General features: G+C 44.1%; 100 protein-coding genes. 45 read left to right on the forward strand and 55 right to left on the reverse strand.

The features are described from left to right. Nucleotides 1-520 precede the first annotated feature (520 nt). From AC1DCV_RS13350 to AC1DCV_RS13365, 4 genes are all read right to left on the reverse strand, one after another. Entirely contained in the window at nucleotides 521-1795 is a 1275-nt protein-coding gene (locus AC1DCV_RS13350; RefSeq protein ID WP_441577746.1) for a hemolysin family protein, read from the reverse strand. A 42-nt stretch (nucleotides 1796-1837) separates the two neighbouring features. Continuing rightward, nucleotides 1838-2407, reverse strand: a complete 570-nt coding sequence (gene gmk / locus AC1DCV_RS13355; RefSeq protein ID WP_477023613.1) for a guanylate kinase — start codon at nucleotides 2405-2407, stop codon at nucleotides 1838-1840. Nucleotides 2408-2562: 155 nt separating this feature from the next. Continuing rightward, nucleotides 2563-3873 (reverse strand): UDP-N-acetylglucosamine 1-carboxyvinyltransferase, encoded by a 1311-nt coding sequence (gene murA / locus AC1DCV_RS13360; protein ID WP_477023614.1) that lies wholly within the window; start codon nucleotides 3871-3873, stop codon nucleotides 2563-2565. After that, nucleotides 3870-4598: a DUF4290 domain-containing protein gene (locus tag AC1DCV_RS13365; protein ID WP_477023615.1), complete on the reverse strand. Its 729-nt coding sequence runs from the start codon at nucleotides 4596-4598 to the stop codon at nucleotides 3870-3872. Before AC1DCV_RS13365 ends, murA begins: the two co-directional genes overlap by 4 nt. Before the next feature lie 143 nt (nucleotides 4599-4741). On the opposite strand from AC1DCV_RS13365, the gene AC1DCV_RS13370 reads away from it, so the two are divergent. Beyond that, nucleotides 4742-4909 carry an SDR family NAD(P)-dependent oxidoreductase gene (locus AC1DCV_RS13370; RefSeq protein ID WP_477023616.1) on the forward strand — a complete coding sequence of 56 codons (168 nt, stop codon included), beginning with the start codon at nucleotides 4742-4744 and terminating at the stop codon, nucleotides 4907-4909. Nucleotides 4910-5068: 159 nt separating this feature from the next. Further along, nucleotides 5069-5776, forward strand: coding sequence for an alpha/beta fold hydrolase (locus AC1DCV_RS13375; protein WP_441577741.1), 708 nt, complete (start codon nucleotides 5069-5071; stop codon nucleotides 5774-5776). Between the two features lie 6 nt (nucleotides 5777-5782). On the opposite strand, the gene AC1DCV_RS13380 is transcribed toward AC1DCV_RS13375, so the two are convergent. Continuing rightward, nucleotides 5783-6712, reverse strand: coding sequence for a tryptophan 2,3-dioxygenase family protein (locus tag AC1DCV_RS13380; protein ID WP_477023617.1), 930 nt, complete (start codon nucleotides 6710-6712; stop codon nucleotides 5783-5785). A 66-nt stretch (nucleotides 6713-6778) separates the two neighbouring features. Then, the gene (locus AC1DCV_RS13385; protein ID WP_079471223.1) at nucleotides 6779-7246 is read right to left on the reverse strand and encodes an Lrp/AsnC ligand binding domain-containing protein; all 468 of its coding nucleotides are present in this window, start codon (nucleotides 7244-7246) and stop codon (nucleotides 6779-6781) included. Between the two features lie 741 nt (nucleotides 7247-7987). Between AC1DCV_RS13385 and trmB the strand changes: the two genes are divergently transcribed. The 10 genes from trmB to AC1DCV_RS13435 all read left to right on the forward strand — a co-directional run bounded on the left by trmB (nucleotide 7988) and on the right by AC1DCV_RS13435 (nucleotide 14775). Further along, complete coding sequence (trmB, locus tag AC1DCV_RS13390) at nucleotides 7988-8695, forward strand: tRNA (guanosine(46)-N7)-methyltransferase TrmB (RefSeq protein ID WP_477023618.1); 708 nt, start codon at nucleotides 7988-7990, stop codon at nucleotides 8693-8695. After that, entirely contained in the window at nucleotides 8667-8870 is a 204-nt protein-coding gene (locus AC1DCV_RS13395) for a DUF5522 domain-containing protein (protein ID WP_477023619.1), read from the forward strand. The genes trmB and AC1DCV_RS13395 overlap by 29 nt, the downstream gene beginning before the upstream one ends. Continuing rightward, a complete protein-coding gene (locus AC1DCV_RS13400) occupies nucleotides 8797-9222 on the forward strand; it encodes an MGMT family protein (protein WP_477023620.1) in 426 nt (141 codons plus the stop codon). Before AC1DCV_RS13395 ends, AC1DCV_RS13400 begins: the two co-directional genes overlap by 74 nt. A 44-nt stretch (nucleotides 9223-9266) precedes the next feature. Next, nucleotides 9267-9710 (forward strand): IPExxxVDY family protein, encoded by a 444-nt coding sequence (locus tag AC1DCV_RS13405; RefSeq protein WP_477023621.1) that lies wholly within the window; start codon nucleotides 9267-9269, stop codon nucleotides 9708-9710. A gap of 85 nt (nucleotides 9711-9795) precedes the next feature. Then, the gene (locus AC1DCV_RS13410; protein ID WP_133807589.1) at nucleotides 9796-10026 is read left to right on the forward strand and encodes a 4a-hydroxytetrahydrobiopterin dehydratase; all 231 of its coding nucleotides are present in this window, start codon (nucleotides 9796-9798) and stop codon (nucleotides 10024-10026) included. A gap of 20 nt (nucleotides 10027-10046) precedes the next feature. Further along, a complete protein-coding gene (locus AC1DCV_RS13415; RefSeq protein ID WP_477023622.1) occupies nucleotides 10047-12131 on the forward strand; it encodes a histidine kinase in 2085 nt (694 codons plus the stop codon). 25 nt (nucleotides 12132-12156) lie between these two features. Next, a complete protein-coding gene (locus AC1DCV_RS13420) occupies nucleotides 12157-12909 on the forward strand; it encodes a LytR/AlgR family response regulator transcription factor (protein WP_477023623.1) in 753 nt (250 codons plus the stop codon). Between the two features lie 261 nt (nucleotides 12910-13170). Beyond that, on the forward strand, nucleotides 13171-13806 hold the full coding sequence (locus tag AC1DCV_RS13425; protein ID WP_477023624.1) for a TetR/AcrR family transcriptional regulator: 636 nt from the start codon (nucleotides 13171-13173) through the stop codon (nucleotides 13804-13806). Nucleotides 13807-13869: 63 nt separating this feature from the next. Next, the gene (locus AC1DCV_RS13430; RefSeq protein WP_477023625.1) at nucleotides 13870-14478 is read left to right on the forward strand and encodes an outer membrane beta-barrel protein; all 609 of its coding nucleotides are present in this window, start codon (nucleotides 13870-13872) and stop codon (nucleotides 14476-14478) included. A 123-nt stretch (nucleotides 14479-14601) separates the two neighbouring features. Beyond that, entirely contained in the window at nucleotides 14602-14775 is a 174-nt protein-coding gene (locus AC1DCV_RS13435; RefSeq protein WP_477023626.1) for a hypothetical protein, read from the forward strand. Between the two features lie 68 nt (nucleotides 14776-14843). Here the strand turns inward: AC1DCV_RS13435 and rho are convergent, their stop codons facing one another. After that, nucleotides 14844-16562, reverse strand: coding sequence for a transcription termination factor Rho (gene rho / locus AC1DCV_RS13440; protein WP_477023944.1), 1719 nt, complete (start codon nucleotides 16560-16562; stop codon nucleotides 14844-14846). A gap of 444 nt (nucleotides 16563-17006) precedes the next feature. On the opposite strand from rho, the gene asnS reads away from it, so the two are divergent. From asnS to chrA, 4 genes are all read left to right on the forward strand, one after another. Continuing rightward, nucleotides 17007-18446, forward strand: a complete 1440-nt coding sequence (gene asnS / locus AC1DCV_RS13445) for an asparagine--tRNA ligase (protein ID WP_441577729.1) — start codon at nucleotides 17007-17009, stop codon at nucleotides 18444-18446. A 266-nt stretch (nucleotides 18447-18712) separates the two neighbouring features. After that, complete coding sequence (locus tag AC1DCV_RS13450; RefSeq protein ID WP_477023627.1) at nucleotides 18713-19237, forward strand: ExbD/TolR family protein; 525 nt, start codon at nucleotides 18713-18715, stop codon at nucleotides 19235-19237. Nucleotides 19238-19393: 156 nt separating this feature from the next. Further along, on the forward strand, nucleotides 19394-20350 hold the full coding sequence (locus AC1DCV_RS13455) for an isopenicillin N synthase family dioxygenase (RefSeq protein WP_477023628.1): 957 nt from the start codon (nucleotides 19394-19396) through the stop codon (nucleotides 20348-20350). Nucleotides 20351-20677: 327 nt separating this feature from the next. Then, nucleotides 20678-21871 (forward strand): chromate efflux transporter, encoded by a 1194-nt coding sequence (chrA, locus tag AC1DCV_RS13460; protein WP_477023629.1) that lies wholly within the window; start codon nucleotides 20678-20680, stop codon nucleotides 21869-21871. Here the strand turns inward: chrA and AC1DCV_RS13465 are convergent. From AC1DCV_RS13465 to ku, 4 genes are read right to left on the reverse strand one after another with little or no spacing between them, the layout of a single operon-like run. Continuing rightward, nucleotides 21866-23209, reverse strand: a complete 1344-nt coding sequence (locus AC1DCV_RS13465) for a sigma-54-dependent transcriptional regulator (protein WP_477023630.1) — start codon at nucleotides 23207-23209, stop codon at nucleotides 21866-21868. The genes chrA and AC1DCV_RS13465 overlap by 6 nt on opposite strands. 55 nt (nucleotides 23210-23264) lie before the next feature. Further along, nucleotides 23265-24200 (reverse strand): non-homologous end-joining DNA ligase, encoded by a 936-nt coding sequence (gene ligD, locus AC1DCV_RS13470; RefSeq protein WP_477023631.1) that lies wholly within the window; start codon nucleotides 24198-24200, stop codon nucleotides 23265-23267. 2 nt (nucleotides 24201-24202) lie between these two features. Further along, on the reverse strand, nucleotides 24203-25798 hold the full coding sequence (gene ligD, locus AC1DCV_RS13475) for a non-homologous end-joining DNA ligase (protein ID WP_477023632.1): 1596 nt from the start codon (nucleotides 25796-25798) through the stop codon (nucleotides 24203-24205). Next, on the reverse strand, nucleotides 25795-26577 hold the full coding sequence (ku, locus tag AC1DCV_RS13480) for a non-homologous end joining protein Ku (RefSeq protein WP_477023633.1): 783 nt from the start codon (nucleotides 26575-26577) through the stop codon (nucleotides 25795-25797). The genes ligD (AC1DCV_RS13475) and ku overlap by 4 nt, the downstream gene beginning before the upstream one ends. Nucleotides 26578-26686: 109 nt before the next feature. On the opposite strand from ku, the gene AC1DCV_RS13485 reads away from it, so the two are divergent. Further along, nucleotides 26687-27034, forward strand: coding sequence for a hypothetical protein (locus AC1DCV_RS13485; RefSeq protein WP_477023634.1), 348 nt, complete (start codon nucleotides 26687-26689; stop codon nucleotides 27032-27034). A gap of 31 nt (nucleotides 27035-27065) precedes the next feature. Here the strand turns inward: AC1DCV_RS13485 and AC1DCV_RS13490 are convergent, their stop codons facing one another. The 4 genes from AC1DCV_RS13490 to AC1DCV_RS13505 all read right to left on the reverse strand — a co-directional run bounded on the left by AC1DCV_RS13490 (nucleotide 27066) and on the right by AC1DCV_RS13505 (nucleotide 29142). After that, nucleotides 27066-28124: a DNA topoisomerase IB gene (locus tag AC1DCV_RS13490; protein ID WP_477023635.1), complete on the reverse strand. Its 1059-nt coding sequence runs from the start codon at nucleotides 28122-28124 to the stop codon at nucleotides 27066-27068. Further along, entirely contained in the window at nucleotides 28125-28250 is a 126-nt protein-coding gene (locus tag AC1DCV_RS13495; RefSeq protein ID WP_477023636.1) for a hypothetical protein, read from the reverse strand. It lies immediately after the preceding gene. Nucleotides 28251-28333: 83 nt separating this feature from the next. Beyond that, entirely contained in the window at nucleotides 28334-28888 is a 555-nt protein-coding gene (locus AC1DCV_RS13500) for a YciE/YciF ferroxidase family protein (RefSeq protein WP_477023637.1), read from the reverse strand. A gap of 23 nt (nucleotides 28889-28911) precedes the next feature. Next, on the reverse strand, nucleotides 28912-29142 hold the full coding sequence (locus AC1DCV_RS13505; RefSeq protein WP_477023638.1) for a hypothetical protein: 231 nt from the start codon (nucleotides 29140-29142) through the stop codon (nucleotides 28912-28914). A gap of 314 nt (nucleotides 29143-29456) precedes the next feature. On the opposite strand from AC1DCV_RS13505, the gene AC1DCV_RS13510 reads away from it, so the two are divergent. After that, complete coding sequence (locus tag AC1DCV_RS13510) at nucleotides 29457-30899, forward strand: sensor histidine kinase (protein WP_477023639.1); 1443 nt, start codon at nucleotides 29457-29459, stop codon at nucleotides 30897-30899. 61 nt (nucleotides 30900-30960) lie between these two features. Then, on the forward strand, nucleotides 30961-32409 hold the full coding sequence (locus AC1DCV_RS13515) for a two-component system sensor histidine kinase NtrB (RefSeq protein ID WP_477023640.1): 1449 nt from the start codon (nucleotides 30961-30963) through the stop codon (nucleotides 32407-32409). An 85-nt stretch (nucleotides 32410-32494) separates the two neighbouring features. Here the strand turns inward: AC1DCV_RS13515 and AC1DCV_RS13520 are convergent, their stop codons facing one another. The 3 genes from AC1DCV_RS13520 to AC1DCV_RS13530 all read right to left on the reverse strand — a co-directional run bounded on the left by AC1DCV_RS13520 (nucleotide 32495) and on the right by AC1DCV_RS13530 (nucleotide 36642). Then, a complete protein-coding gene (locus AC1DCV_RS13520) occupies nucleotides 32495-33928 on the reverse strand; it encodes a sigma-54-dependent transcriptional regulator (protein WP_477023641.1) in 1434 nt (477 codons plus the stop codon). 70 nt (nucleotides 33929-33998) lie between these two features. Next, nucleotides 33999-34361: a response regulator gene (locus AC1DCV_RS13525; protein ID WP_477023642.1), complete on the reverse strand. Its 363-nt coding sequence runs from the start codon at nucleotides 34359-34361 to the stop codon at nucleotides 33999-34001. Nucleotides 34362-34368: 7 nt separating this feature from the next. Further along, nucleotides 34369-36642 carry a glycosyltransferase gene (locus AC1DCV_RS13530; protein ID WP_477023643.1) on the reverse strand — a complete coding sequence of 758 codons (2274 nt, stop codon included), beginning with the start codon at nucleotides 36640-36642 and terminating at the stop codon, nucleotides 34369-34371. Nucleotides 36643-37067: 425 nt separating this feature from the next. Here AC1DCV_RS13530 and AC1DCV_RS13535 point away from each other — a divergent pair, with 425 nt between their 5' ends. After that, nucleotides 37068-37346, forward strand: coding sequence for a hypothetical protein (locus AC1DCV_RS13535; protein ID WP_441577711.1), 279 nt, complete (start codon nucleotides 37068-37070; stop codon nucleotides 37344-37346). A 116-nt stretch (nucleotides 37347-37462) separates the two neighbouring features. On the opposite strand, the gene AC1DCV_RS13540 is transcribed toward AC1DCV_RS13535, so the two are convergent. From AC1DCV_RS13540 to AC1DCV_RS13600, 13 genes are all read right to left on the reverse strand, one after another. After that, nucleotides 37463-38485, reverse strand: a complete 1023-nt coding sequence (locus AC1DCV_RS13540; protein ID WP_477023644.1) for an NAD(P)H-dependent glycerol-3-phosphate dehydrogenase — start codon at nucleotides 38483-38485, stop codon at nucleotides 37463-37465. Nucleotides 38486-38651: 166 nt separating this feature from the next. Next, nucleotides 38652-40034: an efflux RND transporter periplasmic adaptor subunit gene (locus tag AC1DCV_RS13545; RefSeq protein ID WP_477023645.1), complete on the reverse strand. Its 1383-nt coding sequence runs from the start codon at nucleotides 40032-40034 to the stop codon at nucleotides 38652-38654. A 25-nt stretch (nucleotides 40035-40059) separates the two neighbouring features. Further along, complete coding sequence (locus AC1DCV_RS13550) at nucleotides 40060-41409, reverse strand: TolC family protein (RefSeq protein ID WP_477023646.1); 1350 nt, start codon at nucleotides 41407-41409, stop codon at nucleotides 40060-40062. 145 nt (nucleotides 41410-41554) lie between these two features. Next, a complete protein-coding gene (locus AC1DCV_RS13555) occupies nucleotides 41555-42220 on the reverse strand; it encodes an ABC transporter ATP-binding protein (protein WP_211973543.1) in 666 nt (221 codons plus the stop codon). A gap of 80 nt (nucleotides 42221-42300) precedes the next feature. Further along, the gene (locus AC1DCV_RS13560) at nucleotides 42301-44709 is read right to left on the reverse strand and encodes an ABC transporter permease (protein ID WP_477023647.1); all 2409 of its coding nucleotides are present in this window, start codon (nucleotides 44707-44709) and stop codon (nucleotides 42301-42303) included. A gap of 11 nt (nucleotides 44710-44720) precedes the next feature. Further along, entirely contained in the window at nucleotides 44721-47105 is a 2385-nt protein-coding gene (locus AC1DCV_RS13565) for an ABC transporter permease (protein ID WP_477023648.1), read from the reverse strand. A gap of 19 nt (nucleotides 47106-47124) precedes the next feature. Further along, a complete protein-coding gene (locus tag AC1DCV_RS13570) occupies nucleotides 47125-49455 on the reverse strand; it encodes an ABC transporter permease (protein WP_477023649.1) in 2331 nt (776 codons plus the stop codon). Between the two features lie 152 nt (nucleotides 49456-49607). After that, a complete protein-coding gene (locus AC1DCV_RS13575) occupies nucleotides 49608-51986 on the reverse strand; it encodes an ABC transporter permease (RefSeq protein WP_477023650.1) in 2379 nt (792 codons plus the stop codon). Nucleotides 51987-51988: 2 nt separating this feature from the next. Next, entirely contained in the window at nucleotides 51989-54376 is a 2388-nt protein-coding gene (locus AC1DCV_RS13580) for an ABC transporter permease (RefSeq protein ID WP_477023651.1), read from the reverse strand. A 12-nt stretch (nucleotides 54377-54388) separates the two neighbouring features. Then, on the reverse strand, nucleotides 54389-56746 hold the full coding sequence (locus AC1DCV_RS13585; RefSeq protein ID WP_477023652.1) for an ABC transporter permease: 2358 nt from the start codon (nucleotides 56744-56746) through the stop codon (nucleotides 54389-54391). A 2-nt stretch (nucleotides 56747-56748) separates the two neighbouring features. Next, on the reverse strand, nucleotides 56749-59160 hold the full coding sequence (locus AC1DCV_RS13590; RefSeq protein ID WP_477023653.1) for an ABC transporter permease: 2412 nt from the start codon (nucleotides 59158-59160) through the stop codon (nucleotides 56749-56751). Nucleotides 59161-59191: 31 nt separating this feature from the next. Then, on the reverse strand, nucleotides 59192-59881 hold the full coding sequence (locus AC1DCV_RS13595; protein WP_370908667.1) for an ABC transporter ATP-binding protein: 690 nt from the start codon (nucleotides 59879-59881) through the stop codon (nucleotides 59192-59194). Nucleotides 59882-59930: 49 nt separating this feature from the next. Continuing rightward, complete coding sequence (locus AC1DCV_RS13600) at nucleotides 59931-61178, reverse strand: efflux RND transporter periplasmic adaptor subunit (protein ID WP_477023654.1); 1248 nt, start codon at nucleotides 61176-61178, stop codon at nucleotides 59931-59933. Nucleotides 61179-61403: 225 nt separating this feature from the next. Between AC1DCV_RS13600 and AC1DCV_RS13605 the strand changes: the two genes are divergently transcribed. The 5 genes from AC1DCV_RS13605 to AC1DCV_RS13625 all read left to right on the forward strand — a co-directional run bounded on the left by AC1DCV_RS13605 (nucleotide 61404) and on the right by AC1DCV_RS13625 (nucleotide 67536). Further along, nucleotides 61404-62744: a sigma-54-dependent transcriptional regulator gene (locus AC1DCV_RS13605; RefSeq protein WP_441577699.1), complete on the forward strand. Its 1341-nt coding sequence runs from the start codon at nucleotides 61404-61406 to the stop codon at nucleotides 62742-62744. Nucleotides 62745-62851: 107 nt separating this feature from the next. Next, complete coding sequence (locus AC1DCV_RS13610) at nucleotides 62852-64192, forward strand: sensor histidine kinase (RefSeq protein ID WP_477023655.1); 1341 nt, start codon at nucleotides 62852-62854, stop codon at nucleotides 64190-64192. A 39-nt stretch (nucleotides 64193-64231) separates the two neighbouring features. Further along, nucleotides 64232-64906: a lysoplasmalogenase gene (locus tag AC1DCV_RS13615; protein WP_477023656.1), complete on the forward strand. Its 675-nt coding sequence runs from the start codon at nucleotides 64232-64234 to the stop codon at nucleotides 64904-64906. Nucleotides 64907-65005: 99 nt separating this feature from the next. Beyond that, the gene (gene nadB, locus AC1DCV_RS13620; protein WP_477023657.1) at nucleotides 65006-66604 is read left to right on the forward strand and encodes an L-aspartate oxidase; all 1599 of its coding nucleotides are present in this window, start codon (nucleotides 65006-65008) and stop codon (nucleotides 66602-66604) included. A gap of 53 nt (nucleotides 66605-66657) precedes the next feature. After that, a complete protein-coding gene (locus tag AC1DCV_RS13625; RefSeq protein WP_477023658.1) occupies nucleotides 66658-67536 on the forward strand; it encodes a lysophospholipid acyltransferase family protein in 879 nt (292 codons plus the stop codon). A gap of 57 nt (nucleotides 67537-67593) precedes the next feature. On the opposite strand, the gene AC1DCV_RS13630 is transcribed toward AC1DCV_RS13625, so the two are convergent. From AC1DCV_RS13630 to AC1DCV_RS13650, 5 genes are all read right to left on the reverse strand, one after another. Further along, nucleotides 67594-68082: a BON domain-containing protein gene (locus tag AC1DCV_RS13630; RefSeq protein ID WP_477023659.1), complete on the reverse strand. Its 489-nt coding sequence runs from the start codon at nucleotides 68080-68082 to the stop codon at nucleotides 67594-67596. Nucleotides 68083-68228: 146 nt separating this feature from the next. Further along, nucleotides 68229-69632, reverse strand: coding sequence for an MBL fold metallo-hydrolase (locus AC1DCV_RS13635; protein ID WP_477023660.1), 1404 nt, complete (start codon nucleotides 69630-69632; stop codon nucleotides 68229-68231). Nucleotides 69633-69767: 135 nt separating this feature from the next. After that, on the reverse strand, nucleotides 69768-70127 hold the full coding sequence (locus AC1DCV_RS13640; protein WP_012788619.1) for an ArsR/SmtB family transcription factor: 360 nt from the start codon (nucleotides 70125-70127) through the stop codon (nucleotides 69768-69770). 214 nt (nucleotides 70128-70341) lie between these two features. Then, a complete protein-coding gene (gene tsaB / locus AC1DCV_RS13645; protein WP_477023661.1) occupies nucleotides 70342-71019 on the reverse strand; it encodes a tRNA (adenosine(37)-N6)-threonylcarbamoyltransferase complex dimerization subunit type 1 TsaB in 678 nt (225 codons plus the stop codon). 8 nt (nucleotides 71020-71027) lie between these two features. Beyond that, nucleotides 71028-71693: a 3-hydroxyacyl-CoA dehydrogenase family protein gene (locus AC1DCV_RS13650; protein WP_477023662.1), complete on the reverse strand. Its 666-nt coding sequence runs from the start codon at nucleotides 71691-71693 to the stop codon at nucleotides 71028-71030. A gap of 99 nt (nucleotides 71694-71792) precedes the next feature. Between AC1DCV_RS13650 and AC1DCV_RS13655 the strand changes: the two genes are divergently transcribed. Then, nucleotides 71793-72176 carry a RidA family protein gene (locus tag AC1DCV_RS13655; protein ID WP_477023663.1) on the forward strand — a complete coding sequence of 128 codons (384 nt, stop codon included), beginning with the start codon at nucleotides 71793-71795 and terminating at the stop codon, nucleotides 72174-72176. 71 nt (nucleotides 72177-72247) lie between these two features. Here the strand turns inward: AC1DCV_RS13655 and AC1DCV_RS13660 are convergent, their stop codons facing one another. Next, complete coding sequence (locus AC1DCV_RS13660; RefSeq protein ID WP_477023664.1) at nucleotides 72248-73921, reverse strand: L,D-transpeptidase family protein; 1674 nt, start codon at nucleotides 73919-73921, stop codon at nucleotides 72248-72250. 163 nt (nucleotides 73922-74084) lie between these two features. Here AC1DCV_RS13660 and AC1DCV_RS13665 point away from each other — a divergent pair, with 163 nt between their 5' ends. Further along, nucleotides 74085-74411, forward strand: a complete 327-nt coding sequence (locus AC1DCV_RS13665) for a cupin domain-containing protein (protein WP_477023665.1) — start codon at nucleotides 74085-74087, stop codon at nucleotides 74409-74411. 160 nt (nucleotides 74412-74571) lie between these two features. On the opposite strand, the gene AC1DCV_RS13670 is transcribed toward AC1DCV_RS13665, so the two are convergent. The 3 genes from AC1DCV_RS13670 to AC1DCV_RS13680 form a co-directional block, all read right to left on the reverse strand. Beyond that, complete coding sequence (locus tag AC1DCV_RS13670) at nucleotides 74572-76122, reverse strand: Rne/Rng family ribonuclease (RefSeq protein ID WP_477023666.1); 1551 nt, start codon at nucleotides 76120-76122, stop codon at nucleotides 74572-74574. A 458-nt stretch (nucleotides 76123-76580) separates the two neighbouring features. After that, a complete protein-coding gene (locus AC1DCV_RS13675) occupies nucleotides 76581-77423 on the reverse strand; it encodes a tetratricopeptide repeat protein (protein ID WP_477023667.1) in 843 nt (280 codons plus the stop codon). A gap of 24 nt (nucleotides 77424-77447) precedes the next feature. Continuing rightward, nucleotides 77448-77735, reverse strand: a complete 288-nt coding sequence (locus AC1DCV_RS13680; protein WP_073084475.1) for an HU family DNA-binding protein — start codon at nucleotides 77733-77735, stop codon at nucleotides 77448-77450. A 219-nt stretch (nucleotides 77736-77954) separates the two neighbouring features. Here AC1DCV_RS13680 and mutY point away from each other — a divergent pair, with 219 nt between their 5' ends. The 6 genes from mutY (at nucleotide 77955) to AC1DCV_RS13710 (ending at nucleotide 83850) form a co-directional block, all read left to right on the forward strand. After that, the gene (mutY, locus tag AC1DCV_RS13685) at nucleotides 77955-79028 is read left to right on the forward strand and encodes an A/G-specific adenine glycosylase (protein ID WP_477023668.1); all 1074 of its coding nucleotides are present in this window, start codon (nucleotides 77955-77957) and stop codon (nucleotides 79026-79028) included. Between the two features lie 197 nt (nucleotides 79029-79225). Then, complete coding sequence (locus AC1DCV_RS13690; RefSeq protein ID WP_441577685.1) at nucleotides 79226-79684, forward strand: single-stranded DNA-binding protein; 459 nt, start codon at nucleotides 79226-79228, stop codon at nucleotides 79682-79684. A 132-nt stretch (nucleotides 79685-79816) separates the two neighbouring features. After that, nucleotides 79817-81160, forward strand: a complete 1344-nt coding sequence (gldE, locus tag AC1DCV_RS13695; RefSeq protein WP_477023669.1) for a gliding motility-associated protein GldE — start codon at nucleotides 79817-79819, stop codon at nucleotides 81158-81160. Nucleotides 81161-81182: 22 nt separating this feature from the next. After that, nucleotides 81183-81785, forward strand: a complete 603-nt coding sequence (gene gldD, locus AC1DCV_RS13700; RefSeq protein WP_477023670.1) for a gliding motility lipoprotein GldD — start codon at nucleotides 81183-81185, stop codon at nucleotides 81783-81785. A 72-nt stretch (nucleotides 81786-81857) separates the two neighbouring features. Continuing rightward, entirely contained in the window at nucleotides 81858-82424 is a 567-nt protein-coding gene (locus AC1DCV_RS13705; RefSeq protein ID WP_477023671.1) for a DUF3109 family protein, read from the forward strand. Between the two features lie 46 nt (nucleotides 82425-82470). After that, nucleotides 82471-83850, forward strand: a complete 1380-nt coding sequence (locus tag AC1DCV_RS13710) for a LutB/LldF family L-lactate oxidation iron-sulfur protein (protein ID WP_477023672.1) — start codon at nucleotides 82471-82473, stop codon at nucleotides 83848-83850. Here AC1DCV_RS13710 and AC1DCV_RS13715 read toward each other — a convergent pair. The 3 genes from AC1DCV_RS13715 to purH form a co-directional block, all read right to left on the reverse strand. Continuing rightward, nucleotides 83847-85103, reverse strand: coding sequence for an energy transducer TonB (locus AC1DCV_RS13715; protein ID WP_477023673.1), 1257 nt, complete (start codon nucleotides 85101-85103; stop codon nucleotides 83847-83849). The genes AC1DCV_RS13710 and AC1DCV_RS13715 overlap by 4 nt on opposite strands. Next, the gene (locus tag AC1DCV_RS13720; protein WP_477023674.1) at nucleotides 85096-85674 is read right to left on the reverse strand and encodes an RNA polymerase sigma factor; all 579 of its coding nucleotides are present in this window, start codon (nucleotides 85672-85674) and stop codon (nucleotides 85096-85098) included. The genes AC1DCV_RS13715 and AC1DCV_RS13720 overlap by 8 nt, the downstream gene beginning before the upstream one ends. A gap of 157 nt (nucleotides 85675-85831) precedes the next feature. Beyond that, on the reverse strand, nucleotides 85832-87346 hold the full coding sequence (gene purH / locus AC1DCV_RS13725; RefSeq protein WP_477023675.1) for a bifunctional phosphoribosylaminoimidazolecarboxamide formyltransferase/IMP cyclohydrolase: 1515 nt from the start codon (nucleotides 87344-87346) through the stop codon (nucleotides 85832-85834). Nucleotides 87347-87597: 251 nt separating this feature from the next. Between purH and AC1DCV_RS13730 the strand changes: the two genes are divergently transcribed. Next, on the forward strand, nucleotides 87598-88743 hold the full coding sequence (locus tag AC1DCV_RS13730; protein WP_477023676.1) for a hypothetical protein: 1146 nt from the start codon (nucleotides 87598-87600) through the stop codon (nucleotides 88741-88743). A 92-nt stretch (nucleotides 88744-88835) separates the two neighbouring features. On the opposite strand, the gene AC1DCV_RS13735 is transcribed toward AC1DCV_RS13730, so the two are convergent. Then, nucleotides 88836-90935 (reverse strand): ComEC/Rec2 family competence protein, encoded by a 2100-nt coding sequence (locus tag AC1DCV_RS13735; RefSeq protein ID WP_477023677.1) that lies wholly within the window; start codon nucleotides 90933-90935, stop codon nucleotides 88836-88838. Between the two features lie 470 nt (nucleotides 90936-91405). Further along, entirely contained in the window at nucleotides 91406-94222 is a 2817-nt protein-coding gene (gene carB, locus AC1DCV_RS13740) for a carbamoyl-phosphate synthase large subunit (protein ID WP_477023678.1), read from the reverse strand. A 303-nt stretch (nucleotides 94223-94525) separates the two neighbouring features. Between carB and AC1DCV_RS13745 the strand changes: the two genes are divergently transcribed. The 4 genes from AC1DCV_RS13745 (at nucleotide 94526) to AC1DCV_RS13760 (ending at nucleotide 96793) form a co-directional block, all read left to right on the forward strand. Next, nucleotides 94526-94699, forward strand: coding sequence for a toxin-antitoxin system HicB family antitoxin (locus AC1DCV_RS13745; protein ID WP_477023945.1), 174 nt, complete (start codon nucleotides 94526-94528; stop codon nucleotides 94697-94699). A gap of 220 nt (nucleotides 94700-94919) precedes the next feature. Continuing rightward, complete coding sequence (locus tag AC1DCV_RS13750) at nucleotides 94920-95156, forward strand: hypothetical protein (protein ID WP_441577673.1); 237 nt, start codon at nucleotides 94920-94922, stop codon at nucleotides 95154-95156. 51 nt (nucleotides 95157-95207) lie between these two features. After that, nucleotides 95208-96134 (forward strand): MbnB/TglH/ChrH family RiPP precursor modification enzyme, encoded by a 927-nt coding sequence (locus AC1DCV_RS13755; RefSeq protein ID WP_477023679.1) that lies wholly within the window; start codon nucleotides 95208-95210, stop codon nucleotides 96132-96134. A gap of 5 nt (nucleotides 96135-96139) precedes the next feature. Continuing rightward, on the forward strand, nucleotides 96140-96793 hold the full coding sequence (locus tag AC1DCV_RS13760) for a hypothetical protein (protein ID WP_477023680.1): 654 nt from the start codon (nucleotides 96140-96142) through the stop codon (nucleotides 96791-96793). Between the two features lie 3 nt (nucleotides 96794-96796). Here AC1DCV_RS13760 and AC1DCV_RS13765 read toward each other — a convergent pair whose 3' ends face one another. Both AC1DCV_RS13765 and AC1DCV_RS13770 read right to left on the reverse strand, forming a co-directional pair. After that, nucleotides 96797-97951, reverse strand: a complete 1155-nt coding sequence (locus tag AC1DCV_RS13765; RefSeq protein WP_477023681.1) for an MFS transporter — start codon at nucleotides 97949-97951, stop codon at nucleotides 96797-96799. A gap of 27 nt (nucleotides 97952-97978) precedes the next feature. Then, nucleotides 97979-98725 (reverse strand): DeoR/GlpR family DNA-binding transcription regulator, encoded by a 747-nt coding sequence (locus AC1DCV_RS13770; protein ID WP_477023682.1) that lies wholly within the window; start codon nucleotides 98723-98725, stop codon nucleotides 97979-97981. An 83-nt stretch (nucleotides 98726-98808) separates the two neighbouring features. Between AC1DCV_RS13770 and AC1DCV_RS13775 the strand changes: the two genes are divergently transcribed. Continuing rightward, nucleotides 98809-99345 (forward strand): 5' nucleotidase, NT5C type, encoded by a 537-nt coding sequence (locus AC1DCV_RS13775; protein ID WP_477023683.1) that lies wholly within the window; start codon nucleotides 98809-98811, stop codon nucleotides 99343-99345. Nucleotides 99346-99355: 10 nt separating this feature from the next. Here the strand turns inward: AC1DCV_RS13775 and AC1DCV_RS13780 are convergent, their stop codons facing one another. Next, nucleotides 99356-99886: a helix-turn-helix domain-containing protein gene (locus AC1DCV_RS13780; RefSeq protein ID WP_477023684.1), complete on the reverse strand. Its 531-nt coding sequence runs from the start codon at nucleotides 99884-99886 to the stop codon at nucleotides 99356-99358. Between the two features lie 174 nt (nucleotides 99887-100060). After that, nucleotides 100061-100660 (reverse strand): helix-turn-helix domain-containing protein, encoded by a 600-nt coding sequence (locus tag AC1DCV_RS13785; RefSeq protein WP_441577666.1) that lies wholly within the window; start codon nucleotides 100658-100660, stop codon nucleotides 100061-100063. A 468-nt stretch (nucleotides 100661-101128) separates the two neighbouring features. Between AC1DCV_RS13785 and AC1DCV_RS13790 the strand changes: the two genes are divergently transcribed. The 4 genes from AC1DCV_RS13790 to AC1DCV_RS13805 all read left to right on the forward strand — a co-directional run bounded on the left by AC1DCV_RS13790 (nucleotide 101129) and on the right by AC1DCV_RS13805 (nucleotide 105770). Continuing rightward, nucleotides 101129-101404, forward strand: a complete 276-nt coding sequence (locus AC1DCV_RS13790; RefSeq protein WP_477023685.1) for a hypothetical protein — start codon at nucleotides 101129-101131, stop codon at nucleotides 101402-101404. Between the two features lie 177 nt (nucleotides 101405-101581). Beyond that, on the forward strand, nucleotides 101582-102727 hold the full coding sequence (locus tag AC1DCV_RS13795) for a tetratricopeptide repeat protein (protein ID WP_477023686.1): 1146 nt from the start codon (nucleotides 101582-101584) through the stop codon (nucleotides 102725-102727). 112 nt (nucleotides 102728-102839) lie between these two features. Next, nucleotides 102840-104753: an acetate--CoA ligase gene (acs, locus tag AC1DCV_RS13800; protein WP_477023687.1), complete on the forward strand. Its 1914-nt coding sequence runs from the start codon at nucleotides 102840-102842 to the stop codon at nucleotides 104751-104753. Nucleotides 104754-104828: 75 nt separating this feature from the next. Further along, nucleotides 104829-105770, forward strand: a complete 942-nt coding sequence (locus AC1DCV_RS13805) for an alpha/beta hydrolase (protein ID WP_477023688.1) — start codon at nucleotides 104829-104831, stop codon at nucleotides 105768-105770. 173 nt (nucleotides 105771-105943) lie between these two features. Here AC1DCV_RS13805 and AC1DCV_RS13810 read toward each other — a convergent pair whose 3' ends face one another. The 6 genes from AC1DCV_RS13810 to AC1DCV_RS13835 all read right to left on the reverse strand — a co-directional run bounded on the left by AC1DCV_RS13810 (nucleotide 105944) and on the right by AC1DCV_RS13835 (nucleotide 112666). Beyond that, the gene (locus tag AC1DCV_RS13810; protein WP_477023689.1) at nucleotides 105944-106510 is read right to left on the reverse strand and encodes a L,D-transpeptidase family protein; all 567 of its coding nucleotides are present in this window, start codon (nucleotides 106508-106510) and stop codon (nucleotides 105944-105946) included. Between the two features lie 128 nt (nucleotides 106511-106638). Next, on the reverse strand, nucleotides 106639-109578 hold the full coding sequence (locus tag AC1DCV_RS13815) for a M16 family metallopeptidase (RefSeq protein ID WP_477023690.1): 2940 nt from the start codon (nucleotides 109576-109578) through the stop codon (nucleotides 106639-106641). Between the two features lie 154 nt (nucleotides 109579-109732). Next, complete coding sequence (locus tag AC1DCV_RS13820; protein ID WP_477023691.1) at nucleotides 109733-110068, reverse strand: hypothetical protein; 336 nt, start codon at nucleotides 110066-110068, stop codon at nucleotides 109733-109735. Between the two features lie 33 nt (nucleotides 110069-110101). Continuing rightward, the gene (locus tag AC1DCV_RS13825) at nucleotides 110102-111046 is read right to left on the reverse strand and encodes an outer membrane beta-barrel protein (protein ID WP_477023692.1); all 945 of its coding nucleotides are present in this window, start codon (nucleotides 111044-111046) and stop codon (nucleotides 110102-110104) included. A 19-nt stretch (nucleotides 111047-111065) separates the two neighbouring features. Further along, nucleotides 111066-112139, reverse strand: a complete 1074-nt coding sequence (locus AC1DCV_RS13830) for an anti-sigma factor family protein (RefSeq protein WP_477023693.1) — start codon at nucleotides 112137-112139, stop codon at nucleotides 111066-111068. A gap of 41 nt (nucleotides 112140-112180) precedes the next feature. Then, a complete protein-coding gene (locus AC1DCV_RS13835) occupies nucleotides 112181-112666 on the reverse strand; it encodes an RNA polymerase sigma factor (protein ID WP_133807663.1) in 486 nt (161 codons plus the stop codon). A gap of 381 nt (nucleotides 112667-113047) precedes the next feature. On the opposite strand from AC1DCV_RS13835, the gene kbl reads away from it, so the two are divergent. Together kbl and blaOXA are read left to right on the forward strand one after the other, a co-directional pair. Then, a complete protein-coding gene (kbl, locus tag AC1DCV_RS13840) occupies nucleotides 113048-114235 on the forward strand; it encodes a glycine C-acetyltransferase (protein WP_441577656.1) in 1188 nt (395 codons plus the stop codon). A gap of 153 nt (nucleotides 114236-114388) precedes the next feature. After that, nucleotides 114389-115192, forward strand: coding sequence for a class D beta-lactamase (gene blaOXA / locus AC1DCV_RS13845; RefSeq protein WP_477023694.1), 804 nt, complete (start codon nucleotides 114389-114391; stop codon nucleotides 115190-115192). Nucleotides 115193-115343 lie beyond the last annotated feature (151 nt).

A 115343-nucleotide genomic window follows, 5' to 3' on the forward strand; every position in this document is an offset into this window, starting at 1 on the left:
ATGTGGCTTTAAGTAGTTATTCGTCCTTCGAAGAAGTAGGTACGTAAAAAAGTAAGATCCGGTAAGTAAAAAGAAAAAAATAAGAAAGAGAGGAATGCAGAGGTAGAGAAAAAAAAAGAGCCAGCCCGAGAAGAATCAAGAGCCGGCCTTTCATCCATTGTTTGTTAACCCCAAAAAAGTTGAATTCGAGAATGTCTTTAGCCTCCAGTTAAACTACCTACCTAATTGATGGCAAGCGTTCAGAATAAGTAAGAATCCCTGGTTGCGTTTTATATTGTAATACAAAAATAACAAGAATTATTTTATTATCAATGTTGGAACACTTTTTTTACAACCTTTTAACAAAAATCAAATCATTGTGTTACATCATCTGAAGCAAATGTATACAATCCGTGTTAAATTCCTACTACTTTTTTTAAAAACGTTTTAGCAAAATTGTTATTGTATCGTTAATCCAAACATTATAGAAATAATTATATCATATTAATATCCGATAAGTCAACCAATTTAACGGTCATGTCTATACCAACATCTTCATCTTCACCATTTCGATCCTGGTATCCGTAACATTCAGAATATCAAACTCATAATCGTCAATTATAATGCGTTCCTTGATCTTTGGAATAGTCTCGTGATGGTTGATAATGTATCCTGATAATGTTTCACTTTCATCTTCAGGAAAATCCAGCCCATATCTTTCGTTCAAGTAATCAAGTTCTAATCTGCCGGAGAAAATGTATTCTTTCTCAGCAATCTGCTTTTCTACAAACTCTTCTTCATCATGTTCATCTTTTATTTCTCCGAATATTTCCTCCAATACATCTTCAATAGTCACAATACCAGCAGTACCACCAAATTCATCTACCACCCATGCAATACTTTTGCGCTCCTTATTAAACTTGCTGAGCAGGTCTATCGCGCTCATTGTTTCCGGTACAGCAAGAATAGGATGAATGATGCTGTTGATTTCTTTCGGATCCTTGAACATGTCCAACTGATGAATATATCCGAGGATATTATCGATGGAGCCTTCATAAATAACAATTTTTGAAAGCTTTGTTTCCATGAATTTTTTCCTGGCATCACCAATAGGACGCTGTATTTCCAGCGCTTCTATTTCTTTGCGGGGAATAAGACATCCACGAATTTTTACATGCGCAAGAGAAAGCGCATTTTCGAATAACTCCGTATTCAACTCCTGGTTGTTTTCACCGAAATGTTGTTGTGATTGCCGGATAAAATGCTCTACATCCACACGGGTAAAGGATTCACCATTCTCTACCAACCTTACGTTGAAGAGATACTTCAACATCCACTCGGATATGGATGCAAGTACATTACCAATTACATAGAGTGGTTTTGCAATCAATGATATCGGCAAGGCAAAGAAACCAAGCAATGTTTCAGGCCGGGATCTGAAAATGGCCCTGGGCACAAAAAAGCCCATGAACAGCATAATCAGGGTTGCCAGTATCACTTCCAGGAAGATCACCAGGGGTTGCATGCCTGCAGCCTCTGATTGTTGCTTCATCAGGGAATCCCATGCAGGTTGAAAAACACCTGCTACCATAATGCCATAAATGACAACAGTAATCGTGAATCCAACCAGGCTGGTGGCCAGAAAACGACTGGGATTTTCATTTAAACCGGCTAAAATTTTACCAGTAGCCCGGCCTTGCTTCTTTTTGAGCTCAATGCTAAGTTTATTAACATTGGCAAATGCAGCTTCGATACCTGAAAAGAAGCCAGCCAGCAATACCAGGAAAATCAAAATAATTATTGTGTATCCGTCCATCCTAACAAAAATAACGAATTAGGAAAACCAACAATCAAGCCGCTACTTTATATTTAAAAATTCTGTTACCAGCTTTTTTACTTCTTCATACGCCTGTTCCAGTTCATCATTTATCACAATATGATCAAATTCATGCGAGAAAGACAGCTCGTAGCGGGCTTTTGCCAGGCGCTCTTCCAGGGAAGACTGGGTTTCGGTGCCTCTTTCGCTGAGCCTTACCCGCAGGGCATCTAACGATGGGGGCTGTATGAAAATAGTCAGTGCGCTGTCGTGATATTTTTCTTTGATAGATAAGGCACCTTTTACATCGATGTCTACCATTGGGATCTGCTCGCTATTCCAGATACGTTCCAGTTCACTTTTCAGGGTACCGTAATATTTACCTGCATATACCATTTCGTATTCTGCAAAGGCATTTTCCTCTATTTGCCGATGAAATTCATCGGCAGACAGAAAATAGTAGTCCCTTCCATCTACTTCGTTGGCACGCGGGGTACGGGTGCTGGCGGAAATAGAAAAAGACAATACCGGCATATTAGCCAGTATTTTTTTTACGATGGTAGTTTTGCCGGCGCCGGAAGGTGCGGTAACGATGATGATCTTTTTTTCCATTATAATAATTAGAATCAATGTCGCTGATGACTTCAAATGCAAAACCCAAAAACCGGTAAAATGTTTTACTGGAATTTGGGTTGTGCCAGCTATTAGCTTTTAGCCATTAGCTTTTAGAAATGCAGCGGAGCTTATATTTCTTATCTTTTTCTTTGTTATACTCTTTTTATATCTGCTCCCAGCTTTCTCAACCTTTCGTCGATATACTGATAGCCACGATCTATCTGGTCTATGTTCTGGATAGTACTCTTTCCTTCTGCACTGAGTGCGGCAATCAGGAGAGACACACCCGCACGTATATCCGGAGATGACATGGTAATACCACGCAACGGATGCTGCCGGCCCAAACCAATCACCACTGCACGGTGAGGATCACATAAAACAATCTGTGCACCCATATCTATCAGCTTGTCCACGAAGAACAGGCGGCTTTCAAACATTTTCTGGTGAATCATTACACTACCCTTTGCCTGTGTGGCTACTACCAGCACAATACTCAGGAGGTCCGGTGTAAAGCCCGGCCATGGATGATCTGAAATGGTAAGAATGGAACCGTCCAGGAAGGTTTGTATTTCGTAGGAATCCTGAGAAGGGATATAAATATCATTGCCCTGGATTTCCAACTGGATACCTAACTGGCGGAATTTTTCCGGGATAATACCCAGATTTTCGACACCGGCATTTTTAATGGTAATCTCGCTTTGCGTCATCGCAGCGAGGCCAATAAAAGAGCCGATTTCTATCATATCCGGCAGCATGCTGTGTTCGCAGCCACCAAGTTCTTTTACACCTTCAATGGAAAGGAGATTGGATCCTACCCCGCTGATACGGGCGCCCATGCGGTTGAGCATTTTACAAAGCTGCTGCAGATAAGGTTCGCAGGCCGCATTGTAAATGGTGGTAGTTCCTTCGGCCAATACAGCTGCCATTACAATGTTGGCTGTACCGGTAACACTGGGTTCATCCAGCAGCATATAAGTGCCTTTCAGCCCTCCTGCTGTTTCCAGACGGAAATAGTTATCATCCGCATCATACACAAAGCGGGCACCCAGTTTTTCGAAACCGATAATATGAGTATCCAACCTGCGCCGGCCTATTTTATCGCCGCCTGGTTTTGGAATAAATGCCCGGCCAAACCTGGCTAACAGGGGCCCTGCAATCATTACAGAACCACGGAGCTTACCTGATTTCTTTTTAAACTCAGGACTTTCCAGGTATTTCAGATCTACAGCATCTGCCTGGAACTCGCATGTATCACGACTTATACGATTTATTTTTACACCTGCATCTCCTAACAACTCTATCAGCAGATTCACATCTACTATATCCGGAATATTGCTGATTGTAACCTTTTGTGGGGTCAGCATCACTGCACTGATGATCTGTAAAGCTTCATTTTTGGCACCCTGGGGTATAATTTCCCCCTTTAAGCGGTTGCCGCCTCTTACTTCAAAAGCACTACTCACTTGTTCCTGTTTTTGTTGTATTTGTTATTGTGCTTATTGTTATTATCTCTGCTTTTGCCGCCGCCGCCGCTGTTATTATTGCTGCTTTTGAATTTATTCTGCTGGAAGCTTTTGCGTTTGGTAGAACGGAACTGGTCAGCTGCTCCGGCCACATTACCACCGCCACCACCACCAAAGCTGGCAGGGCTGGCTACATGTGAAGTATGACCCGGATGGTATTCCAGCTGGTTATCGGTAATGGCCAGCAATTCTGCCTTGATAGCATCATCGTGTACACTTTCCTTGTGCCAGTTGGTATAGGCCAGTTTCATATAGTTACCGATACATTGGGTAAATCCTTCTTTTTTATCAGGATTTTCCTCATGCAGGGCTTTGTCTATGATCATTTCCAGGTTTTTACCGAAGTGGCGGTTCCTGGGATATTTTTTTGGATAAGGAAGTTTATCGGGCTTTGCTCTCAGCTTCTCAATGGTGGGGATTGGATAAGGGGATTCCACCTTGAGGTTAAAGCTGGAGATATTGAAAATATGATCCCATAATTTATGCCTGAAGTCTTCCACATTACGTAAATGCGGATTCAGCGTACCCATGAGCTCTATTACCGCCATAGCATTACGCTGACGCTCATCGTCGTCTTCTATGGTTACCAGGTACTCCACCATTTTCTGGATATTCCTGCCATATTCCTTCATTATCAGGTAATTACGCGTGGTATTGTATTCCATTACTAGTATTTAAAAAAACATGATTTGATGATGGGACATCTTAAGTGAAGAAAATTAATCGGCAACATCTATGCAAACATAATAAAAAAATATGAGGAACATTTCATAAGGGCGTATTGTTTATAAGTGCCAAAATGTTTGATATGGGAGGATTGAAAAACAAGGTTGCGCTGGTTGCAGGCGCTGGTTCGGGCATTGGCAAATGTGTGGCAGAACAGTATGCAAAGGGCGGCGCCGGTGTGGTGCTAAGCGATATGGATGAAAAGGCCGGCAGCTACTATCCTTTTGATAGTGCATGCCGGGCCAGATGATCTGGAGCAGAAAGCAGACGGCGGAAAGCAAAAAGCCACCGAAGCGGATGACCAACAAGGGAAATTCATATTCACTTAATATTATCCGCTTCGGTGGCTTTTTGCTTTCCGCCGTCTGCTTTCTGCTTTTAAATCCAAAATGTTTGCTAGTTTTAGTCAATGCAAACAAATAAACTCCCCATACTTTTTTTACACGGCGCATTAGGTGCCACTTCACAATTTCAACCGCTGGCAGCCGAACTATCGGAACATTATGATGTGCACCTGCTTAATTTCAGCGGGCATGGTGACGTTCCTTTTTCAGAACAGGGATTCAGTGTACAGGTATTTGCAGCGGAAGTATTATCATACCTGGAGCGCCATGGACTGGACTTTGTGCATATTTTCGGATATAGCATGGGTGGATATGTAGCCATGTACCTGGCCCGTCATTATCCCGAAAAGACGGGTCGTGTAATTACCCTGGCCACCAAGTATAACTGGAATGAAGCCACAGCCAGTAAGGAAGTAAGACAGCTGAACCCGGTATTGATTGAAGAAAAAGTACCGGCATTTGCGCGGGTACTGGAAGAAAGGCATACTGCCAGTGATTGGAAAACGGTGGTAACCCGCACCGCTTCGCTCATTGAAGAGTTAGGGCATCAGTCTTTGCTGAAGCATGCCGACTATGCACAAATTGTTACCCCCTGCATGCTGATGATGGGCGACCACGATAATATGGTGTCTTTCCAGGAAACAATTGAAGTGTATAAAGCCCTGCCACTGGCGCAGCTGACGATTTTACCGGATACGGCACATCCGCTGGAAAAAGCAGATGTACCGTTGCTGGCATATTACATAAGAAGATTTACAACGCAGAATATCTGATCTTAACTACTCGCCCATGGCCAGTTTGCCCCAATTATCAAGTTCTTCTTCTGTCCACAGTTCCGGGAAAAAGACGATACGCTTGTTTTTTGGAGGCAGGTATTGTTGCCAGTTGGTACCACCTGTGGCGGCAATGTCTTCCGGTCTTTTGTGCAGGTACCTTACGGCAGACTTATAGTGCATCAATGGCCAGCGCACATTGATATTGAGGTCATATTCCTTTAACAGGGGCATTACTTCTGCCTGTGCTTCCGGCGTGAGTTGCTGGTAGCTGGCTTGTATGTTACAATCCTTATAGCGGGTAGCGAGTTGCAGGAAAGTATCCATGTACTTCAGCTCAAACTGGCGCAGGGTCAGTGTTTTCTTACCTGTAGCCAGTTCTGTGGCGCCACTTCTCCAGTAGATATTATCGAGCACACCTTTTAATTCCAGGTGCTCCATATCGGGGCGCATAGGTTCATATACCAGGTTGTTTAACCGGGTAGAGCAAATTTCGATCATGCGGAATTGTCCGCTCTGGAAGCCACTGGCAGGTAACAGCGCCATGCGGAATTGCAGGAACTGTTCCTTATCCATCCCATCTACCATTATTTCAAATGAGTTGATGAGACTGCGGAAGTAATTGTTGATCCTTTTTAGCTGGGTAATAAAAATTTCAGCTGACAGTACAGGTGCAAGGCTGATTTGTTCGATTGCCTGCAGTGATAACTTAAAGTACAATTCCGTGATCTGATGATAAATGATGAATATTCTTTCATCAGGAATCGGCGTGCGCGGATGTTGCAGATTCAGCAACACATCCAACTGAATATAGTCCCAATATGTGAGGTAGTCCGCGTACAGAAGGCCATCCAGGTAGGATGACAGGTTCTGACCCATGGCGGCATACTTTTCTTCCAGCCGTTGAATTTTTTCGGCAATTTCTGTTGTAACCATGGCGAAAATTAATAATTAAGAACGAAAAAGCAACAGGGCTACGCCCTTCCATTCCTAAAAACTATATTATTCCACCACGTTAATTGTTCTGTAAAAGCTTTCTTCGAGGGAAATCAGGGTTTCAGTCCTTTCAATGCCTTTGATTTTCTGCAATTCATCGTGAAGGATACGGCGAAGCTGGGTAATATCTTTACAGATGATTTCCGCGAACATGCTATAGCTTCCGGTCGTGTAATTAAGACGCACCATTTCCGGTATCTTTCTTAATTCCTTGGCAACGGTATCATACATGGAGCTTTTTTCCAGGTAAATACCAATAAAAGCGATTACGTCATAGCCGATCATTTTTAAATCTACATGTAATTTAGTACCTTTAACTACACCCAGTTCTTGCAATTTCTTCATTCTCACGTGGATAGTCCCGCCGGAAACGAACAATTTCTTCCCCAGGTCGGCGTAGGAGATCTCGGCATTAGACATCATTTCGCTGATAATCTGCAAATCGAGTTTGTCAATATTCAAATTGTGGCTCATTTTTACAATTTGTTTTTGAATGTTTTAAAGTTATATGCAAATATTTAAAAAATATCGAAAATTCCAAAATTTCTCTTAAAAAATTTGCAAAAAAGTACCCTTCTCTTTAGATTTGCATCATAATCATTACCAAACAGGTTAACGGAAAGCAATAACAGGTAACGGTTTAAACACTTTGTGGGATGATGAAATTGGCAGACATGCCCTCTTGTCTCGAGGGTGGGGATCACAGGATAAACGTAGTATAATTGGGTTGACCACTAATCTTACTTGTGCTACAGCTAACTGCCCCGTGGAGGTTCGACTCCTCCTCCTACAGCTTAATTGGTTTAAAGAGCTCGTAAGTTATCATGCTTACGGGCTTTTTTATGCCCACCACCGCTACTATGGCCACTTCTAACCTCCCATCCATAGTTATACATCCCCGCATCAAGTCCACCTCTGCTACGCTGCCACTACAAGTGCATAGCCTGTCCTAAGCATAGCATCGACGGATGCTACATAGTCCCCTTCCTCCTGCCACCTGTTCATAAAACATCCTATAAGCTATTATGCTTACAGTCTTTATAATTCAATTTCAATATATTATATATTTTAAACAATAAATCTATATAGATTTCCGGGGCAATTGTTTTTTATAACCTGACCGGGCCAGCTACCGCCCCACCCTTCACCACCTGCCAGCCACATCTCCCTATTTATCCTCTCCCCATTCAAAAAATCCCAGTATTTTTGCCGCAAATGGGACAAAAAAAATTAGAACGATTTGCTGAAATCGAAACCTTCCCCAACGTATTGATATACCCGGAAGGTATGCAGGGAAAATGGAATGAATTCTTCAAAAACAGCCACCCTATTACATTAGAGCTGGCTTGTGGTAAAGGAGATTATACCCTGGGTATGGCCAGGCTATTCCCGGATCAGAACTTTTTAGGCGTAGATCTTAAAGGCAACCGCATCTGGAGAGGTGCCAAAACTGCACTCGAAGAGCCACTGACCAATGCCGGCTTCTTACGCACACAGATAGACAAACTCAACAATTACTTTGCAGCAGGAGAAATAAAAGATATCTGGATTACTTTTCCGGACCCTTTCCTGCGCAATTCCAAGTCAAAGAAAAGGTTAACACACCCGAAGTTCCTGCAATTGTTTCAGCCATTGCTGGCCCCGGGAGCTACCATTAACCTGAAAACAGACTCTCCGCAGCTCTATGCTTTCACGCAGGAAGTAATCAGCGCCGCGGGATGTATCCTCATAGAAGATATTCCTGACGTATATGCATTACCGGAGGTTCCACCACTGCTAAAGATCCAGACCTTTTATGAAGGCATGCACCTGGCAGATGGCAGAACAATCCGCTACCTGAAATTTCAACTGCCTGCCGCTCCGCTGAACTGGCAAAGCATAAAACTGCCTTCAGATGAAGCAACCGTTGGTGGAGAAGATTGATTTTTACTATAACGCCCAGGGCTATATGGTATTTACCGAAAAGTTTCACCTCGACCGTGGCTTCTGTTGTGGTAACGGCTGCAGACATTGTCCTTTTGATTATGAAAAAGTACCTGAACCCAAAAGAACTACCCTCCTTGCCCAGCGCAGGGAAGAAGGAAAAGGAGACCGGTGAAAAGGTTTCCTTTTTCGAAACTGTATTTAAAATAGCACGCACCGTACCACGCGGCCGGGTCACCTCTTATGGTGCCATTGCAGATGCCTCCGGCTTAAAGCTCACCGGCCGTATGGTAGGCTGGGCCATGAATGCCGCCGGCAACGCCAAGCCTCCTGTGCCCGCCCACCGGGTGGTAAACAGCAAAGGTGAATTAAGTGGCAGAAGCCATTTCGCTACCCCCACCCTCATGCAGGAATTACTGGAACAGGAAGGCGTAATTGTAAAAGAAGATAAAATAGAAAATTTTAAAGCCGTATTTTGGGACCCGGGACAACCTTCTTCCAAAAAGGGCAGTAAGAAGAAAGGATAATTATTTTTTCAACATCCAGGCAGGGTGTAGCGTTACTTTTCTATATGACAATACTCAAGTTAAAGCTGGACCAGGACCAATTGGTGGAGGATTTCTTTGAGAACACTCACCTGATTGGCATCGCTGCTTCTTCGCGTGATTACCAGTTGTGCTGGCATATCAATCGTCAGCTGCACACCAATTTCCGGGTGAATAATCACCTGGAAATCACGATTTCCAAGAAGACAAGGTCCTTCCATTTCCCCATATTTGAGTTTCATGAACCTACCAATTCAGTAGCACACTATATTTACAACAATCATTGCCAGGCAGAATTCCTGCTACCAGAACTAAAACAGATTGATTTTTTGTGGATGATTAAGGGAGATTACTACCAACCGAACGATGTAAAAAAATTATTGGAAGAATTACGCCTTGTTCCGCTTGTACAATTAGTATCTTTACTGGATATCAGAGAGATCAAAAATAAGATGAACCTTATTTTTTAGGATAGGCACAGCACATCAGCGCTTAATAATTTGACCAGATTCAGTGACGGACCCCAGTTTTACATTTTAAAACCCCTGTTATTTTATGTGGGAAGAAAAAAATAAACAGCTTTACCGGGCATTTGAATTCAAGGATTTTCGGGATGCATTTGCGTTTATGACAAAAGTCGCACTGGTCGCGGAAAAAATGGATCATCACCCCTATTGGACCAACGTTTATAATAAAGTAGAAATATTTCTGAGCACACATGACGCAGGAAATATTGTTACCGCTAAGGATGAGGCAATGGCAAAAGCTATTGACAAATTGCTCTAACTAAATTTATATAACACTTTGTGAAGCGCATTATTTTAATGCTGCTGTTGTACTGTTACACTGCAGAATCCTTTGCCAATACGGATCGTACCCCAGTAGATACACTGATAGCAGATACTACATTCGCACCTGCGAATATGGATCTGCGCCCCTATATCAACACACTTACAGACGACAACCAACACCTGACCATAGCGCAGGTGACTCAACTTCCGTTTGTCCACCAGGAAAAATTATTCCATAATAATGCTAAGAACAATGGCCGGGTAAACAACTGCTGGCTGCGACTTACCATCAGAAACCAAAGCAACAAAATTCTTTCCTGCCAACTGTTTTCAGGCTGGCACGACTATATGTACTGGTACATGCAGGCCCCCGGAGATACCCCGCACCTGCTCATGCAAACCGGCCTGATGTTAGACAATGGTGGTGTGGAAAGATGGAATCACTACGCCTTCAATGTAAGCGTGCCCTCCGGTCAGATCCGCACTTTCTACCTGCATATCATCAATAAATCATACAACGAAAATGCCCTGATGCCTATGCTCTTCAGCACAGTAGCCTATGCCGCATTCCGGGATAAACAACTGGATACCTATCGTAAAGAGGCAGTCATCATTCAGGTGCTGCTTGGCATGCTGTTGGTCTTCTTCAGTATTTCTATTATTAATTATATACAGCTACCAGACAGATCCTACATCTACTTTGCCGCCTATGTGCTGGGCCTCATTCTTTTTTTTGCATTAAGACTGGAGAGTAAGCCTTATCAGTTGTCGTTCTTTCACCGGTGGCCGATGTTGAAATATTACTGGGATATTCCAGGGCTGCTGTTCTGCTTTTACCTGATGTACCTGTTATTCGGTAATACCTTCCTCAACCTGACAGAGCGCTATCCCTTTATGGAGCGGGTATTTACCTGGGTAGCCGCGGTAGTGGGCGGCCTGATTATTCTGTGTATGTATTGTATTGCTGAAGAACAATATCATTTGCCCACCATTATATACAGCTATGTATATTTCATCACCCTGGTGCCTTTACTGGCAGTATTTGTAGCCCTGGCCAGACGCTCCAGGCATCATCCGCTGGTACGGTTTTTCCTCTATGGGTCGGTATGCCTGTACCTGGCCTGTTTCGGCTCCTTTTTAATGCATGTGCGCCCACTGGGCTTACTCAGTGCACTGGGAGAGCTGGCCGCCCCCACTATGCTGCTGATTGGCGGCGTGTTGTTACAGGCCATGTTTTTCCTCGCAGGATTAAGCTATCGTAACAAACTGGTACATCTTGAAAGAACCCGTACACAGGAGTTGCTCATCAAACAGCTCAATAAAAATAAAGAGCTGCAACGTAAACTGAATGAGCAACTGGAAGAACTGGTAAAAGAACAGACCACCGAAATTCTGCGTAAAAAGCAGGAACTGGAAGAACAACGCAAGAAACAACTGGAAACAGAATACGATAAGAAGCTGACGGAGATTGAGCTGAAAGCGATACGTGCTCAGATTAATCCTCATTTCATTTTCAACTGTCTGAACTCCATTCAGCTGTTTGTGATGCAGCGCGACTATGAATATGCGCAGAAATACCTGTCTGACTTCTCTTACCTGATCCGCAAAACACTTGATTTCTCCCGGCGTAATTTTATTTCGCTGGCAGATGAAATCACTTACCTGAATACTTACCTGGGACTGGAAAAGATGCGTTTTGAAAACAGGATGGAATATGAAATAGTGGTAGACCCGGTAATTGCCACCGCCGAACTGGAAATTCCTGCCATGCTGTTACAGCCTTATGTAGAAAATGCAGTAAAGCATGGGATGACGAATCCTCAACAGCCTACCGGCAAGCTTTCCATTCACTTTAACCAGGTAGCCTCAGACATGCTGGAATGTATTATAGCAGATAATGGCATCGGCATTGCCCGTTCCAAATCCCTGCGTATGCTGCCTAAGCATCATCAGTCGTCCGGAATGGAGATCAGCCAGAACCGCGCTGAGTTGCTGAACAAAATGTATAACACAGAAATTCAAATAGAAATTATAGACAGATCATCAGAAGATGAATCGGATAGCGGCACGATAGTTAAAATACTGATCCCCCAGTTATAATTAGTGTATCCGTTAATGTTATTTTATGATAAAGGCTATTATTATAGACGACGAGCGAAACAGCCGGGACATTATTGCGTTAATGCTGGAAAAATATTGTCCGGAGATCACCATTGCCGATACGGCCACGGACTGTACAGATGGAATTGAAAAAATAAAAACGCACCGGCCGGAGCTGGTATTCCTTGACCTTGAAATGCCTGATGGCACCGGGTTTGATGTACTTGCGGGTACCATGCCCGACATTCCTTTTGAAGCGGTATTTGTTACCGCATTTGAAAAAAAATTCCTGCACGTGATCCGTTTCAGTGATGTGGAATTAATATTAAAACCGATAGATAAAGAGAGTTTATTACAGGCAGTTGCACTGGTGACAGCACGTATTAACTCCGGTAGCAAAAAAGACCGCTATGATGTACTCCTTGAAAATTTCAATCATAGCAAGCCGGTAGCCTGGAAACTACTTATACCGGCAACTAACGGAGAAGCTTACACTATAAATATTCCTGCCATCGAATACCTGGAGGCAATGGGCGAAAATTGCCTGTTCCGTTTAAACACTGGTTTACGCATTACTGCCGTACAGTCATTCCGGTACTATGCGGATCTTTTCGGCTCTCTTCGTTTCTACCAGATCAATAATAGCCAGATGATTCAGATTTCCAATATCAGCCACCTGAATGCTGCTGCCGGTAAAGTAGTGCTGAAAAGCGGTATAGTACTGGATATCACGGAAAGAAGACAGCGTGATTTGTTACTCAAAATGAATCATAAATAAAACAGCGCACTACGTGTACCCTTTCCCGGTAATTATACATTTTCAAATTTTCCGGGGTTCTGCTTTCGATTTATTTAATGTTTCTGCCGCCGTTTTTTATTAAGACGCGTATTTCCTTTCCATTTCCTCTTTTTAATCTTTTGCGCGAAGGGTACGTAACAATTTCTTAACAAAAAAATTTGGTGGAATTACATTTGGTTGTACATTTGACCCGCAAAACAAAATAGTCAGACAGTCAGGTTTTGTTAGCAGGTATACTTTATGGCAGAACAGGACCAGAAACGAACTATGATTCTGGAAGCGGCATTAAAGCGCTTCAAGCGGTTTGGCTTGTCTAAAACTACCATGGAGGAAATCGCCAGGGATCTGGAGATTTCAAAAGGCTCTTTGTATTATTATTTTTCGGATAAAGAATCCATATACGTAGCGGTAGTGGAGTGTATGATAGCCGAATGCTTCCTGGATATGTCTGCATATGTAGAAGAAGCACCGTCTACCACCGCTATCATGGACCGTTACCTGGAGTTAAAAGAGAAGATGCTGCTGGAATATCACTTTCTGTTTGGTGTAAACGAATGGATTAAAGATGTTCCTTCCAGCCTGATGCGGCAAACCATTGAGTTATTGCAGCAGGTGGAAATTGCTTTTCTCTCAGCAACTATCACTAAAGGGATAGAAAGCGGAGAACTCCACAAGGATACGGATACGGAATTAACTGCGCAGCTACTGGTAAATGTATTATTCGGTTTATGGGTAATATGGTGCAAGTGGCAAGCAGCAGGTTTTGATCCTCACGACCGGAAAGCGCTGAAATGCTTTATGGCACGTGAAAAACAAGTATTGACCATTTTCTTTAATGGATTAAGATATCGACCAAACATCAACCAGGATTGCTAGAACGTATGTAGAAGAATCAATAACACAGGAATAGTTTTAATGAATACTTAAATTTAACGACAGATGAAAAAGTTGATTGTATTGGCCGCAGTAGCACTGTTCGGCACACAAGTAGCAAAGGCTCAGTTTTCGAAAGGCGATGTAATTGTAGGTGGTAACCTGAATGTTCTCACCAGCAGCAGCAAAGAAAAAGACAAAGACAACAGCAAAACTTCCAGCACACAATTCGGTATCAGCCCTAAAGTAGGTGTGGCACTGAATCCAAACTGGGTAATCGGTGTATTTGCAAAGAGTGCATTCAGCACCGAAAAAGATGCAAAAGATGTCAAAACTACAGGATACCGTATCACCCCAGGCATTTTTGCACGTAACTACCACATGCTCGGTCAGAGCAAATTTGCATTCTTCGCTGAAGCAAATGCAGGTTACCGTTTTGGTAGCGACAAATATGATGGTACCAAAATAACTACTTACAACGGTTTCTCCGTTAACGTATTACCTGGTATCACTTACTTCGTAAGCAAACACTTTATGCTGGAAGGCGCTTTTGGTGGTCTGAGCTACAACTACAGCCAGGCTAAGACTGAAGCAACCGGTGTTAAAAAGAACACCAGCTCATTCGGTTTTGACTTCCCGAAAGAATTCCAAATCGGAGTTAACTGGATATTCTAAGCAATAGGTACAGTTTTATGTAAGATAGTTATACGGTTAAATAGATTGGATAATCCCGCCACAGTTGTACTGTGGCGGGATTTTTGCTTTTTATACGCCGTAGCTTCATCAAATCAAACTGTCATGCGCAAACTAAAATTACTTTTATCACTTCTTGTTGTCACGCTTATTTACAGCAGTTGTGTAACTACCCAACCGGTAGGCAATCCAAACAATTTGCCACCGGGTCAGCAGAAAAAAATATACGGCACCAAATCTGCCAAACCATTTGCACCCGGCCAACAGAAAAAGCAATAGTTTTCTATAAAGAAAAAGCCCGTTACGGATAACCGTAACGGGCTTTTTCTTTATACATTCACCTGGTCCTAGCTGTTCATAGAAATCAGGAATTCTTCGTTGTTTTTAGTTCCGCGCATATGCTGCAGCATGAAGTGCATAGACTCATCTGTGTTCATATCACCGAGGTGGTTACGCAGGATGTGGATACGTTTGAGAGAATCTTTATCCAGCAACAGATCATCACGGCGGGTAGACGATGCAGAAACATCGATAGCCGGGAAGATACGTTTGTTAGCCAGTTTACGATCAAGCAACAGTTCCATGTTACCAGTACCTTTGAATTCTTCAAAGATAACTTCATCCATTTTAGAACCAGTATCGATCAATGCGGTAGCCAGGATGGTTAATGAACCACCATGTTCAATTTTACGGGCCGCACCAAAGAACTGTTTAGGTTTCTGCATCGCATTAGCTTCCACACCACCGCTCAATACTTTACCGGAAGCTGGTGCCACGGTATTGTGTGCTCTTGCCAAACGGGTAATGGAATCCAGCAGGATCACTACATCGTGACCGCATTCTACCAGGCGTTTTGCTTTTTGCAGTGCGATAGCAGATACTTTCACATGCTTTTCAGCTGGCTCATCGAAAGTAGAAGCGATTACTTCTGCCTTTACGCTACGTTCCATATCTGTTACCTCTTCCGGACGCTCATCTATCAATACAACCATCAGGTAAATTTCAGGATGGTTAGTGGCGATCGCATTTGCTACTTCTTTCAGTAACATGGTTTTACCCACCTTAGGTTGCGCAACGATCAGCCCACGCTGTCCTTTACCGATAGGCGTAAACATATCCATGATACGCGTAGAGTAGTTATTGGAAGTAGTAGTTAACCGCAGTTTCTCAAAAGGAAACAGTGGAGTCAGGTAGTCGAAAGGTACACGGTCGCGTACTTCTTCCGGTGATTTGTTATTGATGGTTTCCACCTTCAATAAAGCAAAGTACTTCTCTCCTTCTTTAGGAGGACGTACAGAGCCTTTCACGGTATCACCGGTTTTAAGACCAAAGAGTTTTATCTGGGAAGGAGATACATAAATATCATCCGGGGAACTGAGGTAGTTATAATCGGAAGAGCGGAGGAAACCGTAGCCATCGGGCATCATTTCCAGTACGCCTTCACTTACTATTACACCATCAAATTCTATATTGAAAACTGGTTCTTTCTTGCTTGGGTAGCGGTTCTTCTGCGCTGCAGGTACAATTGGAATTTCTCCTGGTACTACAAAATCATCATCGTCTTGTTCATCTTCCTCTGCGGCAGGTATTGTTACCACTTCTTCTTCCTCTTCTGCTTCTTCATCTTCTGTAAAAGAAGGAATAATGATATCATCATCATCATCGAAGGTGAGAGAAGGAATGCTGTCCAGGTCTATCTCAAAATCTTTAATCTTAGGTTTTGCAGAATTAGTATTCACCGGGGTTTCATCCGCATCATGATCTTTTGATTTAGTACCGGTAGTTTTTTTGGCAGCTGGTTTTTTAGCAGCTGGTTTTTCTTCAGCATGAGCAGGTTCTTCAGCACCGTGGTTACCGTCTTCTTTCTTTACAGGTTTGCGTTTACGTGCTTTTTTTTCGTCTCCGTTGGCTTGGTTATCTTCTGAGGCTAATACTGCTTGTTTATCAAGAATTTTGTAGATAAGGTCCTGTTTGTTCAGTTTTTTTGCGTTGGGAACGTCCAGTTTCTCTGCAATATCAAGCAGCTCAGGAACGAGCATGTCGTTCAGTTGTAAGATGTCGTACATCATCTGTGTTGTCAAATTTTAGAAGTGTTGTGAGGCGGGTACCACTGCATACCAACATACACCAATTACAAATAATTGTTTTTGAGTCAATAAATTTAATTAGCTTATTAAATTTGATAGGGAATGATTGAGTTTAGGAACTGCTGATGAAGATGTGAAAATGAACTTAATCAGGCAGAATATACCGCAAGATTAAAACAAGTTTTACTATTATCCAAAAATATTTAGGGCTGAATTGCCTCAAAGCGGCCCGTAATACAGTCTTCCCCGGGCTGTAAAAGACTGTCAGCGGGACGCTCAAAACCTTGTTTCTATTGATTCTGACCAACCTATCCAGTCATTTTTAACATTTCATTTGCATACCTGCAACGGAAAAGGCGGGACCCCGGACTATATACTATGAAGTTTTCCGCTTATTTTTGCAGTCCTAAAATATAATATATTATGAGCCAAAGGGTGAAAGTCAAGCAAATCTTGTCAGACGACAAGGCGCATTACGAAGTAACGGTTAAAGGTTGGGTGCGTTCATTCCGCAACAATCAGTTTATAGCGTTGAACGATGGCTCTACCAATAATAATTTACAAATAGTTATCAATACCGAAAATACAGATGCAGCGCTGCTGAAGCGCATCACTACGGGAGCAGCTATCAGCGCTACCGGCGAAATTATTCCATCCCTGGGTAAAGGCCAGAAAGTAGAACTGAAGGCGGTTACCCTGGAAATACTGGGCGACTGTGATCCGGAAAAATATCCGCTGCAGCTGAAAAACAAGCCCAGCCTGGAATACCTGCGTGAAATAGCGCATCTGCGCTTCCGCACCAATACATTCGGCGCTATTTTCCGCGTACGTCATGCCCTTGCATTTGCCGTACACCGCTTCTTTAATGAGCGTGGATTTGTGTATCTGCACACACCTATTATTACTGCATCTGATGCAGAAGGTGCGGGTGAAATGTTCCGTGTAACCACGCTGGACATGAAAAACCCGCCACGGACGGAGAATGGCGAGATAGACTACAAAGAAGATTTCTTTGGAAAATCAACTAACCTGACGGTTTCCGGACAACTGGAAGGAGAACTGGGAGCGATGGCTTTCGGAGATATTTACACCTTCGGCCCCACTTTCCGTGCAGAAAATTCCAACACAGCCCGCCACCTGGCTGAGTTCTGGATGATTGAACCAGAAATGGCCTTCTATGAACTGGAAGACAATATGGATCTGGCGGAAGCATTCATTAAATCTGTGATAGGATATGTATTGGATAACAACCGCGATGACCTCGACTTCCTGGCCAGCCGCCTGGTAGAAGAAGACAAACAGAAACCACAGCTCGAACGTAGTGAAATGGGACTCATAGAAAAGCTGGAGTTTGTGCTGCACAACGAGTTTGTACGTATTACCTATACAGAAGCCATTGACATTCTAAAGAACAGCAAGCACAATAAAAACAAAAAGTTCCAGTACCTGATTGAAGACTGGGGCGCTGATCTGCAGAGCGAACACGAACGCTACCTGGTTGAAAAACACTTTAAGAAACCGGTGATCTTAACCGACTATCCTAAAGAAATCAAGTCTTTCTACATGAAGCTGAATGATGACGGCAAAACCGTAAGGGCAATGGATATCCTGTTCCCGGGCATTGGCGAAATGGTAGGTGGTTCCCAACGTGAGGAAGACTACGACAAACTGGTAAAACGTATGGGTGAAATGCACGTGCCGGCAGATGAATTAAGCTGGTACCTGGATACCCGCCGTTATGGTACTGCACCACACGCCGGCTTCGGTCTGGGTTTTGAACGCCTGATGCTGTTCGTTACCGGTATGACGAATATCCGCGATGTGATTGCATTCCCGAGAACACCAAAGAGTGCTGAGTTTTAAACGAATGTTGTCCTGGTCAGGATTATACTGATTAAGATGAATGCCGGGATGATATTTTTTCTAAGATTAGCGAAGATAAAAGCTGCATAACTGCTTTTTCTTCGCTAATCTTTTTTTAATCCTTTTCTAATCMTTCTGATAAAAATATAATCATCAACATCCGGCTAATCCTGCGTAAGACAAAAATTCCCGTATGGAATCTTTTCACTGCTGCATCTAATACCTGAAAGCGCTTTCAACCACTTTTCGTTTATCCTAAACCGTTAATGATGGCTGAAATAAATACTTCTGAAAAAAGCGGTGGCCGCGGCACCCATAGTAATAAAAAATCTACCCGCGTAGATATGACGCCCATGGTGGATCTGGGCTTTTTGCTCATTACTTTTTTTATGTTGACCACCACCATGGCGCAACCTAAAACCATGGACCTTTTTATGCCGAAAGATGATGGCGATGCTATGTCATTGCCTGCAAAAAAAGCGCTCACCGTTATACTGGGTCCGGATAATCGTATTGCCTGGTATGAAGGTATAGGCAATGACCCTGCTATACCGCCACAGGTACACTATACCAGCTATTCCAATCATGCAGGCATCCGTGATATCATCATGGATAAAAAGAACACAGTATTCCAGGCTTTTCATAAAAATGATTTGATGGTGCTGATCAAAGCAGATAAAAGTTCGAACTATAAAAATGTGGTAGATATCATGGATGAGATGCTGATCAGCCAGGTAGACCGGTATGCTATGGTGGATATCACCCCCACTGAGGAGCAATACTTTAAATAGCTTTTAGCTGTTAGCCGTTAGCTTTTAGCAAATGCCGCGGAGAACATCATCTATATGTTTATCACCGCTGCATTTGCTAAAAGCTAATGGCTAACAGCTAAAAGCTGACTCGCTATTTTTCCCTACCTTTATCGCTCCAAAACAATAATTCAAGATATGGCAACAACCCACTCTATCCCCTCAGTGGATCTTGCAGACTTCACTTCCGGAGATGCAGGACGAAAAGCTGCCTTTGTGCAGCAGTTAGGTAAGGCTTATGAAGAAGTTGGTTTTGTAGCGGTAAAAAATCATGGGATTCCTGACGAACTGATTGCAGACCTCTACAATTATGTACAACAATTTTTTAAGCTTCCTTTTGACACCAAACATTTATACGAGATTCCGGAACTGGCTGGCCAGCGTGGCTATACCTCCTTTGGTAAGGAACACGCCAAAGGCTATGATGCGCCGGATCTGAAAGAGTTTTTCCAGTTCGGACAAACAGTGGAAGATAATGATCCTATCAGTGCTGAATATCCGGAAAATGTGCAGGTGGCGGAAGTGCCTGAATTTACGCCTACTTTTTTCAAAGCATATCGTGGATTTGAACAATCGGGGAAATACCTGTTGCAGGCAATTGCCCTGTTCCTGGGGTTAGATGAAAACTATTTTGACGATAAAATACACAATGGTAATTCCATCCTGAGAGCGATCCATTATCCTCCTATTACACAGGAGCCTAAATCCGCTATCAGGGCTGAACAGCATGAAGACATCAATCTGATTACTTTACTCGTAGGCGCCTCTGCAGACGGTTTACAGATCCTGGACAAGCAGGACAACTGGGTACCGGTTACTTCCCTGCCGGAACAAATTGTGGTAAATGTTGGGGATATGCTGCAACGCTTAACCAATAACCGCCTGAAATCTACCACTCACCGGGTGGTGAATCCTCCCCGCGAAAAGTGGAATACTTCCCGTTATTCCATTCCTTTCTTCCTGCATCCCAAATCAAATGTGAAACTGGATTGTCTGGACAGCTGTGTAACTGCAGCGAATCCGCTGGCCTATGAGCCAGTTACAGCCGGTGAATACCTGGATGAACGCTTACGTGAAATAGGGTTAAAGAAATAGGCTATACATAGCGAAGTCCCGGGAAACTAACGTCTCCGGGACTTTACAAATATCCTGCGTATAAGCAAGTCATTCCTTAATGGTTTTCTCAATATGGTTATTCTTTAGATCCGAACATTCTTCGATGTTGGTGGGTGATTAACCTATCTAGTAACAAAACTGATCACAACGGACAAAAGGCCATATTCGWTATAATGGATACCGATATTACAAGTATTGTGCCTTTATTAATTCAGATGATGCTCAATATTAGCAACAGGGTTGTATTTTGTCCGGATATTTGATTACCTTATAAATTCGTCCAATCGGAATTCACTTAAATTCACTGTGCTTCTACGTCATATTCCTTTCTTAAAAGCAGTGCTATTACATAGCATCACCGCCTACGGAGGGCCGCAAGGTCACCTGGCCATGATGATGAAAACATTTGTACAGCAACGTAAGGACGTAACCGAACAGGAACTGATGGAGTATAATGCTTTCTGCCAGTTACTACCGGGAGCGTCATCTTCCCAAACCCTTACCTTAATAGGCTATAAACGGGGCGGCGCCATACTGGCCATCATTACCCTATTGATATGGATAACCCCGGCCTGCCTGATTATGGGTTCGCTGAGTTTCTTACTACAGTATTTCGGCAAGAATGCACTGAATACAGACATCTTCAAATATGTACAGCCAATGGCGGTAGGCTTTCTGGCCTATGGAGGTATCCGTGCTTTCCGTATCAGCATTAACAATGTGGCCACCTTTGCCATCATGGTGGTATCTATGTTTACTGCCTTTTATCTTAAATCACCCTGGACATTCCCGGCCCTGATTATCCTTGGGGGCATCGTGTCCAATTTCAGTAACAAACGTATTCCCGGTGTGGCAGAAAAGCCCCGGAAGATACAGTGGGGAAACATCTGGTTGTTTGTATCCCTGTTTATCCTGGCAGGTATCTTTTCTGAGCTGGCCCGTTCCCATGAATGGATCACCAGGCGGCCTTTTAACTTATTTGAGAACTTTTACCGATTCGGTAGCCTCGTATTTGGCGGGGGCGATATCCTCATCGCCATGATGCTGGAACAGTACGTAACCCGTGCAAAATCGCAATACCTTTCTGCAGAAGAGTTGCTCACCGGTGCCGGTATTATGCGGGCGCTTCCTGGTCCTACCTTTTCCATTTCCGCCTACGTAGGCGGCATGGCGATGCGTAACCTGGGCATGGGCTACCAGTTTCTGGGCTGCATACTGGCGCCTGTCGCTATTTTCTTACCCAGCTTACTATTGGTATTATTCTTCTTCCCTATCTGGAATAACCTGAAGAAATATGTGGTGATATATCGTGCATTGGAAGGCATCAACGCCGTGGTGGTGGGAATTATGTGGGCAGCTACAATGATCCTCTTTTTTGTGATACCCATCAACTGGTATAACCTGCTGATTATGGCCAGTACGCTGGCATTGTTATGCCTTACAAAGGTACCTTCTCCCTTTATCGTACTGGCGTGCCTGTTGTTAGGCTGGTTGCTATGACGTAATGATATTGTATTCTTTAATTTTATTATAAAGGGTGGTTAGACCGATCTCCATCAGCTCAGCCGCCTTTGTTTTATTTCCTTTAGCATGTGCCAGTACCCGGATAATATGCTTCTTTTCCATATCGGCCAGTCGTAATGATGAATGTTCTTCGGCGCCTCCCTGCTGAAAATCCAGTGGTAATACCGGTGTATCCAATATATCCGTATCCGTTAGAATGGCGGCTCTTTCAATCACGTTACGTAGTTCACGGATATTTCCCTTCCAGCTGTGTTGCTGCAATGCCTGCAGGAAAGCCGGGGTCATGCCGGTAATCCGCTTATTCATTTTGGGTGCTATCTGTTGCAGAAACCAGGCCGCCAGCACGGGAATGTCTTTACGACGTTCATTCAGGGATGGCAGCGATATCTGGAAGGCAGACAGGCGATAGTACAGATCAGCCCGGAAATGCCCTGCAGCAATTTCCTGTTCCAGCAGCCGGTTAGTAGCAGCAATAATGCGAACATCTGTTTTAGTGGGTTTAGACTCCCCTACTTTATAGAACTCCTGTGTTTCCAGTACCCGCAGCATTTTGGCCTGTAGCTCTATGGCCATCTCTCCTATTTCATCCAGGAAGATGGTACCTCCGCGGGCTTCTTCAAAAAAGCCTTTTTTATCTTTTACTGCGCCGGTGAAGGCGCCTGCTATGTGTCCGAATAATTCACTTTCCAGTATTTCTTTGCCAAAGGCGCTGCAATTCACTGCCACAAAAGGTTGCTGCCGGCGCAGGCTCCCCTGGTGAATGGCCTGGGCAAAAACTTCTTTGCCGGCGCCTGTTTCACCTAATAGCAACACCGTCATATCCGAAGGCGCTACTTTTTCGGCCAAAGCAATGGCAGCACGTATTTCGGGGGATTCTCCCAGAATATTATCAAATTGGTACTTTCCACCGATTTTCTTTTCGAGGTCACGGATGCGGACCTGGAGGTGAGCTTTGTCCATGGCCTTGCTCACCAGCGGCAGGATACGGTTATTATCATCCCCTTTTGTAATATAGTCAAATGCGCCGTTTTTAATGGCCTGTACCCCATCAGCGATGTTACCATATGCCGTGAGTACAATCGTCTCAATTTCGGGGTACCTGGTGCGTATATTGCCCACTAGTTCTACTCCATTACCATCCGGTAGCTTTACATCAGAAAGAATAACGTGTATTTCTTCCTTTTCCAGGATCTTCATGGCGGCCCTTATATTGGAGGCTTCATGAAGGGTATATCCTTCGAGGGCCAGCAGGCGGCTTAAAAGCTTCCGGAGCTGGTCCTCATCATCGATAATTAAAATGTGGCCTTTAGACATAGCCCTGCAAAGATAATAGTTCCTATGGCTCGTTGGATAAGGTCGTTTTTTGAAGTTATACCTTTACCCGGTTTTCTATTTCCTTTATGGCTTTACGCAAATCATTCTTTACACTCCTGATATCCTGCCACAGGTCACCTTTTTCGTTTATACGTTCCAGAGAGTTGAATATATCAAAATCACTGATGCTTAATTTCGCTGTCACTTCTTTCCATAATAACGGCATAGATACGGTAGCACCGGGTTTGGGACGAACGGAATAAGGAGCCGCTACCGTTTGACCACGACTATTCTGTAAAAAATCAATGTACACTTTTTTATTCCTGGCAGCCTTTGCCCTGACTACACTGGTGTTTTTAGGCAACTCTTCATTAACATGCCGTGCAATATATTCTGCAAACAGGCGGCTACTATCGTAACTTACTTTAGCCGTTCCCGTTGGGATATAAATATGTAAACCAGTAGAGCCGGAAGTTTTACAGAAGGAAGTGATACTGAAATTATCGAGCATAGCCTTAATATGCAGTGCAGTTTCCACCACATATTTGAAATCAATATTTTCAGGGTCGAGGTCCAGTATGATAAAATCCGGATTATCCAGGGTGTTCACCCTGGACAGCCATGGGTTTATTTCAATACAGCCAAGATTTGCCATATATGCCAGCGTAGCTTCATTATTACACACCAGGTAATCCACATTTTTACCGGTAGAATCGGCCAGCAGCGGCACGCTCTTAATCCAGGAGGGTGTTTGCGTCAGGTCCAGATCTTTCTGATAAAAAGAAGGCCCGTCAATGCCATTGGGGAAGCGATGCAGCGATAAAGGACGGTCTTTCAGGTGCGGTAAAATATATTTCGATACCGACAGGTAATAGTCAATCAACTGCCCCTTGGTAATTTTTTCGTTCGGCCAGTACAGCTTTGACTGATTTGTCAGCGTTACTTTTTTACTGTTTAAAGTCAGTATGCGTTCTTTTTCAGGTGTTGCCATGGTTAAATTTTTTTAGCCGTTTCCGGATGTACATCCTTTGCTGGTTTATCTTCCCGTAAACCCAGGAAAATGGGTTGTCTTAAATGTCCGTCACCGGTCCATTCCTGGAATTTTACCTGGCATACCACCTTTGGCTTCACCCAGGTTACCGGCATATTGGTAGCTACCTTTTCTTCGAATGGAGAGGCTTTGGCGATCAATGGCTGCAACTTGTCGTAGAGGTCTCCGATAGTGGCTTCATTCAGGCCTCCACCACAATGCCCGATGTACTTCAGCTTTTTGCCTTCATACATTCCCAGTACCAGGGCGCCTATTTTTTTCCTGCTGCCACGGGGTGCTGTATAACCACAGATCAATGCTTCCTGTTCATTTACGATCTTAATTTTCAGCCACGACATCCCCCTCCTGCCTTCTTCATAAATGCTATCCGTTCTTTTGGCGATAATGCCTTCCCATTCTTTCTCCTGTGCCTTTTTAAAGAAGCGCAGTCCATTTTTTAACACATGTGCTGAAAAGCGGATTGTTTTATCACCCAAACCGGCTACCAGGTCTTTCAATAAACTTTTTCTTTCCAGCAGCGTAAGTTGCTGCAATTCGTGGCCGTCCAGGTGGAGCAGGTCAAACACTACATATACGAGATTACCCTTGCCCGTGGTCTTGTAATTTTGCAACGACTGGAAGTTGGAGCCCCCCTTTTTATCCAGTACAATGATCTCTCCGTCCAGTACCACATTGTGCGAAATTTTCTCCACGGCAGCCACTACCGGGGGATAGTCCTTCAAGAAGGATTTCTCATTCCGGGAGTAAAGGGCTACTTTATGATTGTTTACACTGGCAATGGCGCGATAGCCGTCCCATTTGGTTTCGAACAGCCATTCAGCACTATCAAAGGCATCGCTTACCAGTGTTGCCAGCATGGGCTTGTACACTTTTTTAATGGCTGTTTTCTTTATTTTTATTCCGGAAGATGCAGGTGCTTCAACGGAAGACCTCACGCGTATTACCGGTTTTTTTTTTGCCACCTGCCTGGCAGCGTCTTTTTCTTTCAATCCCCGGGCTTTTATTTTTTCGGGCGTATAGTCTTCACTGTTATACTCGGCTACGGCGTACTTATCTTTGTGTTTAATCAGCAGCCAGGCGTTTTCTTCTTTCCCTTTCATTTTCACAAGCGCGAATTCGCCTTTCAGCTTCTTTCCTTTCATCACTATTTTCAGGTCGCCGGATTTTAATTCTTTAAGTGCTTCCTTATCGAAGCTGCTGCCATTGGGATTCATGAGCTCAAAGGTGCCTTTATCCCAGATGTATACCGTACCGGCGCCGTAGTTACCCGCCGGGATGGTGCCTTCAAAATCTTTATAGTCATACGGATGATCTTCCACTTCCATCGCCAGTCTTTTATCTGCCGGATTCATGGAAGGCCCTTTGGGCACTGCCCAGCTCTTGAGTACTCCGTTCACTTCCAGTCTGAAATCGTAATGCAAACGGGAGGCATGATGACGTTGTACCACAAAAATATGTTTCCCTTGCACGGCCTTACCGGCTGTGGGTTCTGTGGTTTCAGAGAAGTTCCTTTTTTGTTTGTATTTAGACAGGGTCATGATGCACGTTTTTTAGCCGCTGGTTTTCCGAGACTGGCTTTTAACTGATCAAAGAGGTCATCGCTCTTGGTATGCACTACCCGCATTTTCTTCACAACAGTTTTCTTACCACCGGCTTTGGCTTTGATTATTTTAAGCAGCTCTGCCTTATATTCATCTTTATACTGTGTAATATCAAAGTCGGCGGTATATTGCTTTACCAATTCCATGGCCATATCCAGCTCCTTTTTGGTGAATTTAACATTGGCCGGAAGTGTGAGCTCTTTGGATGACCTTACTTCTTCTTCAAAGCGGAGTTGCTGTAGCAGGAGGTAATTTTCACGTGGACGTATGACGGAAAGGTGCTCCTGCGAACGCAGTACAAAGCGGCTTAAGCCTGCTTTACCGGTTTTTTCGAGGGTTTGCAGCAATAAGGAATAGGCTTTTTCTCCTCCTTTTGCCGGTTCAATAAAGTAAGCAGATTCGAAATAGATGTCATCTATATCTGTTTCTTCCACAAATGATTCGATTTCTATAATCTTGCTTTTCTTTGGGCTGGCGGCTTCGAAGTCTTCATCTTCCAGTACTACATATTCATCTTTGTAGAGATATCCTTTCACGATCTGTTCCCAGGGGACTTCTTTACCTGAGTTTTCGTTTACCCGTTTAAATTTGATATGCGCTCCGTCTTTGCTGTCGAGCATGTCCAGGTCCAGACGGCTGTCCTGGGTAGCGCTAAATAGTTTCACTGGAATATTTACCAGTCCAAATCCTATAGATCCTGACCATATTGCACGCATGATGTAATAGTTTTGGTATTAATAAAAAGTTAACACAAATAGTACCACTCTAATAAAACATCGCGGCATAACTTTTGGTTTTTGACATTTCAACTAAAACCCTTTTTTTATGGAAAAGCCAGGTGAAATGACAACTTTATCAAGAGTGCTGGAAAAACTGCATGAGAGAGGCTTTGATCATGAATTAAATATGAGTGATCATGGCAGATTACAGAATAAGGATGCGCAGAAGATTTATAATCCGGAAGACCTGACCATCATTAAAACGTATCGTTTTGAGGGAGAGTCAGATCCATCAGATTCCTCTATTCTGTATGTACTGGAAGACAAAGAGGGCCAAAAAGGTTACGTACTGGACGCTTACGGCGCTTACAGTTCGCACGAAGAGGCTGGATTTGATGAATTTATTCAGAAGATTAAAGTCGAAGACAGAGAGGAACAGCTCCTATTTTCATAGCTTGTTTTACGCTTATTTTACGGAAGCCTGATCAGGCATTCTTAAGAAATTCCAAGAGTACTTTTTCATCCGCATGTAACCCGCCACTGGCGGGTTTACTGCGTTTAGCACGCAGCTGTTGCAGCCAGGGCTCCAGATCGCCTTTTTCGTAACTGTCGAGGATTTGCGGATGGATGTAATACTTCTTACACACGGCGCGGGTATTCCCCAATTTGCCCGCCACACCGTCTATTATTGCTACAATGTTCCGGCGGCATTCAGTAACGGATTCAAAGGGGGTAAGATCTGCCAAAAGATTTAGTGCATTCACTGTGCCTGCCCAGGTGCGGAAATCCTTGCAGGTAAATTCATCTTCCGCACAGCATTGTTTGATATAGTCATTTACTTCACCGGAATCCAGCCCTTTATGGTCTCCGTTTTCATCGTAGTATTGAAACAGCACCTGTCCCGGAACATCCTGTACTTTTTTAAGCAATTTTGCCAGGGAGGCATCACGTAGTTCAATTTTATGTTCCACACCTTTTTTACCCCGAAACTGGAAGAAGGCTTTGCTGCCGTTTATTTTCACATGTTTATCCCGCAGGGTAGTTAATCCATGTGAGCCGTATAACCTTTCGTAGGAAACATTTCCCACCCGGATGAGTGTTTCTTCCATCACAGATAATGCAATAGCAATGACCTTGTCTTTATCCAGCGCCGGTCGTTTCAAATCTTCGTGTATTCGTTTCCGTATACCGGGTAATTTTTCAGCAAACTGGCGGAGACGATAGTACTTCGTTTCATTGCGGGCCCTACCCCACGTAGTATGATAGCGGTATTGCTTACGGCCTTTTGCATCTATGCCGGTGGCCTGCAGGTGACCGTTGGGCCAGGTGCAGATCCATACATTTTCCCAGGCAGGAGGCAGTACCAATCCTCGGATGCGGGCCAGCACCTCCTCATCCTTCACTACCGTACCCTTACTATCCTGGTAAATAAAATCCGCTCCTTTACGCACGCGGGTGTATCCCGGCATATCTGCCTTTACGTAGCGCAGCTTTACGGATTTGGCTACTGCTATGGGGTCTGTGATCTGATCAATGCTAACCATTTACGATTTCCCCTCCATTGGGATACAGGATTTGTCCGGTGATGGGTCCATTTCTTCTTCCAGTCCGGGTTGCACGGGTTGCTGGCGGGCAGGTCTTACTGCTTTTTTAGTATTTGTTTTTTGCATACGATCAGATTTAAAAAAGGTCCCCGAAAAACCAGGGACCTTTTTGCAGTTTTTCCATTAACAATTATAGAATCTTCATTCACTCATTCTGCTGCCGCTGCCTCATTMACCGTAGATTCAGCTACTTCTGTGAGTAAGCTGTCAGCATTTTTTTCTTCTTTTAAAGTTTGCTCCAGTAATTTCACTACTGCGGTATGCCCCATTACATTGGCCAGTGTTCGTAAACTGCCGTAGGCAGATATTTCGTAGTGCTCAATTTTCTGGGAAGCAATGATGATACCCGCATCTCTAACAGCGGTATCTTCTTCTGTATCTGCTAATACTTCCTGTCCTTCTGCAATCAGACCTTCCATGGCTTCGCACTTCTTTGCCTGTGGCTTTTTTCCCAACAGTTCAAATACCTGTTCCAGCCTTGCTACGTGTTCTTTCGTTTCTACCAGGTGATTACCTATGCAGGTAGTCAACTCGGCGGAAGTAGCAGCTTTCTGCATCTTAGGCAATGCCTTTACAAGATTTTTCTCTGCCCAATAAATGTCTTTCAATTCATCCATGAAAAGTTCATGAAATTTAGAACCGGACATTTTCTCGCTGCCGGCTTTCTTCGCAGTGCCATTGGTGGCCGTTTTTGTAGTAGGCATTGTAACAGTTTTTTTAAGAATGGTTAATGATTACCAGGTGATTGTCTTTTAAAAGCTTGTTCTTTTTCTTCTCCCGCCTGCGGATCTGCAGGTTTCCGGGGATTGTCCCTCTCCGGCAACTCTTCTGGAATGGGTGCTATTTCGGGTTTATCCGGTGGTGGTTGTACCGGTACTGGATCTTCTTTTCCGGGCTGTTGTTTGTCTGGAGCTGCAGGATCAGGGATAGGCTGTTTATTTTTATCCGGATTATTCATAACTCAATTTTTTATTGGTAAAGAACTGTTGTTAGTTATCCAAAGTTCATTCCAATGACGGCGACCGGCATGATCGCTGCGTCATACATCTCCTTAAAACCCAATGCTGACAATCGTTACAAGGCGTTCCTATCTCTGCGGTAATGTTGTTTATACGCTCATCCTGCAGGGTTCGTAAGGCTTGTAGAATTAATTGGCATTCTGTGGAATATGTTGCTCAGCAGCACATTGCGGGAAAAAACCCCGTTTTTTAATCTAAAATTTCACACATAAATAGTAACTTGAAATGCTTTCTCAACATCCCATACAATCAGATGCATTTTTCAGTACACAAGAAAATACGACTTGGATTTTTTATTGCATTCACGGTAATCGTAGCCGCTTCGGTGTTCTCTTACCTGGTGGCCAAGAACCTGCTGGATAATGCGGGCAGACTTAATCATGCAATAGAGGTGTCTAAAAGGCTCGAAGTCATTACCCGTCAACTAAAAGAGGCCGAAGCTGCCATCCGTGGTTATGGTCTTACCAAAGACAGCTCCTTTCTGGACCCCAGTATGCTGGAACGCAGCAACCGGATTGAAAAGGAATACCTGCTGCTAAGAAAAATCACCGCCGATAACCCCGTGCAACAACGACACCTGGATACGCTCCGGCGATTGCTGGCAATCAAGTATCAACAACTGAAAGTAGGTGGAGAAAACGATACGCAGCTGAAGCAATCGTTGTCTGTAAAAGAAGGGGAAAAGTCAATGGACCTCATCGACAATAAAGTACGCGACATGATCCGTATTGAAGAAAGCCTGGTACAGGAAAAATCGGAACTGTTTCATTTCTTTGCTGTAATGTGGGTACCCATGATCTTCATTTCCTCGCTGGTAGCCATTTTAATCGGCATCTACTCTTATATTACCCTTACAAGAGAATTCAAACTACAACTGCATATCGAAAGACGGATGAAATCCTATCAACGAGACCTGCAACAAAACATTTCCCTGTTGAACAAAACCAACCAGGAACTGGAGCAGTTTGCCTACGTGGCTTCACATGACCTGCAGGAGCCTCTACGGAAAATTTCCACTTTCAGCGACCGGCTGCAAATGAAATATAAGGAACAACTCCCCCCGGATGCCACGCAACTGATAGATCGCATGGTATCGGCCGTATCACGGATGCGGGTACTCATCAACGATCTGCTCATTTTTTCCAGGGCAGGCCGTATTACACCCGAAAGTATTACACCTGTAAATATGAATAAACTGTTACAGGAAGTACTCAGTGACCTCGAAGTAACACTGGAAGAAAAAAACGTACAGGTTAAATATGATCAGTTGCCTGTTATTGAAGGCAGCGATACTTCTTTCCATCAACTTTTTCAAAACCTGCTGGCCAACTCCATTAAATTTGCCAGTCCCGACCGGCCACTGAACATCAATATCCATCATCAGATCCTTACAGGGAAAGAATTGGGCATAGCGAAGGAAAGCCGCGGAAACGAGTTTTTTTGCCGCATCAGTCTTGATGATAACGGGATCGGTTTCGAGCAAGCCTATGCTGAGCGCATCTTCCTCATCTTTCAACGACTGCATGGCATCAGCGAATATTCAGGAACAGGCATAGGCCTGGCTATCTGCAAAAAAATAGTAGATAGTCATAATGGCTATATACAAGCTTATGGTGAGCCTGATAAAGGTGCTACCTTTGTGATCATATTACCTCTGAAGCAAAAGGCGAAAACAGAAGATCATGAAAACGATTAAAAGCCTAGCATCTTTATTGCTGTGATTCTCTCTTTTATTGCCAAACTACTAATCTTAAGCGATGAGCGAGCGCCCGATACACATTTTAATGATAGATGATGATGAAGATGATTTCTTTCTCGTAACGGAATTGCTGCACGACATTTCACCCGGACAATACATGCTGGAATGGGCATCTACCTACCAGAAAGGTATCGCTGCACTTGAAACTAATACTCATGATGTATTCCTCGTAGACTACCGCCTGGGACCGAATACCGGTATCGATATTCTGCATCGCATACAACAAATGCCCAATCAGCTGCCGGTAATTATGCTTACTGGTAAAGGCGATTATAATATTGACCAGGAAGCCATGATGGCCGGGGCCTATGATTACCTCGTAAAAGGAGAAATTACCGCCGACCTGCTGGAAAGATCTATCCGGTACGCGGTAGATGAATATAATCACCGTCGTACCATTGAGGATAGTGAGAAAAAGTATTATGGCATCTTTGAAAAAGCGCATGACCTGATTATACTGGCAGATGGAGACCGCAATATTATAGATGCCAACCCTGCTGCACTGCGGACATTACATTACAACAGGGAGCAAATACTACAACTACATCTGCGGGACCTCTTCATCTCTAAAGAACAAAGCGATAATTTCCTGGCTGATATATATAACAATGGCTTGCCTGGCAGCCGGGAATATGAATTTAAAACCGCGGAGAATAAAAAACTGGTAGTGCTTATCAATGCAGTTACACTGGATGAAGCGGCACAGATTTTTCTTTGTGTGATACAGGATATTACAGATAAAAAAAGAGAAGAACAGGAAAAACAACACCAGGAAAAGTTTGTAATCACCGGCCGTATTGCCAGGGTGATAGCTCATGAGGTAAGAAATCCGCTCACCAATATTTTACTGGCTGTCAGCCAGTTTAAAGACGAAGAAGATGTTGTGGCCAATGAAGATGCACTCCTGTATACCGATATCATTGAACGAAATTGCACCCGTATTAATCAGTTGATTACGGAACTGCTACACAGCACCCGTATGATAGAATTACAGATAGATAATTACGGTATCAACGAACTGGTAGAAAAGGCGTTGTTGCTGGCGCAAGACCGACTGCAACTGAATGAAATAAAGGTAGAAAGAAACCTGGTGTCTCCGGATATCATGGTAAGTGCCGATGAAGAAAAAGTAGTGATTGCTTTTCTTAATATCATCATCAATGCTATTGAAGCGATGACGCCAGGAAAAGGCATACTAACAATTACCAGTATACGTAGTCAGGATAAAGCCAAATTATTGATTGGTGATAATGGAATGGGCATTCCGGAAGATAAGCTGGCCAGGTTGTTTGACCCATTCTATACCAGCAAGGCTAAAGGCACCGGTCTTGGGTTAACCAGCACACAAAACATACTTTTAAATCACAAAGGAACAATACATGTAGATAGTGAAACCGGGAAGGGAAGTGTGTTTACTATTGCGCTTCCAATTACACAGAAAGCATAAAAACAATTACGGATTTGCGGGAAGATATAAGTGTTTACCATCTTCTCACAAATCCGTAATTCGTAATTTCTAATTCGTATTTTTCCTAGTAGTTTATATTGAGCAAACGCAACTTGTTGTAAAGTGTTTTGCGATCTATATTCAGTACTTGTGCTGCTTTTGTTTTATTATACTTCACTTCTTTCAGCACATTTATAATCTTATTATACTCCGCCTGCAAGGCCACTGTTTTCAGGTCATTATCGTTGGATAACATCGCCAGTTCACCAGAAACATGGATTTCTTCGGGCGCCTGTGAAAATGATTCTTTCATTTCCAGCGGTAGGGCGATCATGGTAATGTCTTCCATTTCCGGTGTCAGCAAACATGCTCTTCTGATGACATTTTTCAACTCACGGATATTACCAGGCCAGTTATATTGCTTGAAGCAATCCCATACTTCCGGAGAAATTTTTCCACAGGATTTGTCCAGTTCTCTTTCTACCTGGTTTACAAAAGCAGTAGTAAATAAAGGCAGGTCATCGCGGCGTTCTCTCAACGGCGGAATATAGATAGTGAATTCGTTCAGGCGGTGAAACAGATCTTCTCTGAATTTGCCACGTTGTACAGACTCAGACAGCTTTTCATTGGAAGCTACGATGATGCGTACATCGATCGGAATTTCTTTCAGGCTACCTACTCTGCGTATTACTTTTTCCTGCAGCACACGAAGCAATGCTACCTGTATATCGTAAGATAAATTGGAGATTTCATCCAGGAAAAGTGTACCTCCCTGTGCCTGTTCAAAGGCGCCTATTTTGGTATTGATAGCGCCTGTAAAAGAACCCTTTTCATGGCCAAACAGTTCGCTGGCAGCCAGTTCTTTCGAAAGACTACCGCAATCCAATGCCACAAACGGTTGTTGATTTCTTTTGCTGTGATGGTGGATCAAATGGGCGACAGATTCTTTACCGGTACCGGTTTCGCCAAAAATAATCACACTGTAATCGGTAGGTGCCACCAGTTTAATCTGACGGATTAATTCTTTGGCGCCTTCACTTTCACCGTATACGTATTTGTCGTTTTTATCATTCTGACTGCGGGATAATAATGTTTCCCTCACTTCCGGCTCACTACCGGATTCCACTGGTCTTACCGCTTGTCTTTCCTGTTCGGATTCCTTATGAGCAAAGGCTTTATGCACCAGGCTCAGAATTTCATCCGGATACAGTGGTTTAGAGAGGTAATCGTATGCACCATTTTTCACCATTTCCACGGCCACTCTCACATCCGTATAACCAGTGATAATGATCACAATAGTGGCAGGATTGATCAGGCGTATATCCTGCAGCAGTTGTGCGCCATCAGTATCTTTCAGCCTGTAATCACAAAGTACAAGGTCATAGGTTTTCTCCTTCATCATTTTCAGTGCAGCACTACCTGTCATGGTAGTATCCACATCAAATCCATGTTTCCCGAGAAACTTACTCAGGAGCGTACAGATATTAATTTCATCGTCTATGATCAGAATATTTTTCATACTTCTTTAATATGTGGTAATTGGCAACAGAAAAGCTTAGTTAAAATTACTAATTATAACTAAGAGGCCCCTAGCTTTTAATTGTGTCTATTAGTTCATCAACATGTTTTACGCTGAAAGGTTTAGCCAGAAAAAATGCGGCTCCTGCTTTCAGGGCTGTTTGTTTCTCCATCGCATTATCATATGCGCTGATGGTAATGACGGGTAAAGTCGGACATTTCTCCTTTATCACCGGCAATGCTTCCAGTCCAGACCCATCTGGCAGATGGATATCGAGAAAAAGCAGGTCCGGTTGATGTTTGAAGATGGCCTGMATACCTTCTCCCAGCTCATGTACATACTTTACGGTATATCCATGGCGTACGAGTGTAAGTTGCAATAACCTGCAAATATCCGGTTCATCGTCAATTATAAGAATACTGGGATATTTCATTGTGCTATCAGTTGAAGCCGAGTCGGACAGGCTCCAGGCTATTTTGTTTCGTTGTAACATACTTATGTTTATTCCATTGTTCCATCAAAAGTCTGGCAATCAGATAACACACGGTAGATTCAGCGCCCTGGTTCTGGTTTATATTATTTTTCTCCAGGCCATCATAGCAACCGTAAGTTAGCGGATTATACACCAGCTGTTTCAGGTGATTATTACCTAAGTACCAGCTAAATGCCAAACGCATTTTCTCCAGATATGATTTATTCTTTGTGATGTTATAAAACGTGTTCATTGCCAACATGGTATAAGCTACTTCGATAGACTGTTCTCCACCATCTTCTGATTGTTGGTTGGTATGCCTGTGGTACCATGTTTTATTGCTGATGACCTTCATGTGACTATCGGTAAAGGTTTTGCTGCAAAGGAACGTCAGACTGTCTTCTGCTGTTTTACGGTATACTTCTACCCCTGTCACATAATATGCCATCATCATGGCTTCGGGCAGTACTGCATTACCGTATGTAAGGTAAGATTCATACCAATGCCAGTTTTCATCTGCCTCGTCTTTGTAGTTGTTATACAATTTTGCAGCCAGAATATTTAAGATCTCTGCTGCTCTTCCACCTTGTTTGTACTTTAAGAAGTAGTACAGGCCTTTAATGGTAAAGGCAATGGCTCTTGGTGACTGCAATGCCTCCATCCAGTTAAAACACTGTCTGAAGAGCGATAGTGAGTCCTGTACGGCATCAAACGGGAGACTTCTGTGCGAAGAGAGTGCATATCCCAAAGCCCATACAGCACGGCCGTTGGCATCTTCCAGGTTTACTTCTTCATTCATGGCAGAAAAGTCGCCGTTAATATCCACGTAGTTGAGGAATTTGCCGGAAGGTTTCTGGCAATAGCCTATAAAATCAATGTATTTGTGGCATAATGAATTTACAAAGCTGCTGGGCTTCAGTTCATTGCTATACATACACATGGCAATGAGTGCCCGGGCATTATCATCCAGGGTGTAGCCGAATTCAGGATCGGGTATATCATGTTTGGAAAATTGCAGCATTCCAAATTCGTCTGTCATACGATCAATATGATCGAGGTATGGAGGTGGCAGATTAGGCAGTATTTTATCTTCTGCCAGGGCTTCACTGATCACGCTCATGTGGGCAATGGCTACATTTTCCCATATAGAACTGCGTGTTTTCTCAATAGCCGACTGGCTCATTTGCTGTCTTAATGCAGGGTTTCCCAGTAATAACAGGGCGCTTGCCGCCAGTTGTTCCGGGTTATTGAAATCGATCAAACAACCGGCTCCGTCTTCCAGCATCTCACGAGCCTGTACAAACGAGGTAGAGATGATGGCGCAGCCTGCGCTCATCGCATACACGAAAGTGCCGCTAACCGCCTGATGTGGGTCTTTAGACGTAAAGAGGTATATATCTGTCAATGATAAATAATCGAGTAATGTTTTCAACGAGAGATAGGAGTTGACGAATCTCACATTCTGCTGTAGTCCCAGTTCAGTCACCAGTTCTTCCAGTGAATTTCTGTATTTCTCTCCCTCTCTGGAAAATATCACCGGATGTGTTTTTCCCAGTACCAGGTATATCGCATCAGGATATTGCTTTACAATATCTTTCATGGCTCTGATAGCGGTTTCTATGCCTTTATTTTCGCTGAGCAGGCCAAAGGTACTGAGTACCATTTTTCCTTCCAGGTTATAATGTTTTTTTAGCGCTGGTACATCTTCTACGATGTGTGCGTGTGTACCGTGTGGTATATGTACAATTTTATCGGCAGGCACGTGGTATACTCCGCGCAGTAATTCAGCGGATGAGCGGGTCATCACAATTACTTTTGCGGCCAGTGCGCTGATAAGACTTACTACTTTGGTGCATTTAAGGTCCGGGTAGGGTAATACGGTATGGAAGCGAACTACAAAAGGCTTATCCAATAAGGAAAGCATCGCTAACAGGTTATGTCCGTATTCACCACCATACAAGCCAAACTCATGTTCAAAACAAACCAGGTCTATTTTATCGTTCTCATTTATTTTCTGGGCAAAATCAATACAGTTATCAATATCGAATGGATTAACAGAGTATGTAACAGGCGTTTGTTTGATGTTGGCAGGTTTTCCCGATTCTTCCAATGCAGCTATTTCAATGTTCAGGTTGCCGGCAAAATTCTTATTCATAGCATTTACCAGATCCTGCGCGAAGGTAGCAATGCCGCATTCGCGTGGCGGATAAGAAGTAACAAAAAGCAAGGTTCTAATCTTCATGGTAAAAATTTTATGCAACACAGTTAACAAGTAACCAGTTCCCCTCATTCCTGGAGCGGGATGTAGGATGTTCCAAATATCAATCCAATGCCTGCCTTGAAGGGTTGCAGCGGATTTGTCCGGCAAAAAGTGTGGAATAATATCCACACTTTTTGCCCTCTATCCACAAGTACCCAGAACAGATTTATATTTTCTGTATTTACATTCTATTAACGGTCTCTATAAACATAATTATTTATAATTGTATTGTATTTCGCAGGCGGCGGTGCATAATCTGGCACAAATGACAATATTTAATCAAAATCGGCTGTCAATATTGTTCTTTGTCCATATCAGCTTAATTTAGCTGAAGTATGACCACCCAAGCTACCATGTGAAACACAACTAACCATTCCATTTTCTCATTTAAACCCAAAATCGTCGTTATGCGCAACATTGCATGTACATTCAACGTAGATGGAATACCGACCAAAATCAATTTGCGGAAGTTACCGCGGCAAAGGAGGTTTCAGGCTATTATAGACAGGAATATTACAGAGTATATCATCTCTGACGAAACGAATGAAATTGAATATTATGAAGGGCCGGTGTTAAGCGAATATCTTTTTACCAGGATTGCTACCCTGATTAAACAATACTTCCCAAATGTGCGGGCTATTATGAAGATTGGGGAAGATAACTACGAGGACTACGATGATTTTTAGGATATACTTTCCCGCAAAACCATAAACAATGACCAAAATGGAATCGAAGGGAGATGATGGGAGTTTTTTCCCGGAGATTCCATTTTACTTACTTATTGGTTTTGCGGGAAATAACTTTATATAAAGCCCTTTTCCAGCGACAGGAATGCTTCTGAAGGATGCACCTGTTGCCACAAAATAGCATATACTGCCTGAGCTACCGGCATATAGGCTCCAATATTCCTGTTCATTTCGTACATACACTTGCTGGCATAATAGCCTTCTGCAATCATATTCAGCTCCAGCTGCGCGGCTTTAACGCTATATCCTTTTCCGATCATATTTCCGAAAGTACGGTTACGGCTATGTAATGAATAGCAAGTCACCAACAGATCGCCCAGATAAGCACTGGCACTGTAATTATGTACCATTGGCTCCGTTCCTGCCACAGCAGCCTTCTGCTCCTCATACTTTTCCAGGAAGTCCTGCATTTCCCGGAAGCAATTCGTGATAAATACGCTGATGAAGTTATCGCCATATTCCTGTCCATGTGCAATACCTGCACCCAGCGCATAAATATTTTTAAGTACTGCCGCCAGTTGCACCCCTATTACATCAGTATTTACGATCGTTTGAAGATAACTGCATGTAAACTTATCGGCGATAGCTTGCGCAGTAGCAACATGAGTACCCGAAAAGGTGAGGTAAGACAGCTTTTCATTGGCTACTTCCTCCGCATGACAGGGACCGGTTATGGTGAAGTACTGGCTGGCCGGTAAATTGAATTGTGCATCCAGGTATTCTCCTATCAGCACATTGTTACTGGGCACCAGGCCTTTAATAGCAGAAATAATGTGCTTATTCTGCAGGGCATCCGATGGTAGCTGGCTTAGTACATCTTCCAGAAAAGCAGAAGGCACCGCCAGCACCAGCTCATCACAGGCAGCTACTACCGCCTTCACATCACTACTGAGCGATAACAGGCTGGTGTCAAAATATACAGAAGTGAGATAGTGTTTATTATGATGACGTTGCTGCATATGACGAATCGTATCTTCATTTCTGATCCACCAATGTATATGATGCCCGTTGTCTGTCAGGATTTTTGCCAGGGCAGTAGCCCAGCTACCACTGCCAATTATACCGATGCTCTTGCTCACAGTGCAAATTTTTACGCAATGTAATTAAAAAAGCAGTTAGCCATTAGCTTTTAGCTTTTAGCAAAAAATGCAGCAGAGAAAGAGAGGTAGTTATTATGCTACTTTACCCTTGTCTTTGCTGCATTTTTTGCTAAAAACTAAAAGCTAATGGCTAATTGCTTAAAAATTATTTTGTCTGTCCTTCAAACAGGTCTGTTTTAGGCACCACCTTCACTTTCTTACCATTTTCCAAAAGACGGGAGATAGCGGTGTATGGTGCACTGATAACCTGGTCGCCGGCACTAAGACCGGAAGTGATCTGAATCCAGGCATCGTCCTGAACCCCTGTTTTTACGGCTACCATTTTCACAGTACCATCTTTCTGTAATATAAACACCACCTCATTTACGACGGGTTTTGTATTGGCAGAAGAACCAGGAGTAGTATCATCTTGTTCAGGTTTCTTTTTATCTCCGTGCCCCTTGGTCGTATCTGCATCACGGGTAGTTACCGCGTTAATCGGAATGGTGAGCACATCATTTACGTGTCTGGTTTGAATATCCACGCTGGCGCTCATACCCGGACGGAAAGGAAAGGTCCTTTTGCCCACCTTGTCAATCAGGTCCTGATAACTGGATGGCAGAATGCGGATGTGTACAATATAGCTGGTTACCTGTTCTGCAGAAGAAGCGGTGCTGGCAGTAGCCGTGGCAGCGCCTTTACTGGAACTGGCAATTTGTGTTACAATACCTTTAAACTGACGGTTATTATAGGCATCCACTTCAATGATAGCAGTGTCGCCATATTTTACTTTAGGTACATCGTTTTCGCCTACGTCTACCTGTACTTCCATGGTATTCATATCTGCAATGCGGAGCATTTCAGTACCCGTCATTTGTGCGGTACCTACTACACGTTCCCCTTTCTTTACAGACAGTAAGGAAATGATACCACTCATGGGTGCGGAGATGGTGGTACGACCCAGGTTTTTATTGGCTTCATTCAGATCCGCTTTGGCGCTCTGGATGGCAAATCTATTCCCGTTTATTTGTTGTACTGCCGCGTTATAATCTGCCAGGGAGGCGAGATAGGTTGCTTCGGCAGTTTCGAATTCTGATCTGGAGATCACTTTCTGGCCAAGTAATTCTTTGTTACGGTCGTAAGCTGCCTTGTTCTGGGCCAACCGGGCTTTAAAGGAGTTGAGGGCCGCAGATGAATTGGCTAACTGGGCTTGTTGCTGACTTACAGAAGCCGCTGCCTTATCTACCATAGATCCGTAAATATCTGCGTATATCCGTGCCAGTACCTGTCCCTTTTTTACGGAATCGCCTTCCAGTACAAGCAGGTCAGTGATTTCACCGGATACATCGGAGCTTACTTTTACTTCTATTTCAGGATAAATTTTCCCGCTGGCGGTTACTACTTCTATAATGTTTCTGTTAGAAGCTTTGTCTACTGCAACTTTAATCCCTTCTTCCTTACCAATAACCCCGGACGCTTTCAGTACCAGGAGCAAAATAACGAGTGAACAAAGTATGCCTATGAGCCAATAAAGTGTCTTTTTCTTCATAAAGCAATTTAATTTCCCGGCATCACTACAGCGATATTTTCTGATCTCTGTAGAATTCCAGCAATTTCATTTTAAATATGTAATCGTATTGGGCCGATACCTTATCTACCTGCGCCCTGAATAATTTACTTTGGGTGGTGATGTAATCAATGGTATTCATTAATCCGAGATTAAAGCGTTTGGTGGCAAAATCATACGCTTTTTGTGCCGCCATTACCCCGGTGGATGATGCATTATATTTCTGTAATGCTGCTACAGCATTGGCATGTGCGGTATAAATATCCTGTTTCAGCTTCTGATTGTCAATATCACGGGTCAGTTCCTGGCTGTATACATTCATTTTTGCTTTGGCAACGGTGGTACGCTGCTGCCAGCCATTGAAGATAGGGATACTCAAATTTACCCCTATATACTTCCGGAAGGTATTATCGATCTGCTGACGAAATGGTATCAGCTTATTAGTCTGATCATAATAGTTATTCGCATAGTTGGTGTTCAGGTTACCGCCTATACCCAGACTCGGATATAATTGTGCTTTTGCAGCCTGGTAAGCCTTTGTTGCGCTCTGGATCTTTAACTGATCGGATTTAACCAACGGATAGTTTGTTAAAGCAGCGCTGTATACCATTTCCGGGGCCATTTCCTGCAATGGCGCCAGGGGCAGACTACTAATATTTTCTGGTACCTCTGGTTTGAACGGGATTTCAAATCCGAGGTTGAGATAAGCTTTTATCTGGAGAATAGAAATGATGACATTATTCTGCGCAGTAACCAGATTGGTACTGTCCTGTGCCAGCTGGGCTTCCAGGTCGGCCTGGTTACTTTCTGGTACTGAACCGGCAATTACCAGTTTCTTGGTATTGTCCAGGTTAGAGTTAGTCAGCCTTACATTTTCTTCATTTACATTAACCGTCTGAATATTGAGTAGTATCTGCAAAAAGGCGGTAGCTACGTTAAAAGCTAGGTCATTTCTTGCTTTTTCCAACAGGAAGCTGTTGGCATGGGCATCCAGTCTGTTAGCAGCAATCGTTTTTTGCAAATAAAACCAGCTAAAGAGATTACCATCCATATTCAAACTACCATTGGCAGTAAATACAGACTGATTAACGTACTGGTTGTTTCCCAGGGCGGCAAGCCTACCATCAGAATATCCTGCGTCCGTAGATGCTCTGAAGTTAGGAATTCTTTGCAGCTGGCTTTGCTGTAAAGTCAGGTCGGCGAGGCGTTTCTGCACCACCTGTTGTTTAACCGTCAGGTTATTTTGCAAGGCATAATCCACACAGCGTTGCAAGCTCCACGTATCCTGTGCTACAGCGGATGATATGTTAGCAAACAATAAAACCAGGATTACTCCTGCTATTCGGGATATTCTCATAACATACCAAAAATATAATAATTGTGATGATACTTTTCCACCTTTCTTGATAGAAGGCAAAAATTTAACAGGTATGGCAGTATACCTCATAAATTGAGTGTACAACATAATCTTTTTTTTACAAAATTCTAAAAAGTGACCTGTCTTACGGTTGTATTTGACCGTCGCGGATCTGAATAACGCGGTTGCCATAGGTGGCGTTCACGTCTGAATGGGTTACCTGTATAATGGTGATCTTATCCTGCTCGTTCAGGTGTTTGAACAACTGCATGATAACTTTCGCCTGGTCAGAATGCAGGTTACCGGTAGGCTCATCGGCCAGGATAACGCGCGGTTCTGCAACAATAGCGCGGGCTATACCTACCAGCTGTTGTTGTCCACCGGATAGCTGGTTAGGGAACAGGTCTTTTTTTGCCACCATATTAAAACGATCCAACACATCGGCTACCCGGCTTTTTCTTTCCGAAGCAGGTATGTTCTTATACAGTAAAGGGGTTTCAATATTTTCGTATACGGTCAGCTCGTCTATCAGGTGATAAGCCTGAAATACAAACCCAATGGAGCCGCGATGCAGTTGGGTACGTTTTTTTTCGTTCATTTTGTCTACTCGCTCTCCTTCAAACAGATATTGCCCTTCGGAAGGCTCTTCCAGCAGCCCCATAATGTGCAGCAGTGTGGATTTCCCGGAACCGGAAGGGCCCATGATAGATACAAACTCTCCTTCATTAATAGTGAGGTCAATATCTTTCAGGATGTAATTTTTTCCGAATCCAACCGGGTAATGCCTGGAAATTTTCTGCAATTGTATCATGATCGGTTAATTTGTTTTTTGATAATTGTGATGTTGCTGCATATCGGCATAGCAATATAATTAAAAGTAATTGCCTGCGTTTACTCAGATTTTAATGCGTTGACCGGGTTGCCCCATGCCGCCCGGACTATTTTTATACTCATAGTAGCCAGGGCCAGCAGGGCCATTAGCCCACCTCCTATCCCGAATAGCCACCAGCTTAAAGGGGTACGGTAGGCATAGGAAGCCAGCCAGTGCTGCATAGCCCACCAGGATAACGGGATGGCCAGTACGAAAGCAATACCTACCAGCTTCATAAAGTCGGAAGTAAGCAATGTTATCATTTGCCAGGCCGTAGCCCCCAATACTTTGCGGATACCTATTTCCCGGGTACGCTGGTTGGTGGTAAAAATAACCAGGCCCAGTAACCCCAGTGCGCTGATAAAAAATGCCAGCCCTGCACACCAGTTTAATAAGGTGACCGTACGTTGCTCACTTTTATATAGCTCTTCTATCGTTTTGTCCAGGAATTTATAACTGAATTCCTCCCGGGGATATACTTCTTTCCAGGCTTTTTCGATTTTGGCAATGGCATGTTTCCATACCAGACCTCCTTCACCCGGTTCCCGCAGCAGAATATGCATATTACGATGTTGTTTTTCCGCCCAACTGGCAATTGCCATTGGAGGTATGGCACTGCGCATACTACCGGAATTAAAGTTTCTGACTACGCCTACAACAGGATGCTCATTGATAATAACACCTATCACATCCTGTGGACGCCTGAAGCCAAATGCTTCCACTGCTTTTTCATTCAGCAGCCACTCTGAAATGGTATCTGTTGTCCGCAGGTTTCGGCCGGCTAACACCTGCAAATGATACACCTGCGTGTAGTTGCTGTCTCCGTAGCGCATCTCCATGTTCCTGGCAATATCTTTTTTGCCATCATTATAATTGAGCGTAGTGGTTACCGTACCGCCAAAAATAGGCGTATAATTTCCTCTGCTCACCATGGCAACTTCCGGGATGGCTGCGATCTTTTCCTGCAGTGCCTGGCGTTTGTTACCCTGCTCGTCATAAAAGGGGGTATTAGCCACCAGTATGGCATCTTTCCGGAAACCCAGATCCTTGTTAATAGAATAATGAATTTGTTTACTCACTATCAGCGTGGCTATGATAAAAAACTGCGCTACTACAAACTGGGAGATGGTCAGTGTTTTACGCAGCCACACTTTACCGCCGACTGCATTCACCTGTGATTTAAGCACGGCCACCGGCTGAAACTGTGATAATACCAGGGCCGGATAAATACCCGCGAGCAATGACACGACTACGCATAATGCACACAGGAAAAGCAATACCGGTGCAGTATACAATGCTGCGCTGGATAGTTCTTCTGGTAAAAATGATTTGAAGGCCAGCAAAATTCCAGGGGCTATCAGCAAAGACAACAAACCTGCCACCAGCGTCAGGATGAACGTTTCACTAAGAAACTGTGTCATCAACTGCATGGTGGTGCTACCCATTGATTTTCGGATGCCTGTTTCCCGTGCACGGCGTGCTGCCTGCGCAGTAGTAAGATTAATAAAGTTGATACCCGCCAGCATCAGTAACGCCACAGCTACCATCCCAAAGGCATATAACTGCGATCTGCTGGCAATACGGGTAAATCCACCATACTCTCTGTTAAAATGAATATCGTTCAGCGGTTGCAATTGTAATATCGCTGGTTCGTCGCCTTCTTTATGTTGCTGACTAAGTTTGGCCAGTTGGGTTGTCACATTGCCTGCGTCTGATGCATTCTTCAGTTTTACCAGCAACTGAGTAGTAGCGCTGGTATTATTCCAGCTATCTGATATAAAAATATCTTTGATCCCCCCGGTATAAGCGGTAGAGAGGGCAATAAATTCATTAAACCTAAGGTCAGTATTTCCCTTCAGGTCAGCCACTACGCCGGTAACGGCGGCGTGAATGCTGTCATCATAGACGATGTCCTTACCAATAACCTGCACCGGTGTTAAGCCTGGGAAGTACTTCTTTACCCGGCTTTCGGATAATACAACAGTAAAAGGTTCCCGCAGGGATGTTTCCGGAGTGCCGTACAGCCATTGATAATTGACGAGGTCAAAGTAATTTTTATCTGCGTAAATGATGTCGTAGTTCTTATTCTTAAAATCCTTTCCCGCTACGGTAATTCTCCCGGTCACATCATTTACAAAATAGAGTGCAGCGTTAGTCACAGCCGGTATGTTTTCCCGCATGGCTGCTGCCACTGGTACCGCTACACCGGAATTTTTTACGCTGTCACCGCTAAAATGAATGTTAGACACCACGCGGAACATGCGATCACCATCCTTTTGAAATTTATCAAAACTGTTTTCATAATGTACCAGCAAATACACCACCAGCGCAGCAGTAATGCCCACTACCAGTCCCATGATATTAATCAGGGAAAACACTTTATTGCGCCAGATACTTCTTAATGATACCAGTAGATAATTTCTAAACATGATGCGGAAATTTATTCGGATCTAAGGCTTTTGACCGGGTTCATTAATGCGGCTTTCACCGATTGAAGACTTACTGTCAGCAGGGCGATTACAATCGCCATTGTACCGGCCAACAGGAAAATCCATATACTCAGATGGGTATGATACGCGAATGTTTCCAGCCAGTTATGCATGGCATACCAGGCCAATGGAGCCGCCATGCAAAGTGCGATGAGGACGAGCTTAATAAAATCTTTAGACAACAACGCTACCAGGTTAACCGGAGAAGCACCCAGTATTTTACGGATACCTACTTCCCGGGTACGCTGCTCTGCAGTAAAGGCTGCCAGCCCCAATAAGCCCAGACAGGAAACCAGGATCACCACAATAGAAAAGGTCGTCAATATGGAACTGGTCCTGAATTCTGATTTGTATAAACTATTGAAATCTTCATCCATGAAGTGGTATTCAAATGGAGTTCCCGGCACATATTCTTCCCAGATCTTTCCTATGCCTGCAATGGTTTTGGGGTCGTTTTTACCGGAAGTTTTAATCAATATTTCTCCGAAATAATCATACTCTGGAAAAACAATGATCGGCTCAATTTTGCTTTTCATAGAGGCAAAATGAAAATCCTGCATAACACCCTGAATGGTGCCTATGCGGCCATTCATGACCATCCTTTTGCCGATGGCTTCTTCCGGTTTCCAGCCCAGGTTATGCACAGCCGTTTCGTTGAGGAAGAAATGATTTACACGGACACTATCCGGTTTTAAAACATCCTGTATATCGGCATTTGTCAAATCGGATCCGGCGATGAGGCGAATACCCATTGTACGCAAATAGTCTTTTTCTACCGGGATAGCAGTAATATTTATGCTATAGTCTGCTGGTTTACCCTGCAGCCTGTCAATGGTATAGCCGCCGCCAACAGCTACCGGGGAATCATAGGAAGCACTTACAAGTTGGATATCCGGCTGTTGTAACAACCTGCTTTTAATCGTTGCGAGCAACTGTGGATAAACATGGTCGCCGGACAATACCAACACATGTCCTCTGTCTAGTCCCAGTTTTTTATGTTGAATATAATTCAGTTGATTACCTACTACCAGTGTGCAGATAATAAAGAATACTGAAGCTGCAAACTGGAACACCACTAACGTTTTGCGGATATTACCACCTGTGGCGTAGGTCATTCTTCCTTTCAACACCTGTACCGGCCGGAATCGGGATAATAATATAGCAGGATAAGTACCTGCCAGAAAAGTGGTCAATAAAAACACCAGGGTCAATAAAACGTAGATGCGGTATCCGTTAGCCAGGCCCATCGTAAGCCGGACATCTGCCATATTATTAAACGAAGGCAGTAATATCAATGCCAGGAGCACACCTATCACCATAGCACAACTGGTGATCAGGGTAGATTCTGCCATAAACTGCCAGAATACCTGTCCGCGTACTGCTCCCAGTGCCTTGCGCACCCCAATTTCCCGGCCTCTGTCGGCCGAGCGGGCAGTAGCGAGGTTCATAAAGTTGATGCAGGCGATCAGTAACAACAGGATGGCTACTATGGTCAGGATAGTATTATAGCGGGCATCGCCACTGGCTTCTGTGGCGGCGCCGGCAATAGAATACATGTGAATGCCCGTCACTGGTTCCGGCACAAAATCAAGGGTCGCGCCATTCCTGGTCACGTCTTTCAGCATATCCCTAATCAGGCCACCAAGGCGTTKATGTAACCCTTCAGCTCCCCCATTGCCGGCTACCTGTACATAGGTGAAATAGTTTGGAGAATTCCAGTTATCTTTTATCCCTAAAGACGCATAGCTGGCCACAAAATCAAACTTTAGGTGTGTATTGGCAGGAGCATCTTCTGCTACGCCGGTAACCTGGTACTCCGTTTTATCGTTTATTTTCAGGTTTTTGCCGACTACGTCTGTGGTGCCAAAATACTTCTTCGCCATGGAGACAGATAACACGATCATATTGGGACCACTGAGTACTGAAGTGGCATTACCAGCGATTAGGGGAAAAGAGAACATCTGAAAAAATGCCGGATCGGCATAAATAAAGCGTTGTTCATTGGCCACTTTATCACCATACTTTACCGTACTGGCGTATGGATAAACCCTCGACATCTGCTTTACCTCCGGGTAATCCTTTATCACATTTCCCAGCGCATTAAAGTTATACGCTGTATGGATAACCGGCTGGTCTTTTTCACCATAATCTGTACGAATGCGATATAATGTTGCCGCATTCGTGTGGAATTGATCATACGTCCATTCATTTTGCAGATAAAGCGCCAACAATATAAAGCAGGCGATACCAGTTGCCAGCCCGGTGATATTGATCACCGAATACAACTTGCGTTTCGTAAGATTCCTAACGGCCGTTTTCAGATAATTACGCCACATACAAATGCTGTTTAAAATATTAATCTCTTTTCAGGCTTTCTACCGGGTTAGCCAATGCAGCTTTTACCGACTGCATACTCACGGTTAAAAATGCGATCAACACTGCCACCAATCCGGCTATTACAAATACCCACCAATGTATGTTTACATGGAATTCAAAGTTCTGCAACCAGCGATGCATGAAATACCAGGCCGCAGGTGTAGCAATCACAACTGCCACCAGTACCAGGCGCAGAAAATCTTTGGACAACAGTAATACGATACCTCCAATGGAAGCCCCCAATACTTTGCGGATACCTACTTCCTTTTTCCGTTGGGCCATTACCAATACCGCTATAGCAAATAATCCCATCCCTGAAATAATCACAGCAAGGATAGCCCCTGTCATAAATATCTTTGAAAACCGCTGCTCCTGCTGATACAGTCTTTCTGTATTTTCATCCAGGAAAGAAGCCTCATTTTCCGCCAAGGGGTTTAAGTTCTTCCACACCGCTTCTATATTCTTCAACGAGGCGATGGGATTACGCGTTTCTACTTTTACAAAAATATAATAGAGCGCAGAATGCTCATTCATGAGCATTATCAGTGGATCTATTTTTTTACGCAGGGATTCATAGTGATAGTCTTTCACTACGCCGATCACATGTACGGGCATATCATCTCCCATTTTAAACTCCAGCCCTACGGGATCGGCTACTCCCAGTTGTTTGGCCATTCCTTCATTAATAACAACAGCCGTACTGTCGGTGCCGTAGTTGCGGGAAAAATCACGGCCGGCTATCATCTTCAAATCCAGTGTGGTGGCATAGTCGTAGTCCACCACCAGGCATTGCGTGTTAATCTGTCTGTCTTTATAGCTAAACCCCCTGGTCCAGTTGCCGGAGGAGCCATCTTTTCCCAATCCCAGGTTAAGCATACTGCCTGTAACGCTTTTTACTTCCGGGAAGTCAGCCAGTCGGGCGCGCATGGCTGCAATAGCAGATGCTGGCGCATTATCAAGCGGAATGCTGATGACTTGTGTGGCATTGTATCCTAACGGGGCCGACTGTATGAATTTAAGTTGTTGCCAGATGATAGACGTGCAGCTGATCAGGACTACGGCTACCACAAACTGGACGATAATCAGGCTATTGCGTACACCGCTGCTTTTCGACAATCCCAGCTTTCCTTTCAGCACTTCTAAGATATTGAGGCGGGCTACTTTCCATGCGGGATAGCCTCCAGCCAGCAGCGTAATGACAAAAAAGCCAACTACAATACCCGCTACTACGTTTAAATTATGGAATATGCCCAGTGCAATGTTGTGGCCAAATACCTGGTTGTAATAAGGCAGGATCGCTATCATGAGCAATACACTCAGTAAAAATGCGAAGCAGCAGAGCAGGAATGCTTCTGCCCAAAACTGCAGCAACAGCTGTCTGTCCTGCGCTCCCAGTGATTTCCTCAGTCCTATTTCTCCACTGCGGCCAAAAGACCGGGCAATAGAAAGATTAATAAAATTGATACAGGCAATGCTAATGATCAGCGTGGCCAGGATCACCATCAACCATGGATAAAATTTATTCAGGCCACTACTAAAAGCGCCATTGGGACTCAGATGAAAGTCTTTCAGCGACAAGGTTTCCAGCCAGAATACTTCTTTGCTTTTAGCCGTTGCCCCTACATTCTTTTCCATGTCCTCAATTTTACCTTTGTAGTATTTATGCAAAAGCGGAACAATATTTTTTTCGAAAGAAGCAGGCTTTACGCCCGGCTCCAGTTGTACAAATACAGGAAAGTTAGACGCATTCCATTCACCTTTGGTTTTGGCATATTCCGGTTCATTTTCGAAACGGATCAGCAGCGCGAACTTCAATCCTGAATTGTCCGGAATATTGGCAGCTACTGCACTTACAATGAAAGGCTGCCATTTACCGCCCAAATCCAGCTCTATCGTTTTCCCTACTGGTTCCTCATTTTTAAACAAGGTGGTTGCAGCTTTTTCTGTAAGCACAATCTGGTTCAGGTCTTGCAGGGCATTGTCTTTATTCCCTTTCAGCAAAGGAAAGGTGAACATCTTTAAATAATCAGCATTCACCATTTGGGTTTCCAGGTAGTAATGGTTGGCACCATATCTTACCGGCAAATTATCATTGGCTATAAAGGTGGTATACTTTACGCCGGGAACTTCCTTTTTAATAGCCGCTGCCAGCGGCTGTGACATACTGGAACTGGTTTTCACCCGGTTACCTGTATTTTCTTTACCCAGTAGCTGATAGATATCCTTTCCGTTTTCATGAAAGTTATCGAAGGTCCACTCTCTGTAAGCCGTGAGTGATAACAGCAATGCAGCGCATAATGCAGTACTCATTCCTACAATGTTTACCGCAGCAAACACTTTTTGTTTTCGTAAATTCCTCCAGGCAATTTTTAAATAACTTTTTAACATAGTGATGTATATAATTATAGTGAAAAAAAAGAAGCAGGGTGCGTAGACACACACTCTGATTTGCTGTTCACTTGTTATTCAATTTTTAATGCATTTACCGGGTTCCTGATCGCGGCTTTGATGGTTTGTAGTCCAATGGCCATTAGCGCTGCTGCAACAGCTACAAAGGCCGACAATACAAACATCCAGGGCTGCATATGAATGCGATAAGCAAATTGCTGCAACCATTGCTGCATCAGGTACCAGGCAATAGGTGATGCGATCACCAATGCTATTAAGACTAATTTTACAAACTCTTTTGAAAGCAGGGTCGTGATTTGTAATACGCTGGCGCCCAGCACTTTCCGTACGCCAATTTCGCGGGTACGTTGCTCCGCTGAAAAAGCGGCCAACCCCAATAAGCCCAGTGCAGCGATTAAAACGGTGAGTGCCGTAAATCCGCCGAAAATGCTGGCCAGCCTGTCTTCTGCAGTATACATTTTACCAAATGCATCATCCAGGAAACTATACTGAAAAGGGGTAAGCATATCGTAGCCTGCGTATATTTTTTTGATCTGATCCAGTAATGCAGGGATGTTTTGCTTAGGCGCAATCTTTACAAATAAGCATCCCGGGGTGTTAGCACCCCATGTAGCTGAATTACCTTTTTCCACGGTCAGCCCCAGCGGCTGAATGGCGGCATGCAACGATTTAAAATGGAAGTTCTTCAGTACACCGATTACCTCTACTTCTTTATTACCCATTTTTATATGTTTCCCTACGGGAGATGGGGTAAGATTGAAGCTTTCTGCTGCCACTTCATTTAATACGATAGTTCCGTCCATGCCCAGTTGCTCCATATCAGCGGGTGGTACTTTCCACTGTAAACCTGCCATGTCAATCAGCGGGCGGTCAATGCGCAGCATGGAAAGCGCCATGCCCGGACGGTCGCCCTCTCCTGCTACAAACCACATATCATAGCCATCGTACAAAGGATAACGCGCCGTAGCGGTTTGCATCACCCCATTTAACCCGGCTACCTGTTGCCGGAATGCCTGGTAGTGTGTGCCTATAGAATTCTGAAACGGCAGCATCACTACATTTTCCTGGTTGATACCAGTAGCTGTATGCCGGAAAAAGTAAAGCTGCCTGTTAATAACGATACTACAGATAATAAGTACCGCTGCGATGCCGAACTGTAATACCGTTAGCACTTTCCTCACACCAACACCACCCGTCTTACTCATTTTACCAGATAACACGGTAACAGGATTATAACGGGAAAGCACAAACGCAGGGTAGCTGCCCGCAATTAAAACTGTCAGAAAAAGTAATCCTGCATATATCATCAATACAACCGGGTGATAGAGGAAACTCACATCTACCTTCAGTTGTAACAAATTAAAAAATCCCGGACGCAACAGCATACAAAGCAATACTGCCAGGCAAAATGCCAGGAAAGCATACATGGCTGACTCCACATAAAACTGCTGCGCAATACGTTTATGATCTGCACCCAACGCTTTTCTCACACCTATTTCACGGGCACGCACAGTAGCCCTGGCGGTAGCAAGACTCATGTAGTTGATCAGGGCCATTAACAGGATCAGGCCTGCTACCAAGGGAAACAGCTTCAGATAACGCAGGTTAAATCCGGCGTTGAAATTAGCGGCCATATGTACGCTGGTCAAAGGAACCATCACAGCTCTTCCCTCTTCCTTAGACAATTGATTAATATGCTGCTCTGCCTGCCCTGCATAGGTGGCATCTGCCAGTTTGATATAGGTTTTAAAAAGGCCACCAAAGCCACGGTCATCCGTAATAAACGATTTCATGGATTCAATACCGGCCATGCTGGAAACAGACAATAAAAAGTCAGGCTGAATACTGGAATTGGAGGGCGCATCGGCCATGACGCCGGAAACAACAAAAATATACTTTCCATTAAACCGTAATTGCTGCCCAACGGCCTCATTGGTACCGAAGTATTTCTTTGCCATGGAAGTGGTTATCACCGCTGTAAACGGCTGTTTAAGCACTTGGGCAGGATCGCCCTCCAGCAAGGGGAAAGAGAAAAAGCTGAAGTAGTTGGCATCTGTAAACCAGGTGGCGCTTTCCTCATCACGGATAGCCGGATTGGCTACATTTTGCATCACCGTAGTTTCCCCGGGCAAACTACCCATGCGCAGAAAACTCTTTACGCCTGCATCCTGTTGCAGTATAGCCGGCCCTGTAGCATAATTAAACCGGTCAAACTGTATGGTATCTTTCTCCATCTTTATTTTTTCCAATAAAGAGAAGATCCTGTTACTGTCTTTATGAAAACGGTCGTAGCTCAGTTCATGCGCTACATAGAGCATAATCAACATGCATACGCACAATCCCGTTGCCAGCCCACCAATATTGATGAAGCTATATAATTTTCTTTTAGCCAGATTGCGCCATGCGAGCTTTATGTAGTTGTATAATAACATTGTTAATCGTTCCTCAGGTTGTCAACAGGATTCACTTCAATAGCTCTCCATGTTTGTGAAAGAATGGTAATCAGGGCCAGCAGTATCAGGAAAGCAAAGCTTCCCAACATAGGAAGAATACCTATACTGACCCGGTAAGCGAAAATTTGCAGGAAAAGCATACTGCCCAGATACCCTAACGGCAGGGCAATACAGCTGGCAATGAAAATCAGGCGCACATAATTCTTAGATAATAATATCAATAACCCGGATGCACTGGCACCCAGTATTTTACGGATACTGACTTCCTTTTTGCGGGTAAAGGTAGTATACGCCACCATGCCCAACAGGCCCAGCGCAGAAATCATGGTAGAAATAAATACCAGGAATCCCAGTATGGGAATCACTTCCTGTCCGCTGCGGTTGAGTAATTGCTCATCCATCCATTCAGAAGAAAATATTTCACCAGGATGCAATTCCAACCAGATCTTTTTCACCGCAGCGATTTGTTGTTCCTTATCTCCCTTTGCCATCGACAATTGCAACTGCCTGAATTCAGCAGGACGATAACGAATGGCCATCGGCCGTATGTTTACTTCTATGGGTTGAAAGTTAAAGTCCTGTACAACTCCTACAATATTTACCGGCAGAGAATCAGATAGCCACAGGGTTTTGCCGATGGCATCAGCAGGCGTTTTACCCCCCATTACGCTCACTGCTTTTTCATTCACGATAATATATTGTTCTTTTTCTTTAGATGCGGCGACTGGAAAGCTGCTACCCGCCATCAATTTGAGATGCATCACTTTTAAGAAATCAGCATCTCCCGCATAATAGCCGAACTCTATTTTATCTTTGCTGTCGCCGGTTCTCATCTCGCAAAAACTGGCATCCCGGGGCATGCCGAGTGTGCCGGAACTGGCTGCCACCGTTGTTACTCCATTCAGCGACATCATACGTTCCTTCATCAACTGAAAGTCCACATCTGCCAGCGGTACATTCAGGATATCTTTGCGATAGAAACCCATATCCTTTACCGCTTTATAGCTAAACTGCCGGTACACGGTCACCAGGAAAATGATGGCAGTTAAGGAAAGTGAAAACTGAATAACAATGAGGGATTTCCTCAATCCCAGCCCACCAAACAGTTTGATATCTATCAGGTTCTTCAGCACCTTAACCGGTTGGAAAGACGATAATGCCCAGGCAGGTATAGTACCTGCTACCACTCCGGTGATGATGCTGAATGCCAGGAACAGGAGCAATAGCTGCCCATCCAACAGGTTGGTATCAGGTATAGGCAACGCCTTAAAGTGGGTACTCTGCATCACTAACAGCAGGATAATCGCCAGGATTAACGATAGTATACACATCAGCACAGATTCTGTGATGAACTGCATGAAGATCTGCCAGCGTTGCGCACCATTGACTTTGCGCACGCCCACTTCTTTGGCCCGTTGCAGGGAACGAACAATAGATAAATTAGTATAGTTGAAACAAGCGCAGGTCAGGAGCAGGAAAGCCACACCAACTTCAGTCAGTATCTTTTCCCATGGCGGCGCACTTGTAATATCATCATACAATCCCTGTGAAGGGCTGATTTTACTCAATGCCTGAGGCTCAAAAGCAATATGCCCCTGCCCTTTTCCAGGTAAGTCATCATACCGGTGGGCCAAATCGTTGATGGCTGCGGTTAATGCTGATCTACCCTCGCCAGGACGCATCACCACATAGGTGTAACTACTCAGAATAACATTCCAGTTCTGTTCTCTATCCGGCAATACATGGTTTTGTTCCAATGCTGCTACAGACGACATGGAGCCAAATGCTTCATAGCCGATATGTGTCAGGGAAGGTGCAGGTTGTAATACACCGCTAACAATAAAACTCCCCAACTTATCAAACTGTATCACTTTCCCCATAGGATCAAGTGTACCAAAAAATCGTTTGGCCGTTTCGTCTGTCAGCACAATGCTGTTGGGAGTGGTTAAGGCCGTGAGCGGATTGCCTGCAGCCAGTTTGAATCCAAAAACATTGAAAAAAGAAGGCGTAGCAAAGGCGCCGCTTACATTAATTTTCTGCTTATTTATTTTACCAGCTCCTGATAATGCCCCATATAACGTTACTTCCTGTTGAATAGCGCTGTAGTTGTTTTTCAACGCCTCTCCCATAGGCAGCGGTGTGCTGGCCATATGATACTTTCTGCCATCAGGCGTTTGTACCCTGGTAGTAATACGCCAGGTATGGTCGATATCAGGGTGGAAATTATCGTAGGTGAAATTATCCTTGGTAGAAATCAGTGCCAGCAGACATACCGCCATACTCACTGCCAACCCGGCGATGTTGACAAAGGTAAATAACCTTTGTCTGCGCAGATTTCTGATTGCTATGATAATATAACGGTAAAACATATATGGTAACGTTTATTCTGATTTTAAAGATTGTACCGGGTTAGCCAATGCTGCCTTTACTGACTGGAAACTCACCGTAGCCAGGGCAATCATCAATGCCAGCAAACCGGCAGTGATAAAGACCCAGGCGGATAAGTTTACGTGGTATGCAAAACCAGATAACCAGTTGTGCATCAGGTACCAGCTCACCGGTGTCGCCAGCATCACGCCCAAACCCACCAGCAACAGGAATTCACGGGAAAGCAACGTAGTAACACTCATCACCGATGCACCCAATATCTTCCGGATACCTATTTCCTTTCTACGCTGTTCTGCTGTAAAAACAGACAAACCAAATAATCCCAGACAGGAAATCAACACGGCCACGATCGCAAACACTTCTGCCAGCTTCTTCAGCATCGTTTCTGACTGGTACATGCTATCAAAAGTTTCATCCAGGAAATGGTAATCCAACGGATATTCCGGATTCAACCTATTAAAGACTTTTTCAACAGCAGCAACTTCTGCAGCCACATCTCCCTTAGCCAAACGCAGCATGATATAGTTATTATCCTTTGGTTGCAGCATCATGACTACCGGGTTAATATTTTCACGCATAGAGGCAAAATGAAAGTCTTTCACTACGCCTATGATCTTTCCTTTTCCATTCCAGAAGCCAATCTCCTTCCCTACCGGATCTACCATTCCCATTATGCGGGCGGCTGTTTCGTTGATAAGATAGGCACCTGAATCAGAAGCAAAATCGCGGGAAAATTCGCGGCCTTCCATCATTGATATTCCCAATGTTTTTGTATAATCATACCCTATCACCAATGGTGCTGTATTTACTACCATTTGATCGGGCTTGCCTTCCCAGGCAAGGTCAGCGCTACTCCCTCCAATAGATAACGGCAGAAAATTGCTGTAAGTAAATGATTTTACCTGCGGCAACTGTGCAAGCGCCTGTTCAATAGCATCCTGCTTAGGATGAAAGCCATTGTCCAGTTCTACATACATCACATTTTCACGATCCATTCCCAGGTTGCGGTGATAGATATAATTCATCTGGCTGTAGATAACCACACTGCCCACAATGAAAATAAAAGACAATACAAACTGTATCACCACCAGGTTTTTCCTTAACAGGGAAGCACCTCCGCTGCTGCTAACATCGCCTTTAAGTACTTTCACCGGCAGAAACCGGGATAACACAAAGGCAGGATAACTACCGGCCAGTAAACCCGTTACCAGCGTTACCGCTAACAACCCGAGCAAATATTTGCCAACAATGGGTAGCGTAAAAACAATATGTTTACCCGTAAAATTATTAAACACTGGCATCAGCGCTACTACAACTACTCCTGCAATGATGGCCGCAATTGCCGCCATCAGTATAGCTTCGCCGGTAAACTGCATAACCAGGGAAGAGCGGGTAGCTCCCAATGATTTACGGACGCCTACCTCCCGTGCACGCCTCGAAGCTTGTGCAGTAGAGAGATTCATGAAGTTGATGCAGGCAATGGCCAACACTATCAGGGCCGTGATAAAAAATAAGCGTACATATTCTATCCTTCCACCGGTTACTTTTCCGTTCTCATATTTTCCATGCAGGTAAACGTCTTCAAAAGGCTGCAGCCATAATTCGTTCTTTTGGGTAGGATTCTGCCGCTTGTAATTTTGCTGCATTTTGGCGGTCAACTGCTGAATATCCGTACCTGGCCGGAGCACCATATAGTTAGAGATGCTGTAGCTGCCTGGCTTTAGCAACCACGGATCATTCTGTAACGTAAGCGCGAAAGGCATAATGAAATCGAACAATAGGGAAGAGTTGGCCGGAAGCTTTGCCAGTACACCTGTTACCTGCAAACTCTTTCCATCACCCAGCTTTATGATTTGCCCGATAGGGTCACCATCGCCATAATATTTTTTAGCCAACGCCTCGGTCAACACAATGGAGTTAGGCTGTACCAGCGCAGTGTGTTTGTCGCCAGCTACTAAAGAGAAGTCAAATGTTTCCAGGAAGTTAGGTGTAGCATACACGGCTTTCCGCTCTACTTGTGTTTTACCGTTCGTTTTAAACAGCATATTATCTTCAAACGATCTCACCTTTACATTGGCTGTTATTTCAGGAAACGTGTTTTTCAATTCATCTCCTAAAACAACAGGTGTAACGCCCATGGTTCGTATGCCGCCCCAGTCCACATTTACCTGTAGCCGATATATATTTTTACCATTCGCATGAAATTTATCTACGCTGTATTCATCTGTCACCCAGCATAAAATGAAGAAACATACCGCCATGCCAAAGGCAAGCCCGGCTATATTCAGCGCAGCAAAAAAACGGCTTCTTTGCAGATTCCTCCAGGCAATGCGGAAATAATTCTTAATCATGTTTATTCAGATCTAAGTGATTTAACCGGATTCAGTAATGCCGATCTTACAGACTGCAGACTTACGGTACACAACGCAATCAATACTACCAGCACTGCAGTGAGGGCAAACACCCACCATTCTACATGTACTCTGAATGCAAAATGTTGTAACCATTTCTCCATGCCGTACCAGGCTATTGGCGAGGCAATGCAGATACCTATCAATACCAGTTTGAGAAAGTCTTTAGATAACAACAAGGATATATTGGCAACAGAAGCACCCAGTACTTTCCGGATACCGATTTCTTTTGTACGCTGCCGGGAAATGAGCATAGACAATCCCAGTAAACCCATACAGGCAATGAAGATAGCCAGCCCGGAGAAGATGCCGAATAATTTACCCAGGGTACGTTCTGCGGCATATTGCGCCCTGATATCATTTTCTACGAAGGTGAAATTAAACGGCGTATCCGGAACAATGCTGTTCCATGCCGCTTCCACACGTTTTAATATTGCTTTTTGATCACCTGCAGCCAACCTCAATGTAAGGATCGCTGCTTCATCCTGTTTTACCATATAGATGATAGGATCTACCGGCATTTGCAGCGAGCGGAGATTAAAATCTTCCACCACACCTATTATGGTGCCGTGTCTGTTCATATATCCCGGTCTCCATTCAATTCGTTTACCAACCGCATCATCCTTAAAGCCCAGTTGCCTGGCGGCTGTCTGGTTTACGATAAAAGCATCGGAAGAATCTGTAGACAATGCCGCATTGAAATCGCGCCCCGCCACCAGTTTAATACCCGTTGTTTTGAGCAGATCAAAATCTGATTGTATGATACCGGCTACAAAACCATCTTTATCTTCACCACCTTCCCGTACAATGGGGTTATTGTTAAACACCCCGCTGCCCATTAAAAAGTTGTGCATGGATACTTGTTGTACACCGGATAAATTTAGAAAAGACGATTTCAGCAACGCCGTTTTAGCGCCACCATCCACGCCCGAGAGGTATACATTCACCAGGTGTTCTTTGTCGAATCCCAGGTTCTTTTGTTGCCAGTAACGCAGTTGTGAAAACACCACTACGGTAGAAATAATCAGTGCTACCGCTACGGCAAACTGTGCTACTACCAGCCCGCGACGCACCAACACACGGGAACCGGATGTAACGAAATTCCCTTTCAGCACACGCACCGGTAACAGACCAGATAAATAGAGTGCAGGATAACTACCGGCGATAAGCCCCACTACCAGCACCAGTAACAGGAAACCGGCATACAGCAACAGCTTCGTAGAAGATAACAACGATAATTCTTTACCGGTAATCGCATTAAACATAGGCATTAGCGTAGCCGCCAACATAAATGCCAGCACAAAAGATACGATGCTGATCACCAGTGATTCTGTCAGAAACTGGAGCACCAGGCTCTTTCTTTCAGCACCCAATACCTTACGCAATCCTACTTCCTTGGCCCTTTCATGTGCCCGGGCAGTAGTGAGGTTCATAAAGTTCATACAGGCAATCAGGATCAGGAAAACAGCAATGGCAATGTACATCCAGATCATGGCAGAATTATTAACGCCCTTATCTCCCTGCGGATGCAGATGTACGTTTCTAATCGGCTGCAATTCCAGTTCAAACTTTATATTATGTCTCTTCAGTATACCGCCGATATGGGTGGTTACAAACGCTTGTAGCTCTTTAGTCAATTTAGCCGGAGGCGTATGATCGGCCAACTGCACATAGGTAACATTATTGGCAAACATGAACCACTGCTCTTCCAACATACTTCCCGCTTTTGCCGACTGAGTGATCATGGTGGAGAGCGACATGATCATATCCAGGCGTAGGTCCGTATTAGATGGCAGATCTTTCGCGATGCCGGTTACAGTACAACTATAGCCGTTACCTACCTTGATGAGCTTACCTATTGCAGGTTCGGTTCCAAAGTATTTTTTTGCTGCGGATTCGGTTAAAACAATGGAATAGGGTTCTTTTAAAACAGTAGCCGGATTCCCTTCCAGCAAAGGAAAATTGAAAAGCTGAAAGAAGCCCGGATCTGCAAAACCTGTGTTCTCTTCCCATATTTTCTTATCGCCTACCGTATAAAGCGTTTTACCAGGCCCCATTACACGCACCGTCTCTTTGATACTGCTGATATCCTTCTTCAGATTGGGTCCCAGGGGAAACTGGGTACCGGCATCATACTCTGTAGTACCGGCATCGACATGTGTGGTGGCCGTAGTAACGCGGTAAATATTATCCAAGTTATGGTGGAATCTGTCAAAACTCAACTCATCACTGACATACAGCACGATCAGGATACAACAGGCCATGCCTACTGCGAGTCCGGAGATGTTAATCACCGTAATAAACTTATGCCGTTGCAGATGACGGATAGCAATTTTGAAATAATTCCGGAACATAATGATGTGGTTTTAGAATGGCGAAAAAAAATCACACATGAAATTGTTCCTTGATATTCTCTGTTACTACTCTTCCATCAAACAGGTTAACAATACGGTGTGCGAAGCCGGCATCATATGGGGAGTGTGTTACCATGATCAGCGTGGTTCCTGAATTATTCAGTTCCTGTAACAGCTTCATCACTTCTTCACCGTTGGTAGAATCCAGGTTACCTGTAGGCTCATCCGCCAGGATCAGGTTAGGCTTGGCAACTACTGCGCGGGCAATAGCCACCCTTTGTTGCTGACCTCCGGATAACTGCTGCGGGAAGTGATTACGGCGATGCATGATATTCATACGTTCCAGTACTTCTTCTACTTTCACTTTTCTTTCGGCAGCGGGTACTTTCAGGTATAGTAAAGGCAATTCTACATTTTCGAAAACAGTCAGCTCATCAATGAGGTTAAAGCTCTGAAATACAAATCCAATAGAGCCTTTGCGAAGCTGTGCTCTCTGTCTTTCACTCATACGCGCTACTTCCTTATCCCAGAAGTGATACTCGCCATCACTGGGGTTATCCAGCAAGCCTAAAATGTTCAGCAAAGTGGATTTGCCACAACCGGAAGGCCCCATGATCGCCACAAATTCGCCATCCTGCACTTCCATGTTAATACCGTTGAGAGCAGTGGTTTCTACCTCTTCTGTTGTAAACAGCTTCTGTAAGTTAACGGTGCGTATCATAAGTGTTTGTTATTTTAAATGCTAGTTTATATAAAAAAATGGATGATTACTAAAAGGATAAAACATCTTTATTACCGAAGTTCTCGTAAGAAGAAGTAATGACCTGGTCTCCAGGCTGTAAACCTTCCAGTACTTCAAAATATAAAGGATTTTTACGGCCCAGCGAAATATTGCGTTTTACTGCACGGTTGCCGTTTTTATCTACTACATATACCCAGTTACCACCAGTGTCGGAGAAAAAGCCACCGAGTGGTAAAAGAATGGCTTCTGCGGACTTACCCAATACCAGGCGGATAGGAGAGGATTGTCCACGACGGATGCCTTCAGGTGTATTCTTTTCGAAGGTCATATCAGCCTGAAAGCGACCACTTTTTACTTCGGGATACACTTTGGTAACCACCATATCATAAGATTTCCCGTCAAATTCGAAGGAGGCCTTCAAACCGGCAAATACCTGGGAAACGTAGTGTTCATCTATATCGGCACGTAATTTAAACCCGTTCAGATCATCGATCTGGCCTATATTCTGCCCGGCGACAATGCTGGATCCTACTTCCACATCTATGGAAGACAGCTGTCCGGATACCGGGGCACGCACCATCAGGCTGTTCAGATTTTCCTTCATCAGCTCCAGGTTACGCTGGGTTCTGGCCAGGGTACCTTCCAGCTGAGTGATCTGCGTTTTGGCATTCTCCTGCTGGTATTTCTGAGACTGTAACTGAATGTCCTTCTGGCGTAGCAGACCTTCCAGCTCAAATTTGTTCTTATTAAAATCCTGACGGGCTACTATCTTCTCCTCTACCAGTTGTTTATTACGGTCATACAGATCCTGAGCTGCCTCTATCTTGGCATCTATATCCGAGATAGTTTGTTGCATGGTAAAGTCCTGCTGACGAATACTCAGCCTGGTATTCTGCAACTCATTACGTAACCGGTAAATCTCCGTTTCATGATTTACGAAATCCATCATCATGTGCTGGTTATCCAGTCTGAGGATAGAATCCCCTTCTTTTACCATACTACCCCCATCGAGGTATTTACGGCTTACATATCCTCCTTCGATGGCATCCAGGCGAATGGTTTTGAGGGGCATTACTACGGCAGTCACGGCAATATATACATCAAAGGTTCCCTTTTTCACTGTAGAAATAGTGATCTTATCCTTTTCTACATTCAGGGTAGCCCGGTGATCAGCAAAGATCAGGGTGTACAGCAGCAGCATTGCTACTACGGCGCCACCACCTATCATCATGATGCGTTTCTTATTCCAAAACTTCTTTTCTATTTTTCTGTCCATGTTTATTAGCGAAAAGTTTGCTGTTCCTAGAAAGTCAATCCACATGCCAAAGCTATAAAGACTTTACCAGCAACGATTCCATTGATTTTTTGCCTGAAAAAACGTCCTTTGCCGGACATGGGGTGTCCAGAATCGGACACTTTTAAAAGATCCTGAATTTAGCTGTGGCTTTGAAAGAATCTTTGTTTAATATTGTCAACTATTCACCTTTCGCATATGACTAACATGCAACCAGCTAAGATTTTAATTGTAGATGATGATGTAGACGTTTTACGTGCAGCACGCCTGTTATTGAAAAGACATTTTGAACAGGTTGATTTTGAGAAGAATCCACAAAAAATACCCTACCTCGTATCCAACTTCGATTACGATGTAATCTTACTGGATATGAATTTCACCCGCGACCTGAGCAGCGGGAAAGAAGGCTTCGAATGGCTGGACCGTATCCTGGATATTAAACCAGAAACGGCTGTCGTTTTATTCACCGCCTATGGCGATGTGGAAATGGCTGTAAGAGCTATCAAAGCAGGTGCGGTAGACTTTGTACTCAAACCCTGGGAAAATGAAAAACTACTGGCCACTATTCAAACTGCCTATAATAAACGTGCTGCCCAGCAGGATAAACCACCCGCTGCCGTTCATCATCCCGGCAACCAGGTAATCGGTAAAAGTCCCGGTATGCTGGCTGTATTTGATACGGTATCCAAAGTAGCTGCCACCGATGCCAATATCCTTATTCTCGGAGAAAATGGTACCGGTAAGGATATGCTGGCCCGGCAAATACATGCACAGTCCAACCGGAGCAGCAAACCCTTTGTCAGCGTGGATCTGGGCGCCATCAGCGAAACCCTTTTCGAAAGTGAATTATTTGGCCACGTAAAGGGCGCCTTCACCGATGCCCGCGAAGACCGCACCGGCCGCTTTGAAGAAGCCGGCGGCGGTACCATCTTCCTGGATGAAATAGGTAATATCTCTATTCCCTTCCAGGCAAAACTGCTGACAGTACTGCAAAACAGATCCGTTACCAAAGTGGGCTCCAACAAAAGTGTACCCATTGACGTTAGACTCATCTGCGCTACCAACAGAAATATACAACACATGGCAGCACAACACCTGTTCAGACAGGATTTGCTCTATCGTATCAATACCATCGAAATACACCTTCCTCCCCTGCGCGAACGGGTGGAAGATATCATTCCACTCGCCGAACATTTCCTGCAACTGTACCGCGATAAATATAAACGCCCGGTAAACAGTATGCATGAATCACTGATCACTCAATTAGAGCGCTACGACTGGCCAGGTAATATCCGCGAACTGCAGCATGCTATTGAAAGAGCTGTGATCCTTTCACAAGGGAAAACACTGCAGCCCAAAGACGTTTTTGTAAAAAATAACAACAACGCAGATCAGGCCATGGATACCGGTTACAACCTGGAAGAAATGGAAAGGAATATCATTTCACAGGCCATGAAAAAATGTAACGGCAACATCACCGAAGCCGCGAAAGAATTGGGGCTCAGCAGAGCAGCATTATATAGAAGATTGGAAAAATATAATATTTAAATAGCTTTTAGCCGTTAGCTATTAGCTTTTAGCCTGTAGCTTACGGCTATCTGCTAAGACTATACGCTACAGGCTAAAAGCTAATAGCTAACGGCTAAAAGCTCTCCATGAATCGCTTCAGCATTAATATCAGTCTACGGGTCATCCTGCTGGCTATCACACTTACAGCAGCCATATGGTTGTACATGCACAGCATGCAGCCATTGGCATTCCTGTTATTGCCACTGATATTATTACAACTGTATGGCATTTACTATTACCTGAACCGGATTAACCGGAAACTCACGCTGTTCCTGGAATCTATCCGGTATGAAGATTTCTCTATCCGCTTCAGCGCGGATAACAAACTGGGCAAGAGTTTCAGCATGCTCAATCATCAGTTCAATGAAGTACTGGAAGCTTTCCGCCAAACCAGGGCAGAGAAAGAAGCCAACCTGAAATATATTGACACCATTGTTCAACATATCAGTATCGGCGTATTATCTTTTGATACGGAAGGGAAGATAGAACTCATTAACCCCGCGGCTTTCCGCCTCATGGGTATCTACCGGCTCCGTAATATTCACGAACTGAAAACCGTGCATCCCGGCCTGGCAGAGTTGCTGATGGAATTATCTTCCGGCAACAAAACATTGTATGCTACCCGGCAGGAACAACAGCTCTCTATACACGCCGCCACCGTTCGTTTGCAGGGACGACTCATCAAACTTATTTCTATACAGAATATCCATTCGGAACTCCAGAAAAAAGAACTGGAAGCATGGCAAAACCTGACCAAAATTCTTCGCCATGAAATCATGAATTCCGTTACACCAATTGTATCACTGATTGGTACCATGCAGGAAATCGTTGATTTTGACATCGCCCCCGGCGCACAGCACCAGGAAGGCATTTCAGACTTGCGCGAAGCACTGCAGACAGTGGAAAGCCGTAGCAAAGGCATCATGAACTTTGTAAATGCTTACCGCGATTATACCACACTCCCGCAGCCACAGTTTACCAGCGTAAATGTAAAAACACTCGTCACCTCCGTCAGCAGCCTTTTCCAGACAGATATGAAACAGGCAGGCATACAGTTCGCCCTCGAAGTAGATGCCGAAAACATGGAGATCCATGCCGATGTATCGCAACTGCAAATGGTGCTGATTAACCTGGTAAAAAATGCCATGGATGCATTGGAACAAACACCGCAGGCTGCTATCAGCATGAAACTGTATATTAACAACATTCAGCAGATATGCATTGAAGTAACAGACAATGGCCCGGGCATCGACCGGGACGCGATGAACAAAATATTCATTCCATTCTTCACTACTAAAAAGAAAGGCTCTGGTATTGGTTTGAGCTTATCACAACAAATCATACAAATGCACGGTGGACAGCTAAAAGTGATGAGTCCGGGCATTAACGGTAACGGCACTACGTTCTATATTCTGTTGAATACTTAGAGAATAATTGTTATATTGGTACCATAAGCCCTTTTCCTCATGCTGCGCCCTCGAAGTCTGATTATATACTTCCTTGTATTACTGGCAGATATACTGCTCATTGCTTTTGACAAAGATAGTTGCCGGTATGCCACAAAGCCTTTGCTGGTAGTGCTCCTGGCGATTTATGTATTGTATGCCGATGTGAAAATACCGCGCAGTTTCCGCATCTTCCTGTTGATGGCGTTGTTCTTTTCCTCCCTGGGAGATGATCTGCTGCTGTTTAATAACTTATTTCTTCCCGGACTAGGCAGCTTCCTYGTAGCACATATCATGTACATTATCTTCTTTCTGAAAATAAGGTATAGTAATCTGCCGGTGCCGTTTTGCAAATACCCCCTGGTGTTTTTGAACGCAGCAGTCGTCATTGTGTTTATCTTGTTTTTGGTGCCTTATCTCGGTAGTTTAACCATTCCTGTTATGGTATATGCACTGGCACTTTCTATTACGGTGCAGAGTGTCCTCCATGCCTTTCACTTCCGGCGACAGCCAGCAGGCTGGTATTGTATGGCAGGCGCCGTATTATTTCTGATCTCTGATTCCCTGATTGCCGTAGGCAAATTTTACCACCCGCTGCCCGGTGGGGATATCCTGGTAATGCTCACCTATGGCTTTGCTCAATGGGGGCTGGTATATGGTAGTACAGAGTATTTCCGGAAAAGAATTACGAATTAGTAAGAAGAGGATAAAGGCGGATATTCACAGGTGGCTTCCGCCAAATCCGTCATCCGTAATTCGTAATTTTTAATCTGTAATTCTTACTTTTGTCTAACTATGCAGCAAACAGACTTTCTTGTCATCGGTTCAGGAATTGCGGGCCTCACTTATGCGCTCAAGGTATCACAACAATGTCCGGATAAAAAGATCAGGATTATCACCAAGAGCCGGGAAGATGAAACCAATACCAAATACGCCCAGGGCGGCGTGGCAGTGGTCAATGACCTGGAAAATGATAGTTTCGAGAAACACATTGAGGATACCCTCATCGCCGGTGACGGACTCTGTAATGAGGAGATAGTAAAAATAGTGGTAACGGAAGGTCCGGAAAGGGTCAACGAAATCATTGAGTGGGGGGCTAACTTCGATAAAAACCCCGATGGCGACTTCTCGCTGGGCCGTGAAGGCGGCCACTCTGTATTCAGGGTTATTCATCATAAAGACATTACCGGTAAAGAAATAGAACGCGCGCTGCTGGATGCTATTCATCGCCGCCCCAATATAGAACTGATCACACATTGCTTTGTAGTAGACCTCATCACCCAGCATCATTTGGGTTACCTGGTCACCAAATCCACACCAGACATTGAATGCTACGGTGTATATGTGCTGAACCTTACCACCAACAAAATAGAAAAGATTCTTGCCAAAGTAACGTTGCTGGCTACCGGTGGCAACGGACAGGTATATCGCAGTACTACCAATCCCAACATCGCCACCGGCGATGGCGTGGCCATGGTATACCGCGCCAAAGGTCGTATCGAAAACATGGAGTTCATCCAGTTTCACCCTACGGCTTTGTACCAACCGGGCGTAAATCCTTCGTTCCTGATTTCAGAAGCCGTGCGGGGTGATGGCGGTATTCTTCGCAATATTCATGGGGAAGACTTCATGCATAAATACGATCCGCGCCTGTCGCTGGCTCCGCGCGATATTGTGGCCCGCGCCATTGATAGCGAAATGAAGATCACCGGTACCGAACATGTATACCTCGACTGCCGGCATATGGATCTGGAGAAATTTATTCATCATTTCCCCAACATCTACGAAACCTGCAAGGCTGCTGGTATTGATGTAGCTACCCAAATGATTCCGGTAACGCCTGCAGCTCATTACAGCTGTGGTGGTATCAAAATCAATGAATGGGGACTGACCTCCATCCGCAGTTTATACGCCTGCGGCGAATGTTCCAGCTCCGGTCTGCATGGCGCCAACCGCCTTGCTTCCAACTCACTCCTGGAAGCCATGGTGTTTGCGCACCGCTGTTTCATTGATACTACCAGCAAAATAGACCAGCTGGAATTTAAAGAGAATGTACCCGACTGGGTAGCCACGGGCACTACGGCGCCCAAAGAAATGATCCTCATCACACAAAGTCTGAAAGAACTCAAACAAATCATGAGTGATTATGTAGGGATTGTAAGAACAGATGTGCGTTTGCAACGCGCCCTCCGCAGACTGGATATCTTACACGAAGAAACAGAAGATCTCTACGAAAAAACCATGGTGTCACCACAATTGTGTGAACTACGCAATCTTATCACAGCAGGTTATCTGATTGTAAAAGGCGCGTCCTTCCGCAAAGAAAGCAGGGGACTTCATTTCAATACTGATTATCCGTTTAAGTCTGAGCTGATACAAAACATTGTGTTGTAAGCTAAACGGCTGTCTTTCATTACCTTTGCGTTGGATTTACAACAAACAGGAATATGTATTATCTGCTGCTTGCTTTTTGCTATAGTCTTTCCATATTGCCATTTCCGGTACTCTACTTTATCAGTGACGTGCTATACGTACTGGTATACTATATCATCGGATATCGCAGGAAAGTGGTGATGGAGAATCTGACACAAGCCTTTCCGGATAAGTCGAAGGAAGAAATTACCATTATCGCTAAAAAATACTACCACAACCTTACAGACATGATGGTGGAAACCATCAAGCTGCTCACCATGAGCAAAGCGCAATTGCAAAAGCGCTTCAAATGTGATCTCACTGTACTGCACGAATTATATGCACAGGGCAAAAGCTGTCAGCTGCACCTGGGGCATAATTTTAACTGGGAATGGGCTAACCTGTTTTGTATGCAGGACGTTGCTTTCCCCTTCCTCGTGGTATATATGCCACTTACCAGCAAGCCCGCGGATCGTATGTTCCGCCACTTCCGGGAAAAATTCGGCACTATCCTGATCCCTGCCAATGATATGGGTAACAGCATGAAGGAATGGACCAACAAGCAATACCTGATCGCATTGGTGGCAGATCAGAATCCGGGTAATCCCCGCAGTTGCTATTGGTATCCGTTCCTCAACAAAATGACGCCCTTCTACAAAGGCCCTGAAATGGGGGCTAAACGCAGCAATATCCCCGTAGTATTTGTGGATATCCGCAAAATAAAAAGAGGCTACTATAACGCTACTTTAAAGCTCGCATTCGAAAATCCTCAGCAGGAACCTGATGGAAAAATCACAGAAACGTTTGTACACTATCTGGAGAATAACATCCATGAACAGCCTGAAGTATGGGTGTGGAGCCATCGTCGCTGGAAACATCAATATCAGGGGCAGAAAAACGGGAAGGGTTTATAGGGAGATGTGAACCAAAAAGATCTATGCGTTGCTAAATCAGGCTAGTACCGTATCAGTTTATTTCACCTTCACATTATTCGTTACTTTTTTTGCAGCAGACTGCTGCGCTATCTGCATAACCTTGCGCAGTTGTTTCTTTTTGGCTGTGCCATCAAGGGTCACCTCTCCATTAGCAATAGTCACTGTAATATCTGTAAAGCCATTAGCAGCATAAACGGAGTCCAGCGCTTTTTTAAGTATTTCATCCGGGTTAATGGCCACCGGTGGTGTTTCCGCGCGCAGCGGGGCTTTTACGGTAATATTATCCTGCACGGACTTCACGCCTCTCACTCCTTTCAACGCTTCTTCTGCGGCCGATTTGGCAACTTCATCGCTTACTTCTCCAGTGAGAATAACTACACCATCTTTCACATCAGCAGAGATGCCGGGAACGAGGCTTAATTTTTCATTTACTTCTGCTTTCAATGTTGCATCAGAGGGTTTACAGGCGAATATAAACGCACCTATGGAGAGTATGGAGGCTATTGCCAGGGTTTTGGTAGTCATGCCCAAACAATTTTGTAGGAAGAAGTTAACGATTACAAAGCGAATAGCCAAAAGAAGGATAACGAATTACGGGCTTGCAGACATCAGCGTCATTTCCACGTTGATCATCTGCAAGCCCATAATTCGTAATTTGAAATTCTTATCTCTTAGTTCAGTACTGTTTTTTCCTGTACCACCTGCAGTCCTTTCTGGTCTTTCATTTTTGCGAAGCCACCGTCTACGTTGCGCAGGTTGTGGATACCTTCTCTTTTCATGATAGAGCAGGCAATGATGCTGCGATAACCGCCCTGGCAATGAACGTACAGGTTAAAGTTATCTTCCATATCTGCCATTTTTCCGGGATCCATCATATCCCCCAGTGAAATGTTGATGGCATTTTTGATGTGTCCATCTGCAAATTCAATTGGTTTACGTACATCGAGGATCACCAGGTTTGGATCGTGTGGCAGGTCCATGGCCAGTTCGTCTGCTTCCACGGTGATGATCATGTCTTTGGCTTCACCGGATGCTTCCCATGCAGGGTAGCCTCCATTCAGATAGCCGGTAACGTTATCAAATCCTACACGGGCCATTCTCACAACCGTTTCTTCTTCTTTGCCAATTGGCGTAACCAGGATGATGTCCTGATCAAAAGGCAACAAGCTTCCCGCCCATTCTGCGAAACGTCCTTCCAAACCTATGCTGATAGCGCCGGGAACAAATCCGTCACCGAATTCGGTAGCCGGACGGGTATCCAGGATCAATGCACCTTCCTGTCCTTTTGCCTTAAATTCAGCAGGAGAAAGTGGCTGCATCGCCTTTTCCATTACAGCTTTCAGCGCATCATATCCTTCTTTATTTATTTTAGCATTGATAGGGAAGTAAGATGGAGGCGTGGTTAAACCGCTGGTTACTTCTTCAATAAACTTTTCCTTATCTGTCGCCAGCAACGCGTAGTTGGTGGCTTTTTCATCACCGATGGTGCTGTAAGTGTTAGGACCCAGGTTTTTACCGCAGGCAGAACCAGGGCCATGTGCAGGGTAAACAATCACCTGATCAGGTAATGTTTTGATCTTGTTGTTGAGAGAATCAAACAGGTATGCTGCCAGTTCTTCTTTGGTGAGGTCACCGCTGAAAAGATCCGGGCGGCCTACGTCTCCAACGAATAAAGTATCTCCGGTAAATACGGCATAAGGCTGTTCTTTTTCATCGAGCAGCAGGTAGCAGGAAGATTCCAGTGTATGACCAGGCGTATGTAATACTTTCATCGTAACGGCGCCGATCTTGAATACTTCGTTGTCTTTGGCTACATAAGTTTCAAAGTTAGTCACTGCATCCGGGCCATAAACGATTTTTGCGCCGGTAGCTGCAGCCAGTTCCAGATGTCCGGAAACAAAGTCCGCATGAAAATGCGTTTCAAAAATGTATTGAATGGTTGCGTTGCGTTCTTTTGCCAGATCTAGATAAACCTCGATATCACGTAACGGGTCTATCACCACGGCTACTCCTTCAGATTCAATGAAGTATGCCGCTTCTGACAAACAGTTGGTGTACAATTGTTTTACGAACATGGTTTTTGATTTTTACAAATTTACAACTTCTCAGTAGGTGTAGATATGGATAAAATCTATACCAAAATAAAAAAGTAGCCGTTATGGCTACTTTTTTATATAATTTTCTTCCGTATGTAATACGGAGCAATACTTTTACCCAACAAGTTCTTCCACAAACTTCGCCACTTCAGCAATACGTTGCTTGTTGATGGTGTAGTGAATAAACTTACCATCTCTTTCTGTAATTACAATGCCTGCGCGCCTTAATATGGCGAGGTGTTGCGATGCTACCGATTGTTCCAGACGCAACTTCACATAAATCTCGGTCACGGTCATTTTTTTGTGGTCTTCCAGCAGCTTAATCATCTGCTGGCGCAGCTTATGGTTGATAGCACGTAAAACCATAGCAGCCTTCTTGACGGCAATGTAATCCAATTTGATCTGGTCTTTTTCATTGGTACCTCTAGAAATAATAAGAGTATTAGAAGAGGTAGTTAATAATGTTTTTTCCATCGCATAATAGTTTTAAAAAAATGATGAAATGAAAGGGATCAACGGACAGTACTCGCAAACAGTTAGACAACAATTGCGGTAATCGATTTATACAAAAATATAATATCTATCACAATAAAAAAAATTTCCATACCTTATTTTATCATATATAACCCCCGGATACTTGCAAATTAGATGTAATTTGACTCTTCTATGACAAAACAACGTTATGTGTTCAGGGTTTTTGAGGAGAATAAAATGGCTTGAGGTAGAATGGACTGAAATAAGCCAGATCAACGAACATTTTTTTATCGAAAGCCTGCGCGGAAAGCGGTGCCATATGCGCCGCACTTATCACATATTCTGCAAAAATAGCATTTTTATGCGAAGATAACATCAGCTCCCATTTAGGGCTGCCATCTCCGAAAAAGTAAATTTTCTTTTCTGCCAGCGGACCATCCAGGGAAGAAGGCTCCAGGATCATAGCCTGTGGCGGCATGATCTCCTGTAAACCGGCATCATACAGCCCCATAAACACTTCCTGCCTGCGGGCATCCAGCATCGGACAATACCAGGCCAGTTCATCTTTTACTGTAGCTACCAATCCCTGCGCCATCATCTGTAATGTGGAAATAGCCAGCAGCGGCTTATGCCATGCATAGCACAAACCCTTTGCAGTAGCCACTCCTACCCTTAGTCCGGTATAGGAACCAGGACCAGCACTCACCGCAATAGCATCCAGTGCTTCAGGTAAAATGCCTTGTTCCTTCAATATCTGCTGCACAAATAAAATCATAGTAGCAGCATGATCCTGCTGCTTTTCATTCACCAGCGTTTGTATGGCTTGCCCATCGCGGGAAAGGCTCACAGAGCCGGTAGTTGTTGCGGTATCTATATTCAGTATAAGTGCCATGTAAAAAATTAAATCGCTTCGTATGCTGTTTGCAAAGAGGCTGCTACTTCATAACGGTCATCACCGGTAACATCGTGTATGGCCTTCAATACTTCGTACACATGCAGTATTCCGATCCGCTCACTCCATTCAAAAGGACCATAAGGATAGTTGGTACCCAAACGCATAGAAGTGTCTATATCCTCCCGGGATGCCGTTCCTTCCTGTGCCGTGAGATAAGCTTCATTAATGATCATGCATATCACCCGGGGAGTAACCATACCAACAACATCCGCCACCAGCGCATATTCCCAGCCTAGTTTATACATGATACTATCCAGCGTTTCCTTTTGTCCTTCATCCATCACCGTTACCTCCATCACCGGCATATTCACAAACCCCGGTAAAAAATTACAACCCATGATATTGAATCCCTGCTCAAAGGCAAACTGGTTCATGATGTCGGATAAGGATGCTTTTACCATACCTGCCAACACCGGAATCCCCGGATTCTTTGCATACATGAGGGCATGCTCCGGCCGGTCGTCGAAGATGAGATCCAGCACCAGGTCAAATACTTTTAGTGACAATACCTCTTCCAGGCTTGTTTTCCATTGTATGTCATGATGCGTGGCCATTCCCTTCTGCTGCAATTCTTCATACCGTTGCGCATCTGCTATTACCAGGATATTCATGCGTTAAATTTCGGCAAACCTAATAAAGAATCATTAATTATAGCACATCTGCCCTGACAGACATTTGTGCGTTCTTAATTATTATTTACTTTCGTTTACATGGAAAAGCAAATCATTAACACCACTAATGCGCCCGCTCCTATTGGGCCTTATAACCAGTCTGTGAAAGCTGGTAACACACTGTATGTATCTGGTCAGATAGCCCTGGATCCAGCTTCCGGCGAACTGATTAAATCAGGCATCGTGGATGAAACGCACCAGGTAATGAAAAATCTGCAGGCCATTCTTACCGAAGCTGGCTTGGGTTTTCAACACGTGGTAAAAACAACGATCTTTCTTACAGATATGAAAACATTCCCACAAGTGAATGAAGTATATGGCAGTTATTTTACCAGCGACTTTCCAGCCAGGGAAACTGTGCAGGTAGCGGGATTGCCAAAAGGAGTGGATGTTGAAATCTCTGTTATTGCAGTAAGCCTCTAAAGATTATTACTATAAAAAAGCAGCAGCGGAAAGGAAATCTTCCTGCTGCTGCTTTTTTTTTGTTTGTTCGATTACTTTGTTCCAAATAGGGAAGTAGCCAGTTTCGCATCGTGTCCATACACATCATCCCGGAAATTCAGTCTGCCGTCACTATCCACAAAGGCAGTGAAATACACAATAAATACGGGCACTTTATCTTTTACGGTCACATATTTCTCTTTGCCGGCATTCATCGCATCGTCAATTTTCTTTTCAGTCCAGGTGGAATCATCGCGCAGCAGCCATTCCGCCAGGTGCTTGGGTTCTGCAATCCTGATACAGCCATGGCTGAAAGAACGCTTGTTTTCTCCAAACAGGTAACGGGCCGGGGTATCATGTAAATAAATATTGTATTCGTTGGGGAAAAGGAATTTCACTTTACCCAATGAGTTTTTACCACCAGGTTTCTGTCTTACTACGTAAGGGAAATTACCCCCGGAATACTTGCTGAAATTGATAGATCCCGGAGAAATAGTTTTTCCGCTGGCGCCTACAATTTCCATATTCAGTCTTGACAGATAACCGCCACCACTACGTTTCAAACCAGGCAACACTTCTTTTGACAATATTCCCGGAGGCACATTCCAATAAGGACTAAACACGATATGGCGTAGTTCTTTGGTAAATATAACAGTGCTGGCACCAGGTTTACCTACCACTACATTGCAACTCCAGGCTAATTTCCCTTTATCATATACATGCATTTTAAACTGAGGGATGTTCACCAGGATGTAGTCTGTAGTCGGCTCTATAGGTACCCAACGCAAACGCTCCATATTCAGCAATATTTTTTGAATACGATCTTGCAGCGGCGTATTCAGGGCGTCCAGTACACTTTTATTGATGGTACCATCTTCTTTTATGCCCATTCTGGCCTGGAAACTACGGATAGCAGTATCCAATGCAACGGTGAAGCGTTTGCTGCTGTCAGTTCCTGGCAGGTCACCAAAAGCTTCCAGCCTGTATTTCACTTCCGCAATTACGCTGGAAGAATCTCCTTTTTTGAAGCTTTTCTGGGTACTCCGGATGGAATCCCATTTTTTGCCGGATTCCAGCTGGGCCAGTTTTCTCAGCTGTTGGCGCAGGAGGATATATTGTCTGTTTACAGGTTCATCGTCTTCAAAAGCGTTATTCTTTTTACCAACCATAGAATCCAGTAAGCTTTCCATGTCTATTTTCTTACGGGGAATAAACCATTCCAGGTCTTTGGCCGAATCGGCGGTAATACCGTTCCAAACTTTATTGCCATAGGCAAAGAATTGCGCGGTAAGCAACATTTCAATGCGGGGAATGGATGTATCTCCTGGTTTCAGGCCCACATCGCTGACCAGCAGGGTATCGGTCAGTTGTTGCAGATCTGGTGTCATCAGACTGCTGTCTTTGATACCATAGGCGGCATCATTTTTCATCATGTTAATAAAGTTGCTGGCTTGTTCTGTCAGCCCATCTTTATTGATCCATGCGTAATGAAAATCGCGCTTGCGGTAGAAGTTGAGAATAGATTCATCATAGGCATCATAAGCTTTATGTGACTGCAGAAATGTGTTCACATAATTGCTGTCGATAGTCTGGTCAATATACGCCTGTTTGGTATAGTGAGAGGTATCTCTTGCCTTTGTTCTTTTGCGGGAACCGCTTTGTTGCTGGCAGGCAGCAAAGATGATCAACGACAGTAAGGCAAATAAGGAGTAGAAACGTATAGTCATATGCGTAATGGATGTATTTATTTACTTAAACAAACATGACAATTATAATTGGGATTAAAAGGGTATTTATGACGGTAAATGTATGAAATATATATACTTATAGCTTCAGGTCGTTGTTAAAATCTGCTGTATAAACTATATTTAATATCTAAATGCTATAAATATGAATAAACCTGCTTCTTTAGATGAGATCCCTGTAAAGAACACGATTGCCGGCCATTACGGTCGTTTTGTACATGGTAGCAAAAGTACATTGGCATTCTGGGAGATAACAGCTGGCTCAGATTCGCCTATCCATCAGCATCCGCATGAGCAGATCATGTATGTAGCGGAAGGCAGTTTTGAAATGAATCTGGATGGAAGAAAATATCTATTGAAGCAACATGATACGCTCGTGATTCCACCAAACACGCCGCATGGTGGCCGTGCGCTGGCGGATTGCAAAATAATAGACAGTTTCAGTCCTGCAAGAGATGATTATCGATTCTAGCTTTTAGCCATTAGCTTTTAGCTTTTAGCAAAATGCAGCGGAGATAGTAATCTATACCATCAACTTCGCTGCATTTTGCTAAAAGCTAAAAGCTAATGGCTAAAAGCTGGAAATTAAGTTATAAAAAGCAAAAGGTCCGCAGTTGCGGACCTTTTGCTTTTTATAACTTAATTTCCTCGTCATTGGTGTCAAAGAAACGATATTCAGTAAGATGGTAATTGGAGTCGGCTTTTAATTTGATCCATTTTTTATAATGGAAATACCACTTCCATTGTTTGGATGCAAGGAATCCTTTGGTGAGGTAAGCGTACAATATAGGATGTGTGCGAATGGTGAGACCTTTATGCTGGTGATTCAGCAGGTATTGCAGGTTTTTCTCAATGTCTTCGAGGATCAGCATGGAGGCGCCGATTTTACCTGTTCCTCTGCAGGTAGGGCAATCTTCTGCTACGGAAATGGTGATCTCTGGCTTTACCCGTTGGCGGGTAATTTGCATGAGGCCAAATTTCGATATAGGTAAGATGGTATGTTTTGCTCTGTCCTGGGCCATAAATTTCTCCATGGCTTCAAATATCGCCTTTTTGTTTTCCGGCAGTTTCATATCAATGAAGTCAATGATAATGATACCACCCAGATCACGCAGCCTTAGCTGTCGGGCAATTTCTGCAGCTGCTTCCAGGTTGGATGCGAGGGCATTTTGTTCCTGGTTGTTGCTGGAGCTTTTATATCCGCTGTTAACATCTACTACGTGTAGTGCTTCGGTTGCTTCAATGATGAGGTATACGCCACTGTCGAGGTTTACGGTTTTACCGAAAGACGCCTTTACCTGGCGGGTAATACCGAAGTTATCGAAGATAGGCGATCCGTTATTATAGTAATTAACGATATCAGACTTTTCGGGTGCAATCTTTTGAATGTACGTTTTGGTGTCTGTGTATATATTTTTATCGTTAACGACTATACGGTTAAAGCTCTCATTGAGCAAGTCGCGGAGAATACTGGCTGTTTTGGTTTGTTCGCTCAGGATCTTTTGCGGGGCAACGCCACCGCTGAGATTGGCCTGGATATTTTTCCAGGTTTGAACGAGGGTCGTCAGATCTTCGTGTAATTCTGCTGTTTTCTTTCCTTCTGCGGCGGTCCGTACAATAACGCCAAAGTTGGGCGTTTTGATGGCTTCCACAATTTTCTGCAATCTTTTTCTTTCTTCGGAGGAGTGGATTTTTTTAGAAACCGCAACAATATCATTAAAGGGTGTTAACACTATAAACCTTCCGGGTAAAGAGATTTCGCAGCTAAGGCGCGGGCCTTTAGAAGAAATGGGTTCTTTCAGAATTTGTACGAGGATGTTGGGTTTCCCTCCCAGTACATCAGTAATTTTACCGGTCTTCACTATTTCCGGTTCATTCTTAAACTTAGTGAAATCGAATCCATCGGGCGTTTTATCGCTGATAGCTGTTGCAGTAAATTTAAGAATAGATCGGATATAGGGGCTGAGATCCGTGTAATGTAAGAAGGCATCTTTCTCGAAGCCAACGTCCACAAATGCAGCATTTAAGCCGGGTATCAGCTTTTTCACCTTGCCCAGGTACAAATCGCCTACTGAGAAGTTAGGATTGCCACTTTCGTGATGTAATTCCACTAGCTTCTTATCTTCCAGTAACGCAATTTCCACCCCTGTGGGAGCCGCATTTATAATAAGTTCCTTATTCAAGCGTCCAAAATTTTAACCTTTAAAACTTCACCTTTATGCTATGCACACGGCTATTAAGTAAGAACAGCTTACTGCATACCAAAACAATAGCTCACCATAAAGTTAGCGTATTTCTTCACGTTCGTGACGAATGGATTGCTTAAGGGTTCAGCGATCACTGCAGGTAATGTCCGGAGAATTCAATTGCGGGATCTATGGAAACAACCTGCATGACTATAGCAATTTAAGAAGTAAATGCTAGAATCATGCAGGATATATGAAAATTTTTATCCGACCACCGCGCCGGGAAAATACCGTATTAGTATAAATGGCGGGAAACTGGAGTAATTATTTCTTTTTACTTTTATGCCGGTTCTTTCTCAGTCTTTTTTTACGCTTGTGAGTGGCAATTTTATGTCTTTTTCTTTTCTTACCGCAAGGCATACGCTGATACGTTTTTAAATGATTGAAAAATAATATTATTGAATACTTTTAATGTAACTATCTACTTCCTTCTTCAGTTCCGGATCGGTCATCAGCTGTTTTGCTTTTTCAAACAGCTCAATCGCTTTCTTCTTATCTCCTTTACTCCGGTACGATTCTGCCAGCACAAATAATACTTTCGCATTATCCGGGTGACTCTTCGCAACGCCTTCCAGTCTTTCGATAGCTTTATCGTACTGACCCGATGTAATAGCAAGGTTAGCTAAAGTAACCTGTGCATCTATGTTATCAGGATGTGCAGCCACTACTTCTCTTAGCTTAGCCACACCTGTCATAGGTTCACCGGTGTTCATGTACACCATGGCCTGTGATATTTTAAGTGTGTCGTTCGCCGGGTTCAATTGTATTGCCTGATCAAACAAAGTGATTGCTTGCTGGGCTTCCCATTTTGCTACACGCGGATCTTCTGCATGCTGCAAGTGGGCCAAAAATAAATTGGCTGCAAAGGTGAGGCTTTTTTCGGAATTTTCCAACTTAGCGGCTTCGCCAAGATAATATGCGGCTACGGGCAGCTGGTTAAGGCTGTCCCAGGTGTTGTACAATTGTTGGTAGGCGGCTATCTGTTGGGTCTTCACATCCCCGCGGACAACATTGGTCTCAATTGAATTTACCTGTAAAAGTTTTTCAGCAGGAATTTTCCCCTTCGCTGTAGTAAGCAGTTCAGAGAAGGCAATAGGTTCTACATCCTGTCCACCCTGCATAGGGGCGGCAGATGACATAGGTTTCTTTTCTGACCGGGGCACAGTACGGCCAAAGGCGAATAATATCACCAATAGTGCCACCGCAGCACCCACCAGAAGAACTTGTGTTTTTTGCATCGCCTAAATTATTAGGCTGCAAAATTAAGAACTTTTAAGCTTCTTTACCTCAGCAACAAATTCTTTCGAAGGTTTAAATGCCGGAATAAAGTGCTCAGGGATCTCCACAGCTACGTTCTTCTTGATGTTACGCCCAATCTTGGCTGCTCTTTTCTTGGTGATGAAACTTCCAAACCCACGGATATAAATGTGTTCTCCGTTTGCAAGTGCTTCTTTCACCTCTTTGAACATAGCCTCGAGTGTGACTAACACATCGACTTTGGGGATGCCGGTTTTTTCAGCAATGTTGTTAATTAAATCAGCTTTTCTCATATGAAAGCGAGAGGATTACTTTACTCTCAAAGTTAATTTAAAAATTCTAATTGCTGAATTTTAAGCAAATAAATTTTATCATTTTTTCTTATAACTGGTATTGGCGATAATTTATATTTATTTGCATGCCCGGAAATGGGTATCTGTTGTACCTTATAGGGTTTTGTACAGCATTTGCCATATCAATATACTAAATAATTTTATTAAAATAATATATAAATGATATCACCCCGACATTTTTTTACTGAAAAATTACTGGAATGGAACCGGGAAATGAACACCCGCAACATGCCCTGGAAGGGTGAAAAGAATCCATATCGCATCTGGTTATCTGAAATTATTCTCCAGCAAACCCGCGTAGAGCAAGGATGGCCGTACTATGAGCGCTTCATCCAAAACTATCCCACCGTCACTAAACTGGCGGCCGCCCCGGAGGAAGAAGTATTCCGCCTGTGGCAGGGATTAGGCTATTATGCCCGCTGCAAAAATATGCTGGCTGCCGCCCGCCAAATTACCAACCTCCATCATGGAAAGTTCCCGGATCAGTATGAAGAAATTAAAGCACTCAAAGGAATAGGCCCATATACTGCCGCTGCCATCGCCTCCTTTGCTTTTAATCTCCCCTATGCCGTACTCGACGGCAACGTTTTCCGGGTCCTCTCCCGCTACTTCGGCATTGAAACGCCCATAGACAGCACCGCCGGCAAAAAACAATTCGATACCCTGGCCCAGGAACTCCTCCCCGATGGCGCTTCTTCGGAATATAATCAGAGTATTATGGACTTCGGCGCAGTGGTATGCAAACCACAGCAACCCCTGTGCGCAGACTGCCCCCTCCGGAAAAAGTGCGTGGCCCTGCATAACCAGTTAGTACCCCTTCTCCCGATAAAAACTAAAAAACTGAAAATCAAAAAAAGGTACTTCAACTACCTGCTGGTCAATTATAAAGAAGAAATCTTTATCCGGAAAAGAACCGACAGCGATATCTGGCAAAACCTGCATGAGTTCATCCTCATTGAAACACCAGCACCTTCAGATATCACCACAATACAGTCTTCCGAAACATTCCGGCAACTCTTCGGCAACATCGCTTTTGAAATAGACCGGGTATCAGCTCCCTTTAAACAACAGCTCACCCACCAAACCATTCATAGTCAGTTTATTAGTCTTACCGTGAAAAAGCGCCCGGATTTGCCAGGATACATGCTGGTGGCGAGAAACAGCCTGAATAACTATGCTTTCCCAAAAACAATTACCACCTTTCTGGAAAGCAATCACCTCCAATTATTTTAGTCTTCACGCATAGAGATAAAAAATATACATTAACCATTAACACAGTTCAGTAATAGTAGTGAAAGAGAAAATCCGGCTCAATCGGCTGCCAGTAAGAAATTTTTCACTATCGATTGGAAAAAAATATTAACTTTAAGAAGGTTGTTTATTTATTAAAAGAAGAACTTTTTAACAATAGACTAAAAAAACCTACAACTATGAGAGGTGTTAATAAAGTAATCCTGATAGGCAATTTGGGCAGAGATCCGGATGTACAGTTTCTGGAAGGGAATATTGCAGTAGCCAAATTTTCGCTGGCAACTACTGAAACATTCAAAGACAGGGCCGGTAAGCTCATTTCACAAACAGAATGGCATACGGTGGTGCTTTGGCGGGGATTGGCCGAACTGGCGCAGAAATACCTGCACAAAGGCAGTCTTGTTTATATTGAAGGCCGTTTACGCACCCGCAGCTGGGAAGACAAAGAAGGCAACAAGAAATTTGCCACCGAAGTTGTAGGAGACAACCTGGTTATGCTGGATAAACGCATGGACCTCAATAACCAAGATCACCCCATACCTCACCATAGCAGTACGAGCACAGGCAGTGGAGAAAATTTCCGGGAACTGGAAATCCCCCCTTCATTGAATGAACCTGCAGACGATCTGCCTTTTTAGTTGCAAAAAAATATTAAGTTTTGATCCTACGTAATCCCATATAGGGACATTACTTATATTTGCGTGCAGGGAAAGCAATTCCGTGAATTACTTTCCCCTTATTTTTGATTATTTACATCAAAGTTGAACATCTTGGGCATCCTTTCGGCAAGCAACGTATCCTATTTTTTACAAGCCAGCGCACCTATTGGCACCCCTAATGTGGTGGTATTCCTGCTTGTTATATTTGTTCTATTGCTGCTTACCTTCATCGTATCCGGGGCAGAAGTAGCTTTCTTTTCCTTAAATTATAAGGATCTGAACGTGCTTAAAACCCGGCAGAATGCCTCCGGCAAACTTATTACCAAACTACTGGAAAAGCCGAAATCACTCCTCGCGTCTTTACAAATAGCAGGTATCCTGTTGACTATTGCGTTCATCATGATCACCAACTACCTCGTCACCCAGATGGAAGACCTGCAAACACTGCCGGTTGTTTCCCTCGTGGTACGTATTGCCGCTATCTGCCTGATATTACTGTTCTTCGGCCAGATACTCCCCAGGGTATGGGCCGCTCAGAACAATATTCGCTTTGCTACCTATTTCGCCTGGTTTGTAAGCCTGGTCCATGCCACCATGGAGCCGGTAAGCGACTTCTTTGTAAGCCTCAGCGGCAGCATTGAAGCCCGCCTGTTTCACCGCGGCAGCGGCCCCGTAAACTACCAGGAAATTGATGAAGCCATCGAAATGAGTGTAGACCCTACCGCCTCCCAGGAAGAAAAAAATATCCTCAAAGGCATCCTCAAATTCGGCAACATCACTGTAAAACAGATTATGCGCGGCCGACTCGACGTAAATGGAGTGGAATACGACAGCCCATTTGGCGATATCGTTAAACGCGTAGCTGATCTCCACTACTCCCGCTTACCCGTATATAAGGATAACCTGGATAACATAGTAGGTGTTATTCATACCAAAGACCTGCTACCCCACCTCGACAAAGGCAGCAATTTTGACTGGCACGAAGTAATGCGTCAGCCTTTCTTTGTACACGGACATAAACTCATTGAAGACCTGCTCTCCGAATTCCAGAGCCGCCGCATGCATTTTGCTGTAGTGGTAGACGAATTTGGCGGTACCTCCGGTATCGTTACCCTGGAAGATATCATGGAAGAAGTAATCGGCGATATCAAAGACGAATTTGACGAGGAAGAATTCAACTACAACAAAGTAGATAACTTCACCTATGTATTTGAAGGCAAAACCATGCTGAATGATGTTTGCCRCATCATGAACATACCTCCTGAAACCTTTGAAACAGTGAAAGGCGAAAGCGACTCCCTCGGCGGCCTGATACTTGAGCTGGCCGGAAAATTTCCGGAAGAAAACAGCGTTATTAACTACAACAACTATGATTTTACTGTACTGGAAGTAAATAAAATGCGCATCCAGAAAGTACAGGTAACCATCAGGCCGGACGCCGCTGACAAAGTATAGCCGCCTGCTAAATAACCGTAAAATGCCACATATAAAAGGAAAGGCCCTCGCCGTGATTTCCCTGCTGATATTACTATTTGCAGCCTGCGAAAATGTACCCACACCTAAACCAAGGGGTTACTTCCAGGTAAAATTCCCGGAAAGAGCCTACCGCAAATTTGATATGCCCGGCTACCCATATACATTTGAATATCCTGCATATGCCAATATCATTAAGGATACTTCCTTTTTTGGTGCAGCTCCCGAAAATCCTTACTGGATCAATGTAGACTTCCCTTCCCTTAACGGGAAAATTTATATGAGCTATAAGATCATAGGCCCCGGCAACAACGCCTACCGTAAACTGGTGGATGATGCCTTTAAAATGACTTATAAGCATACCTATAAAGCCGAATACATCGATGAAAATGTGATCCACACCCCCAACAATGTGAGTGGCACCTTTTACGAAGTAGGCGGTAATGCAGCTTCCTCCAAACAATTCTTTGCTACAGACTCCGTTCACCACTTCCTCCGGGGAGCCCTCTATTTCGATGTTACACCCAATGCCGACTCCCTTGCTCCTGTATACAAGTTCCTGGAACAGGATATGTGGCATATGGTAGAAACCCTCCGCTGGAGATAAGCCGGTAATGCCGTAACTTTGTGGTCTTATTAAGATTGTCTGTATATCATTTCAGGCATAAGACCGTTTCCGATGATCATCATTGACGATAAATACATAAGTGACGAAGTAATTGAAGAGCAGTTCGTATGCAACCTGTCGGCCTGCAAAGGCGCCTGCTGTGTAGCGGGCGACTGTGGCGCTCCCCTGGATAAAACCGAAGTAAAAGCCCTGAAGAGAATTTATCCGCAGATTAAATCTTACCTGCGTGAAGAAGGAATCCAGGAAATTGAACGCACCGGCACCAACACGATAGACGATGAATACGGCTATGTAACACCTATTGTGAACAAAGGCATTTGTGCTTACGCAACAGTAGATGCCCGTGGCATTGTAGGTTGTGGTATAGAAAAGGCGTACAATGATGGTGTAGTGGATTTTAAAAAGCCTGTTTCCTGTCATCTTTATCCCATCCGCATTAAAAAATACGAAACATTTGAAGCGGTAAACTATGACCGCTGGGATGTTTGCAAGCCTGCCTGTAAGAACGGTAAAACGTTACAGGTTCCGGTCTATCGTTTTCTCAAAGATGCTTTGATAAGAAAATACGGCACGGAATTTTATGAAGTGCTGGATAAAATTGCAAGAGAACACAAGTAAATCATTTTTGGATTTAACTATCTTTAATTAGGAACACTGCTTGCTTATGCATCAAATAGCATCTACTTTTCTCGAAGAAAGTGAAAAAAAAGCCGCTGACCTGGGTCACCGGCAAACTATCAACTTCAATATAGGTAAATATAATACTGCTGTAAAAGCCGGTAAACAACAGTTTTCTGATTTACCCGGCGCCAGAGAAAGAGCCAAAAATATTAAGTGGAGAGCTATTGAGCACCTGGATAATCACCTGGAAGAATTTGAGCAAAACTTTACCCGTCGTGGTGGTAAAGTCATCTGGGCAGAAACTGCCGAACAGGTACAACAGGAAATACTCGCTATCTGCAAAGCCAAACAATGCAAAAGCATTGTGAAAAGCAAGTCTATGGCCACAGAAGAAGTACACCTGAATGCCTTTATGGAAAGTAACGGCATTGAATGTGTGGAAACTGATCTGGGAGAATATATACAACAACTGGATGGAGAACCGCCCTACCACATCGTTACACCGGCCATGCATAAGAGCAAGGAAGATGTAGCCCGTTTGTTTGCAGAAAAACTGGGAACAGATCCTGGTCTCACACCAGAACAACTCACTCTTGTAGCCCGCGAAAAACTCCGTCACAAATACCTGGAGGCTGAAATTGGTATCACCGGCGCTAACTTCATTCTTGCTGACACAGGCTCTGTAGCAGTGACAGAAAATGAAGGTAATGCCCGGCTAACTACTGCATTTCCCAAAACACATATTGTATTAGTGGGTATAGAAAAGGTACTCCCGTCTATTGCAGACCTGGGGCTTTTCTGGCCTTTACTGGCTACTTATGGTACTGGTCAGCAGATCACCGCTTACAACAGCATTTTCAGCGGTCCGCGCCAGGAAGGAGAAGTAGACGGTCCGGAAGAAATGTATGTAATCCTGATGGATAACGGCCGTACCAATATCCTGCAGGATACCACTGCTCGTGAAAGTTTATATTGCATCCGTTGCGGCTCCTGCCTCAATGCCTGCCCAGTATACAAGAATATTGGCGGCCACACTTATGCCGCTACTTATAGTGGCCCTATAGGCTCGGTTATTACCCCACACCTGAAAGGGATGGATTCGTATATGCATTTGAGTTTTGCCTCTTCCCTTTGTGGTAACTGTACCGAAGTGTGCCCGGTGCGCATCAATTTGCATGAATTATTACTCCATAACAGGCAGAAAGCCGTAGAGGAAAACTATACTTCCGGCGGGGAAAAATTTGCCTGGTATGTATGGAAACAAGGTTGTGCCAGTCGTAAGATGATGAACCTGGCCAGCGGCAAAATGAAAAATTTCCTGTTAAAAAGGTTCTTTGCGAAAAGCTGGGGCGATAACCGCGAGTTGCCCGTATTTGCGGCCAAGTCCTTTAATCAGCAATGGAAAGAGCGGAATAGGCACTAATCCTTATCCACTGTAAACTTCACTTTTACTTTTACTTTAGCGGGTTTTCTGTCTGAAGCAGGTATCCATGCAGGACCTTCTTTGATTACCCTGATGGCTTCTGCATCGCAGGCATCATTCAGGTGACGGATGATCTTAAAGTCCTGTAAGGAACCATCCGGCATAACGGTAAAGGATACACGTACGATGCCTGTATATTTATTTTCCGGGTTCACTGTTTTTGTACGGAGATAATTTTCAAAAGCTGTTTCTCCGGTTACTGGTGCGGGTTCCCGGTATACCATTTCCGCATCACTGCGGTTGTCACTGGTTACATTTACGCCTGCCGCTTTTCCCTGCAATGTGGTGGTTATACTGTTCACGCTGTCGGCACTTACGCCATTCATCCCACGGATCATCACCGACTGGCTTTGTGTTACATTTTTCCTTTGTACGCCAACCACAACTTCATTTAATGATTTATCATTATTGCCGGAGAGTGTTGGACTGGCCCATTGCGACCGGTTTGCCTCCTGTTTTTTATCAGCATTAGCATGTGGTACAAAATAGTGCTGATATTCTTCTTGTTTATCCTTTTTTTCCGCTGCAAGAACGCCTGCAGGGGCATTATTCACTGGGGCGGGTACAGCACTCACAGACGGCGCTGCTTTATATACTGCCGGCGGCGCGGTACTTGCAGGGGCTACTTCTGCGCTGGCAGGTGCAGCAGCATTATTTGAAGGAACTGGAGCGTCATCAGCTGATGAGAGGGTAAAGCGTCGCTCCTTTAACCCGTTATTTTTAGGTGCAGCGGGTACCGGAGGCAATACTTTTTTAGAGAGCTGATCTGCACTTGCCATTGCCGGCGCTGATTCCCGTTCATCCTGCGGCAGAGAATCGGCCACCGGAGCGGATAAAGGAACCTGCATCTTAGCCAGTGGTGGTGTGCTTCGTTGCTGATCCCACAGGAACCAGCCAGCCGAGAACATCAGTAATAATATGGCTGCAGCAGCGGCCCAGCGATAATAAAGTGTGCGAACCTTTCCTGCTTTCGGTGCAACCCGTGCCTCCAGTCTGGAAACAAGATCTGCCTGATGCGCCTGCTGTTCCGGAGCGTGCTCTGCATATCCTTCCAACGCATCGGCCAGGAACGGATCGTCCAGGGCCTGGCGTTCCAGGTCGTGCATGGCTTTATCGTCCAGCTCTCCCGCCAGGTATTGGCGGATGAGCCCGGCGAGTTCTTCCGGTTTTATATGTGGTCGCTTGTCAGACATCTTGTTGTTCCATACATATTTTCAGGTTACGCTTCCCGTTTTGTATATAGCTTTTCACTTTGTTCATATCATAGCCGGTCATATCACTTACCTGCCGGTAGCTTTTTTCCTGCAGATAAAACAGGTCAACGCTACGTTTTTGCTCTTCCGGCAAGGTTTCCAGGCATTTTTCCATGCTCCGGAGGTTATCTTCCAGCGTAATTCCGTTCTCATGATGCCCTATTTCTTCATTTTCCACAACAGGGTGATCATCGATAGAAACTTGTCTTGATTCCTTGTTTTTCATGGCCCGCAGTTTCATTAAACAATGATTACGGGCCAGTACATGGAGCCAGCTTTTAAAATTCTGGACTTCATGCTGCTTTAACTTACCGATCAGTTCTTCAAAGATCTGCATTACGGCGTCCTTACTGGCATCTTCATCAAAATATTTCAGGCACACCCCATATACCAGGTTCATATAACGCTGGTAAAGAGCTGCAAGGAAGTCCAGTTTGCCGGTAGCTTTATACTCCCGGATCAAAAAGGCATCCTCCGCATCCTGCATGATATTTTGTTGAATAAAAGACATCTGGAACAGCTATTGGCTCTTCGCCTCAGCTTTTAGAATTATATTGATTTACAAGCTGACAATACTATTATTTTTTTTCGAATATCTAACGGGTAAAATAAGAAAGCACCGGAAACTCCAGTGCTTTCTCATTTTAATTGTACGTGGTGAATAACCCTTAGTGCCTGAAGTGACGCATTCCGGTCATTACCATTACCATATCATGTTCTTTACAGAATTCGATAGAGTCGTTGTCTCTCATGGAACCACCTGGCTGAATCACAGCCTTAATGCCCTGTTCGTGCGCAATGCTTACACAGTCATTGAACGGGAAGAAAGCGTCAGAAGCCATTACCGCCCCTTTCAGATCAAAGCTGAACTGTCCTGCTTTTTCGATGGCATGACGTAAAGCATCGATACGGGAAGTTTGTCCGCATCCTTTACCGATAAGTTGTTTGTTTTTCACCAGGGCAATCGCGTTTGATTTCAGGTGTTTACAAACGATGTTGGCAAACTCCAGGTCAGATTTCTCTTCGGCAGTAGCTGCGCGGGCGCCTACTTCGTTCCATTCTTTGTAGTTACCGTTATCGCTGTCCTGCAGTAATACGCCGTTCAATACATTTTTGTACATGTATTTGCTCTTCACGGGGTGTTTCTGTTCCAACAGGATGCGGTTCTTTTTCGCCTGCAGTACGATGAGTGCGTCTGCATCAAAGCCTGGTGCGATCAGGATTTCAAAGAAGATTTCGCTGATAGATTCGGCGGTAGCTTTGTCTATTATCTTGTTGGTAACGAGTACGCCACCGAAAGCACTTTCCTTGTCAGCAGCCAATGCTGCTTCCCAGGCTTCTTTCAGGGTATTGCGGGAAGCAATACCGCAAACGTTGGTATGCTTGATCACTGCAAAGGTGGTCGTTTCAAATTCCTGGATCAGCTGGCAGGCAGCATCTACATCCACCAGGTTATTAAAGGATAATTCCTTTCCGTGCAGTTTATTAAATACTTCATCCAGGTTACCGTAGAAAACACCCCGCTGATGCGGGTTTTCACCATAGCGGTTTACCTGTCCCTGTGGAATAGAGAGTTGGAAATTAGCGCCAGGCTCATTATTCAGGAAGTATTGAGAGATCGCTACATCATAGTGTGCACATACTTCAAATGCCTTGGCTGCAAAGCTTCTGCGGTCTTCTATGGTAGTCGCTCCGTTGTTGTCAGTTAATACTTTTTCCAGATCAGCATATTGATCTTTAGAGGCAACAATCACTACATCTTTGTAGTTTTTGCCGGCAGCACGTATCAGGGAAACGCCGCCTATATCAATTTTCTCAATAATAGTTTGTTCTACGCTGGTGCTCTTCACGGTTTCTTCAAACGGATACAGGTCTACGATCACCAGGTCAATTTCCGGGATCTGGTATTCCTTCAGCTGTTCCAGGTCCTGCGGATTATCGCGGCGGGCCAGAATACCACCAAACACTTTTGGGTGCAAGGTTTTAACACGTCCACCCAAAATAGAAGGGTAAGCAGTCAGGTCTTCAACTGCTACACATTTCACACCCAGGTCCTCAATAAATTTTTGCGTACCGCCAGTGGAATAGATGGTAACACCCTGTTCACCTAACTCTTTAACAATGTTCTCCAGGTTGTCTTTGTAGAAAACGGAGATCAAAGCGGATTTAATTTGCTTTTGCATGAATGGAAAACATTAGAAATTAATAACATAGGCTCCCTGATCCGGAACCGAAAAGAAGCGCAAAGTTAACACGTAACAATCATTTTTCCATTTATCAATCAGGTGGGCGCTGTTATTTATGAAAAAAAACACCTTATCAGGGGATAATTCTTTATTACTTAACCTTTTAATACCAATTATTTTATATTTTGCATGGTATTGTCAGCTGTTATTCCAATAATTTTGTTTCCGTTTAAAATTTACATCCCTATATGAAAAGAATTGTTTTGTTGTTTGCCCTGCTATGCCTGCTTTCCAGTGCGAAAGCACAGTTGTTTTGTGATACGGTAATTACTTTTGCCAGGAGTGCTCCGCCTTTAAATGGGGTCAAGATCAAAACCAATTTACCTTTTATCAATGGAGGGGAAATGCCAACTATAATCATTGAGGGCTATAACCAGGGGACTATGGATCCTATCGGGCTGATTATTAACTTCTATATCAGTAATGGCGCCTTTGCAAATACACGGGTTTCATCATTTGGTTCTTACGCTCCGCCAGTATCCCTGGGAAACGAGAACAATAAAGTTGTCATTTTCCTGGACAGCAGAGATGCCAACCAACGTTTTGCGATCAGGGCATTCGCTAAGGGCTTATCTCAGGACATTCCTGCAAACTATCAGGGCTGGAGTATAGTCGATGAGGCCTTACCAACTGGTCCTTATAAAGTAGATGTTACCTACATGAACAAATTTCCCGGCACTGTTTTATTTCCGGGAAATGGAATATGGAACAACCAGGGGCGTATCGGCCTTCATACTACTTCTCCCGCTGCATCGTTACATATAGTAGCTGCGGCAACGGATACCATTGCAGCTTCTGGAGGAGCTAAGCTGGCAGCAGTTCTTGGTAATGCATACAATGAATGGACTTCTTTTGGAGGTGCCAGCGGTGGTAAAATCCGTGGTAGCAATGAGGGATATCTTGTATTAGAAACGAATACGACCGGCAGTAATAACAGACTGTATTTAAACACCTCTTCTGCTGGTGATATTATCATGGCAATGGGTGGTGGACGTGTGGGGATTGGCACAACTGCTCTTTCGACCCAACATATGTTAACCGTTGAAGGATCGATCGGTGCACGGAGAGTACAGGTTGCATCCGTCAAACCCTGGCCGGACTATGTATTTAGTGAAGACTATACCCTCACACCTCTTTCTGAAACAGAAAAGTATGTGAAAGCAAATAAACATCTTCCCGATATGCCATCAGCTAAAGAAGTGGCAGACAAAGGTATTGATCTGGGAGAAATGAACAGGAAGCTATTGGAGAAAATGGAAGAAATGACCTTACATATGATCCGGATGCAGAAGAAAATAGATGAACTGGAAAGTAAAATGCAAGGGAAGCCATAGTCATACTAACCAAAGGCAGTCTGCTTTAAATAATAATTGTGCAATGGGTCCGTCTCTTTGAGACGTGACCCATTTTTTTGCATTCACATCTATCATCTGAAGTTATAAATAAAAGCCCCCTGCTCCGCAATGCTGTAGTACTTCTGCCCTAAGGTATCGCAAACATTTTTCCATTTCTCTACTTTGTAGGTACTGTTAGATGCCGCAAAAATGAGCGTATCATATTCATAAAGACTACTCAATTGCCTGATATCAACCCGGGAATTATGTGTCAATAAAATATAGTTTGTTTTAAATTTTTTCCCTGAGAGATGCCTGGGCAATATGCTGTCTATAATCAATAACCGTTTGCCCTGAAAACTGATACAGTGTCCATACTGCTGAAAGTTGTCAGGGGGACCGGCATACGCCCGCATGTCATTTCTCACAGCAAGGAGTTGTTCTGCCACGGGCTGTTGCCAAACACTGTCATCGCCGGTAAATTGTACCTGGTTGCCTTTTATACAGTCGATGGCCGTATAGGCGGGTACGTTATAAATAATCATTTTACACTGCGTATTACACGTGGTGACCCAGTATGCACGGGAAGCCAGATATCCCCATACGCTGAAGATAGCCAGCCAGGCACCTCCACGCCACCGGGTCAGCCACCACCCTGCCAGTCCGGCTATGAACAAATACAGGAATCCGGTTTGCAGCAGTGAACAATGAATATTGGTGATCAGGGCATAAGGCAATTCGCCCAGCCATTTTACGCAACTGTTCATACCCCAGATCAGAAATTTCAGTGCATACCCTGCCCATACTGCCGGCAGCCGGAAGGGAGCCAGGAAAAGCAGGATGACTTCTCCATAAATAATAACTGTAGATAGCGGCACCGCTACCAGATTAGCCAGCAGGAAGTAATTGGGGAACTGGTGAAAATAAAATAAACTCACTGGTGTAGTCATCAGTTGGGCTGCGAGCGACAGGGCCACCATTTGCCAGATCAGGTCTGCCCATTTTTTTCTCATTTCCCAAAGCTGATAAAGTGGTGGATAAAAAAGCAGGATACTCAGTACTGCCAGGTAGGAGAGCTGAAAACCTGCATCTATGGCCAGGTAGGGATTAAAGCATAATAATACGGATGCAGATGCTGCCAGTGTATTGTAAATGCTGCTGTAGCGTTCCAGTACAAAACGACCAATCGTAATACCGGTAAACATTACCGCAGAACGAAGCACAGAGGCAGAAGCGCCGGTGATGAGCGCAAATCCCCACAGCACGCTCAGTATAATAACTGTTTTCGCGATGTTGGACCATTTGTGTGCGGGCAGCCATTTCAGGCACCACAGCAATGTGCCATACAGCAGCGCGAGGTGCATGCCTGAAATGGCGATCACATGTACGATGCCGGTGTTGCTATAGGTTTGTACCACTGCTTTATCCAGGTCCAGGCGATAACCGATTAACAGCGCTTCGGCCATGCCGGCTTCCGGCCCGGTGCCGATATATTGCCTGAGGTTATCCAGACAATAATCCCTGGCTTTTAGCAATAGCCTGTTCACCGGGTTACCACGGTTGTGTGGTAGTTTGCAAAAGTCAGTGGTACGCAGGTAAAGCTGTTGATAGAGCTGCTGGGTTACACAATACTGCTGATAATCGAATCCTCCGGGGTTCCCGTTATTTTTAATCATTTCAGGGCATTTTCCGGCGATCAGCTCATCACCGTACCGTAAGCAAGGCAAAGTGGTATCTTTKGCAAAATAGAGCAACAAATAGCCTTTTACCGGCATCCATTTGCCATGATCATAGATGGCAATAACTTTAGCGGTTGTTTTAAAAGTGCGGGCCTTTTCCTGTAAGGGTTCATTGATCCGAAGTAAAAGCAGGGAGGAATCAGTAACGGTATGCCCAAAGAAGCCTTGCTGATGGCGGATGTCTGCCTTGTATAATAACAGGCCGCCACAACTGCCTAACAACAGGCAGATCAGGATGCCTGGTATCCAGGCCATCGCAAAGCGCCATTGCAGCGGCAAAAAACGAAACAGCAAAATACCGGTGATACTGATGCCCGCCAGTAGCCACAGGTAGATGGGTAACATGGAAAGAAAAAGCTGTAAACTTATTCCTGCAAGCAATGGTAGGAGAATGCGCAAAAAAGGCACACGCTTCCAAACCATGACAACAAACATGGTAGATTCAAAATGCATGTGGGGTTAACTTTTATCAGAAAACAAACATCACATTTAATCCCCTAAAAAGTGTTTTAAGAATGTTAAAACAATCGATAGTATTTTTATATGATATCTTGAAAACTTTCTCTTTACAACTAAAAATGTAGGGTAACTAGCGAATATTAACGACTATTTAATATATTAATAATTAATACGTTAAATATTACAAATGTCTGCATCTGTTATTGATTAGTTAACATCTCTTTTAAATATAATATTATTTGTAAACTGCATTACCGGTCACGCTATTTGAATTGTATCAAGATTCAATAGTCGTGTCTTTAATGGTTATTTTGAGGGAAAAGAAGGAGCCTGATTTTTATCAGGCTCTGTTATTTTATAGCTGTTAGGTTTTAGCCATCAGCACTTAGTTACAAAATGCAAAAGCCATCGAAGCGACGATAGTACGCTCCGATGGCTTTTTGCTATAAGCTAACTGCTAAAAGCTATTTGCTCAGATACATGCTCTTTTCTTTGAACAACTGTCTGAAGTAAGGATCGCGCAGATCTTTAATAAAGCGGATCGCTTCACCGGTTGATTTCATTTCAGGTCCGAGCTCTTTGTTCACGCCTGGGAACTTATTGAAAGAAAACACTGGCTCCTTGATAGCAAAGCCTGTGAGTTTCTTTTCAATGGTAAAATCTTTCAGCTTATTGGCGCCGATCATCACTTTGGTAGCGATGTTCAGATAAGGCACCTGGTAAGCTTTGGCGATAAACGGCGTAGTACGGGAGGCACGTGGATTAGCTTCAATCACAGCCACTTTGCCATCTTTAATGGCAAACTGAATGTTGATCAAACCTTTGATGTTCAGTGCGCGTGCAATCTTTTCCGCGTAGTATTCCATAGTGGTTACTTCAATCGGCGACAGGTTGAAAGCTGGCAGCAACGCATGGCTATCGCCACTGTGAATACCGGCTGGTTCAATATGTTCCATTACACCCATTACATGAAACTCGTCACCATCAAAAATACCATCTATTTCCGCCTCCTGGCAACGATCCAGGAAGTGATCAATCAATATTTTGTTACCCGGTAAATGTCTCAGCAAACTCAGTACAGATTCTTCCAGCTCCTCTTCGTTGATCACTATTCTCATACGCTGACCACCTAATACATAGGAAGGACGCACCAGTACAGGATAACCAACTTCTTTCGCCACATCAATCGCATCATCTGTGTTGTAAGCCGTACCATACTTAGGATAAGGGATACCCAGTTCTTTCAGCATGTCGGAGAAACGACCACGATCTTCTGCAATGTCCATGTTATCGAAAGAAGTACCAATGATCTTTACGCCTTTCTCTTCCAGGCGTTTTGCGAGTTTCAGTGCGGTTTGGCCGCCCAGCTGAACAATCACTCCTTCTGGTTTTTCCAGCTCAATGATTTCCCATAGGTTTTCCCAGAACACCGGCTCGAAGTACAGCTTATCAGCCATATCAAAGTCGGTGGAAACCGTTTCAGGATTACAGTTTACCATGATCGCTTCATAGCCGCAATCCTGGATCGCCTGCAAACCGTGTGTACAGCAGTAGTCGAATTCAATACCCTGACCAATTCTGTTAGGACCGGAACCGAGTACAATGATTTTTTTCTTCTCTGTTCTGATACTTTCGTTTTCGGTATCGAAGGTAGAATAGAAGTAAGGTGTTTTAGCCTCAAACTCTGCGCTACATGTATCTACCATCTTGAACGTACGGCGGATGCCCAGTTCTTTACGTTTGGCATATACTTCATCTTCATCACAATCAGCGAAGAGGATAGATAGCTGTGCATCGGAGAAGCCCATTTTCTTGGCATCTTTCAGCATTTCCAGCGGAACGCTCTGCAGATCGTGTTCCAGTAATTGTTTCTCCAGGTTTACGATATCCTGTATCTGGTGAAGGAACCAACGATCGATGTAAGTCAGCTGGTGAATATGTTTTACGGATACTCCTGCCATCAAAGCATCTTTGATACGGAATATACGATCCCAGGTAGGACGTTTTAATTTCTCTACCAGTTGTTCGCTCTTCATGAGTGATTTACCGTAGTAGCCCAAACCGAGTGCATCGTTTTCGAGGCTCTGGCAGGCTTTCTGCAGCGCTTCAGGGAAAGTACGGCCAATAGCCATTACCTCTCCTACTGATTTCATTTGCAGGCCCAGGGTGTCATCAGCTCCTTTGAATTTATCGAAGTTCCAGCGTGGCATTTTTACGATAACGTAATCCAACGCAGGTTCAAAGAAAGCGGAAGTTGTTTTGGTGATCTGGTTTTCCAGTTCATCCAGTGTATAACCTATGGCCAGTTTAGCGGCAATTTTTGCGATCGGATAACCGGTAGCTTTGGAAGCGAGTGCAGAAGAACGGCTTACGCGCGGATTGATTTCAATCGCGATCAGCTCTTCGTTTTCAGGATTCAGGGAGAACTGTACGTTACAACCACCGGCGAAGTTGCCGAGGTCACGCATCATCATCATGGCTTTGTTACGCATGTCCTGGAAAGCAGTATCGCTCAGGGTCATGGCTGGCGCCACGGTGATAGAATCCCCGGTGTGAATACCCATAGGATCCAGGTTTTCTACGGTACAGATGATAACAACGTTATCATTTTTATCACGCAAAAGTTCCAGTTCGTATTCCTTCCATCCGAGTACGGCTTTTTCTACCAGCACTTCGTGAATGGGAGAAGCTTTCAAACCACGGTCCAGGGCTTCGTCCAGGTCGTCTTTGCTGTGTACAAATCCACCACCTGTACCGCCCAGGGTAAAGGAAGGGCGGATTACCAGCGGAAATCCTATTTCCTGTGCAAACTCTTTTCCTTCGAGGTAGGAGTTAGCTGTCCTGGCAGGAGCAACAGGTATACCCAGTTGGATCATCCACTGACGGAACTGTTCACGGTCTTCCGCTTTGTCGATGGCTTTGATGTCTACTCCAATCAGGCGAACGTTGTGCTTTTCCCAAATTCCCAGTTCGTCTACTTCCTTACAAAGGTTCAGCGCAGTCTGGCCGCCCATAGTGGGTAATACGGCATCTATCTGGTTTTCTTCCAGAATCTGCTCAATGCTTTCCACGGTCAGCGGCAGCAAATAAACCTTATCGGCCATCATAGGATCCGTCATGATGGTGGCCGGGTTGGAATTAATCAAAATCACTTTAATTCCTTCTTCCCGCAGCGAACGTGCTGCCTGGGAACCGGAATAGTCAAATTCGCAAGCCTGACCAATAATAATGGGTCCAGAACCGATAATGAGTACAGATTTGATAGATGAGTCTTTTGGCATTTGTGTAATCTATTGAAAATGAAAAACCAAATTGATTTTCCTGCCGTATGAGGGAACAAAAAAATCGTGCAAAGTTACGGGATTTGAAATTTATAAAGCGAAATTAATTTTGTTTGGAGGGAAGTTTTTTTGCGGAGCGGGTTGAATACACTTAGTTTTATATAAAATATTTATGCTATTTATTGAAGCGCAGAAGACGATGTATTCTTTGGCAAGATTGAAGAAATAGATGATCTGATCAGCTTCGAGGCCAGCACAATAAAAGACTTACACAAATCCTTTGAGGAAGCCGTTGACGATTATCTGGAACTTTGCAAAAAAGCAAATAAAGAACCCTTAAAGCCCGCAAAAGGCTCTTTCAACATCAGGATATCACCAGAGCTACATCGAAAGGCAATACATACTTCCAAACAAATGCATTTAAACCTGAATCAGTTTGTACAGCAGGCAATAGAGCAGGCCGTAGCCGCTTATTGATGAGCAGGATGGTCAGCAGGCACTTCTGCTGACCATCCCATTTTCCGTATAAATACTTATCCAGATCTCACCATATTCCCCTAACTTTATCATCCGCAGAAAAACACTGCGCCTACAACCCCAAAAAGACTGGCACTAATAACTACAACAGCCCTGCTTGCAGGGAGTATTTCCAATCTGTTTTCCACAAGCATTTTACACCCCCAAAAATCAAAACATCATGCGTACAGCTGAAGTTCATTACGGTGACAACGGTCATGTAGATCTCGCCGTTCCCAAAGGCACCAAACTGGAAGAAATCACCAAATTACAATCTATGGTGATCAAACAAATTAATCCCCGTGGCTGCCAGGCATGCTTATCCGGTGTTCACTTCAATATCCGGGAAAAACTGGAAGAAGTGATTAAAGTAGACCTGGATAAAATGGCTGTCATTAAAAATGTCGCCCAGCATTAATTCTGTAATACCGTCCCGGCACCACCGGGACGGTTGTTAAACATTCTCACCATGTCACAAGTCATATCATCAGCCAGGGTGGGGCATCTTTACCAGCAAACTATTCCACAACTCGGCGTAGGCCTGCTGTATAACCCTTCCCTTGAATTATACCTGGAAGCTTGTCCGGATAGCTGCGACTACGTAGAAGTTATCCCGGATATGTTTTGGACAGATCGCGGAAATGGCCAACAGGAAAGATTTGAAGAGATTGAATCCTGGATGAAAGTGTTGGATAAAATTGCTGCCCGATACCCTTTAACTTCTCACAACATCTCCTACTCCCTCGGCAGTGCAGGCATCTTCGATAAAACCTATCTGCAAAAAATGAAAGAATGGCATACCCGCTATGCCTTCAAATGGCACAGTGATCACCTGTCTTTTGTAAAAGTGCATAACGAACAACAGGAAGAACATAATGCAGGACTCGCTGTACCCGTACCATACGATTATGAAGTGCTGGACATGATAGGTGGTCGCATCAATGCTATTAAACGCGTTATCTCCACACCTTTCCTGGTAGAGAACAATGTTTATTTTATAGATCTTCCGGATCAGGAACTCAGTGAAACATCTTTTCTCAATGAGCTGTCGCACGACACCTCCTGCGGATTGCTGCTGGATATACACAACGTATATACGAACGCTGTGAATCATCACTTTGATCCCAAAGAATTCATTGCACAGCTGGATCTGGACAAAGTCATTGAAATTCATATTGCAGGCGGAAATGAGCTTGGCGGCATGTATACCGATTCGCATGCGGGACCTTGTCCACAAGCGGTATGGGAGTTGCTCGATTATACGTTACCGTTAGTGCCTAATTTGTGCGGCATCACTTTCGAGTTTCATGAATCCTATTTTCACCTGTTGCAGTTCGATGGCATTACACGTGAACTAAACAGGGCGAAAGCAGCCTGGAACCTTTATCATACCTGAAACATATGTCACTCTTATCATTTCAGAAAGCATTAACAGACCTGATTGCCTCCCCGCAATTATGCCTGCAGATGCGTACTGACCCAACTGTTATACTGTCGCGGTATGAGCTGACCGACCGCGAAAAAGCTCGCCTGCAAACGGTGGTACACCAACCCGGCATGTCCGTTAGTTGTACCCTGTATCGTGTAAACAGGATTACACCTATTTATACGATGCTTCCCTATACCTGCTTTTTATTGGGACATGCCTTAGTGCCGCTGGCAGACGAGTTCTGGGCCATCAGCAACAAATCTGATCTGCAATTTAAGCGGGAGATCACCATATTTGGTGAATTCTTACTACAGAAAATTGAAAATGGTTCCCTTGAAAACCCCTATCTGCGGGAAATTGTAGCCATGGAACTGGCAATTAATGAATTGAACTTTTTACCGAGAGAAGCATTGCTGGATACGCCCGTTAATGAACTGGCCTTGCATCCGCTTATACGGCTGGTACCATTTGATCATCCGCCGGAAGCCTTGCTCACAGCGCTTGCAGGCATGCAACAGCCAGAACTGAGTGATAGTAAAGGAGACTATTGGCTGATGATAGATCATCGCGAAGAGGAAATTTCTTTCAGCACACTGCCCCGTAAAAACGAAGCAGTGGCTGTTTGATCGTTATACTTTTATTCTGGAAGACATTACCGCAATAGCCGCTCCCATTACTGCAATCATAGAGAAGGCAATACCCAGACTGGTAGCCTGCGCCACAAATCCGATTAGTGGAGGTCCGCACAGGAAACCTAAAAATCCAATGGTAGATACCGTGGCAATGGCCATGCCCGGAGGTACGGTCTTTGATTTTCCAGCAGCGCTGTACACCAACGGCACCACAGCGGATACGCCGGCTCCTACCAGCATAAAACCAAATGCAGCAGAAAGAAAATAAGGAAAAATAACGGCCACGAGTAAACCAGATGCTGTCAGGAAACCACTGCCCAGCAACATCTTTTTAACTCCAAATTTTGTAGTCAGGTAATCTGCTACAAAACGCCCTGCTGCCATGGTGCTCATAAATGTTACGAGACCGAAGCCGGAAAGACGATCACTCAAACCAATTACCCGTCTGAAATATATCACACTCCAGTCGAACATCGTCCCTTCACAGATCATAGAACACAACGCAATAATGCCCAGCACCAATAACAGGTTATCCGGCCTTGCAAATAAAACAGGAGCATTATTTTCATTGGGTACACGTGTTATCAGCCGGTTCATGGTCAACAGGATGATAGCCCACGAGACCACCGCTACAATCAGAAAATGATACACCGGCGCCAGGTGCAATCCCGACATCCAGCCACCAAAGGAGGCGCCTGTAAATCCGGCTACACTCCACAATCCATGGAAGGATGCCATAATAGACCGGCTGTAGATAGCTTCTACACCAACTGCCTGTGTGTTTACCGCTACGTTGGCCATGTTACCACAAAACCCAAAGAGCACCAGGAATATACTCAATTCCCAGGAAGTAGTGGCGAGTCCTAATGTTGGCAACACCGCGGCATAAGCCACTGCCGCAACGAGCAGTACCTGCCGGCTGCCATATTTGGATATCAGCACACCAGAAACGGGAAGAGAAATAACGGAGCCTACGGGCAGTGCCAGTAACAGGCTACCAAGCCCGGCATCGTTCAGCCGCAAGGTTTGCTGAATGTCCGAAATACGCGACGCCCAACTGGCAAAGCATAAACCTGTAAGAAAAAATAAGGCACTTACCGCAATGCGGGTGGCTCTTTTATTAATCATCACCATCGATAGATCCTGTAACATCTTCGGTTAAGATAAAAATTAAACTGATTAAATTACCTGAATACCCAGGTTTATATATGGTTTCAGTGAAGGCAGGTCGGGATTATCTGTGATGATGGTATCCAGTCCTGTAATATCACATACTTTAAAAGGCTCTGCGGTGCCCATTTTATCGCTGGTGGCCAGTGCGATTGTTTTGTTGGCTGATCCCACCATCGCGCTTTTCACATCTGCCTCTCCCAGATCAAGTCCGGTAACGCCCGCATCCGGATGCAGACTGCAGATCCCGAGGAAACAAATGTCCGCACGTAATTTCTCCAGCATACGAATGGTATCCATCCCACCAGCTGTCCGGGAATCCTTACCGATCAATCCACCGGTGAAGATCACTTCAATAACAGGATGTTCTATCAGTTGTGCCACAATGGGTACACTGTTGGTGATGACCCTGATATGCAGATTGGCGGGAAATAACTTGGCCAGCATGAGTGTGGAAGTACCACCATCAAGAATAATGGTTTGCCCGTTATGCAGATAGGTCAGTGCTTTGCTGGCTATATGCTTCTTATCGTCTTCATGGTATTGAATACGCTCCTTGAAAGAATAAGGATTGGGGGAATGTGGGATGGCCCCTCCCCTTACTTTGATCAGCTGCCCGTTTTGCGCCAGCGATTCCAGGTCCCGCCGAACAGTGTCTTCAGATACCTGTAAGTCAGTGCTAAGCTCTGTTTGCAGCACTTTATGATCCGTTTGCAGCTTTTTCAGGATATAGTCCAGCCTTTCTTCTTTCAACATGCTCATGCTATTTTATGCAATATTATGAAAGATTATGCAATAATTTGCAGAATATCGCATAACTTTGCAATAAACAGCAAAATATGGCAAGAATAGCAATCGACATGGACAATGTAATGGCAGACCTGACACAACATCTGCTGGACGTATATGCGAAAGAATACGGTGAAGTAGTGGATCCGGAGCGTTTAAATAATATACCGGAAGGCAGCGCATTCCCGGAAGGAGTAGCTCACAAATTATTAAGTGCTCCCGGATTTTTCAGGAATATACCGGTAATGGCAGGCAGCCAGGAAGTGGTAAAGGCTTTAGCAGAAAAACATGAAGTATTCATTGTATCTGCTGCCATGGAGTTCCCTTTTTCACTGGCAGAAAAGCTGGCATGGCTGAACGAACATTTTCCTTTTATCAGCTGGCGCAATATCGTATTCTGCGGCTCCAAAACCATTGTAGAAGCAGATTACATGATTGATGACCACGACAAAAACCTGAGTTACTTTAAAGGAACTCCCATACTATTTACGGCACCGCATAACCTATCCCTGACGGATTACAAAAGAGTGAACAGCTGGGAAGAAGTAGCGGAATATTTTGCAGTAAGTTCAGTGGAAGCAATATAAGGCGACCGGCTTACCTGGCATTCATCTTTTTCTCCAGGGTATTCACCTTGCGGACGTACTGCTGTACTTCCATACATTTATCCAGGTAAGCCTGCTCCCAGTTAACTTGTGGTTTCCCGGCCTGCGGATCAGTAAAGTATGCCGGCGCTATCAGCAATCCGGTATACAGTTGCTGTAGCTGGGCTTCACTTAAACGGGTACAATCGAACCAGTCATACATTTCATTTACAGGCAATTGCAGCTGATCGGCCAGTTGTTTTACTTTTATTTTATGTTGGGCGAGATATAAAAGCAGTAATTCTCCCTGGTGCAACGAATTTTCTTCCAGTGAATTCCAATGATAAAAATCCGTGAAGGTAATAGGTACTGCATCCAGTAACACTTCCAGTTTTTCTCTTTTAATCACTGCCTGAGAAAAATAACGATATAATCCCTGTGGAGTAAGTCCTGCTTTTTTAGCATAATGCAGGATAACTATTTCTTTCTGTCTTAAAATACGCCTTAACCTGGCGCCTGCATGGATATAATATGGAACTGACATTTATATTACTCCTGTTTTGGTGAAGAATTGGGGAAATCTTAAGTATACAAATGTAATATTTTTCAGTTCCTATAAAAATATTAATTCTCAAAAAAGGGTTTCATCTGTTACATTTTAAAAAAGAGCCGGGTTAAGCTATCAACAAATATCATTATAATACATTGCTCCCCATTTTTAATCGGGTTGTTTGCGGCAGGCACTCAGTTCCTTCTTCGTTTGAACGAGTTCATCTCTCAGGGCAGCATGGCTTTTCAACAGTTGGTTATACTCTTCCAGCTGTTTATAATACTTCTCTCTCAATAACATCATTTCTTCGCTATCGGTACTCCTTGATTCCTGGACTACGCCCGGGTTCAGAAAGGCATCCACACTCATATCCAGTCCTTTGGATACACGATCCAGTTCATCCGGGGAGAAGCTCTCTTTTTCAAAAAGGTTATACATGGTGCGGCGGCTCATATCCAGCCGGCCGGCGAGTTTACTCTTATTCAGACCTTTCTCTGCAATCACATTCTGCAGCCGGTCACCATGGTGTATACTCTTACCATTGGTCAGCTGCATAGCGCCATTCCATCTCATAAATTCATCCGCAGAGATGCCGATAAGGGCGCAAAAACGCTCCATAGTGGCCCTTTTCATATCACTTTTACGCAAGTGATAGTGTGCGATCTGGTTTGTAAAACCAGCCATGGCTGCGAAATCCACTATTTTAATTTTCTTCTGCTTCAAGATCTGTTTCAACCGTTGTCCCATGTGTATCAGGCTCGACTGCATCCTTTACATTTTAAATTATGATGCTACATACAGGACTGACCTGTCGTATTACCGTATAATTTAACAATTAATATTTCATTCTGTAAATAAAAATATCAATTTAACGAAAAAAATATGAGTCTGTAAACAGCCCTGGCTGATAATTACTTCGTCTAACTGTAAAGGATATACGCAGAAAAATAATGATAAATATTTCTCAATTTGAACATGCAAAAACGATACTGATAATCCTATTCAAATGCCCTTCAATTATTGTGTAAAACAATAGAAACAAAATTCGCTGAAACGCCTTACCATAGTGGGTTACATGATTTATTATTTTTTTTAAGGAAAGTAAAATTTTATAATTATAAATTGCATGATTATAAATATATTTGCTTACACTAAATGATACTTTTTACACATGTTTCAATTTGACACAATTGCATTTGTTAACCATATCCAATCATACAGAAAACAATACCCACTATGACTAAAGAACCACTAAATGTTCTCCTTGACATCCACACGCAACTCTCCGGGTTACCAGTTCGTTTCAGGGAAAGAGTATGTGAAGAATGTAACTGGAGTACCCCTACTTTCTATCGCAAAATGCGCGGAAGAGATAAGCCCAATCCAAACGAGAAAGGAAAAGTAATTCCTGCACTCAGTAATGCGGAAAAACAAAAAATCATTGAAATCATGGAAGAAGTATATGCGGCAGGCGATGAATACCTGGAGAAATACAAGAAAACTTCCAAATAACCACTGTTATATTTCATCCCCTGTCTGTAGAAGCATTTTCCGAAAAGTATGTTTGCAATAGTAAAGCCTTGTTCCCTGCCCCGGGTTTACAAGGCTTTATTATTTTATGAGATCAATCAACTAAGTTTTTCTTTTTAAAACTAAATTCTTAGTTTTAAGGTTATAAAACGCCTTATTATGTGTCAACTCTTAACCCGCTCCCTTGGAATCATCATCCTGACCATCATCTTTCAGTCCGCATTGGGCCAGCAATCTATAGATCGTACCCAATTGATGGAATACCTGCAGAACCAGCAGTATGAAAGCGCCATCAGCTATTTACAGCCAAGGGTAGATGAAAACGATATTCCCCAGTTATCATTGCTTGCCTATACTTATTACCTGTCGGGCAAAACAAAGGATGCCGTCAGAAAATATGAAAAAGTACTGCAGCTGGATAGTAACAATGTGGTGGCCCATCAATATCTTGCCAGCATATGGATGCAGATGGAAAGTCCGCTGCCTGCTATTCTTCATTACCTGGCAATCATCCGCCTGCAACCCACCAACGCCAATGCTTATAAACAGCTCAGCTTTGCCTGTTTCGCCGCACAGCAGCCGGATACCGGATTTGTATGGCTGCAAAAAGCATATGCACTCAATCCTGCTGACCCTAAAGTAACAGCACGCCTGGGCGAAGAATGGATAGACAGACAACATTATACAACAGCAGACAGCATTCTCCGCTCCTTCCTGCAATCGGATTCCCTGCAGCCACAGGTGATTATGACGGCTGTAAGATCCGCCTGGTTCCTGAAAGACTATAAGCGCTGTACTACTCTGGGGAATCAGCTCATGAATATGCATATCCTTTCTCCCAATACGTTTAGTTTCGTCTCCGCTGCCTGGTACACACTTAAACAATATCAGCAATGCATTGCCATATATGAATACCTCCGGGCCAGCAACGCACAATCAGAGAATATCATGTATTACGCAGCCATGGCATATACAGAGCTAAAAAATTATACTGCCAGCAATGATTTGTTACAACTCTGCATTGACCTCGCCACCTCGAAAAGCATGGAAAGCTATTACAGCGGTAAATCGGCCAATTATGAAGGCCTCCGTCAATATAAATCTGCGGTGGCCAATCTTGATACCGCATATTATCTTTTCCATCAACCTCTGCACCAGTACCGCATTGGCCGCATTTATGAAGTGAATCTTAAAAATAAACAACAAGCTACCAGCTACTATAAACGCTTCATGAAAGCAGGCAACCCCACTGATCCCAAAGAAGCGGATATTTACAAATACCTGCGATCATATGTTGAAAAATAATCTGCTTTTAACATGAATTTTTAGATTATTTCTACTAAACCATCTGGTTTTTCTTAAATTTAAACCCCGTTAGTAAAATGCTTGTACTTAACCAATAAACAATTACGGTGCTATGTCGTACCCATACCAGATCAAGAGTATTGAAGATTATCAGCAGGCTTATCAACAAAGTGTAATTGACCCGGAAGCTTTCTGGGCCAACGTCGCAGACCATTTTTACTGGCGTCGCAAGTGGGATAAGGTATTGGACTGGAATTTTAAAGACCCGGAAATCAAATGGTTTACCGGTGCTAAACTGAACATCACAGAAAACTGTCTGGATCGTCACCTGGGAACATTGGGCAATACGCCCGCTATTATCTGGGAGCCTAACGATCCGGAAGAACACCATCGCATTATCACTTACCGCGACTTATACAATAAGGTTTGCCAGTTTGCGAATGTGCTGAAGAACAATGGCGTTAAAAAAGGAGATCGTGTGTGTATATACATGGGAATGATCCCTGAACTGGCGATTTCTATACTGGCCTGCGCCCGTATAGGTGCCGTTCACTCCGTGGTGTTTGGTGGCTTCAGTGCCCAATCTATTGCAGACAGGATACAGGATGCGCAATGCAGCCTCGTAATTACCTGCGATGGCGCATACCGCGGTGCAAAGGATATTCCATTGAAATCAGTCATGGACGATGCGCTGATGGCTTGCCCATCTGTAAAAAAAGTAATCGTATGTACCCGTACCCGCACTCCGGTGAGTATGCTGAAAGGCAGAGACCTGTGGTGGGAAGATGAAATTAAACAGGTAGAAACAATGGGCAACCCGCCCTGCCCGGCTGAAGAAATGGATGCAGAAGATCTGCTCTTCATCCTCTATACTTCCGGATCTACTGGCAAACCTAAAGGCGTGGTACACACCTGTGCCGGCTACATGGTATATGCCAACTACACCTTTGTAAACACCTTCCAGTATCAGCCAGGTGAAGTATACTTCTGTACTGCCGATATTGGCTGGATCACAGGACACAGCTACATTGCCTATGGCCCGCTCAGCGCAGGCGCCACCACCCTCATGTTTGAAGGGGTGCCTACCTATCCGGATGCAGGCAGACTGTGGGAAATTGTAGATAAATTCAGGGTAAACATATTATATACTGCTCCCACTGCCATACGCAGCCTGATGAGCTTCGGCCTGGGACCCGTTAATCATAAAGATCTCAGCTCTCTCAAAAAACTGGGTAGCGTAGGCGAACCTATTAATGAGGAAGCATGGCATTGGTTTAAAGACAATATCGGTAAAGGCAGGTGCCCGATCGTAGATACCTGGTGGCAAACAGAAACCGGTGGTATTATGATCACTCCGATTGCCGGTATCACCAAAGAAAAACCAGGTTATGCCACCCTGCCACTCCCAGGTGTACAACCTATACTGGTTGACGAAAATGGTAAAGAACTACAAGGCAACGGCGTAAGCGGTAACCTCTGTATCAAGTTCCCATGGCCAGGTATGCTGCGCAGCACCTACGGCGATCATGACCGTTTCCGTAAAACCTATTTTTCTACTTACGAAAATCTCTACTTCACCGGCGATGGCTGTCTCCGCGATGAAGACGGCTACTACAGAATCACCGGCCGCGTAGATGATGTACTCAATGTAAGCGGTCACCGTATTGGTACTGCAGAAGTAGAAAACGCCATCAACATGCACTCCGGCGTAGTGGAAAGCGCTGTAGTTGGCTATCCTCACGACATTAAAGGTCAGGGCATTTATGCTTATGTGATCATGGAAAGACTCACACATGATCTGGAACTGACTAAAAAAGATATTGCTCAAACAGTGGCCCGTATCATCGGACCTATTGCCAAACCAGATAAAATCCAGATTGTAAGCGGTTTACCTAAAACCCGTTCCGGCAAAATCATGCGCCGCATCCTGCGCAAAATTGCTGAAAATGACCTGGATAATTTAGGTGATATCTCTACCCTGCTGGATCCATCAGTAGTAGAAGAAATCAAGGTCGGCAAACTGTAAATTATTCTTGGATTTTTCAACAAGGGATGCAGGAATTTATTTCTGCATCCCTTCGTCATAAATGAATACCCCGGCATGAAACGTTTTCTCAAAAAGGCAGCCTGGACCTGTCTTTTCCTGTTCCTGTTACTCAACATTACTGCAGCATTCCATGCCTGGAAATTCACGCATTTTTATGATGAAGGAGGCCGCCGCAATAGGCTGCCGGAACAAATGAGCACAGGAGAAAAAATACGCACCATCCTTTTGGGCGTTAGCATTGCTAAGTCGGTAACAACAGCACGCCCTGCTGTTCCCTTTGAAACAGTGCTCCTGCACACACAAAAAGGCTTGCGGCTGGAAGGTTGGTGGATACCTGTTAAAGCGCCTAAAGGCACCGTTATCCTGTTTCATGGTTATAATGGCAACAAGGGTTCTCTCTTTCCGGAAGCTAATCGTTTCCGGGAACTGGGCTATAACACCTTCTTACTCGATTTCCGGGCGCATGGCAATAGTGAGGGGTATACCTGCAGTGTGGGATTTAAAGAAGCTGAAGACGTAAAACTGGCCTGGGATTATGTACAGCAAAAGAGTAGCCGGCCAATTGTGTTGTGGGGCGTGAGTATGGGCGCTGCTGCCATTTTAAAGGCGGTGCCGGAGTATGGCCTCACACCTCAAAAGGTAATCCTCCAATGCCCTTTTGCATCACTCACAGATGCGGTAAAAAGCCGTATGCGAGCTGTGCATCTGCCAGCATCCCCCCTTTCACAGCTGCTTACTTTCTGGGGTGGTGCAGAGCAAGGCTTCTGGGGGCCGGGTTATCAACCGGAAAACTATGCCAGGCAAATACATATGCCGGTATTATATTTCTACGGCCAGCAAGATATCCGCGTATTGCCCGGCGAAACGCAGGCCGTATTTTCAAATTTAGGTACCCGGCAGAAAAAACTGCACATTTTCCCCAACGCCGGCCACCAATCCTTTTGTGGGAAAGACTCCGCTGTTTGGATGAAGGAAGTCACCGCTTTCCTGCAATAAAAAAGCGCGCACCATACGAGTGGAGCGCGCTCTTCACAGGATCTGACCCGCCGATTTTATATTTGAGTCATGGTGCAGTAAAACTGCGCCACTAGATGCCGTATCAGTTCTATTGCTAAATTACAACGGTTGGCTGCCACCCGGAGTCACCTGTTGAATTATCCACAAAAATCTTACCGGCGTATCACTACTGGTGTTCCTACTTTCAGGACATCGTACAATTCATTCACATCCGCATTCTTCATGCTGATACAACCCAGGGTCCAGTTAATTCTGCCTTCTACATAATTATCCCGGATACCAGAGTTATACTCTACACCATGAATGCCGATAGCCCCGCCTATACTGGCTTCGGAAGACACCATACCTTCAGACTGCCGTTGACGGAATTTCTGCCAGGAATCCTCATTGGGATAATCCAGCAGCATAAACCGACTCCAGCTTTTATCTACTCTTTTACTTAAAATATGGAAGGTACCTTCAGGTGTCCTGCGATCACCTTCAACTTGTTTGTCTGTTTGGTCGCGGTTACCAAATACCACCTTGTAGATTTTTCTCAACGTCACATCTTCGTATACATACAAACGATAATCGCTCTTGTCTATCAGCAGGAAAACTTTATCCGGATCAATGTTGGCAGCATTTAACCGTACACTATATAAATCAGATTCGTTGATAAATCCACTAAGTGGCAGCAGCAACAGGATCGCTACCAACCAGTAATGACAGCACTTCTTCATAGGGAGTAATAAATATGCAAATAACGTGTAGGGATAAGGATTTATTGTTTGGCAGAATGGTATAAAAACAAAGGCACAAAGAAATAATCTCTGTGCCCTTGCCTTTTATATACTTTCAGATACGATAATTAGTAACCGAAAATTTCGTCAAGAGAAAGTTTTTTCACTTCTCCATATTTCTTCAACTCGTCTGCAGGCACCTTCTTTTCAGAGGCAACAATGCAATAAGTATATGGTTTATGAGCAAGATATTGATCATGGAACTTCTTCACTTCATCAAAATTCATTTTATCAATAGACTCATACACCTGTTTGCGGATATCTGTGCTTAAGCCCAGTTTCTGCGCAGCCAGATAGCTGAAAATAATACCGTCATTGGTGATACGCTCTGTTTCAATATCCTGTTTCATGCCTTCCTTAGCAGTTTCCAGCAATTTATCAGCACGGGGAACATCGTTCAGTAATTCGTTCATACCAACAATCGCATCATTCATTTTATCTGCCTGGCTTCCTACATAGGCAACTACTGAATAGCGCTCATCTTTTTTATCAGGAGATGCGTAGAACGCATAGGTAGAATAAGCCAGTGCTTTGGATTCACGGATAGTCTGGAATACTACAGATCCCATACCGCCACCAAAATAGCTATTGAACAATGTTACCAGACCAGTTTTAGCAGGGTCATATACTTCTGAGTTTCTCAACCAGTTTACTTCTGTTTGTACCATGTCGTAGTCAGCAAACAGTACCTGGTTTTTCTGCTGGTTATCTTTCACAAACTTTACAGCGGGTGGTGCTACTTTGAAGGATGCAGGCAGGGTGTGCAGCTTCTTCACATCGGCAGCAGCGGCAGTCAGTGACTGAGGTCCCCAATAGATCACGCTGTGTTTGTAGGTAGGCAGTTCATGCAAAATATTGGTCAACTCGGTAGCTGTAATGCCATCCAGGTCGGCCTGGCTTAATTGGTTGTTGAACGGATTTTTAGCACCGTACATGGCGTAGTTTACCACGCCTTTCATGATCGCACCCTTATTCAGTTTGCTATCTGCACGGGCTTTCTGCAAGCGACCTTTCAGAGCAGCCAGTGCTTCTTCATTCGGTTTGCAGTTAGCGATTACATGTTCAAACAAAGTGACTGCCTGATCAAAATTCTCCTGTAAACCACTGATGGTGATAGTGGTATTTTCAGTGGTAGCAGCTACGCTGAAGTTGCAGGCAATATTGTAGAACTCTTTACTGATCTGCTCAGAAGTATATTTATCTGTGCTCAGGAATTGCAGGTATTGTGCTGCCAGCGGGAGTTTCTTATCATTCCAGCTACCCATATCGAAACGATAGTACAGGCGGAAAAGACCATTGTCTTTATTCTGTACGTACATCATTTCGGTGTTACCCAGCGATGTTTTCTGGATATCTTTTTCATAATCCAGCCATTGTGGTTTCACCGGAGTAGCAGGCATAGCGGCAATCTTCTGCAGGAAAGCAGATTGTGCTTCTCTGTTTACTTCTACCGGCGTGATCACAGGCTTTTCAACTTTCTGGATGTTCTTGTCTTCACCTTTACGTTTGTAGACAATCACATAATTATCACTGAGGTATTTGTTGGCGTAGTCAACGAGCTGTTTTTTAGTAACCGTGCCCATATCATCTACATAAGCCACATCATAAGCCCAGTTCTGGCCTCTGCTTTTAATGAAGCCATCCATCAGTGAGGTAGCGCGGTTGTTATTGCTTTCCAGGCCTTGTAATTCGCTCAGTTTAGCATTGTTAACGATCGCTTTCACGAGGGTTTCATCAAAGTCTCCTTTTTTCAGGATAGCGAGTTGACCCAGCAACAGTGCCTTCACTTCTTCCAGGGTTTGACCTTGTTTGGCTTTACCGCTCAGGGAGAAAATGGAATAGTCTTTCAGTCCCATTACACCTGCGCTCGCGTTCAGCACTTTCTGTTGTTTGTTGATATTTAAATCCAGTAAACCGGCTTTGCCATTTTCCAGGATAGCAGACATTACACCCAGTACCAGGTTAGATTTGGTATCGAGGGCACCTGGCATTCTGAAAACGATATCTACGCTTTCTGCGTCAGGACCGAATACTTCTTTTACGATAGGTGCTTTGATCGGAGCTTCCGGAGCAGGCTTGTATTCCTTTACCGGCTTAGCTTTCATGTAGCTGAATTTGTCATCGATGGATTTGATCACGTAGTCAGGATCAAAATCACCTGCCATTACTACTGCCATGTTATTAGGCACATAGTATTCATTGTAGAACTGGCGGATTGCTTTCAGGTTTGGATTTTTAAGATGTTCTACGGTACCGATGGTAGATTGCTGACCGTAGTTATGAGTAGGAAACAGGGCAGCGAGCATTGTTTCATACACTTTGCGACCATCATTATCCAGTCCACGGTTCTTTTCTTCATATACTGCTTCCAGTTCTGTATGGAACAGGCGGAAAACAGGATCGCGGAAACGTTCTGCCTGAACGGTCAGGTACTTATCGATCGCGCTGGAAGGAATATCTTCTTCGTAGATCGTTTCCTCTACCCAGGTGTGGGCATTGGTACCCTGAGCGCCCATACCGGACATCAGTTTGTCGTATTCATTAGCAATAGCATATTTAGCGGCAACGCCGGAAACACTGTCTATTTCATGATAAACGGCTTTACGGGCAGCAGGATCAACGGTTTTATTGTATTTATCATACAAATCGGAAACCTGATCTATCAATGGTTTTTCCTTCGCCCAGTCGAGGGAACCATATTGCTGGGTACCTTTAAAGAGCAGATGCTCCAGGTAGTGGGCCAGACCTGTATGATCTTTGGGATCATTATCACTGCCGGCACGGGTGCCAATCAGTGTCTGGATACGGGGATCTTTTTTATTGACACTCAGGATGACTGTCAGGCCGTTTTTCAGCGTGTAAAAACGTGCCTTCATGGGATCATTGGAGATATACCTGTAGGTGTAACCGCCTGAAGTAGCCTCCTTCCATTGGTATTTCCCCTGAGCTCCTGCTGTTTTCAGGGAGCAGGCAAACAGGAATAGTAATACGACTCTTTTAAGACTCATACAATAGTTGGTTTTTTGAAATTATTCTGTCAAATATACCGGAAGTGAAAAATAAATAAGGGGAAAAAGGGGGAGAATTGTATGAGCGGTAGATGCACAGGGATAACAACCGATTGTCCAACCGGTAATAATCTTAACAAGACCAGTAATTTAATCAGGGAGTAGTATTATTATATATCGAGTATTGTCCCCTTACCACTGCCAGGTTAAACAGCAGTGAGTCAGTTGTTTTACTGGCATTACCCGTTTGCTTTTTTGCCCGGGCCTTATTTCTGAGGCGTACCACCGGTGCAGATATCGGGGCACTCGTTACCTGTGAAATATAGTGTGCCGGGATATTATCGGGTAATATGGCCACAGGCACCTGCTGTAGCTGATTATTGGGAGTTAGACTATTTTTCTCGATCCGAACGCCTAACAAACGTTTTTCACAGGAGTGAATCCATGCAATACAACCAATACATGTCATCAGAGCAACAAAAGAACGCATAAACACAATTTAGGACTGGCTAGCTAAATAAACTTAGAACCCATTCAACCGGATACCGATTGAAAAGGGATATTGCTGTAACCCGTAATCATGTAATGCCGTCAGGGCAAAATTTGCATACAACTTCACAGGACCGTAGCCCAATTCACTGGTTAACCCAAAACGCCATTTATTCAGATTAAAGTCATCAGTTTTTCTCACTTTACCTCTCTCCTCACTTACTTGCTTTGTTCTGGATTTAAGGAGATAACCACCGGAGACACCAATGCTCGCCTGGAATGCACGACTCGGGCGAGCGGGGTTAGAATTAAAGTTAAGCATTACCGGCACTGATATGTATTCGGCAAATAGCTTATTCTTTGAAAACTCTACGGAATCTCTGATTATTTGTGTAGGATACCCCGGCAAATATGTGACGCTCCGGGCATACCTATAGTTATTCATCTCTAATCCTAAAGCATATAACAAGTTAAGTTTGTGTTTTGTTATATTAAGTCGCTGCTCAAATATCCATATATTAAAATTGATTGATTTCCCGGTGATTAGCTTGAATTCTGATGGTGTTAATGGCTCGCTTGCGTCCCTGGGGGCGAAAGTGGCCAGTCCGGCAGCTGAGTAATTGTATTGTTTGGCCACCGGAGACGCAATGGCGCCGTTATAATATTGGCTGCTGTTGGGGTAGTAGCTGATAAAGCTGGCGCCGTTATAGTCGCTGCGGTCAATATAGTTATTGAATCCAAGGTCAAATACGAACCATTTGGTTTGCAGGTTCTTTTTCAGCTTCTGCCGGGCATAAGCGGTATCACTATAAAATTTATAGCTGGTGCGGCCTTTGTCATTCTTTCCTTTGATAATGATCAGTCCTTTGATCTGTATAGTATCTGGAGTGGCTGGAGCATTCTTTGTATCCGCCTTTTGCGCATGAGCCCATTCGCCACATAATACCAGTAACAAAATGAGTAAAATTTTATGCTTCATATGCTATCACCATGATTTATTATTTATTCCTTTTACGGGAAAAAAACTTAGCTACGTTGGTTACTTTATCGAGGATTTTGCTGTCACTACCGCTTACGGACATGATCAGTTCTCCCTGAATGCCCGGTTGAGCGGTTACAGGGGCTACCTTATTATTGCTGACGGTGGCAGTTGATGCCATGACCGTTTCTTTATTGGCTTCTGGTTTTACAGCGGCGATCTGTGCATTTTCCGCCTGTTGCAGATGTTGTTCCACCACTTCATCCATTGAATTGCGCTGAGGTGGCAACTGCGACATTACTGGTGCATCTGCTTTGGGAGCAGTGGTATTGGCGGCGGCCAGATCGGTTGTTTTAGCCGGAGCTGCTGCAGTGGTTACCGGCCTCTTTTCGCGGGTGGTAGCCGTTTTATTATTTTTTGCCAACAGCGGTTGATCGTTCCGCGGGCTTGCAGCAGCTGGTATGGCTACCGGTGCAGCGGCCACTTCAGGTCCTGCAGTTGCGGGGGCCGGCGCGGGTGTTGCTTTTGGTGCAGTAACTACACCAGGTGTATTAACAGCGAATGCTGGCGGACGTTGGGTATGATTATCTGCTGGTAACAGCCAGATAATAAGGCCGGCCATTACAGCGGCAGCCGCTACGCCCCATCCTATGCGACGGTACATCGGGGCAACCCGGTGTTTCTTACTTCTGTACAAGGATGCTTTATCTCCAAATACCAGGTTGGTATCCGGTGTTAATTTTGTTGCCTGCAGGAGAGACAGTTCCTTTTGGGCAGCTGGCTGTTGAGCCAGGTACATCTGTAAGGTTTGTTCTTCTTCAGGAGTAAGTTCCCCATCAATATAACTCAGCATTAACTCCTCATAATCAACGGTATCCACTGATGAGGTTCTGTATAAGGCAGCTTTATTCTCAAATACGATTGTTTCATCCGGTACTACACGTACGCCTTCCAGCAGCTCCAGTTCCTGTTTGAACTGGGGATGCTTTTGCAGGAAAAGCTCCAGCGCCGCCTGTTCTGCCTCATTCAGCTCACCATCGATGTAGCTGAGGAGATAGGATTCGTAGTTTGATATGTTAATCTCTATTGACAAAAATCTATTTTATTATTAATGCTTTAGCAATTATAAAAATATTATATAACATTCTCCATCTTCACCAGGTAATTCTTCAGATGTATCCTGGCACGGTGCAGATAAACTTTTACCTGGGACGGATTCAGGTTCATCATCTCTCCTATTTCTTCATAAGAATATCCCTCATAATCCTTTAGCAGTACCAGGGAACGCTGTACCTCACTGAGTTTGGATAGCGCTTTTTCAATCACTTCTTTCGCGTTATGTATCTTATGATCCGAAACTTTCTCTTCGTCTTTAAACTGGTCAACCAATGTGATCCGCTTTACCTTACGCACATGGTCTATCATATTGTGGTAGCCGACTGTGAACAGGTATGACTTAGCCTTTTCAAAAGGCACATCCTGACAGTGCTTCCACAATATTTCGAATGAATTCTGTACTACGTCTCTGGCATCTTCCGCATGCTCCAGATTTTTAACGATAAAGCGGAATAAATTGTCCGAATACAGATCCACGCATTTATTGTACTCCTTTTCCGTCATTCCGGTGGTGCGGGATTTTAGTGCTAAGTTCCGACAAAAACTTTAATACCCATCATTGACAACATCCATCCTTGTTACCCACACCAGCTCTAAAGCCTGTAAAATCTCCCGCACAGTTGTAGTAACAGTTCCTTTCAAACTGATCATCAATCCTTTATTCAGTATACTCTTTTAGCATTTCTCACTTAAAGACTGACAGCTCAGTTTTTCACTTCATGGCATTTATAATCATGATAGTACTATGACGGAGTGCAACGGGTAAATGTTACACCTGGGTCAAACTTTTTGCATATCCGGTCGTTAGTCATGTGGGCGATAAATAATCGTAATACATTTATTGCCCATAACTTTGGTACATCGAATTTAAATATTGCAATTTTTATGAATGAAAAGTTTATAACCCGTTTACGGGAAGAACTCGGCGATATCAACAAAGCCGGCTTGTACAAGAGAGAGCGCATTATTACATCTGAGCAGGGGGCTGAAATACAGGTTGGAGGCAATACAGTACTTAATTTTTGTGCCAATAACTACCTGGGGTTATCTTCTCACCCGGCCGTAGTGAAGGCTGCCAAAGATGCTATTGATACGCATGGATATGGAATGAGCAGCGTCCGCTTTATTTGCGGCACACAAGATATTCACCGGGAGCTGGAGGAAAAAATCTCCAAATTCCTGGGTACAGAAGATACTATTTTATATGTAGCGGCATTTGACGCCAATGGTGGCGTATTTGAGCCTTTATTCAATGAGCAGGATGCTATTATCTCTGATGCGTTAAACCACGCTTCTATCATTGACGGGGTACGTTTGTGCAAAGCCCAGCGTTTCCGCTATGAGCATAACAATATGGCCGACCTGGAAGCAAAGCTGCAGGAGGCGAAAGACTGCCGTAGCCGCATCATTGTTACAGACGGTTCATTCAGTATGGACGGTACCATTGCCCAGCTGGATAAAATCTGTGACCTGGCAGATAAATACAATGCCATTGTGATGTCTGATGAAAGCCATTCTTCCGGCTTCCTCGGTAAAACAGGCCGCGGTACACACGAATACCGTGGCGTAATGGGCCGTGTAGATATCATCACAGGTACCCTCGGTAAAGCCCTGGGTGGTGCTTCCGGTGGTTTCACCAGCGGTCCTAAAGAAGTAATTGACATTCTGCGTCAGCGCAGCCGTCCTTACCTGTTCTCCAACTCAGTGGCTCCCAGCATTGTAGGCGCTTCTATTGCCGTACTGGACATGTTGAGCGAAACAACGGAACTCCGCGATAAACTGGAATACAATACCAAATACTTCCGTACCAAAATGACGGAAGCAGGTTTCGATATTAAACCCGGTGATCACCCTATTGTTCCGGTAATGCTGTATGATGCAGTACTGAGCGCACAGTTTGCAGATAAGTTACTACAGGAAGGCATCTACGTCATTGGATTCTTCTTCCCGGTAGTACCAAAAGGCCAGGCCCGCATCCGTGTACAGCTGAGCGCCGGTCACGAACAGGCACACCTCGACAGGGCCATTGCCGCCTTTACCAAAGTGGGCAAGGAACTCGGCGTTATTAAATAGAGCGAAAAGCTGAAAGCATAAGGCAAAAAGCCATTGAAGCGAATACCATAGCGGATAATAAACTCATGTTCCGCCTATATCATTCGCTTCAATGGCTTTTTGCTTTACACTCTTTTGGCTACTTTTGCCCCTTATAATTTAATCTTTATGCTGATGAAACGATTTGGCTGGATGTTATTGGCGATAGGTTTGTCCCTTGCTGCCTGCGCACCGAATAATGTAAAAGAAGAGAATAGCTKGGAGAAATATTTTGCCCAATACAAAGTGGAAGGCACTTTTATGTTGTTCAATAACAGCCAGGGGGAGTTTAAAGTGTATAACCTGGAAAGGGCTAAAAAACGTTTTCTGCCGGCATCTACATTCAAAATATTCAATGCCCTTGTAGGGTTGCATACCGGTGTCATTAAAGACACCAGCATGGTCATTCCCTGGGATGGTGTTACCCGTCAGATTCCTGCATGGAACCAGGACCTCAGCATGGCCCAGGCTTTTAAACAGTCGGCTGTACCTTATTTCCAGGAAGTAGCCCGTCGTATTGGTCAACCTACCATGCAGCTATGGCTGGATTCTATCAAATATGGTAACATGAAAATCAGCCGTTTAGATACTTTCTGGCTGGATAACTCCCTGCAGATATCACCAGATGAAGAATTGGGCTTCGTAAAGAAACTATACTTTGATCAGTTGCCCTTTGCGAAAACAACCATGAAAACCGTACGTGACGTGATGCTCATGGAAAAAACGCCAAAATATGAACTGTCTTACAAAACAGGCCTGGGTAATAATGAGGCTAAGAAAATAGGCTGGATCGTGGGCTGGATTGAAGAAAACAGGCATCCCTGCTTCTTTGTGCTGAACATTGAAACAGAGGACCCCAACATCGATATGCCTAAAGTTCGCATGGAAATACTCCGCAATATCCTCACCGATGCCGGCTATTTCAAAGGCGAAATGTAATTTTTGTCATCCGGCGATGGGGAGATGAGCAAATACCCTACCAGCAGTCATCTCCCCATCACCAGATAAATCTCAAGTCCACATCAAGTCCACCTCTCCTCCAGCTCAAGTCCACCTCAAAGGCAGGTCAAAGCCGGCTTTGAAACCGGCT

The sequence above is a fragment of the Chitinophaga sp. 10T418 genome, assembly GCF_056394125.1.

What these genes read in the sequence shown, in the direction of transcription:
- AC1DCV_RS13350 (WP_441577746.1), bottom strand. Translation starts at nt 1,795, where the DNA reads ATGGACGGATACACAATAATTATTTTGATTTTCCTGGTATTGCTGGCT.
- gmk (WP_477023613.1), bottom strand. Translation starts at nt 2,407, where the DNA reads ATGGAAAAAAAGATCATCATCGTTACCGCACCTTCCGGCGCCGGCAAA.
- AC1DCV_RS13365 (WP_477023615.1), bottom strand. Translation starts at nt 4,598, where the DNA reads ATGGAATACAATACCACGCGTAATTACCTGATAATGAAGGAATATGGC.
- AC1DCV_RS13370 (WP_477023616.1), top strand. Translation starts at nt 4,742, where the DNA reads ATGGGAGGATTGAAAAACAAGGTTGCGCTGGTTGCAGGCGCTGGTTCG.
- AC1DCV_RS13375 (WP_441577741.1), top strand. Translation starts at nt 5,069, where the DNA reads ATGCAAACAAATAAACTCCCCATACTTTTTTTACACGGCGCATTAGGT.
- AC1DCV_RS13380 (WP_477023617.1), bottom strand. Translation starts at nt 6,712, where the DNA reads ATGGTTACAACAGAAATTGCCGAAAAAATTCAACGGCTGGAAGAAAAG.
- AC1DCV_RS13385 (WP_079471223.1), bottom strand. Translation starts at nt 7,246, where the DNA reads ATGAGCCACAATTTGAATATTGACAAACTCGATTTGCAGATTATCAGC.
- trmB (WP_477023618.1), top strand. Translation starts at nt 7,988, where the DNA reads ATGGGACAAAAAAAATTAGAACGATTTGCTGAAATCGAAACCTTCCCC.
- AC1DCV_RS13395 (WP_477023619.1), top strand. Translation starts at nt 8,667, where the DNA reads ATGAAGCAACCGTTGGTGGAGAAGATTGATTTTTACTATAACGCCCAG.
- AC1DCV_RS13400 (WP_477023620.1), top strand. Translation starts at nt 8,797, where the DNA reads ATGAAAAAGTACCTGAACCCAAAAGAACTACCCTCCTTGCCCAGCGCA.
- AC1DCV_RS13405 (WP_477023621.1), top strand. Translation starts at nt 9,267, where the DNA reads ATGACAATACTCAAGTTAAAGCTGGACCAGGACCAATTGGTGGAGGAT.
- AC1DCV_RS13410 (WP_133807589.1), top strand. Translation starts at nt 9,796, where the DNA reads ATGTGGGAAGAAAAAAATAAACAGCTTTACCGGGCATTTGAATTCAAG.
- AC1DCV_RS13420 (WP_477023623.1), top strand. Translation starts at nt 12,157, where the DNA reads ATGATAAAGGCTATTATTATAGACGACGAGCGAAACAGCCGGGACATT.
- AC1DCV_RS13425 (WP_477023624.1), top strand. Translation starts at nt 13,171, where the DNA reads ATGGCAGAACAGGACCAGAAACGAACTATGATTCTGGAAGCGGCATTA.
- AC1DCV_RS13430 (WP_477023625.1), top strand. Translation starts at nt 13,870, where the DNA reads ATGAAAAAGTTGATTGTATTGGCCGCAGTAGCACTGTTCGGCACACAA.
- AC1DCV_RS13435 (WP_477023626.1), top strand. Translation starts at nt 14,602, where the DNA reads ATGCGCAAACTAAAATTACTTTTATCACTTCTTGTTGTCACGCTTATT.
- rho (WP_477023944.1), bottom strand. Translation starts at nt 16,562, where the DNA reads ATGTACGACATCTTACAACTGAACGACATGCTCGTTCCTGAGCTGCTT.
- asnS (WP_441577729.1), top strand. Translation starts at nt 17,007, where the DNA reads ATGAGCCAAAGGGTGAAAGTCAAGCAAATCTTGTCAGACGACAAGGCG.
- AC1DCV_RS13450 (WP_477023627.1), top strand. Translation starts at nt 18,713, where the DNA reads ATGATGGCTGAAATAAATACTTCTGAAAAAAGCGGTGGCCGCGGCACC.
- AC1DCV_RS13455 (WP_477023628.1), top strand. Translation starts at nt 19,394, where the DNA reads ATGGCAACAACCCACTCTATCCCCTCAGTGGATCTTGCAGACTTCACT.
- AC1DCV_RS13465 (WP_477023630.1), bottom strand. Translation starts at nt 23,209, where the DNA reads ATGTCTAAAGGCCACATTTTAATTATCGATGATGAGGACCAGCTCCGG.
- ligD (WP_477023631.1), bottom strand. Translation starts at nt 24,200, where the DNA reads ATGGCAACACCTGAAAAAGAACGCATACTGACTTTAAACAGTAAAAAA.
- ligD (WP_477023632.1), bottom strand. Translation starts at nt 25,798, where the DNA reads ATGACCCTGTCTAAATACAAACAAAAAAGGAACTTCTCTGAAACCACA.
- ku (WP_477023633.1), bottom strand. Translation starts at nt 26,577, where the DNA reads ATGCGTGCAATATGGTCAGGATCTATAGGATTTGGACTGGTAAATATT.
- AC1DCV_RS13485 (WP_477023634.1), top strand. Translation starts at nt 26,687, where the DNA reads ATGGAAAAGCCAGGTGAAATGACAACTTTATCAAGAGTGCTGGAAAAA.
- AC1DCV_RS13490 (WP_477023635.1), bottom strand. Translation starts at nt 28,124, where the DNA reads ATGGTTAGCATTGATCAGATCACAGACCCCATAGCAGTAGCCAAATCC.
- AC1DCV_RS13495 (WP_477023636.1), bottom strand. Translation starts at nt 28,250, where the DNA reads ATGCAAAAAACAAATACTAAAAAAGCAGTAAGACCTGCCCGCCAGCAA.
- AC1DCV_RS13505 (WP_477023638.1), bottom strand. Translation starts at nt 29,142, where the DNA reads ATGAATAATCCGGATAAAAATAAACAGCCTATCCCTGATCCTGCAGCT.
- AC1DCV_RS13510 (WP_477023639.1), top strand. Translation starts at nt 29,457, where the DNA reads ATGCATTTTTCAGTACACAAGAAAATACGACTTGGATTTTTTATTGCA.
- AC1DCV_RS13515 (WP_477023640.1), top strand. Translation starts at nt 30,961, where the DNA reads ATGAGCGAGCGCCCGATACACATTTTAATGATAGATGATGATGAAGAT.
- AC1DCV_RS13520 (WP_477023641.1), bottom strand. Translation starts at nt 33,928, where the DNA reads ATGAAAAATATTCTGATCATAGACGATGAAATTAATATCTGTACGCTC.
- AC1DCV_RS13530 (WP_477023643.1), bottom strand. Translation starts at nt 36,642, where the DNA reads ATGAAGATTAGAACCTTGCTTTTTGTTACTTCTTATCCGCCACGCGAA.
- AC1DCV_RS13535 (WP_441577711.1), top strand. Translation starts at nt 37,068, where the DNA reads ATGCGCAACATTGCATGTACATTCAACGTAGATGGAATACCGACCAAA.
- AC1DCV_RS13545 (WP_477023645.1), bottom strand. Translation starts at nt 40,034, where the DNA reads ATGAAGAAAAAGACACTTTATTGGCTCATAGGCATACTTTGTTCACTC.
- AC1DCV_RS13550 (WP_477023646.1), bottom strand. Translation starts at nt 41,409, where the DNA reads ATGAGAATATCCCGAATAGCAGGAGTAATCCTGGTTTTATTGTTTGCT.
- AC1DCV_RS13555 (WP_211973543.1), bottom strand. Translation starts at nt 42,220, where the DNA reads ATGATACAATTGCAGAAAATTTCCAGGCATTACCCGGTTGGATTCGGA.
- AC1DCV_RS13560 (WP_477023647.1), bottom strand. Translation starts at nt 44,709, where the DNA reads ATGTTTAGAAATTATCTACTGGTATCATTAAGAAGTATCTGGCGCAAT.
- AC1DCV_RS13570 (WP_477023649.1), bottom strand. Translation starts at nt 49,455, where the DNA reads ATGAGTACTGCATTATGCGCTGCATTGCTGTTATCACTCACGGCTTAC.
- AC1DCV_RS13575 (WP_477023650.1), bottom strand. Translation starts at nt 51,986, where the DNA reads ATGTTATTATACAACTACATAAAGCTCGCATGGCGCAATCTGGCTAAA.
- AC1DCV_RS13580 (WP_477023651.1), bottom strand. Translation starts at nt 54,376, where the DNA reads ATGTTTTACCGTTATATTATCATAGCAATCAGAAATCTGCGCAGACAA.
- AC1DCV_RS13585 (WP_477023652.1), bottom strand. Translation starts at nt 56,746, where the DNA reads ATGATTAAGAATTATTTCCGCATTGCCTGGAGGAATCTGCAAAGAAGC.
- AC1DCV_RS13590 (WP_477023653.1), bottom strand. Translation starts at nt 59,160, where the DNA reads ATGTTCCGGAATTATTTCAAAATTGCTATCCGTCATCTGCAACGGCAT.
- AC1DCV_RS13595 (WP_370908667.1), bottom strand. Translation starts at nt 59,881, where the DNA reads ATGATACGCACCGTTAACTTACAGAAGCTGTTTACAACAGAAGAGGTA.
- AC1DCV_RS13600 (WP_477023654.1), bottom strand. Translation starts at nt 61,178, where the DNA reads ATGGACAGAAAAATAGAAAAGAAGTTTTGGAATAAGAAACGCATCATG.
- AC1DCV_RS13605 (WP_441577699.1), top strand. Translation starts at nt 61,404, where the DNA reads ATGCAACCAGCTAAGATTTTAATTGTAGATGATGATGTAGACGTTTTA.
- AC1DCV_RS13610 (WP_477023655.1), top strand. Translation starts at nt 62,852, where the DNA reads ATGAATCGCTTCAGCATTAATATCAGTCTACGGGTCATCCTGCTGGCT.
- nadB (WP_477023657.1), top strand. Translation starts at nt 65,006, where the DNA reads ATGCAGCAAACAGACTTTCTTGTCATCGGTTCAGGAATTGCGGGCCTC.
- AC1DCV_RS13625 (WP_477023658.1), top strand. Translation starts at nt 66,658, where the DNA reads ATGTATTATCTGCTGCTTGCTTTTTGCTATAGTCTTTCCATATTGCCA.
- AC1DCV_RS13630 (WP_477023659.1), bottom strand. Translation starts at nt 68,082, where the DNA reads ATGACTACCAAAACCCTGGCAATAGCCTCCATACTCTCCATAGGTGCG.
- AC1DCV_RS13635 (WP_477023660.1), bottom strand. Translation starts at nt 69,632, where the DNA reads ATGTTCGTAAAACAATTGTACACCAACTGTTTGTCAGAAGCGGCATAC.
- AC1DCV_RS13640 (WP_012788619.1), bottom strand. Translation starts at nt 70,127, where the DNA reads ATGGAAAAAACATTATTAACTACCTCTTCTAATACTCTTATTATTTCT.
- tsaB (WP_477023661.1), bottom strand. Translation starts at nt 71,019, where the DNA reads ATGGCACTTATACTGAATATAGATACCGCAACAACTACCGGCTCTGTG.
- AC1DCV_RS13650 (WP_477023662.1), bottom strand. Translation starts at nt 71,693, where the DNA reads ATGAATATCCTGGTAATAGCAGATGCGCAACGGTATGAAGAATTGCAG.
- AC1DCV_RS13655 (WP_477023663.1), top strand. Translation starts at nt 71,793, where the DNA reads ATGGAAAAGCAAATCATTAACACCACTAATGCGCCCGCTCCTATTGGG.
- AC1DCV_RS13660 (WP_477023664.1), bottom strand. Translation starts at nt 73,921, where the DNA reads ATGACTATACGTTTCTACTCCTTATTTGCCTTACTGTCGTTGATCATC.
- AC1DCV_RS13665 (WP_477023665.1), top strand. Translation starts at nt 74,085, where the DNA reads ATGAATAAACCTGCTTCTTTAGATGAGATCCCTGTAAAGAACACGATT.
- AC1DCV_RS13675 (WP_477023667.1), bottom strand. Translation starts at nt 77,423, where the DNA reads ATGCAAAAAACACAAGTTCTTCTGGTGGGTGCTGCGGTGGCACTATTG.
- AC1DCV_RS13680 (WP_073084475.1), bottom strand. Translation starts at nt 77,735, where the DNA reads ATGAGAAAAGCTGATTTAATTAACAACATTGCTGAAAAAACCGGCATC.
- mutY (WP_477023668.1), top strand. Translation starts at nt 77,955, where the DNA reads ATGATATCACCCCGACATTTTTTTACTGAAAAATTACTGGAATGGAAC.
- AC1DCV_RS13690 (WP_441577685.1), top strand. Translation starts at nt 79,226, where the DNA reads ATGAGAGGTGTTAATAAAGTAATCCTGATAGGCAATTTGGGCAGAGAT.
- gldD (WP_477023670.1), top strand. Translation starts at nt 81,183, where the DNA reads ATGCCACATATAAAAGGAAAGGCCCTCGCCGTGATTTCCCTGCTGATA.
- AC1DCV_RS13705 (WP_477023671.1), top strand. Translation starts at nt 81,858, where the DNA reads ATGATCATCATTGACGATAAATACATAAGTGACGAAGTAATTGAAGAG.
- AC1DCV_RS13710 (WP_477023672.1), top strand. Translation starts at nt 82,471, where the DNA reads ATGCATCAAATAGCATCTACTTTTCTCGAAGAAAGTGAAAAAAAAGCC.
- AC1DCV_RS13715 (WP_477023673.1), bottom strand. Translation starts at nt 85,103, where the DNA reads ATGTCTGACAAGCGACCACATATAAAACCGGAAGAACTCGCCGGGCTC.
- AC1DCV_RS13720 (WP_477023674.1), bottom strand. Translation starts at nt 85,674, where the DNA reads ATGTCTTTTATTCAACAAAATATCATGCAGGATGCGGAGGATGCCTTT.
- purH (WP_477023675.1), bottom strand. Translation starts at nt 87,346, where the DNA reads ATGCAAAAGCAAATTAAATCCGCTTTGATCTCCGTTTTCTACAAAGAC.
- AC1DCV_RS13730 (WP_477023676.1), top strand. Translation starts at nt 87,598, where the DNA reads ATGAAAAGAATTGTTTTGTTGTTTGCCCTGCTATGCCTGCTTTCCAGT.
- carB (WP_477023678.1), bottom strand. Translation starts at nt 94,222, where the DNA reads ATGCCAAAAGACTCATCTATCAAATCTGTACTCATTATCGGTTCTGGA.
- AC1DCV_RS13750 (WP_441577673.1), top strand. Translation starts at nt 94,920, where the DNA reads ATGCGTACAGCTGAAGTTCATTACGGTGACAACGGTCATGTAGATCTC.
- AC1DCV_RS13755 (WP_477023679.1), top strand. Translation starts at nt 95,208, where the DNA reads ATGTCACAAGTCATATCATCAGCCAGGGTGGGGCATCTTTACCAGCAA.
- AC1DCV_RS13760 (WP_477023680.1), top strand. Translation starts at nt 96,140, where the DNA reads ATGTCACTCTTATCATTTCAGAAAGCATTAACAGACCTGATTGCCTCC.
- AC1DCV_RS13765 (WP_477023681.1), bottom strand. Translation starts at nt 97,951, where the DNA reads ATGTTACAGGATCTATCGATGGTGATGATTAATAAAAGAGCCACCCGC.
- AC1DCV_RS13770 (WP_477023682.1), bottom strand. Translation starts at nt 98,725, where the DNA reads ATGTTGAAAGAAGAAAGGCTGGACTATATCCTGAAAAAGCTGCAAACG.
- AC1DCV_RS13775 (WP_477023683.1), top strand. Translation starts at nt 98,809, where the DNA reads ATGGCAAGAATAGCAATCGACATGGACAATGTAATGGCAGACCTGACA.
- AC1DCV_RS13780 (WP_477023684.1), bottom strand. Translation starts at nt 99,886, where the DNA reads ATGTCAGTTCCATATTATATCCATGCAGGCGCCAGGTTAAGGCGTATT.
- AC1DCV_RS13785 (WP_441577666.1), bottom strand. Translation starts at nt 100,660, where the DNA reads ATGCAGTCGAGCCTGATACACATGGGACAACGGTTGAAACAGATCTTG.
- AC1DCV_RS13790 (WP_477023685.1), top strand. Translation starts at nt 101,129, where the DNA reads ATGACTAAAGAACCACTAAATGTTCTCCTTGACATCCACACGCAACTC.
- AC1DCV_RS13795 (WP_477023686.1), top strand. Translation starts at nt 101,582, where the DNA reads ATGTGTCAACTCTTAACCCGCTCCCTTGGAATCATCATCCTGACCATC.
- acs (WP_477023687.1), top strand. Translation starts at nt 102,840, where the DNA reads ATGTCGTACCCATACCAGATCAAGAGTATTGAAGATTATCAGCAGGCT.
- AC1DCV_RS13805 (WP_477023688.1), top strand. Translation starts at nt 104,829, where the DNA reads ATGAAACGTTTTCTCAAAAAGGCAGCCTGGACCTGTCTTTTCCTGTTC.
- AC1DCV_RS13810 (WP_477023689.1), bottom strand. Translation starts at nt 106,510, where the DNA reads ATGAAGAAGTGCTGTCATTACTGGTTGGTAGCGATCCTGTTGCTGCTG.
- AC1DCV_RS13815 (WP_477023690.1), bottom strand. Translation starts at nt 109,578, where the DNA reads ATGAGTCTTAAAAGAGTCGTATTACTATTCCTGTTTGCCTGCTCCCTG.
- AC1DCV_RS13820 (WP_477023691.1), bottom strand. Translation starts at nt 110,068, where the DNA reads ATGCGTTCTTTTGTTGCTCTGATGACATGTATTGGTTGTATTGCATGG.
- AC1DCV_RS13825 (WP_477023692.1), bottom strand. Translation starts at nt 111,046, where the DNA reads ATGAAGCATAAAATTTTACTCATTTTGTTACTGGTATTATGTGGCGAA.
- AC1DCV_RS13835 (WP_133807663.1), bottom strand. Translation starts at nt 112,666, where the DNA reads ATGACGGAAAAGGAGTACAATAAATGCGTGGATCTGTATTCGGACAAT.
- kbl (WP_441577656.1), top strand. Translation starts at nt 113,048, where the DNA reads ATGAATGAAAAGTTTATAACCCGTTTACGGGAAGAACTCGGCGATATC.